Here is a 115343-nt window from a genome sequence, read left to right on the forward strand (position 1 = left end):
GCTACTGTAAGAGTAACCGACATAACAGCAACCGGGCGCGATAAACAGCACATGCAGCACCGGTCGGTCGGCTTTCTCATATCCCAATAAAATCTTGTTCTCACGCAACGCCGCACGTAGAGGCACGGTAAATTTGCGGCAGAATTTCATCAGTTCCTTACTTTCATTGGTGTCCGGCACTTCAACACGCAATTCACCCGCGCGCTCGATAGCCCCCGTCAGCATCCCGACAATCGGCGTAATGCGATCTTCCGGCGGCAGATCGCGCAGCAGTTCGCCGCTGATGAACATCTGCCGGGCAAAAATCAACTCATGAAACGGCAGCTCTTTTATTAGTCGCTCCGCATCTTCATGCTGATAGCATTCAAAGATCACATAGCCGCTGTTCTCTTTTACTCTGGCAAAACCATAGGCGTTATGGTGCGTGGCTTTTTCCGTTATTTCCGCCGCACACTCTTTCTCAAATCCCGGGCGACAGTACAGAATCACTTTATTCATGGCGTTCAGCCTTTCTCTTCAGACGCAGTGCGCCAACCAACATTAATAACCACCCAACCAGAAAACAGAATCCACCAATCGGCGTGACATAAACCCAAAGCCTCAGAGGCGACAGGGCCAAACAGTACAGGCTACCGCAGAACAACACCGTCCCCAGGGCCAGAAAAACACTGCTCCAGTAGAACCACAGACTGCTGCGCTGATACATGACGATAGACAACGCCAGAATAGCCAGCGTATGAAACGCCTGATACTCCAGCCCGGTATGCAGCCAGGCGAGTTCGTTCTGGCCCAGCGTTTTGCTTAACACATGGCTGCCGAATGCCCCCAGCGCGACAAAAACAAAACCGCTGACGGCGGCAAACACCAGCATGAATCGACCATTCATCGTTTTATCCAATAGCGTCGTGTGTAAATCCGAGACGATGCGCTTCGCCTCAGCGCGTACCGTTATCATAACGAAAACGAAACTTTTCCTGCTCATTGGCCGCCCGAGCCAGGATCCAGTGTCGGAAAGCGGCTATTTTACCCAGTTCTGCCTGACTGTCATGACATACCAGATAAAAAGCATTTTTGCTGACCAAAACGTCATTAAACGGACACACCAGCCGACCGGCCTCGATTTCCGTCTGCGCCATAACATTATTTGCCAGCGCCACGCCCTGCCCGTGAATTGCCGCCTGAAGCACCATCGCGCTATGGCTGAAAATCGGCCCCTGCTGCACATTGATCTGCACGCCAAGCTGACGCGTGTAGGTCAGCCAGTCACGGCGCGAGGCGTCATGCAGCAACGTGTGCGCCGCTAGATCGTCCGGCGTTTTCAACGGATGGTTGCCGGTCAACAATACCGGCGAACAGACCGGCAACAGATATTCGGCGTACAACTTTTCCACCCGCAGCCCGGGCCAATTGCCACGGCCGTAAAAAATAGCCACATCCACATCGTCCGACAGGCGATCTTCATCCCGATCGACGGCCTGAATGCGCACATCGATACCGGGATATTCAGAGTTAAAGCTCGACAAACGGGGAACCAGCCAGTGAATGGCAAAGCTGGGCAGCAGACTGACCGTCAGCGCGCCCTTGGCGCTGCGCGACTGCAATTTACGGGTCGCTTCATTAAGTGAAGAGAAAATTTCTTTAATATCAAGATAATAACTTTGACCTTCTTCCGTCAGCAGCAAGGAGCGGTTACGGCGGCGAAACAGTTTAAGCCCCAGGAAATCCTCCAGTGACTTAATTTGATGACTCACCGCCGCCTGCGTAACGAACAACTCTTCCGCCGCTTTGGTGAAGCTCAGGTGACGGGCTGCCGCATCAAATACACGCAAAGAATTGAGCGGAGGTAGACGTTTTGACATAAATAAAATTCTTTTATTTACCGATAAATAACGCCTTCGACGCGCGGATTTATCTATTAGTTTTTATAATCCGAGCCATTATAATTTGTCCGTTGAGGATGTACCAGCAAATACCTATATTAGCGCGACTTCCTGAGCCGGAACGAAAAGTGCGGAGGGGTGACCTGAGGTGCTTTTGGCTTGTGGTTGTGATGTTGTGTTTGCTGTTTATTGTCTGCCTTTTCAGACGCGGTAGCGAGTCTACCTTATTTCACTTCCTGTACATTTACCCTGTCTGTCCATAGTGATTTTATATATAGCACCGCAAATCGCGGTGCTTTTTTTTATCTGCAATATCAAGCCGCCGACCATAACTACTTCGCTTCCACCATTTCCTTCACGTCAGCGCGGTTAATCTGCTGATTCTGCCCGTATGCGTCGGTATAACTGATCATACCGGTATCCGTATCAACTTTCGGTTTGCCATCGGCTACAATCGTGCGCCCGTCGTTGGTATGCAGGACGTAATTGCTCGAACAGGCCGCCAGAGAAAATGCCATAACAATCGCCGCCAAAATAGAAATTTTATTCTTCATAATCAACTCCAATTGAATTTAAATGTTCTTTAATTAGCCTTATACACAAGTAAACTCTAAAACTTAACACTTTAAAGCGTAGCAAGGTTTGTTGGTTTTTCCACAAAGTAACGTTAAGTATAGTCCTAAACTTGTTTCACCCGGGAAAATGGGACAGGATCTGACTCCCCAAAAGAGGATGACCATGACACCGTTTAACGCCACAACGTTTCGCCAGCAGTTTCCCGCGCTCAGGGATGGCGCCGTGTATCTGGACAGCGCGGCAACGGCCCTGAAGCCACAGACCGTGATCGACGCCGTGCAGCAGTTTTACAGCATGGGAAACGGTACGGTTCACCGCAGCCAACATCGGGCGGCTCAGGCGCTGACGCACCATTTCGAACAGACACGGGAACAGGTGGCGACGCTGCTTAATGCGGAAGATCCCCGCACCATCGTCTGGACTAAAGGCACGACGGAAGCGATCAATCTGGTCGCTCAAAGCTATGCCCGTCCGCGTCTGCAACCCGGCGACGAAATCGTCGTCAGCGAAGCGGAACACCACGCCAATTTAATCCCCTGGCTGATGGCGGCGGAACAGACTGGCGCGCGGGTGGTGAAACTGCCGGTCGGCGCGGATGGGTTGCCGGATATCGGGCGGCTTGCCGATTTACTGACGCCACGATCCCGATTGCTGGCGCTGGGCCACATGTCCAACGTCACCGGCGGTCTGCCCGATTTGGCGACAGCCATTCAGCTTGCTCATCAGTACGGCGCCGTGGTGATGGTCGATGGCGCGCAGGGAATGGCGCACTGTCCGCCCGATGTTCAGGCGTTGGATATCGATTTTTACGCTTTTTCCGCACACAAGCTGTATGCCCCCACCGGGCTCGGCGTGTTGTACGGCAAACCGGCGTTGCTGGAAAGGATGCTTCCGTGGCAGGGCGGCGGCAAAATGATGAGCCAGGTTTCCTTTGACGGCTTTACCCCGCAGGCGATCCCTTACCGGTTTGAAGCCGGTACGCCGCACATCGCCGGGGTACTTGGCCTTTCCGCGGCGCTGGATTGGCTGTCCCCGCAGGATTGGCATGGCGCGGAGCAGTATAGCCGGGATCTGGCCCGCCAGGCAGAATCTCAATTGGCGCAATTCCCGGGATTTCGCAGTTTCCGCCGTTCTGATTCCAGCCTGCTTTCTTTCACGTTTTCCGGCGTGCACCATAACGATCTGGTCACGCTGCTGGCCGAAAGCGGCATTGCCTTACGTGCCGGACACCATTGCGCACAGCCGCTGATGGCGGCGCTGGGAGTCAACGGCACGCTGCGCGCCTCGTTTGCGCCGTATAATAATGAGCAGGACGTTGCCTCGCTGGTCACGGCCATCGGTAATTCACTTGAATTACTGACCGATTAATCGATATGAAAAACCATGACTGATATTGCCGATACTCCCCACCCTTTCGGATCTCAGATTAACGCTGACGATCTGCAAATCCGTTTTGATGCCTGTCGTTCATGGGAAGAGCGCTACCGGCAGCTGATTTTATTAGCCAAACAGCTCCCTTCGCTGCCGGAAGCGCTGAAAGACGACGCCATTTCGCTGTCTGGCTGTGAAAACCGCGTCTGGCTGGGCTATCAGCGGCGGGAAGACGGCACATTGCATTTTTATGGCGACAGCGACGGCCGCATCGTGCGTGGCCTGCTGGCGGTGTTACTCACCGCCGCGGAAGGAAAAACCGCGGGCGAACTGCTTCAGGACGATCCGCTGGCGCTTTTCGATCGGCTGGGGCTACGCGCCCAACTCAGCGCCTCTCGCTCCAGCGGCTTAGCGGCGCTGGCCGCCAGAATTCGGGAGATAGCGGAACACGTTTGCGCGCAATAACCGAAACGGCCTGCCGCACCGCGTGAGGTTAACCCTGTGACTGGCGCGTCGCTTTCGCCATCATCTTCTTCAACACATGGGAAACGGCGACAAAACCAAAGGTCGCCGTCACCATGGTTGCCGCGCCGAAACCAGAAGCGCAGTCCATGCGCATTGCGCCTTCGGCGGTGCGGCGCGAGGCGCAGACGGAGCCGTCCGGCTGCGGATACACCAGCGGTTCGCTGGAAAATACGCAGTCAATGCCCAGTTTCCCTTTGCTGTTTTTCACCACGTTAAAATCATGTTTCAGCCGTTCACGCAGTTTGGCCGCCAGCGGATCCTGAATGGTTCTGGCCAGATCGGCCACGTCAATACGCGTCGGGTCAATTTGCCCGCCCGCCCCGCCGGTGGTGACCACCGGGATTTTATAGCGGCGGCAGTACGACAGCAGGGCCGCTTTCGGACGAACGCTATCAATGGCGTCAATCACATAGCTGAAATTGCGGTCAAGTAACTCCGCCACATTCTCTGCGCTGATGAAATCGTCCACGCAGGTGACCTTGCATTCCGGGTTAATGGCCAGAATACGTTCCGCCATCACCTCGGTTTTCGCCTGCCCGGTATGCTGGCGCAACGCATGGATCTGCCGGTTGGTATTGCTGACGCACACGTCATCCATATCAATCAGCGTGATGGCGCCAATACCGGTGCGGGCCAGCGCTTCCGCCGCCCAACTGCCCACGCCGCCGATGCCAATCACACAGATATGAGCCTGAGAAAACAGCGCCAGCGCCTGCTGACCATATAACCGCGCGGTGCCGCCGAAGCGCTGTAAATAGGCTTCGGAAAATTGCGTACTCATTAACAACCGACCTTTGACTCAGGGAAAATAAAAACGCCTCAGGATAGCGCTAAACCCGTACCACATCCACCAGACAGCTCATGGCGTTCGGCCCCTGAGTGAGTGAAGAGGTGCCGATATCCAGCGTCAGGACGTTCGCGTTGCCCGATTGTTCGACCGGGTGCCACTCTTTGCGCCCAAACCCCGGTTCAAACCAGGCGCCGGTGGACATAATCACCACGCCCGGCGTCACGCCGTCGGTGATCCGCACGCCGGCCAAAATACGGCCGCGATCGTTTCTGACTTCCACCTGTGAGCGGTCGGTAATCTCACGCGCCGCCGCATCCTGCGGATGCATATAGAGCGTTTCTTTACCTGCCGTTTTATTGGCCTCAACCTGCGGCGTCGCCGCCAGTTGGCTGTGCAGCCGATCGGAAGGCTGAATGGAAATAAAGTGCAGCGGCCATGTTTTGCTGGCGGGCGCACCCAGCCATTCAACCGGCGGCCGCCATTCAGGATGCGGCGCAAAGTCGGGGTAGTCGTAGCCGGCAATGGTCGAACTGAATAGCTCTATTTTGCCGCTTGGCGTTTGCAGCGCATGTTGCTGCGGGTCGCGGCGGAAATCTTCAAAGAATACGAACGGCTTTTCATCCATCGGGATCTCGACATGCCCATGGCGCCAGAATTCATCGAATGACGGCCACAATTGCCCGGCGTCGTTCTGTCTGGCTCGGCAATCCGCATACAGGGTTTCCAGCCATTGCCGCTCATTACGGTTTTGGGTGAACGTCTCCTGATAGCCCAGCCGTTCGGCCAGTTCGCTGAAAATATCGAAGTCATGACGCGCCTGGTGCTGCGGGGCAATCGCCTGATGCATGGCAAAAATAAAACGGTCGCGGGAAGAGCCGCCAATATCATTACGCTCCAGCGTCGTGGTCACCGGCAGCACGATATCCGCCATCTGCGCCGCCGGCGTCCAGACGATATCCTGAACGATGACCGTATCCGGCCGGCGCCAGCCTTCAACCAGCCGGTTCAACTGCTGGTGGTGGTGGAAAGGATTGCCCCCGGCCCAGTGAATCAAATGGATATCAGGATAGGTGTGAGTTTCCCCCTGAAAGGTGTACGGCTGCCCCGGATTCAGCAACATATCGGCGATACGCGCGACAGGGATCGCCCGTCCGGCATTCGCACAGGAGGGAGAAGCCGGGGCGGGCGTCGAAATACGTTCGTTGCCCACGCTGTTCATCGAACCATGTCCGAACGAAAAACCGCCGCCCGGTAAACCGACCTGCCCCAGCATGGATGAGAGCGCGATCATCATCCAATAAGGCTGCTCGCCGCGGTGCGCGCGCTGGACGGAATAGGAACAGGTGATAAAGCTGCGCACCCCGATCAACTGCCGCGCCAGGCGCTGGATACGTTGCGCCGGAATACCGGTGATGGCGCTGGCCCATTCCGGAGTTTTGGCAACCCCGTCGCCGCGCCCGTGCAGGTAATCCGTCAGTTGATCGTAGCCCACGCAGTAGCGTTGCAGAAAATCCTTATCGTCGGCGTTCAGCCGCTGGATTTCATAGCCCAGCGCCAGCATCAGCGCCACGTCGGTATTCGGGCGGATAGGGATCCACTCGGCGTTGACAAACTCAGGGCAGTCGTCACGCATCGGGCTGATGTTAATCACCGGAATGCCTTTTTCCACCAGCTTTTCCAGCGCGGGCTTAAGCGTATGATGCCCGGCGCCGCCGGAGGCGACCTGGGCGTTTTTCAGCGCCAAACCGCCGAAAGCGAGGAAAATATCGCAGTGTTCGGCAACGCTGCGCCACTCGGTCACTTTTCCGGTCAGGGGATGAAACGTGCCGATCACATAAGGCAGGAAAAACTGCGCCGCTCCCCAGCTGTAGTTGCCCAGTTGGTCGACCGCCCCGCCGCCGGAGAAATAGAAACGACGCACCTGCGAGCGCGCATGATGAAAACGCCCGGCGGAAGACCAGCCGTAAGAGCCGGCAAACAGCCCGTCGGCGCCATACCGATCGCGCACGCGGCGGTTCTCCGCGGCCACCAGATCCAGCGCCACATCCCAGTCAACCTCAACAAACGCTTCCTTACCCCGCAGCGTGCGATCGCTGTTCTCGCGTTTTTGCAGCCACGAACGGCGTACTGCGGGACGGCGGATGCGGCGTTCCGAATAGACCAACGGCACAATGGAGTCGAGCATGGCGGAGGGAGCCGGATCGTCCGCAAACGGCTCACAGCGGATCAATTTTCCGCCCTCAACAACCGCGGTAAACGCGCCCCAGTGTGCAAGGTGTGGATAACGCTTAATCGACATGACGACCTCGTGGTAAGTAGTTAGCGGACTATATAATAGCGTGGTTCCGCACCTTACCCAATCGCCGAAATCGCCAATGATTTATGCGTAATTCGAAATTGCTTATGCGTATTTCAACCTGTGGAACACGAATTAATTCAGTGGATTATTAACCAACAACGAGCCTGAACCAGGGGTCTTCATTGCCGGATTGCCCTGAGAAGCACTGAACAAAGTATTATCAGTTTGGGTGTTTTTCAGTACCCATACCCGCCCATAGTGGTTATAGAACCCCGCCGCATGACCCGCCTCATGCCCGATGCCCTGATAAATATCGAAGTGCTGGCCTTTAATCGCGCCGCCGACATCCAGCGCAATCATCACGCGCATTTCATACTTACCGGTGAATTTCCCTTCATTATCCAGCAAAGGCACCTCCGCCAGCAGTGCCGTACCCGGCGGGATCAGCGAACGATCCGACGCCACGGACGCTTTAGCCACCAGCGGCACCGCGCTGGCGCCTTTGACTGGCGCGGACATCATCGGTTTAAAGAATACAAAAGACGGATTCTGTTCCAGCAACTCCCGCACTTCATATTCGCTGCGCTGTTCCGCCCACTTGCGGATAGCCTGCATAGACATCTCTTCACGCGCCACCTCGCCACGGTCGATCAGCACCTTACCGATACTGCGATAGGCATGACCGTTTTTACCGGCATAACCAAAGAAAGTCAGCGGGCGACCGTCGCCAAAATCGATGTAGGCGCTGCCCTGCACCTCCATCATAAAGTTATCCACCAGTGAATTCGACCAGGCCAGAATCAGGCTGTCATCCAACGCCCCGGAATAGATAGCGGCGCGATCCGGCAAGCGGCGGTTTTTCTTGCCCCGTGACGGCATGGCGTAGAGCGGATGGCGAAACTCTCCCTGACGGGTATAGCGGGCTTGCAGCACCGGCGTGTAATAACCGGTGAATTGGACGTTGCCGAAGTTATCCACGCCTTCCATCTGCCAGGCGCTCAAGCCGAATTTGCTTAGCTCGCGGGTATCGGCGCCGGATATCATCCAGTTTTCTATCGCCTGAAAGGTATTGGTGTTGCGGGAGTATAGCCCCGGAGATGCCGCCCTGATTTCAGAGACCTGGGTGACAAAGTCGCGCGCATTGACCGGTTTCCCCTTGGCGCTCGGCTCATTCACCAGTTCCAGAGGCTGATTGAGGTGTCCGTCTTTATACTGCTGGCCCCGATCGGTCGGCCTGGACTGACACCCAGCCAAAATGGCGATCACCACGCCGGTCAGCACATATTTTCCCCAACATCCTTTCATCTTCGTTGCGCTCTCTTTTGACATCGACGGATTCACCGTCGAACGATAACAAACACCTATATAGAAAGAAACGACCCCGGATAAAAAATAGCACAGCCATGCCATTCAGGACGGCGAACGTCGTTTATCCACATGAAACCCCATGACATTGTGTATAAAAAACAATCTATTGGGTGGTAAATTCAGCACCCGTGCGGGTTATCCCGTATTTTTTACAGAAATAGGTTGCATAGAAGTTCATGGGGAGTATAGTGCGCATCCACGGACGCGGGGTGGAGCAGCCTGGTAGCTCGTCGGGCTCATAACCCGAAGGTCGTCGGTTCAAATCCGGCCCCCGCAACCAATTTGATGTGTGTAAACCATCAAAAGAAGTACGATATCAAGACGGACGCGGGGTGGAGCAGCCCGGTAGCTCGTCGGGCTCATAACCCGAAGGTCGTCGGTTCAAATCCGGCCCCCGCAACCAATTGATAATCAATAGCTGAACACCCTTAACGGGTGTTTTTTGCTTTCTGAGATACCCCATTCCGATCAACATTCATTTGCTACAGCCAACGCTGCCTTAGTTAGCGCCCCGAATGCGCGGCAAAATAGGCCTTGATACCGGTAAGAATAGATTCGGCTATCTGTTGCTGGAACTGACTGGTGCGTAATTTGCGTTCTTCTTCCAGATTACTGATAAATGCCGTTTCCACCAGAACAGAGGGGATATCAGGGGCTTTCAGCACCGCAAACCCGGCCTGATCGACGCTATTTTTATGCAGACGATTCACCTTGCCCAGCCGGGTCAATATTTCCTTGCCGAACTTCAGACTGTCGTTAATGGTAACGGTCTGCACCAGGTCAAACATGGTATGGTCGAGATAGCGATCGCCGCTCATGCTCACCCCGCCGATTAAATCCGATTCGTTCTGCGTCTGCGCCAGAAAGCTTGCCGCGGTGCTGGTCGCGCCTTTTTTGGACAGCGCGAATACCGACGATCCCCTTGCCGCGCGATTGGTAAACGCATCCGCATGAATAGAGATAAACAGGTCGGCCCGCTGCTTGCGCGCTTTCGCCACCCGCACGCGCAACGGGATAAATACATCTTCATTGCGGGTCATATACGCTTTCATATTGGGTTCACGATCGATCAAGGCGCGCAGGCGGCGGGCTATCTGCAACACAATATCTTTCTCGCGCGTTTTGTTTTTACCAATCGCGCCGGGATCTTCACCGCCGTGGCCGGGATCAAGCATAATGACCAGCGGACGATCGCGCCCGGCTTTCCCGGCTTGCGGCGCCTCCGCCGGCAGCGTGCGCTCCAGATCGCCCTTATTGTAATCCTCCAACAGCGCCAGCAACGGGTCGTCTTCGTTGTCATAACGTCCTGGCAGCGGATAGAGATCCATCACCAGACGGTGTTTGAATTCCGCGACCGGGCTCAGCGTAAACAGCTTGGCATCCGTTCCCTGCTTTAATTCCAACACCAAACGCACCGTATTTTTATCAAACTGGCCGATTCTGGCATTTTTAATCAGCGGATCGTTTTGCTGAAACTGACTGGAAATATTCTTCAGGACGTTATTAAGGTGGATATTTTCAATGTCCACCACGATGCGATCCGGATTGCTAAGGGTGAACTGCTTGTACTTAAGCGAATGATTTGATTCCAGCGTGACGCGGGTATAAGAAGAAGAAGGCCAGACGCGCACGGCAATCACCTGCGCGACCGCGGCCATCCCGACACCGCTCACACTTAACAGCCAGGTTGCCGCAGCGCTTTGTAACAGGCGCCGCCGAGTCAGATTGTGATTCGAATGAGACATGCAACTCCGGTCTGATTACTGTGTTATTGCCAGGCACTGAGCGTAGGGATAAGAAAATTTTCAAAAACTTTAACCAATCTCCTCTCCCGTGTCATGCAAAAATCATTTTTATGCTTTACCGACGGTATCTTTCAGGCACAAAAGGGATAAATTCTTAATTTACCCTTCCGGTCTTTCAGCGATGACTTACCCCTTGCGTTTTTCCCCATAAAGAATAAAAATACAAAAATTACGAATAAAAATTCAAACAGGAGTCCCAGTGAAGGAGCGTAGTACAGAACTGGTGGAAGGCTTCCGCCACTCGGTTCCCTATATCAATGCCCATCGCGGCAAAACCTTTGTCATCATGCTGGGCGGCGAAGCCATTGAGCATGAAAACTTCGCCAGCATCATTAACGATATCGGGCTGCTGCACAGCCTGGGGATTAAGCTGGTGGTGGTTTATGGCGCCCGCCCGCAGATTGACAGCAACCTGACCACCCATCACTACGAGCCGCATTACCACAAAAATATCCGCATCACGGACAGAACCACGCTGGAGCTGGTTAAACAAGCCGCCGGGATGTTGCAGTTGGATATCACCGCCCGGTTGTCGATGAGTTTGAATAATACGCCGCTACAGGGCGCGCACATCAACGTCGTCAGCGGCAACTTTATTATCGCCCAGCCGCTTGGCGTGGATGACGGCGTGGACTACTGCCACAGCGGACGCATTCGTCGTATCGACGAAGAAGCCTTGCACCGCCAGTTGAATAGCGGCGCGATTGTCCTGCTGGGGCCGGTCGCGGTTTCCGTCACCGGGGAAAGCTTCAACCTGACCTCGGAAGAAGTCGCCACCCAGTTGGCGATCAAGCTGAAAGCCGAGAAAATGATCGGTTTCTGCTCTTCACAGGGCGTGATCAACGAAGAAGGCAACATCATTTCCGAGCTGTTTCCGGACGACGCCCAACGGCGCATCGAAACGCTGGAAGAACAGGGCGATTACCAATCCGGTACGGTCAGATTCCTGCGCGGAGCAGTGAAAGCCTGCCGCAGCGGCGTACGCCGCAGCCATTTGATCAGCTATCAGGATGATGGCGCGCTGCTTCAGGAACTGTTCTCCCGCGACGGGATTGGCACGCAAATCGTAATGGAAAGCGCCGAACAGGTACGCAGGGCGACGATTAACGACATCGGCGGCATTCTGGAGCTGATCCGCCCGCTGGAACAGCAGGGCATTCTGGTCAGGCGTTCCCGTGAACAGTTGGAAATGGAAATCGATAAGTTTACCGTGGTGGTGCGGGATAATCTGACCATTGCCTGCGCGGCGCTTTATCCTTTCCCGGAAGAGAACATCGGTGAGATGGCCTGCGTCGCGGTGCATCCGGACTATCGTAGCTCCTCGCGCGGCGACATGCTGCTACAGCGAATCGCGGCCCAGGCTCGCCAGCAAGGACTGAAAAAACTGTTCGTCCTGACCACCCACAGTATTCACTGGTTCCAGGAGCGCGGATTTTTACTCGCTGAAGTGGAAATGCTGCCGAAGAGAAAGCAGGAGCTGTACAACTATCATCGCCGTTCAAAAATCCTGGTTCTGGATCTGGCCTGAGCCCTGGCGATGCGAGAACGGTCGGAATACGTAGCGGCCTGGCTATTACGATAGGGTAAGTCTACTTTCGACAATATAAAAAAATGCTGTTCCGGGAAGGGGTTAAATATTCCGGAACAGCAAAAAGTGTAGCCAAATTACCCAATATCTGCGTTATTCCCCCCTGGGAGGCTCAATCCGGATACGCTCCAATGGCCCGACGATAAATACATAAGAAATAAGCCCAATTACGCCCATCGATCCCACATACAAAATGGCATAATCAAACGATTGAGTGGCGGACAAAATAAAGCCAATCACTAACGGCGTAACGATGCTGGCCAGATTGCCGCACATGTTAAAAACCCCGCCGGCTATTCCCAGAATTTCTTTAGGTGAGGTGTCGCTTAATACACACCACCCCAGATTGCCGAAACCTTTGGCAAAGAAAGCCAGGCTCATTGCCGCAATAACCACCACCTCCGACCCGGTGTAATTAGCGGCGACGATAGAGCAAGAGAGCAACATGCCGCAGATAATCGGGAGTTTGCGTGATATTGTCAGACTATAGCCGCGCCGAAGCAGATAATCTGAAAAAACACCGCCCATGAGTCCGCCAATAAATCCGGCGATAGCGGGCACAGAGGCAACCAGACCGACTTTCAGTATCGACATCCCTTTCGCCTGATATAAATAAGTCGGAAACCAGGTAAGAAAAAACCAGGTTATTGAAGTAACACAAAACTGGCCGATATAAACGCCAATCATCATGCGATTAACGCAAACCACTTTAATTTGTGAGAAACTGATTTTGTTTTTCTTAGCACTGCTGCCTAAATGAGGTTCTCCGCCGCCAGAACGAATATAGTCAATTTCCTCCTGATTAATGCGTTTATGCCTGAAGGGTTCCTGAACGTAGATAAACCAAAAGCCGCCCAATACAACCCCGATAGCGCCAATATAATAAAATACATAGTGCCAGCTCAGGTTATGTAAAATAACCGTCATCAATGGCGTAACGATACCTAAAGAAATATATTGTGCAGCTTGATAAACAGAGGTAACGAATCCCCTTTCGTTATTGGGAAACCATTGTACGCTAAGGCGACTATTGGCCGGGAACGCCGGAGCCTCGATAGCCCCCATCATTAACCGCAGTATAATCAAAACGATAAGCGGGGATGCAAAAAGATAAATGGTTCCCTGAAACATCGTGACAATGGACCAGGCGATTAACGCACAACCATACACTAAGCGCGATCCAAATTTATCCAGTAATAATCCCCCTGGAATTTGCATAATAACGTAGGAAATGCCAAAAGCGGAAAAAGCCAGCCCCATGACTTCCGGATCAAAACCTAACTCTTTACTCATAAATGGAGCAACAACTGAAAGCGTCGCCCGGTCTGCATAATTAAAAACAGTTGCCAGAAAAAGAAATAATAGAATTACATACCGGACATTCGTCCGCTTTTTTAATGTATTCATGACAGACAACTCCTGTTAATAAGGGTTGCATTTAATTGGATTTGTAGGGATACAGATAAAAACCGTGACTGATGGCATAAAGATCAGTCACGGCGTTCATCAGGGACGTTTACCAAACTCGCACGCCAGCGTGGTCCATTTTCGAGCTTGTTCACTGAGGGTAAATCCAAGCCCAAGGCGTTCAGAAACCCACATACGGCCATCACGCAGCTCAAGCTGTTCGTTAAAGAGCGGGTTTAGCCATTCGAAATGTTCAAGCCAGGGTTCGATAGGATAGGCGGCAGCCAAATGCAAATGGACTTCCATCGCAAAATGGGGGGCCAGTTTACGACCATGCTTCGCAGCCAGATCCATGATTTTCAAAAAAGGCGAAATCCCGCCAACACGCGGGGCATCGGGCTGTACAAAATCGCTGGCGTTGCCGAGGATCAGCTGTTCATGCTCCCGAAAACTGGTCAACATCTCACCGGTTGCAATAGGTGTATCAAGGGCTGAAGTCAGTGCGGCGTGCCCTTCCACATCGTAGGCATCAAGAGGTTCTTCAATCCAGACAAGATTGAATGCTTCCATCTTGCGCCCCATGCGAATTGCCGTTTCACGATCCCATTGTTGATTGGCATCCACCATCAGCGGGAATTCATCCCCCAAGGCCTCACGCACCGCAGTGAGGCGGCGAATGTCTTCTTCAGTGTTGGGCTGCCCCACCTTCAGTTTTATTCCGCCAATGCCGCTTTCACGTGAAATAACCACATTTTTTAAAACCTGCTCCAGCGGCGTATGCAGGAACCCGCCGGAGGTGTTATAGCACTGCACGGAATCACGATGCGATCCCAGCAGTTTCGCCAGCGGCAAACCGGCGCGTTTGGATTTCATATCCCACAGCGCAATATCGATTGGGGAAATAGCCTGCACAGCCATGCCGCTACGTCCAACAGAGGCCCCGGCCCACAGCAGTTTGGTATAGATTTTGTCAATATCGCTGGGATCTTCGCCAATCAGGTTATCAGCGATTTCTTTGGCATGGGCATAGATACCTTGCCCTCCGGCACGTTTTGAGTAACTGAACCCCACCCCTTCAAAACCATCCCGACTGCGAATTTCAGCAAAAATAATCGCGACTTCGGTGAGCGGCTTTTGTCGGCCAGTAAGCACTTTTGCATCGCTGACGGGCGTTGCCAGAGGTAAAAAGGCCAACGAGATTTTCACCCATACGATCCGATCCCCTGAATCAGCAGCGGTTCTGGCATTGGTGACGTTGGCGTAGCTTACGGCATCTGAGTTAGCACTGATGGTCATCTTTCATCTCCAATAAAATGATTGCGCAATCATTAATAAACCCGATATAAAGACATGACCATGAAAAGTGCTTAATCTTGCAAAATAGATCACAAAATAATCGATAAAAACAAAAAATCGCCCATGAAAAAATAAAATATGTTTGCGCAATCATTAAGGGAAATATTTTTTCAGAGAGCCTATCCTCCGAGCTTCAGCAGGAAATGACGGGACAGACGAAGAGAGTGATCCTGATACGGTAAGTCTCTGTCCAATGGATAGATGACTGGAAAATAAGCGCACCATCAACGATAATCCGACGGACATGAGGTCAGATGTCTTACAAAAGGGAGCCTTGATTGAAAAGCGGTAAAAATACCGGCAATAGCCAGCAACGCCCCCCGACGCTGGAAGACGTGGCTCGTGCGGCAGGACTGTCGCCAATGACAGTCAGCAGAGCGCTGAACAATCCCCAAATTGTCCGGCCGGAAACCATAGGCAAAGTGATGGAAGCCGTTCGAGCCACTGGCTATATACCCAATATGTTAGCGGGTGGTTTAGCGTCCAAACGCAGCAAGCTTATTGCTGTCGTCGTCCCTCAGATAAATAACAACATGTTCGTTGATACCGTGCAGGCGATTAGCGACGAGCTTGCGGTACGTGGTTATCACATGTTGTTGTGCGTCGCAGGATACACGCACGAATCTGAAACCGATATTGTGGCGACCATTCTTTCTCGTCGTCCGGACGGCATTGTCCTCACCGGAATTCACCACTCTTCGGAGTTAAAGAAAATTATCCTCAACGCCAGTATTCCGGTGGTGGAAATCTGGGATCTGACCCCGACACCGCTTGATATGCTGGTCGGTTTTTCTCATGAAAGAATAGGCAATTCCATCGCTCAGTATTTACTGATCAAAGGCTACTTGCGACTCGGCCTGCTCTGGACAGAAGACAGACGAGCCGGACAGCGTAAGAAAGGAATTCATGAGATTATGCAAGCGCAGCCAGGCTGCCATATCAGCGAAACATCAGTCCCTTTACCCGCGACCTTAGCCCTGGGACGTCGCGGATTAAGCAATCTTCTTGCCGATGGCGGCAGATTCGATGCCATCATCTGTAGTTCCGATACTCTGGCGCAAGGCGCCATTATGGAAGCCGGCGTAAGAGGATTGAGCGTGCCGGATAAACTGGCGGTGATTGGATTTGGCGACCTTGATTTTGCGTCGCACAATACGCCTTCGATCACCACAATCAGAATTGATCGCTGGAAAATAGGTAAAGACGCCGCCGCGATGCTGGCAGAAAAAATCGAGGGGAAAAACGTTACGGAACCCATCGTGGATATTGGTTTTTCACTGATTGAACGTGAATCCGCCTGATAAACGCTATCCGGATTACCCCCGCCGCGACGAAGCCCACGGATAGGCTGAGCAACGCAGCCAACGCACATGCAGCTTGAAGTATGATGGGTATATAAGCCTAATCATTCTCGCCGGATACAATCAGGTTTATTCGCTCCACCAGCCCGCTGTGTCGCTGGGTCGGCGTTTTCACCGCCCGACACAAAATCTTCGTATCGCCATATAACGAAAGGCGCTGACGGGCCCGGGTGATGGCGGTATAAACCAGCTCCCGCGTCAACACCGGCAGGTACTGATTCGGCAATACCAGTGCGGTATGCTCAAACTCCGACCCTTGCGATTTATGTACCGTCATGGCATAAGCGGTGTCATGCGGCGGCAAACGGCTGGGGGCCACCGCCTTGGTTTTTCCATTCGGTAACTGGAAATAGACCCGCAGTTCAGCATGTTCACTCAACATGGCAATACCGATATCACCATTAAATAATCCCAACACCGCATCATTACGTTCGATCATTACCGGGCGGCCGACATACCAGCGATTGAGTGGATTGCGGCTACGCTGAATCAGCCCGGTTTTATGCAACGCCTGTTCGATTCGCTGATTAAGCCCCGCGACGCCAAATGGCCCCTCGCGCAGGGCACACAGTTGACGATAACGCTGGAAAGCCAGCAGAACCGCTTCCGGACTGGCGCCGGAGGCAAGAAGTTGTAGATAATCACGGTAGCCTTCAACCCCCTGAGCCAGCATCCGTCGGTAATCTTCCGTTTCCTCCAGCGGGTGACGGGCGATATCCGTAAACGTACCGTTCAAAACAGCAAGAACACGCCGCTCGTCACCGTTATTTACCGCCAGCGCCAGTTGCCCAATACCAGAATGCCGATCAAAGCGATAGCTCCTGCGCAGCAGACAAATGCCGTCTCCCACGCTCGCCGGGCTTTCCGCTCCATTATCGTCCAACCGGCAACCGGTCAACCGCTGTAGCTGTTGCGCTCTGGCGCTGCTATACCCCGCTTCGGCAAAACGACAGATATCCCCCAGCACCGCCCCCGCCTCGACCGACGCCAGTTGATCGCGATCGCCCAGCAAGATAACTCTAGCCTGCCCAGGCAGCGCGGCAATCAGGTTAGCCATCATCGGCAGATCCACCATCGAGGCTTCATCCACCACCAGCACATCAAGATGCAGCGGGTTCCCCTGATGATGACGCAAACGCTGGCTGTCCGGCACCGCCCCCAATAAGCGGTGAAGCGTTGTTGCTTCCTGTGGAAAACAACCGCGATGAACCTGGCTCAACGAGAGGTTATTCAACGCCGCGCCCAGCGACTCCGTCAAACGCGCGGCAGCTTTGCCCGTCGGCGCAGCCAGTTGAATACGCAACGCCCCCTCCGTATTAAGCTGAATCAAAGCGGCCAGCAGTTTGGCGACCGTGGTGGTCTTCCCGGTGCCAGGGCCACCAGAGATGATAGCGATGCGCCGGGTCAAGGCCACCGCGGCGGCAACTTTCTGCCAGTCAATCTCGTTGCCGATAGCGGGGAACAGCGTATCAAGCACCGCACGGATAGCGGGTTCATCGACCGGGAAATGGTGATCTTGACGGGCAATAAACCGCGCCACCTGCCCTTCGCTCTGCCAGCTGCGCTGCAAATAGAGCTTTTCCCGCCGTAACACCAGCGGCGTCGGACGGCTGCCATCGCCGACCGCCGGGGAGCCGAGTAAATGTTGTCGCCAGCCGGCGATATCCGGCTGACCGGCGGCCGCCAACAGTAACTGCGCCAGTTCGCGATCGCGCCCATCAAACAGCAGCGCAGACTGTAACGTATCCAGCGGCAGGCAAACATTCCCGGCACCTGACTGAGCACTCAGACAGGCCGCGGCCAACAGTAAATGAGGGTGGTCATCGTCTGCCAGCATTCTGGCGAACTGAATATCCAATGGGCGCAGAAGCCGACGCTGCAATGCCGTTTCGAGTAATTCAAGCATGACTGGCATCCTGTACCGGCGTTCCGTCAAACAGTTGATCCAACCCGGTGATAAACGCTTCCGGCGGACGGAAATAAAACACCCCGTTACCGGGGTAACGGTCATCGACACCACGCAGAAACAGGTAAAATACACCGCCAAAATGGCGTTCATAATCATAGTCCGCGATGCGGTGACGCAGGTAGCGGTGCAGCGCCAGACTATAAAGCTGATACTGCAAGTCATAACGGTGCGCGGCCATTGCCTGCATCATGGCAGGCTGCGTGTAGGCGCTGGCATCGGCCCCCAGCCAGTTGGACTTATAATCCAGCAGGTAATAGCGTCCTTCCCAGCAGAACACCAAATCGATAAACCCCTTCAGCATACCCTGAACCTGCTGAAACGACAGGGGCGGACATTGCGCGGACAAAGGATCATATCGCTTCGCCAGACGATCGAACTGTACCGCCTGCATCGGCGCCTGAATCGGCAAATAAAACTGTAGTTCCGCCTGCTTATGCCGGGCATCCAACGCCGACAATGTTATACCTTCATCATTCAACGGCGTGGTCAACACGGTGTCCATCCATTGGCGCAGTGTCGGATGCCAGAGATCTTCCAGCCCCTGCGCTTGCAGTTGTTCCGCCAGCCATGTTTCATCGACCGGTTGCGTAAAATCCAGCGTTTCAAACAGACTATGTAAAAACGTACCGGGACTCGCGCCTCGCGGGAAAGTATGCGGGGTGAACAGCGTTTCCCGCTCCCCCTGACGCTCCCCCATCGCTTCAATATCCAGACGCGGCATCAGTTCCTGTACGGCGGAAGAACCATGCTGCTGCAAACCGGAATAACTGGTCACCCGCCAGCCATCACGCAGCATTCGAACGCTGCGCCGCGCCAGTAGTTCAGGCCGGTCAGACACGCCGGGTTGCCAGGCGATTTCATCGCCAGGCTGTACCGGAGTTAATGCCACACCGTCCCCCGCCATTCCTTCAAGCTCGGTCACCAGCGCCGCCGCATCCATCTCTTTGCCGCGTTGGAGCAAATATCCAAGCGCACTCAGGTGCATGTCGCTGCTTGCATCTTTCTTGCGTGTGCGCTGAAGTGGCGCGACCCCGACGCTACAGTGATAGATGGAACGGGTAAGCGCCACGTACAATAAGCGCAAATCCTCCGCCAGACGTTCTTCTTCAGCCAATGACTGGCTTTCCTCACCGTTATGGAGATCCAGAAAAGCCTGATAACTGCTTCTGTCGTGGTAAACCCCTTGTGACTGCACCCGAAAATTGCTGATAAACGGCAGCCAGACCAGCGGATATTCCAGTCCTTTTGATTTATGAATAGTCACGATCTGTACCAGATGACGATCGCTTTCCAGGCGGAGCTGCTGGTTCTCCGCCTGCGGATTGGGCTGGGTGATCTGCTGCGATAGCCAGCGCACTAATGCGTGCTCGCTGTCCAGCGCCGATGAAGCATCCTGCAATAACTCACCGATGTGCAGAATATCCGTCAACCGTCGCTCGCCATCGACGCTGGCGAGCAGATTCTCCGCCAGTTGGTGGCGGTTCATGATCGCCCGCAGCATCGGCAATACGCCGCGTTGACGCCAGAGCGCGCGATAACCAGCGAATTCATCAACCAGGGCATCCCACGCCGCTTCGCTGCGGCTTAATGCATCTACCGCCCGCGCGTCCAACCCCATCAGAGAGGTCGCCATTGCGCTACGTAGCGTTCTTTCCTGCTCCGGCGTCAGTACCGCCTGCAACAGCCACAACAGGTCACGGGCTTCCGGCGTGGTGAAAACGCTGTCACGGTTAGAAAGATAAACCGATGGGATCGCCAGCCTGCTGAGCGCATCGCGCACCAGCGCAGCTTCATGACGGCTGCGCACCAAAACGCTCATATCAGAGGCCTGAACCAGACGCCTCGCTTTACCGGTTTCCAGCCAAGCCTCATTTCGCTGGCTGGCGGCCAGCCAGTCGCGGATCTGCGCGGCGCACTGCCGGGCCATTAACTGCTGATAGTCGCCAACGCCAATGGACTCTGCGCCCGTCAGCCACAACTGAAGCGCAGGCTGCGGCTCGCCTGCCACATTAAAAACCAGATCGCGTTTCGGCGCGGCGGGTTCGACGGCAAGAAAAGGGATGTCCTTAAAAATAAAAGGATGGTCAATTCGCTGAAATAAACGGTTCACGCCCCGAACCATCTGATGCGACGAACGCCAGTTGGTGTCCAGCGTATAGTGGGCGCTTACCTCAGAACGGGCGCGCATATAGGTGAAAATATCCGCCCCGCGGAATGCATAAATCGCCTGTTTCGGATCGCCGATCAACAGCAGGCCACACTGCAGCTGGCCGAGATACAGCGTGCGGAAAATCCGGTACTGCTGGGGATCGGTATCCTGAAATTCGTCGATCATCGCGACGGGATAGCGTTCACGAATTGAACCCGCCAGCAGTTCACTTCCAGGCTGCTGCAACGCTTCATCCAGTCGGCTCAGTAAGTCATCAAACCCTAACTCCGCCCGCTGGCGTTTTTCTTCCCGCACCGATCGGCGAATCTCGCTCAACGCCCGCACCATCACTAAATCACGCAGCGAGAGAGAGGCGCTGAGCAATCTGTCGGTTGCCTCAAATACGGCATGTACCGGCGGTTCGCCTTTTTTGGTTTTCTCCGCCAGCGTCTGTTGACTGAACCTGTCCAGCTCTTTCGGCAACTGATAATCCTGCGTTTGCTGTTCGGCCCACAGCGTCACTTTCTGCAACCAGTTGGGCAGATTTTTACTGCTGTAGCTGCGTTTATCCACACCAGATGCGCCGATCAGCGCCCCCAGATCCGCTGAGGCGGCCAGCCACTGCCGCTTGAAATCATCAATAGCGGCAGTAATCTTCTGGTGCCGGCTCAGCAGCGTCTCATCCTCCTCCGGGGGATGACGAAAAACCGGACTTTCGCCCTGCAAGTATGGCATCAGGTCAGCCAGTAAACTCTCCGGCCCATTCCATTCCAGCCCCACCACTCGCGCCACCTCCACCGGCAGCGGATAACAATAGCGACGCCAGAAATCGGCACAGGCCTGACGACGCAACGGCTGTTCATCCTCTATCAGTTCCTGCTCAAACAAAACGCCGGACTCAAAGGCATTAGTGCTTAACATTCGCTGACAAAATCCATGAATGGTGTAGATGGCGGCTTCATCCATCTGGCGTTCGGCGCCAAGCAGTATGTCGGCCGCGCCGCCATGATCCTGGAGCTCATCCAGCAGCAAGGTAAGCAGCGGATCCTGACTGCCCCCACGAATACAGGCAATACGCAGCGCGTGGATCTTCTCACGGATACGCTCACGCAGTTCTTCCGTGGCTGCCTCAGTAAAGGTCACCACCAGAATTTCTTCCACCAGCAACGGACGCGGGTAAGCGGACTGCCGCCCCAACCCCAGCAGTAAACGTAAATAAAGCGCAGCCAGCGTGTAAGTTTTCCCCGTCCCTGCCGACGCCTCAATCAGCCGCTCCCCCAGAAGCGGCAACGTCAGGACGTTCAATGATTGCGGCGCGGCATGCTTCATTTTTGCGTACCCTTGCCGACCGATGCGCCGCTATTCAGGGTAGACTCGCTCTGCAACCCGCTCGTGGCGCTCATCGCCGGCGCTTGCTGTAATGGCAGCGTTTTCTGCAACGAAGAGGTGTCAGGATAGGTATGCCAACCCTGTGGCGCAGCATACTCCGCCTGACCATGATGGCTGCCGGAGATTTGCGACAATACCGCCAGCCCTTCAGGCTTCAGCGTCTGCCGGAAGAAATCAGCCAGTTGCGTCACCGTCAGCGGCTTAATTTCGGCAATCAGCTTCTCACGGGTATCAAACGCAAAATTCTCCCGATCCAGATCGTTGGTAAAGCGTCCGACTTCTTCACTGAGCGTTTGCGGACGCTGGCTGAGTTCATTAATCACGCCCTGTTTGTACTGCGCAAAATCTTCAGCCTTCATCGCCCGCAGCCGGTTTTGCGCTTTTTGGTAGAAATCCTGATAGCGCGGATACAGATAGGCAGGCTGTTTACTGTTGCTTTGCAGCAGGAAACCCATCCCCCATTGCCGCCCGACGGACATCGGGAAAGCAAACACCGCATACCCCAACTGCTCTTCCGTTCTTAGCTGACTGTAAAACCAGGGCTGAATAATCTGCCCCAGCACGGCGCTATAGGCCATGCTTTGAATTTCACTATATCCAGTCGGAATGTACACCGCCGCCAGCGCGGAGTCGGTGCTGCTGCCCGGACGCTGCAAATTGGCCCGCTGCGTTTTACGGATCTGCACCTCAGCGCTACGCCACAGGGTTTCTCCGCCACAGTTCAGGCGTTCTTTTAACGTCTGCGCCAGTTCCGTAACCTGCTCAGGCCGCAAGTTACCCACCACCAGCATTTCCGGCGTGGCCTTTTGCAACAACGCGTTTCGATAATCAACAATATCTTGCAAGCGGATATCTTTCAGCAAATTACGGCGTTCAGAACGTTCAGTATAAGGCACCTGCGACAGCGCCTGTATTGGCTGTATGGCTTGTTCAAACGCTTTCGCTTTTTCCGCCGAGTCCAACTGTTGCAAATACCAGGATTTAGCCTGCTGAAGCTGTTCTTCCGTCGAGGCGAAAGAGGAATAGCCCTCCACCAGCGCCAGTAAAAGCTGGGGCAGCCGCTGGGTATAGCCATTGGCGTTGATCACCAAACCATCATTGCTGGAGGTGGAAAAGCTGATGCCGCCCACTGACGCCTGATAGCTCAGCTCATCCAACGCCAGACCGGCCAGATAATCATTCAGCGCGAACAGAACCTGATTGCGCGCCGAGCTGCGGGCTTCTTTATTGCGCAACAGCAGCGTGATATCCGCCTTGGGTTCGTCGGCGAAATAGCGGCTGGGCATATACATCACCCGCAACCCGGGCTGTTGCAGCAACATTTTCGGATGCGTAATGCCGGTATCCGCCTCGATCAGGGAAAAGTCGTCCGGGATGTAGGGATTGATGGCGGGTAAGGCCAGTGAGATGTTCCGCCCCAGTTTTTGCCATTTGGCGAACGTCGCCTCGGAGACTTTGTCGACCTGATAAGGCGCGTCAACAAAATAGGCCACTTTGTTGTGGGGTTCATCCGGGCCGATCAGCCAGATGCGGGCATTCTGCGGCGTCATATAATCCAGCCGTTCGGCGATGGCTTGCGGATCGTAGCGATCGGCCAGATACATGGCATCCAGCGTATGCTCTACCGGCACCCGCAACATGGTGTCCACCAGCCATTCAATATAATCCATATCGCGGCTGATAGAGGGATAGCGGAAATCCAGATCCAGCACATTGGCTATCTCATCAAAATAGCGCTGCTGGATGCCTTCCCGACGCACCAGTTGCAGGTAATTGAAGATTGCCGCAATGACGTCATCGCGCTGCGCCAGCCCTTTATCCGTTAACGATGCGGAAATCGCAAAGATGCCGCCGTTGCGATCGATAACCGGGTCCGCCCCTGCGCCAATCGATTCAACCAATCCTTCTTTTTGCAACCAGTCCGATAGCGTGTTCTGGCTGCGGTTACCGATCAAATAACCGATATAGGTGTCCGTTTTGCTGCGAAACGCCTGGCTGTTGTTTTCCACCCGGAACTCAATCCGCAGCTGTTTGCGTGGCTGGGCCGGGACATAGTGGATCATGATGCCGCGCTGTTTTTCGGTGGTTACCGGTACGGTAATCGGCGCAATGCCGGCATCATGATTGGCAATACGGCCAAAGGTCTCCGCGGCCAGTTTTGCCAGCGCCGGTAAAGGCTGATTACTGTAAATCACGCCTTTCATCAGATTGGCCGAGTAATAACGCTGATAAAACTTCACCAGTTCGTCATGCAGCTTGCTGCCTGGCTTATCGCTCAAGGTGTCGAGGTTGCCGCCGGAGAATCGCGAACCGGGATGCGCCGGATTCAATGTCTCCGCCCCCACCTGCGCCATGCGATGACCATCGCGGGAGCGCGCCATGGTCAGTTCCGCATTCACCGCATTGCGTTCGCGATCGGCGTTAACCGGATCAAGCAAGGGTTCAGCGATGGCATCCGCCAGACGATCGACCGCCGGTTGCAGCGCGTCATTTTCCACTTCCAGGTAGAACGCCGTGCGGTACGACGCCGTGCTGGCATTGTGGCTGCCGCCGTGTTTTTTCAGGAACTCAGACAACGCTTCCGGCTGTGGATAGCGCTTGGAACCCATCAAAACCATATGTTCGAGATAATGAGCCAGCCCTAACTGATTATCCGGATCTTCCAGCGATCCGACCGGCAATGCCAGTGAGGCCAGGGATTTTGTCGCCTGCGGATCGGAAACCAACAGTACGGTCATTCCGTTATCCAGTTTTATCGCCTGATACTGGCGTGGATCTTTCTCACTTTTACGAATCGTTTGCGCCAGCGGCTGCCAACCGGTTTCCGCCCAACTTAACGGAAGCCAGAAAGTGAGTAAAAAAAACAATCCGGTCATCCAGATAAACTGCTTACGCATGCATTTCTCCATAGCCTTCACGTCAACCAACTTTTTATATAAATCAAACCAGATTAGAACGGATTGGCGGCAGCAACCAGGTTTGCGCCGCTTCAATAACCTCATCCATACGCCTTTCATCCAACTCACGAACAATCCGCTGTAGGTAATAATCCTCGCTCTCGCCCATCATACCCATATTGCCCTGCCAGGCCTGTAGAAGCTTGGCTCGCGCCTTACCTTGCGTTTCTTCATCCCAGAGGATCCTGTCGCCGTCACGGTCATAGCATTGGGTTAACCACGCGCTGCCCGACTTATTCAGCAGCAATAACGGCTTATTCATCCCTTGCTGATACCCCTCCAGCATCAGTTGCAGATATTCCCTTGCCTGCCCGACCGGTATGGAGGCAAAACGCCAGAGGGTTTTCTCACGCCCGAACATCCGGCTTTCTCCCTGACCGCCAGCCAGGCACCAGACCAGATGTTCCAGCCATAAGGTAATGCCGTCCGTCATTGACAATTTACCCGGCCGCCAGCGTATCAGCCCATCGTGCTGCACCTGAGCCAGCCAACCGCTGACACGCACGCCGTCAAGCCTGATATCCACCTCCAGACTGTCTGCCTTGCCCGGCGTCAGCTCTGCGCATATGCGTTCAGCCAGGCCTGACATTTCCTGTTGCTGAGCCTGCCAGTATAGTTCGCCAAAAGCGCCATACGGCAGCCCGCCCGCCGCGCGGATACGACGATATAATCGCTCAGGATCGCCCTGTGCTATCAGGGTATTAAGCAATTCGGTATTCAACTGATAGCGGCTTAGGTTATCCACGGTAAAGGGCTCTTCATCAAGCAGATCATCATTTTGCAGCATGAAATTCACCCCCAGCCGCAGTTGGAAGAAAGCCCGGATCGGATGACGATAAAAACGCTTCAGGTCATCCAGACTGATGTCGGTATAACGTTCCAGGGGCAGTTCCCGATCGAAATCAGGTTGCGATTGCCCCTGTCTGTTTGCCGCCGCCAGCCATTCCGCAGCAAAACTCAGCGGCGCAGGAGGAAGAAAATTTTGCGCATCGAACGGCATACGGCTGTGCTCATGACACAAATGGCGTGCGACGCGTTCCGCGCTGGTATCAATATCGCAATCCTTGTCTTGCGGCAGATAATAACTTTGCGCAATGTATTCCATCAGTTCACTGACCAATACGGATGGATAGCGACGGGTATTGTCCTGTATCGAGCGGCCTATATAGCTGATATACAGTTTGTGCTGCGCCGAGAGCAACGCTTCCAGAAACAGATAGCGGTCGTCATCACGCCGGCTGCGATCGCCACGCTTAAATTTCCTCCCCATCAGATCAAAACCAAGCGGCGGCAACGTCCGTGGGTATACGCCGTCGTTCATTCCCAGCAGGCATACCACTTTAAATGGGATGGAACGCATCGGCATCAGCGTACAAAAGTTGATGGCGCCGGCCAGAAAGCGCTGGCTGAGCCGCTCCTGATCGAGCCTGCGGGAAAGTTCGTCTCGCAACAGCGAAACCGGCACCAGCTGTGGATAGCGGGCCGCCGTTCCCATACTGATAATGTGCTGCCACTGTTTTTCAATCAGCGTCAAGGCGGCTTCGGTATCACTGTCCGCGTAAAAAAAAGTATCAATCAGTTGCCGACATAAAGGCAGCCATTCGGTCAGGGTTCGGGGCTGCTGCAAACGGTGGCGCCATTGGTTAAGCTTCATTAAGAGTTCAGCCAACTGACCGGCCAGCTCGGCTATCAGGCCGCTGGATTCGTCATAGGGCAACACGCCTTGCCAGTCGCCCGTAGTGCTGTCCATCGCATAGCCCAGCAACATTCTTGTCAACCCGAAACGCCAGGTATGCTGTCCTGTTGCCGGCAGCATCAGGTCGCGCACGTTGTCATCATCCAGCCCCCAGCGAATACCGGATTCCACCACCCACAGGCGCAAACGCCGCAGCCCTTCTTCCTGAATGCCAAAACGTGCCGCCAGCGCAGGCACTTCCAGCAAGGCCAGCACCTGTTCAGCGGTAAAGCGGCTGTTGGGCAAATCAAGCAGGCTAATCACCGCCGGTAACGCAGGGTGAGCATGCCGTACCCGCTGATCGGAAATGGCGAAAGGCAGATAGCGATCTTCCGCGGCATTGCCAAACACGGCCTGAATAAACGGCGTATAGCTATCGATATCCGCCATCATGACGATAATGTCGCGGGGAGTCAGCTCCGGGTGATCGGCCATCATGGCAAGGAGTTGATCGTGCAGCACTTCAACTTCCCGCTGCGGGCTATGGCAGGCATGCAAATCAATGGTTCGATCGCCAGGATCCAACTGACGTTTTCGAGTACTGGTTTCCAGAGAGGCTTTACTCAGCGCCACCACGCTGTGATCTTCCAACTCCAGGATATCACGCTGTATGGTTCGCAGCAGATTATCGGTATCCAGATCGACAAAAGCATCCACTTCCTGCACATCATCAAGCTCAGCCAGCAGATAAAGATGATCGCGGCCCAACTTCCCCCAGGAAGCGAGCAGCGGGTTATTCACCCACTGTTCGCCTTCGGTATCAAACAGCGCATCAACCTGTTGCGCATCGCGGAACAATGGACGGTAATCTGCCGACTGAGCGTTATCCCAGCAATGCAGTCGTCGGCTGCGGGTTTTCAGCCTGGCCAGAAACTTGTAATCCTGAATGTCGCTCCAGTAATCGCGACAGGGATTGGTGAACAGCAGGTGAACATCACTATGCCGGGCCAGCGCCCGCAATGCCTGCAAATACACCGGCGGCAAAGCGGAAATACCGCAGATAAATATCCGCGGCGGCAGCCCGGTCGGACAGGTTTTCGCCTGCTCCAGTTTTTTGATAAAACGCTGGTACAGATTGGCATGGTGCCACTCAGGCTGGCCCAGTTCACGGGTATAGTTCAACAGCGCACACCATGACGCCGCCTGCCACTGTTGGTTGCTCCCCAGACCGTCAACCTGTTTTCCCTGTTGCCACAGGTCTATCCACTCTGGACGGTAAATCAGATACTGATCGAAAAGGTCGGCAATACGCCCGGCAAGCTGATGCAGTTTACGCTGGTCGCCATCCTCATGTAGATAATGACGCAAGGAAGCAAAAGCGGGCTGCTCCAATTGTTCAGGCAACAGGTGCATCAATTTCCAGGTCATCGAATCTTTACTGAACGCGCTTTCTTTCGGGATATCCGGCAGAATATGACGGCACATGTCCCACAGAAAAACGCCGGGCAGCGGAAAATGGATATTGGCCGCAATACCGAAATGCTCAGCCAGCTCAATCTGTAACCACTGCGCCATCCCGGGGCTTTGCACCAGAATAACTTCCCGCTGAAAGGGATCTTGCAGAGGCTGACGTTTAATCAGCTCAACCATCAGCCGTTTTAAGATATCCAACTGATTTGAATGATAAACCGTAAACATCCTGCTCCTGTCCCGCTGATTATACTTTGTTGCCCGTTACGGATGATGTCGCGCGGCGAAGTCGCTCGCCGTCCGGCAAAACCAACGCGTAAGCTGCGCCTGATAATGCCGCGGCGTGATTGCCGTCGCCGTCACCTTGCGACATTCCGCACTCTGCGCCTGTTCCGACAGCGTGAATCGCCATCCGCCTCCCGTCGCTAATGCATCGTACTTCATTGCTTCATACGCCGCCAATTGCTGGTCGGCCAGCCGCCATGCCTGACGCTGCTGCCATTGATGATTGAACGACTGTTGCAATACCTGATGATATTGCAGCAGCCCAATCAGCGACACCGCCAACAGTAACGCCGCCACCAGCGTTTCCGGCAGGCTAAAGCCATTCTGCTGAAGCGGCCGCCCCCGGCGCGCCCTATTCCGAATCAGCACAGTGAGCCGCATCCTTATCCGGACAAAAATCCAGCCAGCCATGCGACACAGGCCGCAGCGTAGCATTCGCCGACGCCGAGGTTAACAATACGACTCTCTGATATAACACCAGCGGACGCGACTGCGCAGGGATTCTCCCCTCGCCGCGCAACAGCCACCGCCCCTCATCAGAGGCCTTTTTCAGGCAGGCCTTCAAATCCTCCGTCGCCAGTATCTGACATTGCCAGCCTGCTTCCGTTGCGCGCCAACGCAGACTCATCGCCCAATTCAAAGAGGACAGCGCCTGATTAAAGGCGCGCAGATAATGGCGCTCATCATTCCCCATCCGTACTGCCGCATCCAGTTGGCGCTGCAAACCGGACATGAGCAGTAGTCCGACGATGGATATCAGCATCACCATCGCCAGCGTTCCGCCGCCGGACTGCGAAGCCTTTTTCATTGATTGCGCCCGACGATCAGACGGGTGATTTTCCGCCGAACAACCGGCCGTTTCGTCCAGTAGCCGGCCAGTTGCAGCTCATACAGAACCACGCCCGGGCGCTCGGCCAGACGTTGCAGACGGAACTGCGTGAGCGCCACTTCCCGTGGATCAAACAGTTTTTCCCAGCGGTCGCCCTGACAATGATGAACCCCGCTTTGAATCTCCAATGCGCCGGCGCGCAGACGATAGCCAAATGATTCGGCATCCTGCTGCTCTCCCCCGTCCCAAACACCGTTACGGTTTAAATCATAGGATACATTCAAACAGCTTTGCGGCGCTTCCCCGGGATACTGCCCAATGCTGAGCGCGCGCCCCCGGCATTCGCCGGCACAAAAACCGGCTCGCCGCAGATCTTTTTCAATGCCGGAGACAACCTGACTGAACAACTGCTCCAGCCGGAAATGCTGGGCGCTGTTCTGGCTTTGCGCACGCAATATCGGATACAGCTGTGCCGCAGACAGCATAATCAGGCTGCTCAGGCTGAGCGCCAGCAGAACCTCCGCCAGCGTGAATCCCTGTTCCCTTAGCATAACGGGATAGCCAGAACCGGCTGCGCTTCGCTGCACAAACGCATACGGCCGCGTACGGATATCACCAACCGCGACCGCCCGGCCGGATTCGTCAGCGTAATGTGTCCGGCCTGGGCGGCATTGCGCAAACCGTAAAACGCAAAGGTATCGCTGGTGGATCGCAATACGGAGATATCATTATTGGCGCGCATAAACTGCTGTCCATCGCTTTCACAACAAATATGGTTTTCATCGCCGCCCGCGCCGCAACCGCTCATCTTATCGCTGCCGCCCGCCGCGCCGTTTATGCACCAGTATTCATCCTGCCGTACAAGCCGAACCGTCCGGGTTTCATTATGCCAATACGCATTGGCCTGAATCCGGTTTAAATAATCCAATAGTTGCTGCGCGTTCTGCTCCAGACGCAATGCCTGTTGATAACCGCCCCAGCTATGCAAGCCGCCGCCAGCCAGTAGCGCCACAATGGTCAGAACCATCAATAATTCAAGCAAGGTAAACCCCCGCGGTTGTCGGTTAACTGTTTTCATGCCGACAGTGTAGAAATTTTAGTGAGTCAATACAGGGGATTAACGGCGTTATACGAGAAGACGCGCAATGTTTTATTGCAACGATGAAACGGGGGAAATAAAGCGGCGAGGAGAAAGGAAAAACGCGAAAAAAGTAAAGCGATAAGGGCCGTGGAAGCGGCCCTGCAAACCCGTCGACCTCAAATAGCCACCGGCGCTTTAATCGGCGGATGCGGATCGTAACCCTCGATTTCAAAATCTTCAAAACGGTAATCAAACAGCGTATCGGGACGGCGTTTGATCACCAGCTTCGGCAAGGCCCGCGGTTCGCGGCTCAGTTGCAGATGCGTTTGTTCCATATGGTTGTTGTAGAGATGGGTATCGCCGCCCGTCCAGACAAAGTCTCCGACTTCCAGGTCGCACTGCTGCGCCACCATATGCACCAGTAAGGCATAGCTGGCGATGTTGAAAGGCAAACCGAGGAACACGTCGCACGAGCGCTGATAAAGCTGGCAGGATAATTTACCATCGGCAACGTAGAACTGGAAAAACGCGTGGCACGGCGCCAGCGCCATCTTGTCCAGCTCCCCCACGTTCCAGGCGGAAACAATAATGCGGCGAGAGTCGGGATCCTGTTTCAACTGGGTAAGCACTTTTTTCAACTGGTCGATCTGACGACCGTCGGCCGCGCCCCAGGCGCGCCATTGTTTGCCGTAGACCGGGCCGAGATCGCCGTTTTCATCCGCCCATTCGTCCCAGATACTGACATTGTTATCATGCAGATACGCCACATTGGTGTCGCCATTCAGGAACCACAGCAGCTCATGAATGATTGAGCGCAGGTGGCAGCGCTTGGTCGTGACCAGAGGAAAACCGTCCTGTAAATTGAAACGCATCTGATGGCCGAAAATCGACAGCGTACCGGTGCCCGTGCGATCGGCTTTCGGCGTCCCTTCCTCAAGCACTTTTTTCATCAGATCCAGATACTGTTTCATACTACCTCACCACGAATATTAAAGAATTACGGCTGATTATTGCTGTGCCGGCCGACGATAGGCCCAGACCATCAACACAACCCCGGCTATCACCATCGGTATCGACAGAATTTGCCCCATGCTGAAGATATTGCTGAATAACCCCAGTTGCGCATCGGGCTGGCGGAAAAACTCTGAAATGATACGGAATACGCCATAGCCGATCAGGAATAACCCAGAAACGCTGCCCATCGGACGCGGTTTACGGATAAACAGATTCAGTATGATAAACAGAACGATGCCCTCAAGCAGCATCTGATATAACTGAGAAGGATGCCGCGGCAGCATGCCGTACTGATTAAAAATCGCCTGCCACTGAGGATTACCGACCGCCAGCGCCAGATCTTCGCTGCGTGAACCCGGAAACAACATCGCCCACGGCGTATCGGTGGTAACGCGTCCCCACAGTTCGCCGTTGATAAAGTTACCCAGACGCCCGGCCCCCAGACCGAATGGGATAAGCGGCGCAATAAAGTCAGCCACCTGAAAGAAATGGCGTTTGGTTCGACGGGCAAACCACAACATCACGCAGATCACGCCGACCAGACCACCATGGAATGACATTCCGCCATCCCAGACTTTAAACAGATAGAGCGGGTTATCCAGAAACGACGGCAACGCATAGAACAGCACATAGCCCAGGCGGCCGCCGATAAATACCCCGAGGAAGCCGATATACAGCAGGTTTTCGACTTCGTCTTTGGTCCAGCCGCTGCCCGGTTTGTTGGCGCGACGCACCGCCAGCCACATGGCAAACACAAACCCAACCAAATACATCAGTCCATACCAGTGCAAGGCCACCGGGCCGATGGAAAAAATCACCGGATCAAACTGAGGAAACGCCAGATAGCTTGTCGTCATAGTTCACCACATATTTTGTTTTATTGTTCCCGGCTACGGGGCTATTAATATGCCGAGGCAGGAATCAGCCCTGACTTATGACACCATCCGATATCAGGAACCGTCGCCGATACAGCGGTAGCGGCCTAAGCCCGGGCATTTCGATCCAGACGCGATTAAGGTTGTCATCACCGCATTTCTCATCTTTTTCCTGCAAACCGCGGTGGCGAATCATAGCATAGCGCGCCGGGTAGGTTGCTTATCCGGCAGGGAAAAGTTCTGTAAAATATTTTATGCGGCAAGGGAATAGCGAGATCGGCAATCAGCGTCCGCCGCGGATCAGCCCCCCCAGCCCGCGCTCTTCAATAAAGATCGATGCCCATTGCCTTACTTCGCTGGCGCTCTGCGCCTTCAGCAAGGTTTCAACCAGCGCCTGCGCCTCGGATAAATCGATCTGCCGCAGCAGATATTTAATCCTCGCCACGCTGCGGCCATTCATACTCAGCGTGCGATATCCCAGCCCCATCAGCATTAATGCGCCCAGCGGTTCCCCCGCCATCTCGCCGCATACCGACGCTTCGATATTGTGATGCCGGCACGCACTTGCAATCACATGCAACGCCTGTAGCATCGCCGGATGCAGGCTGTCATACAGAGAAGCGACATGGGCGTTGTTACGATCCACCGCCAGTAAATACTGGGTAAGATCGTTGGTTCCAACGGAAACAAAATCGACGCGTGAAGCCAGATGCGACAGCAGAAAGATCATCGACGGCACTTCGATCATAATGCCGATACGGGGTTTGGGCTGAGGGAAGCCCAGCAGTTCCTCAACTTCAGCAGCGGCCTGGTCGATCAAACGACGCGCTTCATCAATTTCATCCACACTGCTTACCATCGGCAACAGAATATTCAGATTGCCGATATGCGCATTCGCCCGCAGCATGGCGCGCACCTGAATTAAAAATATTTCCGGCTGATCGAGGGTAATACGAATACCGCGCCAGCCAAGGCACGGATTCTCTTCACTGATGGGCAGATAGGGCAACGGCTTGTCGGCGCCGATATCCAACGTACGCAATATCACCTGACGCGAGGGATAGAGCCGTAACATGCGTTGATATTGGGCCATTTGTTCATCTTCAGACGGAAAACCGCTCTGAAGCATAAAAGGGATCTCAGTTCGATACAGACCTACGCCATCAACCTGATTAATAAAAAGTTTTTCATGTTCTGCGCTCAAGCCGGCATTCAGCATCACCTGAATACGCTCACCGCTTTTCAAGACGGCCGGGCGCTCCATATCGCCTTCCGCCAAACGGGTTAGCTCATTTTCCTCAATCAACAGACGTTGATATTCCTGCACCAATACCGGTTCAGGATCCACCAACAGTTCGCCGCGATAACCATCAATAATCAACAACCGCTGATGCAGCAGCTCAGGCTGAATATCCGCGCCGACCAGGGTGGGGATCCCCATGGCCCGAACCAGAATGGCGGCATGGGAATTTGCCGCGCCATCGTATACCACGACTCCCGCCAGCCGCTCCGGGGGCAGCTCCGCCAGCAGGGTGGCCGTGAGTTCATCGGCCACCAGAATGAACCGATGGGGCCATTGCCCGATACTTTGCGCATTATCGTCAAGATGGAACAGCAGCCGCTGTCCCAAAGCACGCAAATCGCCGGCGCGCTCGCGCAGATAGGTGTCCTGCAAATTGGCGAACTGCGCCGCAAAACGCTCAATCACCAGCTTGACCGCCCATTGCGCCGCGTGACCGGCATCCACTTCCTGAAACAGCTCACGCTTTAGACGGGCGTCATTCAGCAGGTGAGAATACAAGTCGAAAATGGCCGCGCTCTCTTTTTGCGCGCTGGCGCTAAAACGTTTACTGAAGCGCCGAAACTCCGCCGTGGCGTCCTCTAACGCCTGCGTTAACCGGGCGCGCTCGCGCTCGCTATCCAGACTGGAAGCCGGAAAAACCTGATCCAGAGAAGGTTGGCTGCAATCCTGCCAGCCGGGGGCGATGGCCACGCCGGGCGAGGCCGCCAGCGCCTTGATTCGCGTCTGACGGTATTGACTGAACAGCGTTTTAATCTGCGCCTGGGAAAGAATGGCCGCCATCTGCGTGGCCAGCGTCACCATAAACGACTCTTCGTTTTTATCAAACTGTCGGTGTTCGCGCTGCTGCACCACCAAAACCCCCAGCAGTTGACGGCGATGGATAACCGGCACGCCCAGGAAAGAGCGGAAGTGCTGTTCTTTTACGGCAGGAATATATTTGAAACTGGGATGGGTGCGGGCATCCGCCAGATTAATCGGCTCGGCGCGTTGCCCCACCAGGCCGACCACCCCCTGACCGAATGCCAGCGTGACGGTGCGCCCGCGTGGTTTCTTCAACCCGCGCGTCGCCATCAGGTAGTAACATTGGTGATCGCGATCGGCCAGATAAATCGAACAGACTTCCGTGTCCATTGCCTGGCAGGTTTCATTGACCAGAATGTCCAGCGCATCATCAAGGCGGGCCGCCGCCGCTACTTTTTCGACAATTTCTCGCAAGCGCGTGAGCATGATGTGCCTGAATTACCCTCTCTTTCGCCGGGAGCCGGACGGCGGCGCAGTCCGGGCAGCAGTATTCTCCTGAAGTTGTATCACCGGGCTGATAAATTCCTTCATCACCCGACGATAAACATCACGTTTGAAAGAAACGACCTGACGTACCGGATACCAGTAACTGACCCAACGCCAGCCATCAAACTCAGGCGTGCCACTGCTTTGCATATTGATATCCGACTCATTACACATCAACTGTAGCAGAAACCATTTTTGCTTTTGGCCGATACATACCGGTTTTGTATCCCAACGCACCAAACGTTTTGGTAATTTATAACGTAACCAGTTGCGGGTAGATGCCAGAATCCGGACATCTTTTTTCTTTAATCCCACTTCTTCGAACAGTTCACGGTACATCGCCTGCTCCGCGCTTTCACCGGGGTTAATTCCCCCCTGTGGAAACTGCCAGGAGTGCTGACCGTAACGACGGGCCCACAAGACCTGTCCCTGCCGATTACAAATTACAATACCAACATTCGGGCGGTAGCCATCATCATCGATCACCGACTACCTCGATAGACTTATAATGCAAAGATGACCTGATTGTTTCACACTCCCGGCAGACGGTAAACTACTGCTTGGCTCAGTTATCTTTATAATAAGGTATGGATAACCCACAGATCTCCTCGAAGTTATAAACATGTTAAGTCCCACACTCGCGGTTTATTCACTATTTCTGTGGACATCTTTGTGTAGAACCCATGAAAAAGTGAGCACAACCTATTTCCGCATGGGTAATGAGCATCTCAACCAGATAAAAAATAATCCTTTATTTTCATCATATTAAATCATTAATCAGCGGTAAAACCACCGTCAAAGATCCTGATTAAATTATTATCATCACAATACTGGCGAAAGATCGCTCTATACCGATTTTATCCACAGGACATCATCGCAAATCAGATAAAAAACCGGCAAAAACAGCAAAACCGGCGCGCGTCAAGGCTGTAAATCAAACCAGTAATCCGTATTTATACCGGTTATCCAAGAAATCTGTGGATAAGCTAGTGTAAGATCCTGTTCATTGTCGGTGTCTACAGGTGCACAGTTTATGAAAATAAGAGACGAGGATGGTTATCGCAGCAAAAAAAATCGCTAAGAATCATGCTATTATTGATTTCCTCAACAGATCTTCTGACTGTGCGTTAATGTTTTTCTACCGCTGTGTTTTTTTTGAGCGGAAAAAATCGGACGATATACTTTATGAATTCACCCTCCGTTCTTACTACCCCGCCGCTTAGCGAACAGGAATTGTTGCTACGGGCGCAGTCGCTTGCCGGTTATAATCTGGCTGAACTGGCGGACATCGCGCAACTGCCGCTGCCGGCGAATCTGAAGCGGGACAAAGGCTGGATTGGCACGCTGCTGGAGCGTTTTCTGGGCGCCAGCGCGGGCAGTAAACCCGAGCAGGATTTCCCCGATATCGGTATTGAACTGAAGACCATTCCCATTGATGAGCAAGGCAGGCCGCTGGAAACCACGTTTGTATGCGTGGCGCCGTTAACCGGCAATAGCGGCGTAACATGGGAAAGCAGCCACGTTCGGCACAAGCTGGCGCGGGTATTGTGGATCCCGGTGGAAGGCTCCCGGCCGATCCCTTTGGGCGAGCGGCGCATCGGCGCGCCGCTGATCTGGAGCCCCAGCCGGGAAGAGGAAGATCGGCTGCGCCGCGACTGGGAAGAGTTGATGGATCTGATCGTGCTCGGCCAGGTGGAAAGTATCACCGCACGCCACGGTGAAGTGCTACAATTACGCCCCAAAGCGGCAAATAGCCGTGCCCTGACGGAAGCGATTGGTGAATTCGGGCAACCCATCCTGACCCTGCCCCGTGGATTCTACCTGAAGAAAACATTCACGGCTCCCCTATTGGCGCGCCATTTTCTGCTGTAATCAACCACGCTTTCTCTTGCCTGTTCACTTGTCTGACAGCGTATAATACCGTTTACATTTCGTTTAAGGTGCATTGATATAATGTTTGATTGGATTGTTGATCCGAATGCCTGGTTGGCACTGGGAACGCTGACTATTCTGGAAATCGTTCTTGGTATCGACAACATCATTTTCCTGTCGTTGGTGGTCGCCAAACTCCCCAAAGCCCAACAGAATAAAGCCCGTCGGATCGGCCTTATGGGCGCCATGCTGATGCGTCTGGGGTTGCTGGCCTCGATTGCCTGGGTTATCCGCCTGACCAACCCGCTGTTTACCGTATTCGGCAATGACATTTCCACTCGCGATCTGATCCTGTTTTTCGGCGGGCTGTTCCTGATCTGGAAGTCGAGCAAGGAAATTCACGAAACGGTGGAGGGGGGATCGGAAGATCACGTCTCACAGGTGCATTCATTTTTTGGGGCGATCGTGCAAATCATGCTGCTGGATATCATCTTTAGCCTGGATTCGGTGATTACCGCCGTCGGCCTGTCCGACCATCTGTTTATTATGATGGCGGCGGTGATTATCGCGGTCGGCGTGATGATGTTTTCCGCCCGGGCCATCGGCGAATTCGTTGAGCGACACCCGTCGGTCAAAATGCTGGCGCTGTCGTTCCTGATATTGGTCGGCTTCACGTTGATTCTGGAAAGCGTCGAGATTCATGTGCCGAAAGGCTACATCTACTTCGCCATGTTCTTCTCCATGTCGGTGGAAGCGCTGAATCTGCTGCGCGGCAAAAAAGCCAAAACAACGCAAACGCATTGAGCCTGTCCGGGCGGCATCGCCGCCGCCCGGATTACATCGCGTTGCCCGCTTCATTATTCATTTTTTCCATTATTCTTACTTAATCCTTACCGACTATTTGCTAGACTCATTCGAGAATCTTCAATTTTTTTGCTGTAATGACGGGTAAGTATGATGAAAGTTCGGATCAAAATAGCGATAGCGTTGGCGTTGCTGTTCACCCTCAGCGGCTGTTCCAGCCACTATGTCATGGCGACCAAACAAGGGCAGATGCTGCTGACGCAAAGCAAGCCGGAATTGGATAAAGACACCGGAATGCTCAGTTACGTTGATGAACAAGGCAATAAGAAACAGATTAACCGTGATGATATTTCGCAGATCATTGAGCGTTGATTTTCGAATTGATTCTTTTATCCCGCGGCCCCGGCCGCCCATGTCGAATATATAAAGACGCTTCCCCACATGACCCGGCTTCGTTATAGTCAAATGCTGGCGCGTAAATACGCGCCCGGCTATTTTCAGACATAAAGGAAGCTGGCAATGCTATATCACCGTATTCCCCACAGTTCTTTAGAAGTGAGTGTGCTGGGCCTCGGCACGATGACCTTTGGCGAACAAAACAGTGAAGCTGAAGCTCATGCCCAATTGGATCTCGCCATTGCCGCAGGGGTCAACCTGATTGATACAGCAGAAATGTATCCGGTGCCCCCACGCCCGGAAACTCAGGGATTAACCGAAAGCTATATTGGCTCCTGGCTGAAATCCCGCGGTGGACGCGAAAAAATCATTCTGGCCAGCAAGGTCGCCGGGCCGGTGCGCGGTAACGATAGCGGTATCCGTCCTCAGCAGGCGCTGGATCGTAAAAATATCCGTGATGCGCTGGACGCCAGCCTGACCCGCCTGAACACCGACTATATCGACTTATATCAACTGCACTGGCCGCAGCGACAAACCAACTGCTTCGGTAAACTGGGCTATCAATATACGGATGAAAAGCCCGCGGTTACATTATTGGAAACGCTGGAAGCGCTGAATGAGCAGGTTCGGGCGGGTAAAATTCGCTATATCGGCGTTTCCAACGAAACTCCGTGGGGCGTGATGCGTTATCTGCATCTGGCGGAAAAACACGATCTGCCGCGCATCGTTTCCATTCAGAATCCCTACAATCTGCTGAACCGCAGTTTCGAAGTCGGCCTGGCGGAAATCAGCCAGCATGAAGGCATCGAGCTGTTGGCCTACTCCGCGCTGGCGTTTGGTACGCTGACCGGGAAATACCTGAATGGCGCCAGACCGGCCGGCGCGCGTAACACGCTTTACAGCCGCTTTGTGCGCTATACCGCCGAGCATACCCAACTGGCGATTGCTGAATATGTGGCGCTGGCGCAAAAGCACGCTCTGGATCCCGCACAAATGGCGCTGGCCTTCGTCCGCCAGCAACCGTTTGTCGCCACGACGCTGCTGGGCGCAACCTCAGTCGATCAGTTGCAGATCAATCTGGACAGCCAGAACCTGACGCTGGACGGTGAAATACTGGATGAACTGGACGCTATCCACCGTCGCTTTACCTATCCCGCCCCCTGAGCAGAGAGCGTTTTAATGACACCGCTGAGGCGGTGTCACAGTTTGAGCGTGATATATCACGCTGCGCTGTCGGATAGTCATGGTTAATTTAAGCGAAAAAGACCGTTACCGTTTATCTTTCCCGCTGAGATCAATTCAGCGAACGCAGTAATGCCTTGCGTTGATCTTCCAGCGCGGTTACCCGGCCGCACACGTCATTGCCGAAATTTTGAAACGCCATTTCCTGATTATTCCACTCGGTCTGAATGGCTTTCTGTAAACCGCCGAGATTGCCCATCATCGCCTGTAGCGGATTGCCGCCGTTCGACATTTGCTTCACGCCCATTTCATTCAGGCTGTCTTGCAATACGCCGCCCATGCTTTGTTCGACGATCTGCCGGCCATCCTGCTCTACCTGTTTCACCGCCTGATGGTGAAAGGTCAAACCGTCGCTGCGATGCTCAATGATACGGTTCATCTGCTGTTTGAGCTGACCATTCAACGTGGTCAGCCGGTTGCGTACGTTACTGCCGCTGCCCAGCTCCTGCACGATGACTTTATCCAACGCCGCACGCGCCTTTTCCAGATGCTGCTGCGCTCCCTGATCGATCCAGGGAAGCTGCTGGCGTAAATCCGCCTGATAAGCTTTCGACTGCCGGCGCTGATCGGCATTAAGGGTCAGCGGCGTCCCGTTACGCACGATGTCTCCATCCGGAGAAATCTGCAAATTCCCGCTGGCGCCCACCACCTGCACATGTTGCGGGCTGATGATGATATCGTCCTGTGGATTAACGTTGCACTGGTACGCGGCCTGAACCTGCCAGGACAGCAACATCAATAAACCCAGAGTCATTTTACGTAACATATTTTCTCCTGAGGGAAACAACGGAGGCAGCGGAAGTGAGGAAATCCGCCCGGCGGCAGGCGGAAAAAACTGAATAACCTCGGCGTTACCCGGCCGGCCCGGAACTTAAAGCAGATCGTCGGGTAAATCCCACCAGATATCAAACAGATCGCTGACCTTAACCTCGGTCAGTTTCTGCTCTTCCAGCCAGCGGCTGACCAACTGGCGGTGTTCGTCCGTACAGTGACCGATCTTCTGTAAACAGACCAGCCCTTGCCATTGCAGATAACCGCTGCCTTCAAACGCCAGACCGTTAGGTTCAATCACATCATCAACAAACTTGTCCATCATCCGGTCGATATCTTCAACGCCGGTTCCTTCAGGAAAACGCCAACTGACGGAAAAGCCCAGTTCCTGAAACTCATCAATGTGTAGTTTTTTACGTAAACGACGGCTACGAGCTTGTGCCATTATTTCATCCTCTCAAACATAAGATCCCAAACACCATGCCCTAAACGCTGGCCGCGAACTTCAAATTTTGTCAGCGGACGTGATTCCGGCCGCACAACATAGTCATTATTATCGGAAAGGTTGCGATATCCTGCGACGGCGTTCATCACTTCGAGCATATGCTGCGCGTAAGGTTCCCAGTCCGTCGCCATATGGAACACGCCGCCGATTTTCAGTTTGCGCAGCACCAGTTCAACAAACGGCGTCTGCACAATACGACGCTTATTATGGCGCGCCTTATGCCACGGATCGGGGAAGAAAAGCTGCACCATCGACAAGGAACCGTCAGGGATCATATTTTCCAGCACTTCCACCGCGTCATGACACATCACGCGCAGGTTGCCGACCGCGCTCTCCTGCGCGGAAGAGAGACAGGCGCCGACGCCGGGCAGGTGCACTTCAATTCCCAGGAAGTTCTGCTGCGGATGCTGCGCCGCCATGGTCACCAGCGATGCGCCCATCCCGAAACCGATCTCCAGCACCACCGGCGCATCGCGCCCGAAGAGTGAAGTAAATTCCAGCGCTTCAGTCTGATAGTCGACACCCATCACCGGCCAAAAGTTATCCAGCGCCTGTTGTTGCCCGTTGGTCAAACGTCCCTGACGGCGAACAAAACTGCGTATACGACGCAGCGGGCGTCCGTTTTCATCAAATTCCGGTGAGATGACGTTATTAATCATAAAGAGTGCTTACTGTCTGTCCGATTTCATATAAGGAAACGCGCATTATGCAAGGATGCCGTGGTTTAGCAAGAGCGCCGCCTCGGAAAGTTCCGGTTTACAGCACATTAACTCTGTGCTGGAATCGCTGTCAGACTTTCTACCTGCCGGATAGTGATCCCTTTTATGATGCAAGCGCAACAGTTCGCGCACCAGGTGCTGAACTGGTATCAGCGTTATGGCCGCAAAACCCTGCCATGGCAGCTTGAGAAAACACCCTATAAAGTATGGCTGTCCGAAGTGATGTTGCAACAAACGCAGGTCGCTACGGTAATCCCCTATTTTCAACGTTTTATGGCCCGTTTCCCGGACGTGGCCGCGCTGGCCGCGGCGCCGCTGGATGAAGTGCTGCACCTGTGGACCGGCCTGGGCTATTACGCCCGCGCCCGCAATCTGCATAAAGCGGCGCAAACGATTGTTGCCCGCCACGGCGGCGTCTTTCCCTCGACATTCGATGAAGTCGCCGACCTGCCGGGCGTGGGGCGCTCCACCGCCGGTGCGATATTGTCCCTGTCGCTGGGGCAGCGCTATCCGATTCTGGACGGCAACGTAAAACGCGTACTCGCCCGCTGCTACGCGGTTGACGGCTGGCCGGGCAAGAAAGAGGTGGAAAAAAAATTATGGGCCATCAGCGAAGATGTCACGCCGGCGGAAGGCGTCAGTCAGTTTAATCAGGCCATGATGGATCTGGGGGCGATGGTGTGTACCCGCAGCCGCCCCAAATGCGAGCTGTGCCCGCTGAATACCGGCTGCGTGGCCTATGCCAACCACAGTTGGGCGCAGTACCCCGGCAAGAAACCCAAACAGACGCTGCCGGAAAAAACCGGCTGGTTTTTGCTGCTGCAACAGGGCTCGAAAGTATGGTTACAGCAGCGCCCCGCCGTTGGCCTGTGGGGCGGGCTGTTTTGCTTTCCGCAGTTCGGCGAACGCGGCGAATTGGAACTCTGGCTGCAACAACGTGGTCTGAACGCTGACGGACTGCAACAGCTCGTCGCTTTCCGCCACACGTTCAGCCATTTCCATTTGGATATCGTGCCGCTCTGGCTGGATGTATCGCCGCGGGACGACGCCCCAAAAAGGACCTGCATGGATGAAGGCGCGGGTCTCTGGTATAACTTAGCGCAGCCGCCTTCCGTCGGACTGGCGGCCCCGGTTGAACGCCTGCTGCGCGAGTTAGCCCAACCGCAGCCGACACGATTGAATTCCTGTGCCATTGATGAGGAAAAAGCATGAGCAGAACGATTTTTTGTACATTTTTACAACGAGATGCCGAAGGACAGGACTTTCAAATCTATCCGGGCGATTTAGGCAAACGTATCTATAACGAGATATCCAAAGAAGCCTGGGCACAATGGCAGACCAAGCAAACCATGCTGATTAACGAGAAAAAACTCAGCATGATGAACGTCGAAGATCGCAAGCTGCTGGAACAGGAGATGATCAAATTCCTGTTTGAAGGTAAGGACGTCCATATCGAGGGGTTTACCCCCCCGAGTCATTGATATCTCAGGGCCTGATGGCCCTGTTGCGTCCTTAACTCCGACACGGCTTGATATATGAAGAAAATTTTAGCTCTGCTGGTTATTGCACCGTTATTGGTTTCCTGTTCAGGAAATAAAGGCAGTACCGACAATGAAGAATTCATCAAGGACACCAACGCCTTTGATATTCTGATGGGGCAATTCGCCCACAATATCGAGAATATCTGGGGCATGAACGAAGTGCTGATTGCCGGGCCGAAAGACTACGTAAAATATACCGATCAATATCAGACCCGCAGCCACATCAACTTTGATGCCGGTACTATCACTATTGAGACGATTTCGGCGACGAACTCCACCGCCAGCCTGCGTCAGGCGATCATTACCACCCTGCTGATGGGGGATGACGCCACCAACACCGATCTGTATTCCGACGCCAACGACATTCAAATCAGCCGGGAACCCATGCTCTACGGCCAGGTGCTGGACAATACCGGCCAGGCCATCCGTTGGGAAGGGCGTGCCGCCAGCTTTGCTGATTATCTGCTGCAAAACCGGCTGCAAAAACGCAACTCCGGGCTGCATGTCATCTGGTCCGTCACGATCCAGTTGGTGCCGAACCATCTGGACCAGCGGGCGCACAAATACCTGCCGCTGGTGCGTAAAGCCGCCGAACGCTACGGTATTGAGGAGTCGCTGATCCTCGCCATTATGCAGACGGAGTCCAGCTTCAACCCTTATGCGGTAAGTCGCTCCGATGCACTGGGATTGATGCAGGTAGTGCAGCACAGCGCAGGCCGCGACGTCTTCAAAATGAAAGGAAAATGGGGACAGCCGAGCCGCAGCTATCTGTTCGACCCGGAAAACAACATCGATGCCGGCACCGCTTATCTGTCGATTCTGAAGAACAGCTATCTGGCCGGCATCAATAACCCGACCTCGCGGCGCTATGCCGTCATCACCGCCTACAACGGCGGCGCGGGCAGCGTGCTGCGGGTGTTCTCCAGCGATAGAGGACGCGCGGTGGACGTGATCAACAACATGTCGCCAAGCGAAGTCTACGATACGCTGACCAGCAAACATCCGTCAGGCGAATCGCGCCGTTATCTGTACAAAGTGAATTCGGCGCAGAAGAATTATCGTCGCTAATCTAATATAGAAATAGCCTCTGGAGTCGCATCTCCAGAGGCGAACTTTGCAGTCACCGTTCACGTCATACATCGTGCCCTCCAGCCGAACGTTCGGCGTCAAGCAAGACATGGCTCTTTTGGGCGAGGCTTTACTTTATCGCTTCGGGTATCGCTGACGCCGCCATTGCACTGGATCTCGATATTTACGAGGGAGAACTGGCGCCGTACATTGTTGCGTTAGCCCACATAGTCACGCTTATGATCCTCATGTATCTTATCGTAACGAAAGATACCCGCCGGACGAGCAATGCCGACCCGGTAACGAAAGAACAGGAAAAACCGTCAGAAGTCCATCCCCCCAGGGAATGGCCAACAACCGCAATGTGTTCGGGCGCCACGTTTCCGACATCCCTCCGCTGTTGCACCGCGGTTATCACCCGGCTGAGATCATCAGGGCGCAGCCATAAGCTGGCAGCTATGCCGTCGTCCATCTCTGCGGTGGTGGTGCCAGGGTGGTTTGGCGCCGCAACGATATAGCCTTTTTGCACCAGCGCGTGCGCCAGCCAGAGTTGATTGCGCCAACTGCCGCCATATCCATGAGAAATAACCACCAGCGGATGTATCCCAGACTCCGGTTCAGCATTTTCGATCGCCGGCAAACCGAAAAAAGCGGGATTATCCCCGATAAGCGTGGCGCGCTGTGATGATAAGGTCGGGTAAAGCACCGCTACATCGAGTTTCCGATCGGCTAAATCTTTCGTTAAAACCACATGCCGCAACCCAACATTCTGCAAAGCCAGCGCCGGGAAACTCCACAAACAACTCCACATTAAAATCACAATCGCACTCTTCATCCTACATCCTCTCCTATTAAAGATAGACTGCTCTTTTAGCGTCAATCCCTAACCGATGAGACCTGAAACGCGATTCAGCTCCTTTTATTTACCACGATGATCTTTGTCTGAACCTCCCTTAACGAGGTAGGGAACAAACCGATCATCGCTATATAGACGACCGGTCTATTAATATGTATAGTGACTACATGAGCAAAACACATAAAGCGGAACTCACCCGCCAACATATCCTCGACACCGGCCGCAAGCTGGTGCTGCACAAGGGATTCAGCGGCGTGGGCCTTAAAGAAATACTCGACGTCTGCAACGTGCCCAAAGGCTCGTTCTATTACTACTTCCCTTCCAAGGAGCAGTTCGGTTGCGTATTGCTGGAGCAATACGTCAGCGATTACGAACAGCGTCTCGACGTATTGCTGGCGCCTAACACCGGCAGCGGATACCAGCGCCTGATGCGCTACTGGGCGGCATGGATCGACGATCCGCTGCTGGGCGGCTGGGCGGAACACTGTCTGGTGGTCAAGCTTGCCGCCGAAATCGCCGACCTGTCCGAAGAGATGCGCCTGATCCTGTGCAATGGCGTAACGCGACTGGTGGCCCGCATCGCCGAAGCGGTGGCCGACGGCCAGCGTGACGGTTCGCTACGATCGGTTCAGGCGCCGGCGGACACCGCCCAAACTTTATACCAGTTCTGGTTGGGTGCGGCGCTGCTGTCTAAGCTAAATAAAGACAAGGCGCCATTGCGGCACGCTTTATCGACCACTGAATTGCTGCTCGTTCCGATGGGTGGCGCGGCCGGCGCCTGATTGCATCAATAGCGCGCGGTTCCCTGAAATGCAAACCAAGGAATTCTTGATATGAAGATCTTAATCGTCCTTACCTCACACGACCGCCTCGGCGATACAGGCAAGAAAACCGGTTTCTGGCTGGAGGAATTCGCCGCCCCTTACTATGCGTTCAAGGATGCGGGCGCGCAGCTGACGCTGGTTTCGCCGCTGGGCGGTCAACCGCCGCTGGATCCCAAAAGCGACGAACCGGAAGCGCAGACCGCCGCGACCGAACGTTTCCGTAAAGATCCGCAAGCCCAGCAGGCGCTGGCCGACACCGGCAAGCTGGCCGATGTGCGCGAGTCTGATTTTGATGCGGTGTTCTATCCCGGCGGCCACGGCCCACTGTGGGATCTGGCCGAGAATGCCGACTCGATCGCGCTGATTGAAGCCTTCGATCGCGCCGGCAAGCCATTCGGACTGGTCTGTCATGCACCGGGCGCGCTGCGCCACGTGCGTGCCGCCGACGGTCAGCCATTGGTAAAAGGACGCAAGGTGACCGGCTTCTCCAATAGTGAAGAAGACGCGGTGCAATTGAGTCATGTGGTGCCGTTCCTGATTGAAGACGAATTCAAGCGTCAGGGCGGTCTGTATGAGAAAGGCGCCGACTGGCAACCCCACATCGTCACCGACGGTCATTTGATCACCGGGCAGAACCCCGCCAGTTCCGAGGCGGTGGCCGCAGCCCTTATCAAGCAGCTAGCTTGATGATTCATCCCCCTTTCAACACGTTCTGGAGTCAATGATGAATGTTTCCGATACCGCGTCAACGCTGGCCGCGACCGTAGCCGCAATGAAGCAAGCCCATGTGCAGGATGGCCCGGCCAGCGCCGAATTGCGCCGTGATCGACTGGCGCGCGCCGCCCAACTGCTCACCCGCCATCGCCAGGAACTGGTGGCGGCTATCGGCGCCGACTACGGACATCGCAGTCCCTACCAGAGCTTGCTGGCTGACGTGCTGTCTCCTATCGGCACGTTGCAGTACGCCGCAGAAAACGTGGAACAATGGATGCAAGCCGACGAACAAGCAGCGCCAGCCCCCGGCATGCAGGCACGGGTGCAATACCAGCCGCTGGGCGTGGTCGGCATCATCAGCCCGTGGAACTTCCCGCTCAATCTGGCATTCAGCCCCTTGGCGGGCGTACTGGCCGCGGGCAACCGCGCCCTGATCAAACCGTCAGAGCTGACTCCGCGTACCGCCGCGCTGCTGGCCGACCTGATCGGTCGCTATTTCGATCCGCTGGAACTAACGACCGTGCTCGGCGACGCCGATATGGGCGCGGCCTTCAGCGCGCAGCCTTTCGATCATCTGGTGTTCACCGGCAGCACCACCGTCGGCCGTCATGTGATGCGCGCGGCGGCGGAAAATCTGGTGCCGGTAACGCTGGAGCTGGGAGGCAAGTCGCCGGTGGTGATCGATACCGATGCCGATGTACAAATGGCCGCCGAGCGAGTGCTGACGATCAAAACCTTCAACGCCGGTCAGATCTGTATTTCCCCCGATTACGTGATGCTGCCTGACAGCGCCCGTGACGCCTTCGTGGAACATGCGCGCAGCTTCATCACCCGTAGCTTCCCGACGTTACAGCAGAACCCGGACTACACCGCGATCATCAACGACCGCCACTTCCAGCGTCTACAAAGCCTGCTGGACGATGCGCGCGCCAAAGGCGCCACGGTCATCGGGCTGGAACCCGAGGGCGAAACCCACGCCGACGCGGCGACCCGCAAGATGGCGCCGACGCTGGTGCTCGACGCCACCGACGAAATGCTGGTGATGCAGGAGGAAATCTTCGGGCCGATCCTGCCGCTCAAAACCTACCGTCGCATTGAAGATACACTGGATTACATCAACGCTCATCCGCGTCCGCTGGCCGCCTACTACTTCGGTCAGGCTCCGGAGCGCCAACGGCAGTTTGCCGAACGCACCACCTCCGGCGCGCTGGTGATCAATGACGTAATGACCCACGCCTTGGTCGAGAGCATACCTTTCGGCGGGGTGGGGGCCTCGGGCATCGGCGCCTACCACGGTATCCATGGCTTCCGCCGCTTCAGCCATGCCAAAGCGGTGGTCGTGCAGAGTCCTGACGGTGAATTCAATCTACGCATGCGCGCGCCCTATGCCGCCAACCAGACGCAGATTGAAGCACTATTTGGCGATTGAACCCTGTCGGCGATTGACCATGCAGCCGATCCCTGGGATCGGCTGACATTCATCGATTAATGATATCAATGACTCCAACGCGGCCAGGTCAGGTTTGCGCCTGGAGTCAGGATTAAATGCAACAAGCGCCATTGCGCAATTATCCGCCAAACCACGTCAGAATGTTTCGCTTTCCGCTCAGTCCATAAACGCATTTTTTGCTACCTGTGACGATAAAAGGTAGCATCACTGCCGTTCTTTAACGCCATGTGACCTACATTTATAAAATAACCCTATACTCGACATGGTCAGTTCAGGTTCAAAATACGCATAGCTATAAGTATTCATCTCAGCATGAATGACGGACAGGGATACAGGTAAGTAATGACGCAAAGCAATAAAACAGGCATTGGACAGGATACAAATCAAAGACGTTGGCTGGACTCGCATGAAACAGGTTATCACAAGGGATTGGGCAATCGTCACGTTCAGATGATCGCCATCGGCGGCTCAATCGGCACCGGTCTTTTTCTCGGCGCAGGCGCACGTTTACAAATGGCCGGCCCTGCGTTGGCGCTGGTCTACCTGATCTGCGGCATCTTCTCTTTTTTCATTCTGCGCGCGCTGGGCGAGTTGATCGTCCACCGCCCGACCAGCGGCAGTTTTGTCTCTTACGCCCGTGAATTTCTGGGAGAAAAAGCCTCCTACGTAGCAGGCTGGATGTACTTTCTCAACTGGGCGATGACCGGCATCGTGGATATCACGGCGGTCGCGCTTTACATGTACTATTGGGGAACATTTGCCGATGTGCCGCAGTGGATGTTTGCGCTGGGCGCGTTATCGATCGTTACCATGATGAACCTGATCGGCGTGAAATGGTTTGCCGAAATGGAGTTCTGGTTCGCCCTGATTAAAGTCGCGGCCATTTCGCTGTTTCTGGTGGTCGGTACGGTCTATCTCGGCGTCGGCGCGCCGCTGGACGGCAACCCGACGGGCTTCCATCTGATCACCGATAACGGCGGCATCTTCCCTCACGGCCTGTTGCCCGCATTGGTGCTGATCCAAGGGGTTATCTTTGCTTTTGCCGGTATTGAAATCATCGGCATTACCGCCGGCGAATGTAAAAACCCGGAAAAAGTGCTGCCGAAAGCGGTAAACAGCGTCATCTGGCGCATCGGACTGTTTTATGTCGGCTCGATTGCGCTGCTGGTCTGTTTGCTGCCTTGGAACGCCTATCAGGCAGGACAAAGCCCGTTCGTTACTTTCTTCAGCAAGCTGGGCGTTCCCTATATCGGTACGATCATGAACATTGTCGTGCTGTCGGCGGCGCTTTCCAGTCTGAACTCCGGCCTGTATTCCACCGGACGAATTCTGCGCTCTTTGGCATTGGGCGGTTCAGCGCCCAAATTTCTGTCCCGGATGAGCGCCCAATCAGTGCCTTATGCCGGGATTCTTGTCACGGTAAGCATTCATGTTATCGGTGTATTCCTGAACTACATCGTCCCGTCTCAGGTATTTGAAATTGTGTTGAACGTCGCCTCACTCGGCATTATCTCTTCATGGGGATTCATTATTATCTGTCAGATGAAGCTGCGTAAGGCTATCCGTCTGGGTAAGGCGCAGCCCGTCTCGTTTAAAATGCCGGGCGCGCCGGTAACGTCGTGGCTGACGCTGGCGTTTTTGCTCGGCGTCATGGTGCTGATGGCTTTTGATTACCCCAACGGAACCTGGACTATCGCCTCTATCCCCATACTGGGATTGATGCTGGTGGCCGGATGGTCAGGGCTACAGAAGCAAAAAGTAAACCAGCCGCACACCGCACCGGAACAGGAATCTACCGCTAACTGATACGGAAAGCGCGATCTCTCAGGCCCGCTGCCGGGCCTGAGGACAGCACAAGATTTATTGCTCGATGACATAACCGTACAGCCGCTTGCCGCCATCTTCCTCGGCCACGCTGTAGACGCCTTGCAGCTCGGGCGAGAACCCCGGCAACAGGTTGATGCCGGCTTCCAGCGCCAGAAAATAACGCTGCACCGCCCCGCCCCACACTTCCCCCGGCACCACGCACAGCACGCCCGGCGGATAAGGCAAGGCCCCTTCCGCCGCGATGCGGCCGGCGGCCTGAGCAATCGGCACCAGTTCAATGTCGCCGCGCACAAACGCGCGGTTTGCGTCCTGCGGCAACATCACCGCCGGTGGAAAAGCGTCTTTACGGAACATCGCCTTTTGCAGATCTTTCACCTTGTGGCTGGCATAAAAATCATGCATTTCCTGACAGAGCCGGCGCAACGTGTAGCCGTGATAGCGCTGTTCATATTTGTGATACAGGCTTGGCAACACCTCGCTCAACGGCGCATCCCGGGCCATCAACTGCTCGAAATAGACGATAGCCTCAACCAGACGCTGCATTTTGATACTGTCTTCCGCCGGCGTCAGCAGGAACAAAATCGAATTCAGATCGCATTTTTCAGGGATGATGCCATGTTCACGCAGATAGTTTGCCAGAATGGTCGCCGGAATACCGAAGTCGGTGTATTCGCCGCTGACCGCATCGATCCCCGGCGTTGTCAGCAGTAATTTACAGGGATCGATAAAATACTGATCCTGGGCATAGCCATCAAAGGCATGCCACTTTTCACCCGGCTCAAAATTGAAGAAACGCACGTCATGCGCCATCACGTCGGTATCATGATCCTGCCACGGTATTCCCGCCACGGTTGTGGGCACGAACGGTTGAATCAACTCACAGCGCGCCAGCAACTGTTTACGCGCCTCAATGCCGGTTTTCACGCACTCCAGCCATAAACGACGCCCGCTGACGCCCTCATGCATTTTGGCGTTCACATCCAGCGCGGCAAACAGCGGGTAGAAAGGACTGGTCGACGCGTGCAGCATAAATGCGTTGTTAAAGCGTTTATGGTTGCAAAAACGCCGCTGCCCTTTGATGTGGGTGTCTTTCTTATGAATCTGCGAGGTTTGTGAGAATCCCGCCTGCTGCTTATGCACCGATTGAGTGACAAAAATGCCCGGATCGTTCTCATTCAGCTCCAGCAGCAACGGCGAGCATTGCTCCATCATCGGAATAAACTGCTCGTAGCCCACCCAGGCAGAATCAAACAGAATGTAGTCGCACAGATGACCGATGCTATCAACCACCTGACGCGCGTTATAAATCGTGCCGTCATAAGTGCCAAGCTGGATCACCGCCAAACGGAACGGACGCGTCTCATCGGCGCGCGCCGGCGCCACTTCACGCACCAGATTGCGCAGATAAGCCTCATCGAAGCAGTGTGCGTCGATCCCGCCGATAAAACCGAAGGGATTACGCACCGTTTCCAGATAAACCGGCGTCGCTCCGGCCTGGATCAGCGCGCCATGATGGTTGGACTTATGATTATTGCGATCGAACAACACCAAATCACCCTGGGTCAGCAACGCATTGGTCACCACCTTATTGGCTGCGGAAGTGCCATTGAGCACGAAATAGGTTTTATCCGCATTGAACACCCGGGCGGCGAATTTCTGCGCGCTCTTGGCGGCCCCCTCATGAATCAGCAAATCGCCCAGCTTGACATCGGCATTGCAAATATCCGACCGGAAAATGTTTTCGCCATAAAAATCAAAAAACTGCCTGCCGGCCGGATGCTTACGGAAAAACTGCCCGCCCTGATGTCCCGGACAGGCGAAAGTGGTGTTTTCCATATCGACATACTTGAGCAACGTATCGAAAAACGGCGGCAGCATGGCATCCTGGTATGTTTGTGCCGCATTCTCCAGCACCCCGGCATGCGCACCCGCATCATCCAGCAATAGCCACTCGCTGCCGGTCGGCAACATTTCAGACAATGAATCGGCATCATTATTCCGCACCACAAAAGCCGGAATAGTAAAACCGGTATGGTGTAACAGCGACAGGATCCCGCAGCGAGCTTCCTCAATAGAGACAACTACGGCAGCCACATCGGTAAAATCAGTGTGACTCAGCGCAACAATTTCGCGTGCGGTGATTAAACGGTCGGCAACCGCCGCATTAGCCGCAATTTTTAACTGTTTCATGTAACCAAACCCAAACGGTTAAGGATGAGTGTACGTGCCCGGAAGACACAGCGCAGGGATAACGAATCCCGACCAATCACAATGCCGATCGCTGACGACAAGCGCATGATCCCTACAGTTATTACTGTAGGTTAAGAATGGATAAACTGGGGTCAGCACCATCCGATAGACATCAGTAAAATCAGAGTAAAACTCTATTTTTAATCATGCCTAACAGTGAGCGTACGGACGCCTCACCGCATGGTGGCGAGGGATAATCGAAGAAGCGAAAAGAGGCGGCTGGCAAAGGAAACATGCTGCGACGTCATCAAAGATCCGGCGCAGTAATTTCGCACCATGAGCAATGAATCCGACATATCAGCAGCCCTCTTTAACCACAGGTGAACAGGGAGTTCAGGTGAATAGTAAAGTTAAAAACCGCGCAATATTGGCATTATTTTTCATCAAATTCAAGAAACGAGCGCCCCTCATTTAGCGCCAGAACATAACATTTGCACCAAAGACGCCGCCGCCAATAAAAACCGTCGCCGCACCGATTGCCGAAAGAATAAATCAGGCCTGTCGGCTGGCGTCATTAATTGCCCGAAAATAGAGCAAGCACGCGGGTTTGTGACAGAAACCCGTTGACGACGCGCAGGCAATACGGTTTAATGCGCCCCGTTGCCCGGATAGCTCAGTCGGTAGAGCAGAGGATTGAAAATCCTCGTGTCCTTGGTTCGATTCCGAGTCCGGGCACCACCTTTCCTTTTTTATGCCTCCTTATCAATCCCTATGTGTATGTAATTCAATAAGTTGGCGTAAAAACCTTTCCCGATGCGTTTTGATTTATCCCTTCGTATCCGGAAAATTTGGGGTCAGATTGCGGGTCGTTCAGTTCGATGAACGAAGGAGACCCTCACATGGCCCTGAATGACAGCAAAATCCGCGCAGCCAAACCTCTCGCAAAATCCTACAAACTTACCGATTCGCAAGGTCTGTACCTCACGGTATCCGCCAGCGGCGCTAAGCTATGGTATTTCCGCTATCGCTTCGGCGGTAAGTAAAACCGTCTGGCCTTTGGTCCTTACCCGCAGGTGACGTTGGCGGAAGCCCGTGAGAAGCGCGACATCGTCATGTTTTTCGAGTTTATACGAATCATCAAGTAGGAGAAGAGATAACTTCCGCTTGGGGAAAACATTGTAAATAATGACGGTGGACTCAGAGCATCCCCCCACATATTCGCAAGGAGCGACCGCAAGCCATGCCGGTGTTCCATGGTGAACAATTATCCAGGCACTATAAAGTATGCACGATTTCCATTGAAAACCAATTATTAACACTGGGACATTATGATACCAAGTATCATTTCAGACCGTTGACAAACCTATCACCCTTTATCGAACGGTGATAATGGAATGGAAGAGTAAAGCGTCCGCGCCAGGGATGGCGCGGTTCGAGCTTACAGGGACGTACTTGCAGCGTCTTTACGATCCATCCATTATCGCCGCTCACCAGACTTTGTCAGCAACCTCTTATGATACTAAGTATCATTTACTTCTTGTCGTTGGACTCTGCCATACGCTGATATGCCGGGTCAGTGTCACGCGGTGACTGTTTACTCATTTCTCTGTAATGTGTTACACCTTGACGGAAATACTCACGCAAATGTTCGACCTGCTCAGCGATGACTGGCAGAGTCATCGCTGAAGTGAAGCGGAAACAGCGTTCAACATCTTGAAAGGGATGGGGCTTAAATCTCGAAAACTTTACCCCCGGCAGGCACGCCCTGCCCACTTTTATAAGATCCCGGCCTAATCTGGTCAGTCTGTAGATTGTTAAACTTGGCGTAGTTTGCCATCGCATCCTGCGTGAATCGCCTCGACTCATCGTGGGTGACATGCGAAGAGCTTTGTTTTCGGTAGTAAGTAATCGTAATAGTTTTATCCGAACTCATGTTTTGAGTCATATAAAGTGCCATATTTCTTCTCTCTTTGGTCTGATAAAATGGGCAGGGAAAATATTCCTTGCTTGAAAATAAGGTCAAACACTAATACGAAGTAATCTTGCTGCCTTGTCAGCACTCACAGTTAAAATAGATGGTAAATAAAAAATATAACTTCATTGGATAATTAAAAATCCCCGCCCCTCAGTTGGAAATGGATGGGGTTTATTTTTTAAAGATAGATATTATGCAAACTTTCGTCAAAAAATTTGTCATGCAATATATATCGACACATGATTTTCTATTTTTTATGAAATAAAATTCTTTTAAAAAGTATTAATAAAAACAATAACCAGAATTATAAAATGCAATATAATAATTGCATATGTATTATTTAGGAGTGAAACCATACAATATTCATTAATTACATAGCGCCATTTCCCCCGCCAGTAAAACGTAACTTATGAGCTTCGCTGCCCTTCAGGTCATAGCGAATCTCCTGCGTTCAGATTGCGAGAAAATTCCACTAACTAACACTCTGCTTTTTCGGGAGGATTACCCAACCCTTTGAAGTTATATCGTTGATTAACTGAGGAAAAACCCTCTTAAAAAGAGCAATACGCTTGAAAATGTTATGGTAAGACCTCAAAAAGTTGTTTATTGATATCAACTAATTAGAAAATATTTCAGTTTTCTAAAAAGGGGGCTACGGCCCTATAACCCCCCCATGTAATACCGAACCCAGAATAATAATCCGCTAATTATTTTTGAATTAATTTCCGCCTAACTAATAGTTTCTTTACAATAGAAATACTAAAAGTATCATTTTTTAATTTTTTCTATTATTTTTCTAAAAACTAAACTATGGTTTTTTTAGGTCGATGAGACCTATTTCTCTCACTGATATTATCTGAAAGTTTTCTTTCGGATAATACAGTGTTTCCATTGATAAATGTATATTTCAACGGAGAGCTATTATATGGCTTCTATTACTGATTATCCGGATTTTGACAATCCGATTACCTCCTTGCTTGAAGGCAATGATTCTTCAATCCTGACTGAAAATGCTCTTCAGCTACTAGAGGGCGATTTAATTGCCCTGTCATGGAAAAATCACACGGTCCGGACTGAAAAACTCAATGTCCGAGATTTAAACTCAATCGAAGAAGCATTCAGCAATCATAGTCTCTATGGCTCATCGACTAGCCCGGTTGTTGGCGCAAGCTGCTGTTGTTCTTGTACACCATGCTGTTGTACAGCCGTAGCTGTGGTACACGCAGCTTAATTTGAATGATTGTACTGCCATCACGACCTCCTGATGGCAGTGCAACTCCTGTTATTGAAGCCATTAACCGGGCATAGAAGGAAACTTCATGAATGATAAACTAATTCTGTTACCGATACAGATCATTGAAACGGAAGATGCGGTCATCCTTAAAAGAGGTCTGGCACAGCTATTAATTCCGGATACAAATATTTTGCTGATTATCCGGGTAATCCAAAAAGCGTTGTTACAACAGCCTTATTCTGTTGCTGAACTGAAGTCTCTGTTTGCCGCGCCGGTGCAACCGCTGGTCGAAGAACTACTGAACAAGCTTTTGGAAAAACGTTTTTTACAATTGCAAACCGATAAAGGGCCTACCGATCAACAGCTATCCGTTGATCCTGCTCAGGAAATATTTTACTGGCATTTTAATCAATATCAGCAACAGATAGCCAACACCCTCAACCAGAAATATTGGTTATTTGTCGGTATTAACAAACTCAACATGCTGTTGCTTCAGGCCATGCAACGGGAAGGATTGCAGAATTACCTGATTGTTGATGATCCGATGCTGAGAAATATTGACTTCTTTGACGATAACCACCAACTGTCGGCTGACTTCTGGCAGCAGCAGACAGACCGTATCGTCAGTGAAGACCAGCTATTTTTAGGTAAATACAATGCGCAAATCGGTTTTGTGGTTGCCGCCTCGGAATTTGGCAGCTTCTTCTTGCTTGAACGTTGGAATGAATATGCGATCAAGCAGAAACTCACGTTTTATCCCGTGTTGCTGCAAAACATGGTTGGCTATGCAGGCCCTTTGGTTATCCCGCATGAAAGCGCGTGTTTGACCTGTCTGAAATCACGACAAAACTCGCATAGCAACGGATTTGCAGAGCGCCGAACCACAGAACAATACGCCTTTGCTGGTCAGAAAGTCGCCGCTTACCACGAATCGATGCTGCATACTCTGGCAGCCGTTGCTCAATTTGATCTCGTGAAATTTATTAGCAACATTCAGTGGGAAGTCGGCACGTTGTGTGAGATTGATTTGCTCGCTGGCAGCATGACCAGACGGAAACTACTGAAAGCTCCCCGTTGCCCCATCTGTAGTGGTTTACATGACGCCCCTCAGGTCAACCTTTATCAACAAATTACCTCTGATGATGCATGGCAAGAGATTAGGCAAACGGTAGGTGATTATGAAAATTGAGTTACAAAGCCCATTATCCCGTATGGCGGACGCGATGCCGTATCTTTTAGACAACCATGTCGGCATTATCGAGCAAGTACAGGAGCATCCAGTAGAAGCTGATTCGCCGAGATTTTTCCGCTACATCTGCACGGCAGCAAATACCACTGCTTTTGGTGAGCATCGTAATTTCGCGGTTGGTGGCGGAGCTGCCACCAGCCGTGAAATGGCTCTGGCCAAAACCATTGGCGAAGCAATAGAACGTTATTGCGCGGCAATTTACGATAAGACGCAAATGCCGCTGACCAGTTATGATCAGGCGCCTTTTCCCTGCGTGCATCCAGAGCAATTTGTGCTGTATACGTCAGCACAACACAGCTACAGCGACTTCATGTTCGATCCGTTTTTACCGTCGTCGCCTGTCCGTTGGGTCCCTGCATTAAATTTAAAAACCAACCTGCAAATTCATGTACCGGCCGCAATGGTTTACGTGCCTTACTTTTTTTACAAGGATGGTGATGAGACGCCAATCGGCCAGCCAATTTCCACCGGCCTGTCCTGTCATTGCAGCTATGAAGAAGCGGCGATAGGGGCATTGTGTGAAGTCATTGAGCGGGATTGCTTTATGATCACATGGCAAGCAAGACTGAGCCGCGATCAAATCAGGCAAGATAACCTTTCTGCGGTCAATCGCGATTTAATACAACGGTTTACTGCCGTCGGTTATCAGGTGTACCTGATGGATATCAGCAATGAAAGCCAAATTCCGGCGGTCATGGCTGTTGCACGTCACAATACAGACTATGTACCGCTGGTCGTGGCGGCATCTGTCGCGCTAAATGGTGAAGAAGCGATCCGTAAGGCATTGGAGGAATTGGCGCACACGGAGCGATATGCTTTCCAGATGAAAGGCGAAGTACCGCGACTTGAAGATGATCCCGAATACGACAACATTCAGGGGCAAGCAGATCACGTCAATTTCTGGCTCGATCCGGCCAATGCCCGACATGCCGACTTTCTGCATGCATCAAACCATTTCCGTGATTATCGCGATATGCCTGATTTTACCGGCCAGACTCAGGCCATCAGCTTACGGAATCTGGTCAATAAGTTGGATCAGACGGGTTATCAGGCGCTGATCTGTGACATTACGTCATCAGACGTCCGTGAACTTGGCTTTTGGGTTCTCAGAGCCATAGTGCCTGGCTATCACCCGTTGTTTATGGGGTACCACCACAGACCTCTGGGCGGTAAACGCTTATGGCAAGTGCCGCAATTGCTTGGTTTCCCTGGCTTAGCCCCTGGCGCTACCGACAACCCATTTCCTCATCCATTCCCGTGATCGCTGCGACAAAAGGCCATTTATGCTGAATTCTTTATGGAAAAAAACCGAACTGGAATCTGACTCCGTCGACATGGCTTGGGAGCAATTCCATGAAAGTTCCAAAACTAGTCGTTATGATTTGGCGCTGCCAACTGAACAGATTGTTGCCGAAATGGATAATCTGTATACCAGTCTGCCATATAAAAACTTCAAACCCATTCCGTTACCTGAAACGTTGTCCCCCATCAACGCTGATTTCGCCACCGTTATCCAGGCCAGACAAACTCCTGTCGGGGTAACAAGCGCGCCGCTAACATTGACACAACTACGCACTGTTCTGCATTTCGCCTATGGCGAGACCAGAGATAACAAAGACAATCCAGGTATTCATCGTCCCTTCCGAACAGCCCCCTCAGGCGGCGCGTTGTACCCGCTGGAGTTGTATTTTTACCACTCTGGACAGGTCGAAGGCTTGGCTGCCGGAATTTATCACTACTCGCCGGCACTGAATGCCCTGCATTTTATCAAACCCGGCAATTTTCATTCAGAGTTGGCACAAGCTTTAGTCGAGTTTCAGAGCCATCTGGCAGAACAGTTATCCGTGGTCATCTTTATCACCGCCATGTTTCAACGTTCCATTTTTAAATACCGTAATAAAGGCTACCGTTTCTGCCTGCTGGAAGCCGGGCACGTCGCGCAAAATATTAATCTGGCCGCCACCGCATTACAACTTGGCGTAATCAATATTGGTGGTTTTTATGACCGTAAAATAGATGACCTGTTGGGGCTAGACGGTCTGAACCATTCCATTCTTTACATGAACGGCCTGTGTGCGGGAGGGAACGATGCCCCAGATGCCCGCTGAGCTGCCGGTGATAGTCCGTCAAATAGCGCCGCCTTTACTTGAGGTCTGGTACTGGCACCGACTTTGTGATTTACAGATTCAAATCGGCTGGCAGGATGCCAGCGCTGATTGCCTGTTCGCAGACCTGAGCTTAGGAAGCTGGCGTGGGCACTGGTTGGCGCATCAGTTGGCGGCTCAACTTGGTATATCGGCGCCAACCAAAGTACAGCCCGAGTTACACGGCAGCACGTCTTTACAGGGGCAGTATGCCGACACTATTGGACAACTTATTGATAATGAAAATGAAGGGGATAAAAATTTCATTACCGCGTATCAATTTGCCCGCCGCTTGATAGCGGCATTCACGCAGCAACAACGAAAGTTTATCCTCGTTGTCGCCCCTATCGCTCATCAGCTTTGGGGCAGTGAGAATCTACAATTGCTCAGGTTATTGGCAAGTGCCGCGCCGGCTTATGGTTTCCGGCTGGGCTTGTTATTACGCACAGATGCAAACTTACCGGAATTAGCAGGCTTTCAATTCAAAGCCAATAACCAACCGGCGCAGCAATCCAACCCGGAGCGCATGACTGCGTTACAATGTGCGGAATTTTCTATTCCGGGCTTATTATCAGCAGACTGGCTGCGACCCGATTTCGAACTGCCGCCAGAGATCTTACCGCTTGCTGACGGTCAACTGCTGTTATCACCTAATTTACGACCGTCACAGTCCGTCATTCCTGTCGACCTATCACTTCTGCCCGATGAGCTAAAGGTTGTGTTTGCATTACAGCAACAGCCGCAGGATATTGAATTTTTACAACAACAAGCCGGGATACGCTTTGCGGAAGGCGGCTACGATCTGGCTTATTTAATCCTCGCACAGATCGAAAAATCGCCGTTATCTGTTTTGCAGCAGGCGCTAATAGAAGCACAAAAACAGAAGATTGCTATCGCTTTAATGGATTTTCCCCGGGCCGCAGCCGGCGCTTTACCTGATGTAAGCCTACCCGATGAAGTACGGGCCTCACTCTATCAGAGCAAAGCCTGGGGGCTGGTCATGACCGGTCAGCCGGTTCAAGCCGAGCAGTATTTTGCCAAAGCCCGCCAGTTGTTGGATCCGCAGCGCGACCCTCGTTTGTATCTTTATTTACTGAATATTTCGGCGCTAAACCAGTTGCGACTAGGGGATGCTCAAGCAGCGTTGACGATCGAAAAAAACATTGAGCAGCAATTGTCTCTGTTACACACTCCAGATTGGCACCTGATTTATATTAATTGCCTGAACCTGGCCCGCATTTATAAAAAACTGCGGAACTTCCCCAAGGCAGAGCACTATTATCGCCAGGGCTTTTTGGTGAATCACCAACTGCGTAATGAAAGCGATTTGCTCTATATGAATCTTTGTCTGGCTCAACTAGAAGCGTTACAAGAACGGCATCAGCAAGCCTTGCATTATTGGCTCCGGGCAGCGTTGCATTGGCTGTCAAACCCTATGCCGGAAGCATTGGCTCCCAGAGTCGCGCAAGCAATTTTGAACCGGCCGTTGTCAAACAAAGAGTCCAGCCCAGAGCAAATTTCCGCCAACCTGTTGCAAAGCCTACAGCAATGTTGCCAACAACTGGGTTTACCCGTGCGCAGCGCTGACCGCTGTATTGCCTTTGGTCGCATTAACTACGCAGGCCAGGCGCAACAATGTATTGGATTACCGGGGGTCAGCCTATTAATCAGCAGGGAATATTCGGTGCAAGCGCCCTTTGATGGGGTTGCCTACCGGCAACTTAATCAATGGGTGCTGGGACTATTACAGATACTACTACCGCAGCTTGAACTTGGCGGAATCCGCAGTTTGCTAACCGATCAACAATATGGCGTTGAATTACCCGCTACAGCCAGAGAAACTTTATGGTCATGCCTAACATGGCAGGTGCCGGAACTGATTTTTGCCGGTCAGCGGTATGATGTTCCCTTGAAAGACAACAGCACCACAGCAAAAACGCCGAATCCATCCCAGCTCAGTCATACGGCACTGCTCAATAGTTTTCGCGTGATGCACAGCAGAGCCATCAGTTATGTACAAAACGGCCCGCAGGGCTGGTTGGTCGTGTTTAAACGCTACCGCTCTGCTTTAAAACTGTCTTCCCGACAGCAAGCTTTATTACAATATGTACAGGAGGGGCGTGATCTGGAACAACTGTGTCAATTCCTGCAAATAGCTCCTGAAGAATGTCTGAGCTGGTTGCATCAATTGACCGCACAGCGGCTGATACAGGTGCACTGATGAACACGATATTACCTTTTACACTTGAAGCTCAGCAGGGACATTTGCAGTGCTGGGCAGCGATTGCCATCTCACTTGGGCGCTTTTATCAACGACCGCTTGTCCCAACGCAGCAGGAATTTGCCCACCAAGTTTTGGGCGCCAATTGTGATCAGGTATGTCCCCCCTTACAGGCGATGCGGCATATGCAATTGGAATACCAGGAACGAGAAGGCATGCTGACACTAAGGCAGCTCAAAGCCCAGCTACAGGCGGGTCATCCGTTATTAGCGGCGATGAGATATTTCATTGGCTGGCATCTGGTAGTCATTTATGGTGTTGATGAAGAGGAACAAGTATGGTTGGCCGATCCATTATACGGTTTGCATTGTTTGCCTTACGAGCAACTACAGCAAAGTTACCTGCAACATTATCAGTGGAGTCACAGCTACCTGTTTGTTCGCCATCTTGAACCGCTGACAAGTTCAACCGGGTTGAACTAAGCGGGCTGAATTTACACGCTGCCTTAGCGCGAGAAGTGGATAATAAACCGGGAACCCACATCGCCCTCTTCAACGGCAATACTCCAGTTGTGCGCTTTGATGATCTCCTCACAGATGGCCAGCCCAAGTCCCGCGCCCTCGCTGGTCATATCCGCAGGGCGCCAGAACCGTTCAAACAGAAACGGGCGATACTCAGGTTTTATTCCCGGCCCGCCATCGGCGATCTGTATAAAATCGTGCTGTACCAGAATCATTACTGCCCGATGGACGGGCGTGACATTAATGGCATTTTCCAGGAGATTTTTTATCAAAATAAATAACGCGCTTTTATCCGCTTTAATCCACGGAAGCGCTTTAGACACTTCCAGATTCACCTTCACCTTTTTGCTCTTTGCTTTACGGCTGAGGTAGGTAATAACGTCCAGCATTACCGCAACCCGATCCACATCCTCAAATTTATAGTTATGCCGTTCACTGACCTCGGAAAGGTGCAAAAGCTGTCTGACCTGCCGCGCCATAAAATCGATATCCTGAAATAGCACCTCTTTATTTTTTATTTCATCCTGAAGTTCAATTTGACCCCGGAGAAGCGTTAGCGGCGTTTGCAGCTCATGCGCCGCCGCGGCGAGAAAATTTTGTTGTACATAGAAACCTTGTTCTAAACGTTCCAACACGCCATTAAATGCCACGATAAGCGGCTTAATTTCCAGGGGAACATTTTCCCCTGCCAGGCGCAGACTTAAATTACCCGGCGTGATGGAAGCGGAAATGTCGGAGGCCTGTTTTAGCGGGCGAAGAATATGTCGAATGGTCAAGGGAAAGATCAGGGCGAAAATGCAGGTGACGATAAAAATACTCCAGCCAACCACTTCCAGCACCGGATCGAGCTTAATATCCAGAATCGCGCGGCCAAAGTCGAAGCTTCCAACGCTTTGTACCGTAAACCGTTGCCCCTGATGGTGAAAATTGAGTGTCGCCAAAACATAACGTTTATAATTAATGCTGATTTCACGCTGGCCTTCTGATTCCGCAACTTTCCCGGCCGGCCCCCATCTGGTCAGGCGGCCATCTTGTTTTTCTTCGGTTGAAGAGAGAATAAGGTTGCCGTCACTGTCATAAATGCGATACATCAGCGCGGTGGACGCCTCTTTGTACAGCGTTGCGCGTGGCTCATCTAACGTCACCGACACAGGTTGGCCCTGCGCGTCGTAATGGATTCCGGCGATTACTCGCCGCGCCGTTTCCAGATTTTCATCCTCTATCCACATCTGTCGGGGCGAATAGTTGAAAATACCCAGCACCATCGTTGCAATCAGTGCAAGACTTGCCGTCAGCGACACGATGCTTACCAACCATAACCTTGCCGTCAGGCTGCTCATCCAGTTTTTCATCATGCGCTTGCGTCCTCTTTTTTCGCCCTGATGCAGAAAGGCTTATTGCTTGCTTTGCAGTGCGAAACCGATACCGCGGATATTGACGATATGCGTCCGGTCATTCAGTGATTTCATTTTCTTTCGCAGCCGGTGCACCGTGACCTCAAGCGCATTGGGGGTCACCGGCTCACTTAATCCCCACGCCGCATGTTCCAACGCGGCGTGCGCAACCACCTTTCCTCTGGCATTGACCAACGCCAATATAATTTGCAACTCCGCCGGCGCCAGCACCACCGAACGGTCGCCGGATTGCAATCTATGTTCACGCGGATCGACACTCACCCCGGCAAAGTTTGGCGTTAACGGGATCAGGTCAGCCGGGCGTCGTAGTTGGCTTCTGACGCGGGCAACCAGTTCCGCCATAGCGAAGGGTTTCGTCACGTAATCATCGGCCCCGTTTTCCAGGCCGGCGATGCGATCGTGTAAGGCATCCCTCGCGGTCAAAATCAGGCAGGGCGTCTTCACTCCCGAGGCGCGTAGCTTATTGAGAAAAATCAGCCCGTCGCCATCGGGTAGCCCGCGATCAATAATGATCACGGCATAGTCAGCCATCTTCAGGCCACCGGTCGCTTCAGAGATAGTGGAAAAGATATCTGTCTCAATGCCGACCTGTGCAAGAGCCTGTCGGATCATGCCGGCCAAACGCGGGTGGTCTTCAAGCAGGGCGATGCGTGACATAAATGGCCCGTCAGTTAAAATTGATACAAATAGTAAAGGCTTGCGGCAGGAACCACCGAATGATCCACTAACGGACTGTCGGTAACGCCACGACCCAGTCGCGTAAGGCTAATATCAATCCCAAGTTTTTGATGCTCAGCCAGACGATAGTCAAATCGACTGCCCAGCGAAAAGTTATAGGTTGATTCGCCATCATAGGCCGCGCGCCCTGCTCTGGTTTCTGACTCCCGGACGCCGTAATAGTAATCCACATTTTTATGGCTCAGCCATTCCGCGCTGACATAGGGCGTAAGCGACCAACGGGTATAGTTAAAATCTTTACCAAAATGAATTTTTGACTTTTTCCCCTTGCTCCCCGCGGTCAGGAACTCACCGGAGAGCGTGCCGAAACCGGTATTCCAGGCGACGGTCGGGCCATACCAGAAAGCCCCCTTACGTTTTTCCATCCCGCTAAGCGCGGAGGAATCCGAGCCTTTATAGCCATCTCCCAGCGCGTACTCGCCGCGTAAGGTCACGCTGACATCGCTCCAGCGGCCAACTTTCAGATCCAGTTTGTTCGCAAAAAAATGCACCCACTTATCGTCAAAGTACAGAAGAGGCAACGGTGAAAATGATGAGCCGACGCCCTCATAGGGTGATTCTTTATACCCGACACCGACGCCCAGCCCCCATTGTGTGACATTGGGTTCATCGCTTAACAGGGTAAAACCCGAAGCGGTGTTCTCAACCGCACGATATTTTTCATCGGCGGCCCATAAGCCTGCTGACGGTAAAAAGAGTACCGCAGTAAATAATGGTAATGGCCAGGTAAAGGTTGACGTTTTGCTCACAATTGTTCCCCAATGGCAGCGACAGATAGGGGAATCGTAGAACCGCCGGACTTACGGTTTACTTACGCTCCGTTGCTAGCTAACGGAAAATACAGCGCGAAGGAACGACACGTCTTCCGTCATCGCCTACGCTCTACAACCGTCGTGCCGCCAAACATCAATTGCTGCGCCATCGGTCGGCCCATAAAGCGTTCAGGAAAGATCGGCTCCAGAGCGCTGGCTTTTTCGAGGCGGTCACGCTGCTCTTCGCTGAAGACGACGGCCAAGGCGCCGAAATTGTCCTCGGCCTGCGCGATCGTTCGCGCCCCCACGATCGGCGAGACCACGGCCGAATTGAGCAGCGTCCAGGCAAGCGCCACCTGCGAGCGCGAGGCGCCCAGTTCCCCGGCGATATGGCCCACTACGTCGGCGATATCCAGCGCGCGTTCGTTCAGATGCCCGGTGGATGCGATGACGCCCTTGCGCGTCGGCGAGACATCGGCCGCATTCTCGTCGGAAAGATCGGCACGGCTGTATTTGCCGGTGAGGATCCCGCCGCCGAGGGGAGACCAGGGCAGCACGGCAAGGCCCAGCGCCTGCGCCATCGGAATCAGCTCGTGTTCGACGGAGCGCTCGATCAGGCTGTACTCGATTTGCAGCGCGACGAACGGCGACCAGCCACGCAGGTCGGCCATCGCCTGCATCTGCGCGACGCGCCAGGCCGGCGTATTGCAGATCGCGAGGTACAGGATCTTTCCATCCCGCACCAGATCATCAAGCGCCCGCATCACCTCTTCGGGAGTGGTGGTGAAGTCCCAGGCATGGACGTGGAGGAGGTCGATCCGATCCGTATCGAGTTGGCGCAGGCTGGCCTCGACCGAGCGTATAAGGTTGAAGCGGTGATTGCCGCCCGAATTCGGATTGCCCAGCTCACGCGCCATGGTGAACTTGGTGGAGAGGACGATGCGCTCCCGCTTGTTTTTGATGAGGCCGCCCAGGATTTTCTCAGAGCTGCCGTTGGTGTAGTTGACGGCGGTATCGATGAAATTGCCGCCGCGATCGACATAAGCATCGAAGATGCGCCTCGCCTCGGCAGCATCGGCGCCCCAGCCCCAGTCGGAGCCGAAGGTCATGGTGCCCAGCGCCAGGGGCGATACACGAAGGCCGGATCGTCCGAGCAAACGGTACTGATCGAGAGAAGTTGACGTTGTCATGCGTTGCAGTCCTTTCGGTTTACGTGATGTGTGGCTAGGTTGCCCCATCGTCGTCTGGTTGATGTAAAACCAGGTAGCCTTTTTGTCCGGCTTGCTTGCACGATCGTCCGAAATGCTGATAGGTTGAGTTTTGTGTTCTGCAATTACGGCGGCGACATGAAACCAATGAATACGCTCGACACGCTCATCGACCTCATCAGCCGCCATGCGCCAGCCGATGGCACTTATGTGAGCGCCATTCCCGGAGTATCACTGCTGCGCGCGTCTTCCCCAACCATGCCAATGCCGGTGATCTATGCGCCAACGCTCTGTCTGGTCGCTCAAGGCACCAAGCAAGCGGCCCTCGGCGCGACGACATATCGCTACGACCCCGCGCATTTCCTGGTCGCCTCCGTTGAGCTGCCGGTGATGGGGTCGGTGATCAAAGCGAGTGCGAGCCACCCCTATCTGTGTCTACGGCTCGACCTGGATTCTGCCGAACTATCGGATCTTGCGATCCGTTATCCGGCGGCGCCGTCCGGGGATGAGAGCGCCATCCCCGCCGGGTTGACGCTGAACAAAACCACCCCGCAATTGCTCGATGCAGCGATACGCCTGGTTGGTTTGCTGGATACCCCGCATGACATCGAGGCCCTCGCCCCGCTCACCCTTCGTGAAATTCTTTACCGCCTCTTGACCGGGAACGGCAGCGGCGTGATCCGTCATATGGCCCGGGGAGATAGCCGGCTTAACCAGATCGCCCGAGCCATCGTCTGGATCAGGGCACACTTCCGCGGCCCTTGCCGCATCGAACACGCCGCGGAGGTCGCAGGGATGAGCCGCTCGACCTTTCACCTTCATTTCAAAGCAGTCACGACCATGAGCCCTCTTGAGTTCCGCACGCAACTGCGGATGCAGGAAGCTCGGCGACTGATGGTGAGCGATGCCGCGGACGCCGCCAGCGCCGGCTTCCTGGTCGGCTATGAAAGCCCTTCGCAATTCAGCCGCGACTATGCGCGGATATTCGGCATGCCGCCGGCCAGGCATGCCAGCCAGACGAGACGGCAAATTATCGCAGACACGCCGGATACGCACAGGCCGGTGTGACATACCGCAACAGCGGCTGCGTGCGCACCGTGACCGATCGTGCCTTTGCCGATCTCGGCCGCATTGATGTAATCGTCTCCAATGCCGGTTATGGCATCCTCGGCCCGGCGGAAGCCGTGTCTGATGAACAAGTCCGCCAGATTATGATACTAACCTCGTCGGCTCCATCATCCTCATCCGCGCCGCGATCGCGCACTTGCGCAGTCAAGGGGGAGGACGCGTGTTGCAAATCTCCTCGGAAGGGGGGCAGATCGCCTATCCAGGGTTCAGTCTCTATCATGCCACCAAATGGGGTATCGAAGGCTTCGTCGAGGCGATAGCCAGGGAGCTTGAACCCTTCGGCATCACCTTCACCCTCGTGGAACCGGGGCCGACCGCCACCAATTTCAAGAACGGCATAGTGCGGCCCGTCATGCCGACGGTCTACGACGGCACGCCTGCCGACGACGTGCGGCGCAGCATTGATTTGGGCGCGTTCGCGGTCACCGGCGATGCGGGAAAGGTGGTAGATCGGATGATCGAAACGATCGATGCGGGGACGACACCGCTGCGTCTGACGCTCGGAGCATCCGCTTTCGATGGTATCCATGCGGCGCTCCGGCAGCGGCTTGCGGCTCTTGACGCGCAGAAGGACATCGCGTATTCGGTGGAGTTGGATCGATAACGGGCAAAGGAGACAACGCTCCTTCACCTTATTTCACTGGAAGCGCGTGAGATCGTAACGACCTTTCCGCGCTTCATACTGACCGCTGACCTCCGGCGAGTTTCGTGCACGGGTATCGTTGCCGTAGCCCTAAGTGGAAACCTGAATGAGTGATTGAAGATAATCAGCCTATCACACTGAATGCCTATTGCAGTATCCAGTGTGAATGGAGGCCATGATTATCGCGGATTAACTTAATTCTCGATTAATATACTTCACTCCCTCTACACGTTGCTCTACCACATAGCCTTTTAAGCGTTCTAAAAATGATGATAGAACGCTATCTTTTCTGTTATCCCTGCTGACGAAGTAATACCCTTTTCCGGAGTAAACCGCGCACTTGAAAGGCATAACCAAGGTATTATTTTCAAGTTCCTTTTTCACCAGGTTAATATCAACAATGGCCATCCCCAATCCCTGGACAGCGGCGGCGATGGCTGAGTCCATAGACTCAAACTCATATCGATTGATGATTTTAACCTTATCCTGTAAATCGTATTCTTTACGCCATAATAACCAGTCAATCTCTTTCGATTTAGTATAAATAAGATCAATAGCAAGCGGTATATCGTTGCCAAGAGAGTGTAATAAATCAGGTGATATGACCGGCGTTATACATTCAGAAATTAATAAGGTACTATTCCAATCATTAGGGAACAAACCATCCCCATAGAGAATCATGCCATCATATCCCTGCATATCAAGAATTGACGAATAATAATCATCTCGTTTATTTTCAATAGTCACTAAAGGTAACATACTTTTTTTGCCAAGCAGCCTTAACACCGGAATAATCCAGCGCAATGCAAAAGCAGCAGGTGAATGAATACGTAATACCTTTTCATTATAGTGAAAATTCTCACAGGCCCTACACAGAATTACAAATGCATATTGGAGTTCTTTCGCCAACTGTTCTCCATCTGAGGTTAAGAATATCCTTGGTCCATTACGTTCAAACAATTTCTTACCAAAAAAATCCTCTACGGTATGTATATGTTTACTGATTGCGCTTTGTGTAATTGATAACTCACAAGCGGCATGAGTAAACGACTGATGACGCGCAGCAGACTCGAAAGCCTTTAATGCGTAGAGAGGTGGGGTTTTCATCCAATCCATTAAATTTACCTCACAAGACTCCAACTGTAAAAATCCTTTAACTACAATTCCATTTAAAGGGATAAAGCCACCCCAAAACAACCACTATAGGATTTATCTTAAAAAACAAAAACATGCATTATTATAAATAAGCACGCTAAGTATTAACCAGTATGAGAATTAGTAATCATCATAATGATAATTTTCCTTTTTCATAGGGAAAATAAACCCTGTATAAAACAAATCAAAATACGGAATTATTGTTAACTAAGAAACTTAAAAACTAATTTTATTTCCGATATTTTAAATCAGGTGGATTATATCCCTTCTTAACCGGTAAAAGGAATTAGGTTATGACTGTTTTTTCGGATTTCAAAAAATATTCGCTAACGCATTCAAACGCAACAGCTATTATCTTCAATAACCGTAATATATCTTATTCTGATGTACTTATTCTCAGCGAAAAGATTGCGGCTGGTTTGCGACGGGCTGGTTTATTCCCAGGAGACCGCATTTCCGTACATATTAGCAATCGCCCTGAACTTATCTCGGTTTACTATGCGTGCCTGAGTATCGGCGCTATTTTAGTTCCACTCAGCCTTCGGCTATCCGGTAGTGAGGCAAAGCAGTTAATTACCCATAGCGCCTCACGCTTCTATATCGGTGACACGGAACAATATCACGCATGGCGGCAAGCTGTCGATTCCTGTGAGACGCTGGAAAAACGCTGGATCTTAGATCTGCCCAGCACTGAGGAAACCGCGCGCACGCGTTCCTGGGATACGTTAACCCGCCACGCCGCCTTTTCCCCAACCGATAGAGCGCCGCAAGAAATTGCCTCTATCTTTTACACTTCCGGGACAACGGACCAGCCCAGAGGGATTGTCTATACACAACAAACCCTGATTAATTCACTAAATCAGGTCGACGCGACCATGAATCCCAAGGTCAACCAGCATAGCGGAAACCGTTTACCGATCGCCTCCATGGTGGATTTCATCAGCCCCTGGAGCATACTCACCTCTCTCACCGCACTGCGCCGCGGTCTCCCGGTGTTCATGGCCGCCGCCCACGATACCCAGGCTATTTTACACCAACTGCAAAATGACAAACTTGCCTGGGTCATCGGCACGCCAGCTAATTTTCAAGCAATCATGGATGCGACTGTCCAGCAAAACATCGCGCTTGATCTTAGCAACACGGTGTGCGTGGTCGGGGGAGATGCATGTCCGCACGACCTTAGCCAGAATTTTCTCGCCTATTTTGGCGCCCGCATGCAAAGCTCCTACGGCCAGACGGAATTAGGCGGTCCGGTGATCTATCATCCCGATCTTTGTTCTCTTGACGAGCCTGCCATTGGCTGGCCACTCCCCGGCGTTGAAATCAAAATCGACGATGGTCCTGGGCATAGGGGCCAATTGCTGCTGCGTTCTCCGGCCAGAACGCTAGGGATTTGGAACGGCAGCGAAGTTGATCCTTTTCCGCCGGAACAATGGATAGCCACGGGCGACACTGTCCGGCAAGAAGCCGACGGCAACCTGCTTTTCTGCGGTCGCCAAAAAGATCAAATAAAGATTGAAGGATATCCGGTATCACCGTTAGAGGTTGAAAAGGCGCTTGTCCAACATATCGATATCATGGCGGCAATTGTCTTTGGCATTCCTGACGCGGTGGCGGGCGAACGCATTATAGCCATGATTCAACCCGTTCCCGGACGCCGTCCCGACCCACAAGCCTTACGTTCACACTTGTCCGATCATATCGCCAATTATAAACACCCTGCCGAATTCATTTTCGTTGAAAAACTCCCGGTGATGACCACGGGAAAAATCAGTCGACGACGGATCGCGGCGGAATTTCTCTCAGCCACGCATTAGACAAACGATACCCGAAACACGCTTTGCCGTTCATGCCGGTCGGATTAGCGCTGAACTCTTCAGTGCACCGCCCGTGTCCGACATCCCTATGGAATACCCATCAATACTATTGGAGATCGTACCTTGAAAAACATAGAAAACACCATTGTCAGCATCTTAATCGACGATTTATTTATCAGTACTCCGCGTTCGGAAATCGACCTCGATGAAAATATGCGCGACGGACTGGGACTGGACTCCCTCGGTTTTAGCGAGCTTCGCGCTCAATGCGAATACGCCTTTAACGTCAAGATTGAAGACGAGTATTTCACGCCGAAATACTTCGATTCGATCCGCACGCTCTCTCGCCTGATCGCCGACCTTCGCGCCCCTTCCGACAACGGAGATAATGATTGATGAACACTGAAACTTACACCACAGAGGAACGTCAGCCGCGGGTTATGGGATTCACCGAACTCAAAGGGTGGTTACGACATCGCCATCCGATGGTTTTCCTTGACCGCGTGCTTGACTACGAACCCGCCGACTATATTAAAACCCTGATGGCGGTGTCGGGTCAGACGGACGCCATCGCCGGACACTTCCCTGAACGCGCCATTTTCCCCGCCAGCCACATGATGCAAGCCATCGCCCAGTCAGCCATCATTCTGTTTCAACTCTCGACCGCGCCGTTAACCGATGACGAAGTCACGCTGATCGGTTCGCTCAAATCCAGATTTACCCGGGTTGTCGTGCCGGGCGACCAAATCATCTTTGAACTGCATTGCGAAAGTCTGCGCGGCAACTTCCTGACGTTTTCCTGCCGGGCGGCGGTGTCCGGCCACACCGTGGGAATGGTCAAAGGTTCGCTGGTGCGACAGAAAGTATCAGACCTGGGAGTTCAATTATGGTGAATGCTCATTCATCGGTCTGGGTTACCGGAATGGCCTGGTCTACGGCGCTGGGCGATGAGGTAACGACGGTGTGGGAGTCGCTGCTCGCGGGTCACTCCGGCATCACCGACGTCGATGCGCCCTTCCCGCTGCGTAGTCATCTCGCCGCGCCATTGGCGGCGTTGCCCCTGGAGTGGCCGGCACCGCAACGTCAGCACGCGTTGACGAAAAGCACCGTGCTGAAGGCGCTGAAAGACGCCGGCATCGCACCGGACGATCCAGACATACTTCCAATAGTGGGCACCAGCTACGGCCATCATTTAGATTCGCCCGACACGCGCTCGCTGTCCGAATGGTCGACCAAGGCGCTACAGGATGCCGGCTGCGTGGCGAAGCCGATAACGGTGAGCACCGCGTGCTCGGCGGGCGCCGACGCCATTTTGGCCGGGCTGAACTTCATCCGCTCGGGAGCCGCGGAGCTCTGCCTATGCGGCGGGGCCGATATTCTCACCGTGGGGAAACGACTCAGCCACTCGCGGCTTGGCACCCTGTCGACCGATGGCCTGCGCGCTTTCGATGTCAGCCACAACGGGACCGTTCTCGGCGAAGGCGCCGCCTTTCTGGTTCTGGAGTCGGCGGAACGGGCGCGGCGCCGGGGGGCGCGGCCTTATGGCATCGTAGCGGGAGCGGGGTCGGCAAATGACGCCGCCAGCGCCGTCGCTCCCGACATATCCGGTAAAAACGTGATTCTGACGGTGCAAAGGGCGTTGGACAGCGCGGGGCTGACGCCAGCGAACATCGGGATAATCAACGCGCACGGCACCGGCACGCAGGTTAACGATAGCGTGGAAGCCAAAGCCTATTCGCAGATCTTTTCCGCTGTGCCGCAACCGCCGATCTTATTCGCCACCAAAGGCGCTTTCGGACACACACTCGGCGCGACCGGAGCGATCGAAGCCATCGTCGTATTACAGGCGCTGAATACGCAACAGATCCCGCCGATTCACGGCCTGCGGCAACCGCTTGCCGATCTCCACCTGCCGATCGCCACGCAACAAACCGCGATACGCCACGCCGCCGCCGGACTCAGCGTCACGTTGGGATTCGGCGGTTTCAACACCTGCCTGGTTTTCCAAAGCGCCGGGAGCGAAGCACGATGAAAGAACTCAATATATTGATGCCCCAGGGCCTAATCACCTTGGGCCAAGGCGTGTCCGTCGCCCCCGACCTGGCTACCTTCAAGCCCGTGCAGAAAGTGTCGCTGTATGCCGATCCGCTCTCATGGCTCATTCTGGAAGCCGTGGAGCAGGCAATCGGCGAACATCTCGACGCCATTCTGTCGGCAAGCCCGTCCGTGGGACATATCGCCATCAGCGATCACTGTACCCTTCACACCATGCGCGCCATCGCCAAAACCATTCCTTCCGGCCATATCTCGCCGCTGCGTTTTTCCGGCGCCTGCCCGGGCATGATCTGTAGCCTGCCTTCTCAGTTTCTGAAATTCAGCGGCCCAAGCATCGTATTCTCGATGCCGCCGGAAAGCGCGCTCCCTTATGCGGCCGTGCTGGCCCGGGCATGGCTGCATGAACATTTAGCGACCCACGTCATTATCACCGTTCACGCCATGGACGCCTCGGGCCACCGCATCATCAGCACGGTCGTGACCGACAACAGCAGGGAGATGCCGCAATGAAAACGCCCGTGAAAATCACCCCGGACTCGGCGCAACGCTTTATCAACCAGTTGGTTCAGGTCGACCTGCCGCAGGATGCCGCGCCGCAAATTGTCGTTGCTGAAATACTGGAAAATATTCGCGCGCAGGGAATCGAACCCGGTGAGCCGGTTATGGTCGCCATGCCGAACAGCGTGCAATTCGTGGCGGTGGTCTTCGCCCTGCTGGCCCACGGCGCGGTTCCCGTGCTGCTGCCGTCGTCGGCGCCGCCGTCCCGAATTCAGCGAATCGGCCAGGTGATTGGCGCCAATGTCCTTATCGCGCTGCACATTGCCTCCGGTCTGGCGCAAACTCAGCCGACGCGACCGCTGACTCAGGCGGCCAAACTGGCTGTGCTGGGTCAGGTTAAGGCGCGACGCTATCGTCCGGGAGAGATCATTCTTCTCACATCGGGAACCTCCGGCATCTTTAGCGGCTGTTTATTCACCATTGACGCGCTTTTTCTCAATGCCTCCTACCATGCGCAAGCCGTTGAGCAAACCCCGGCCGATCGGGTGCTTATCAACCTGCCGATGTATTACTCCTACGCCTTCGTAGCGCAGTTGCTTTCCACCTTCGCGCTGGGAAACAGAGCCATCATCGCCGGGCCGCCTTTCACGCCGCGCAATTATGAGCAAACGATAGAAACGTACCAGATAACGCAGTCATCCCTGACGCCCATGATGATCGACGCCTGGTTGCAAAGCGGTTCCGAACGGCTTCCGGCGCCGTTGCGCCGTCTAACCATCGGCGGAGACGCGATCAATCCCGGCGCGGTGGAAAATATGCTGGCGCGCAATCCGGGGATCGAACTTTATCTTACCTACGGTCTGACGCAGGCTGGCCCGCGCGTGGCGACACTCGCCGCACATCGCGAGCCGCCCGATAAATACGCGTCCGTCGGTTTGCCCTTCCCGGAGGTCAAGACTTACCTGCGCAAAGAACACCCGGACGATGCCGCCGGCGAACTCATCGTCGAAACCGGCAGCGGGATGATCCGCCGGATTAACGGGCGCGACGATGAAGCGGATACGGCGCTCAATGGCGTCCGGCGTGTCATCTGCACCGGCGATCGCTTCATCATTGATGACGACGGCTATCTCTTTTTCCAACATCGCAATCCGACCTATGTCATGAGCCGTGGTGAAAAGGTCTGCCTGAAATCCGTCTGTGAGATAGCCGAAACCATCGCCGGAATTTCCCGAGCGGAAGCCTGGGTGCACCAAAACAACGGCGATAGCGGTGAAGTGGCCTTCACGCTCGACGTCTATTGTCATGACGGCTCGCTCACCGAAGGTGATATTCGGCGGCAGTTGGGGAAAGTCCTGCTGCGTAGCGAACTGCCGAAAAATCTGGAAATTCACCCGGCTTCGGACATCGGCTGGCGGAAAACCGCCTCCGCCGCAAACGCCGTCACCAAATAACAGGAGTTCACCTTATGGACGCATTTAATTTGCCTTTGATTATCTCGGGCGAATCCGAGCTGGCGCTGGCCGCTACGGCCGAGCAGTTGCGCGCCGAAATCGAATCCATGCCGGATGAGGCGTTACAGGAAGTTTGCCTGCGCCATCTCGCCGCGCCCCACGCCGCGCAGCGCGGCGCGGTATTCGCCGCAGACAAAGCCGGGTTCATGAAAGGGCTTGCCGCGCTGGCGCAAGGCCGCATCGCGCGCAACGTGCTGACCGGCAGCGCCGACGCTGGGCAGCGCCCGGTGCTGATTTTCCCCGGCCAGGGGCCGCTTTGGCCGGGCATGACCACCGAACTGCTCACCGCGCTTCCCGACTATCGCCAGCGGGTTAACGATTATGGCAACGCGCTGCAATCGCACCTTGACTGGAACCCCGCCGACGCGCTCGCCGCTGGCGAAGAATTCACGCGCCTGGCGCGGATTCAGCCGATACAGTTCACCATGGCTTCCGCGCTGGCGGATGCATGGCGCGCTTTCGGCATCCGTGAAGCGGCGGTGGTGGGCCACTCGGTGGGCGAAGCCGCCGCCGCTCACGCCGCCGGCTATTTAAGCAGCGAGGATGCCGCCAAACTGGTCACGCTATGGGGCAATGCGCTCACCCGCATTGAAGGACAAGGCGCGATGATATCGGTCGCCGCCTCTGTCGATACCCTCACGCCGCTGCTGAAAAAATGGAACGGCAAGCTGGCTATCGCGGCGATCAACAGCCCGAAAAGCGTGACCATCAGCGGGAGCACGGCTGACACCAATGCGCTGCTGACCACGCTGACGGAAGAGGGATTCTGGGCGTGGAAAGTACCGGGGGGCGACGTCGCCGGCCATTGTCCGCAGGTGGACATCCTGCGGGAGGATGTTATTGACCAGGCGCCGCGCCGCGTTCTGTCCTCCGCGCATGCCGCCTATTACTCCTCGGTGACCGGAACCCGACTCAACGCCGACGATTTCACGCCCGAGTATTGGTTCCGCATCCTGCGCGACACCGTTCTGTTCGAGAACAGCCTGCGCGCCCTGATTAACGACGGTCATCGCCTGTTTATCGAGGTCAGTCCGCATCCCGTGCTGACGGCGATCGTAGACGAACACCTGCGTGCCGCCGGCGTGCGCGGGGCGGCGATACCCACCCTCGACCGCAGAAAAAGCGACCGGGAAAGTTTCATTTATGCGCTGACCCACGCATTCATCAACGGTGCGCCGATTGAGTGGCATACCGTATTCCGCTATTTCTTCCCACATCTGGCGGCGCAGTTTAACCACGCCGTGTCGCTCGCGACGCCTGCTGACAAGACGCCGCCCGCCAGGGAAAACGCCGTTTCCGGCGATGACGGCGCGCCGCCGCAAGGCGCCGACGTCGATCGCGCGGCATTGGCCGAGCGCAGCCCAGCCGAACAGCGTGAAATCCTGCTGGATTTGGTGGCTCGTGAAACCAAGGCGCTGTTGGGACATGCGTTCTCCTCGGATACCCAGGCTTTCCGGGATATCGGATTCACCTCGCTTACCGTGGTGGAATTCGCGCGCGGGCTTTCGGTGGCCACCGGAATCGATTTACCGTCCACGCTGGTCTACGACCATCCCTCGCCGCGGGCGCTCAGCGAATACCTGCGCCACGAGCTTGGACTGGTCTCGCCAGACAGCGAACAGAACGCCTTTGAAAGCGTCTCCCGCGACGACGACGACCCTATTGCCATCATCGGTATGGCTTGCCGCTATCCCGGCGGCGTCACCACGCCCGAAGCGCTATGGAATCTGGTGTTGGAAGGCCGGGACGCCATCGGCGACTACCCGTCGGATCGCGGCTGGGATACCAAAAACCTGTACGATCCTGAACCGGGCCGCCTCGGCAAAATCTCCACCCGCGCCAGCGGCTTTCTGTATGAGGCTCCCCTGTTCGACGCCGGATTCTTCGGCATTTCACCGCGCGAGGCCTTAACGCTGGAACCGCAGCAGCGGCTGTTACTGGAAATATCCTGGGAAGCCGTCGAGCGGGCGGGGATCGATCCCGCAACGCTGCACGGCTCCCTCACCGGGATCTATGCCGGGGTGATGTCGACGGAGTACGGCACCCAAATTCAATACGCGCCGGAAGAGGTTTCCGGTTACGGCTACATGGGAACCGCCACCTGCGTCGCCTCGGGCAGGGTCGCCTATAGCCTCGGTCTGCAAGGACCGGCCGTCACCATTGATACGGCATGCTCTTCTTCTCTGGTCGCCATCCATACGGCATGTGAAGCATTACGCAGTAACGACTGCAAACTGGCGCTTGCCGGGGGCGTCACCGTCATGCCGACGCCGGGCGTACTGATCGACTTTTCTCAACAGCGCGTGCTGGCGCCGGATGGCCGATGCAAAGCGTTCTCGGCCTCAGCCGACGGCGTGGGGTTGTCCGAAGGCGCCGGCATGCTGTTGCTGGAACGGCTTTCGCAGGCCCAGGCCAACGGCCACCCGATTCTGGGCGTTATTCGCGGCAGCGCGGTCAACCAGGACGGCGCCTCCAACGGGCTGACCGCCCCCAACGGCACGGCGCAGCAGCAGGTGATCCGCCATGCGCTGGTCAACGCGGGTTTAGCGCCTCAGGATATTGACGTGGTTGAAGCCCACGGCACCGGCACCCGCCTCGGCGATCCGATAGAAGCCAACGCGCTGATGGCTACCTATGGCCGGGAACGCCCCGTGGAACGCCCCTTGATGCTCGGGTCGATCAAATCCAACATCGGCCATACCCAGGCCGCCGCGGGGGTGGCGGGGGTGATCAAAATGGTGATGGCTTTCCAGCATGGCGTGTTGCCGCGCAGTTTGCATATCACCGCCCCCTCGACCGAAGTGGACTGGTCGAACGGCGCTATTCGCTTACTCACGGAACAGCAACCGTGGCCGCAGGTTGACGAGCGCCCCTGTCGCGCCGCCATTTCTTCGTTCGGGGTTTCAGGCACCAACGGTCACCTGATTGTGGAACAGCCGCCGGCGTCGCCGATTGCCGCCAGCCTTCCCGACGGCACGCCGCAGGAAATGCTCTGGCCGATTGCGGCGAAAACGGACGCCGCGCTGCGTAAGCAAGCCACGCGGCTGCGCGAACATGTCCTCAGTCAGCCGACGATTGATCCCGTCAGCATCGGCTATTCACTGGGCGCGTCCCGTAGCCGGTTTGCCTGCCGCGCCGCGGTGTGGGGACAGTCACGGGACGCGCTATTACAAGGATTGCAGGCGCTTGCCGACGGTCATGATCACCCGATGCTGATCGCAAACACCCTGACGGCGGGCGACTCAGGCAAGCTGGTCTTCGTCTTCCCGGGACAAGGCTCACAATGGCCCGAAATGGGAATGGCGCTGTATGACGCGTTTTCCGTTTACCGCCAGGCCATCGATCGGGTTGACGAAGCGCTTCGTCCCTATGTGAATTGGTCGCTGATCGACGTGCTGCGCGGCGCCCAGGACGCGCCGCCGTTGGAACGGGTCGACATCGTGCAACCGGCGCTATTCGCGGTGATGACCGCGCTCGCCCGCCTGTGGCAATCTTTTGGCTTTACGCCGAATGCCGTAGTGGGTCATTCGCAAGGGGAAATCGCCGCCGCCTATATCGCCGGAGCGCTCACCCTACAGGATGCGGTAAAAATCGTCGCCTTGCGCTCACAACTGATGCTCAGCCAGGCCGGCAGCGGCGCGATGGCGATGATCGGCCTGTCCGAGGAACAGGCCAAAACGTTCGTCGAACAGGGCGACGACGACATTACGCTGGCCGTTTTCAACAGCCCGACCGCAACCGTTGTCTCTGGCGATACCCAGGCGATCGACGCTTTGCTGCGCCGCTGCAAAAAAGAGCGGATACGCGCGAAGCGGGTTGCCGTTGACGTCGCGGGGCATTCTCCCCGTCTCGACGCGCTGCGCCCGGTTCTGATGCAGCTATTCTCCGGCCTGACGCCACAGGCGACGCGCCTCGCCTTTTACAGTACCGTGGACGGCTACCCCCATGCTACGCCGCTCGGCGGCACGATGCTGGACGCCGAATATTGGTGCGATAACCTGTGCCATCCGGTGCGCTTCGCCGATACCGCGCTGGCGTTAAGCAAGGCGGGAACCATGACCTTTCTGGAGTGCAGCCCACACTCGGTGCTGCTGCCGGCGCTGGAGGAAACCGTCGGCGACGCCGCAACCGCCATCGGCTCCATGCAGCGCAATAAGCCCTCCGTCCAATGCCTGACCGAGGCCATGGCGCGGCTTTACGTCCACGGTCACGACATCAACTGGCGCGCCCTGCACCCCACGGCCAATCTGGTTGACGTTCCCACCTATCCTTTCGAGCACCGTCACTACTGGTTGAACTCGCAGGTCTCCAACGATGTCGCCACAACCGGGCAACGTTCGGCGGAACACGCCCTGCTGAGCGCGATCATTGACCTGCCGGACGATGAAGGGGTGCTGCTGACGGGGCGCATCAGCTTGACCAGCCATGCCTGGCTCGCCGATCACGCCGCCTCCGGCGTGGCGCTGCTTCCCGGTACGGCTTATCTGGATATGATCCAATACGCCGCCTTGACGACGGGCTACAACCACATCGCCGAGTTGGTCATCCAGGCGCCGCTGGTACTTCCCGAGCAGGGAGAGCTTGATTTACAACTCCGCGTCGGCCGTCCTGACGACCGTGGGCTACGCGCGGTAACGCTCCATGCGCGGCGACACGCCGACGACGACCAGGAATCCCCGATATGGACATTGCACGCCAATGCGCAATTACTGCGCGACGCGGCGTTGCCCGAATCCCCCTTCTCCAACCAGGACTGGCCGCCGGTTGACGCCGAGCAAGTGGATCTTGCCGACCTTTATCAACACCTCGCCGCCGCCGGTTATGAATACGGCCCGGCCTTTAAGGGGCTTGCCGCCGCCTGGCGCAGCGGCGATTATTGGTATGCCGAGGCAAACCTGCCCGACGACCTGTCGCTGAACGGGCACCGTCTTCACCCCGCGCTGCTCGATACCGTGCTCCATACTATCGCGCTGCCTGCCGGCGACGGCCAGGATGCGGGAGAATTGCGCTTGCCGTTTGCATTCAGCGGCGTGACCATTGCCGACGCCCAACCGCGACAACTGCGCGCGCGGCTGCATTTGGCGAAACCCGATACGGTCAGCGTGGTCGCCATCGACGAAACGGGCGAGCTTGTCCTCTCCATTGAGGCGCTCAATCTGCGTGAAACGACGCGGGACAAACTGCGCGACCTATTACGCATCCAACCCGAACACGATCTGCTGCGTACCACCTGGAGCCCGTTGCCCACCGCGTCCAGAGCGAAAGATGCCCCGCCGCTCGCCGCCTGGGCGTTGCTCGGCGCCGACACGACCGACGATGCCGCATTCAGCGCCCTTTCCCGTTACCCGACGCTGCCCGAGCTGCAAACGGCGATGACGTCGGCCACGCCGCCCGATGTCATCGTCTGGCCGTTGCCGACCGAACCGGCCGCCGACGCGCCCAGCGCCACGCGCGCGCTGTGCGAAAAGGTGATTCATCTGCTCCAGACCTGGCTGGCTGACGAGAAAATGGCGCATACGACGCTGTTCGTCATCGCCCGCCACGCCACCGTCACCGCCTCGAATGAACGTGTTGATTTCGCCCACGGCGCGGCGTGGGGGCTACTGCACTCCGCTCAGAGCGAAAACCCCGGCCGGATTGTCCTGCTCGATACGGCGCGCCCGCTTGCCGATACGGCGCTGCTGAGCGCGGCGTTGGCCAGCGACCGCCCGCAGTTGGCGGTGCGTCAAGACAAACTGCTTATCCCTCATCTGACCCGGCTGGTGAAAAACGAAATGCTGACGCCGCCTGCCGATACGCCGTTCTGGCGCATGGATATTCCAAACGCGGGCAATCTCGATAACCTTACGCTCAAGCCCGCGCCCGAAGCGGCCGCACCGCTGAGCCGCGGCCAAATACGACTGAGCGTCCGCGCGGCGGGCGTCAACTTCTACGATATCGTCTGCGCGTTGGGTCTGATCCCCCCGCAGCATGAGTTCGGCACGGAAGCCGCAGGGGTGATTGCGGAAGTCGGCCCCGGCGTGAAGCGTTTCAAAGCCGGAGACCGGGTGATGGTCATGACAGAAGGCGCCTTTGGCCCGACCGTCATTGCCGATCAACGCACCACGGTTCCGATCCCGGAAGACTGGTCGTTCGCTCAGGCCGCGGGCGTTCCCGTCGCATTCCTCACCGCCTTCCACGCCCTGACGCAGCTTGCGTCTCTGCGCCGCGGCGAAAAAGTTTTGATTCATGCGGCGGCCGGCGGGGTCGGCCAGGCGGCTATTCAACTGGCGCGTCATCTGGGCGCGGAAATCTTCGCCACGGCGCACCCTGACAAGTGGCCGATTCTGCGTCAGCTCGGCATTGCCGACGACCATATCGCCAGCTCGCGCACGCTGGGCTTTGCCGAACAATTCCGCGCCGTGCTCGGCGATCGGGGAATCGATGTGGCGCTCAACTCATTGACCGGCGAATTCATTGACGCCACGATGGCGTTGATGGCGGCGGACGGCCGGTTTGTCGAACTCGGCAAAACCGATATCCGCGACGCCGGCCAGGTCGCCGCCAGCCACGCCGGCCTGGCGTATCATTATCTTGATCGCCCCGACAAAGATCCGGCGCAGACGGCGAAAATGCTCGGCGAGTTGCTTGAACTGATGCGCGCCGGTTCGCTGACGCCGTTGCCCGTTACGGCCTTCGATATCCGGGAGGCGGTTCAGGCTTTCCGCCTGATGCAGCAGGGACGTCACACCGGTAAAGTGGTGCTGACCTTTACGCACGCGCTAAACCCCGAAGGAACGGTGCTGATCACCGGCGGAACCGGGACGCTCGGCGGCCTGCTCGCGCGCCATCTGGTGACCGAGCACCAGGTGCGCCGCCTGATTCTGGCCAGCCGCCGCGGCCCGAATGCCGAAGGTGCGCATCAGTTGAAAGCCGCGCTGGAAAGCGCGGGCGCCACGGTCGAACTCGCCGCCTGCGACACCGCCGACGCGCAGGCGCTGCAAACGTTGCTCGACGCCATCCCGTCCGCTCATCCACTCACCGGGGTGTTCCACACCGCCGGGGTACTGGCCGACGCCACCATCGCCAACCTGACCGCCGATGACATCAACACGGTCTTCACGCCGAAAGTCGATGCGGTCTGGCACCTGCATGAAAAGACCCGGCATCAGGATCTCGCGGCCTTCGTACTCTACTCCTCCAGCGCCGGCACACTCGGCAGCCCCGGCCAGGGGAACTACTCGGCCGCGAACCGGACGCTTGATGCGCTGGCCCATAACCGTCGTAGCCAGGGCTTGCCCGCCACCTCCCTCGCCTGGGGCTGGTGGCAGCCGGTCACCGGGCTTTCCAGCCAGCTAAGCAACACGGATAACGCGCGTATCGCCCGCACCGGTCTGGCTCCCATCACGCCGGAACACGGGCATGCGATGATCGACGCGGCGCTGACGCTGCCCTATGCGGCGCTCACCGCCGCCCCGCTCAATCCGCAAATGCTGCGTAAGAACAGCCGGTCGGGAAGCCTGCATCCGTTGCTGGAGCGTCTGGCCGGGCCGGCAAGCGCGCGTAGGACATCCGCCGACAATCAAAAAGCGCCGGATCTTCGCCAATCGCTGGCCGCGCTGGAACCCGCCGCGCGACTGAAACAGTTGCAAACCGCGATTGCCGTCAACATCGCCGCCATCCTCGGTCTGGATGACGCTTCACGCCTTGCGCCCGAGCAGTCTTTCAAAGAAAGCGGCATCGACTCGCTGATGGCGCTGGAACTGCGCAATCGCCTGGCGACGGCTTCCGGTCTGCGCCTGCCGGCCACCTTGACCTACGACTACCCCACGCCGGCGGCGCTCGCCGAATACCTCGACGAACAGCTTTTTGCCGGACTGGATACGGCGTCTGACCCGTCGGCGACGGAAGAAAAAGAGGAAACGCGTATTCGCGACATCCTCGCCGCGATCCCGCTTTCGCGTCTGCGCGACACCGGACTGCTCGATATGCTGCTTCAGGCGGGAGACGACGCCGCAAATCCGGCCAAAAATGCGGAAAACAATCGAGTAAAAAGCATCCAATCCGCCAGCACCGACGAGCTGGTATCCCTCGCGTTATCCACCAAGGAAGAAAATTATGACTAGCATGTCAGGACACCCTTCGGCTAAGCAGCCAAACCGTGCTCAAATGCCCGCGGAATCCTCCCCGACGTCAGGCGGAAATGATGCCTCTGCACGCCTGACTGAAGCGCTGCGCAGCAGCTTACTGCTGAACGAACAGTTAAAACGCAGTAACCAAAAGCTGAGCCAGGCCGCGCACGAACCCATCGCCATCGTGTCGATGGGCTGCCGCTTGCCCGGCGATATCCGTTCTCCCGAGCAGCTTTGGCGGTTGCTGGACGACGGCGCGGAAGCTATCGGCCCCTTTCCCGCGGATCGCGGATGGCGGATCGACACCCTTTTTGAGCAGGATCCGACGCTTAAATCGATCGCCGATTCGTGGAAAGGCGGCTTCCTGGAGGACGTCGCCGGATTCGACGCCGGTTTTTTCAAAATTTCCGATCGGGAGGCGCTGGCGATGGATCCGCAGCAGCGCCTGCTGTTGGAAGTCGCCTGGGAAACGCTGGAACGCGCCGATATTGTTCCCGCCTCGCTAAAAAACAGCCAGACCGGGGTATTTATCGGCACCACCCATAATGGCTATCTCGCCGATATTGAACGGCGCAATCCCGCCGCCGACGGCTATCGTCTGCAAGGCGGCCTGAGCAGCATCGCTTCCGGTCGAATTGCCTATGCGCTCGGGCTGAACGGCCCGGCGCTTACGGTGGATACGGCGTGCTCATCCTCGCTGAGCGCCCTGCATCTGGCCGTCCGCTCGCTGCGCGCCGGCGAATGCTCGCTGGCGATCACCGGCGGCGCGACGGTGATCGCCTCGCCAGAGGTTTTCGCGGAATTTACCCGTCAGGGCGGCTTATCCGCCGACGGGCGCTGCAAAGCCTTCGCCGACAGCGCGGACGGCACCGGGTTTTCCGAAGGCGTGGGGCTGTTGCTGCTGGAGAAACTCTCCGACGCGGTTCAGGCCGGACATCCGGTTCTGGCGGTTATTCGCGGCAGCGCGATTAACCAGGATGGCGCCAGCAACGGACTCACCGCGCCAAACGGACCGGCGCAGGAACAGGTCATCCGCCAGGCGTTGAAAAATGCGCAACTGACATTTTCCGACATTGACGTAGTGGAAGCCCACGGCACCGGGACGACGCTCGGCGACCCCATCGAAGCTAATGCGCTGCTCAACACCTACGGCAAGCATCGGCCTGAAGATCGGCCGCTGTGGCTGGGTTCGCTTAAATCCAATATCGGTCATGTTCAATTGGCCGCCGGCGTTGCCAGCATCATCAAAATGGTGATGGCGTTTCAGTATCGCGTATTGCCGAAAACCCTTCATGCCGACGTTCCCTCCAGCAAGGTAGACTGGTCGCAGGGCGCGATCAGATTGCTTACCGCCCCGCGTCCCTGGCCGGATACCGGGTATCCCATGCGGGCGGCGGTGTCGTCGTTCGGCTTTTCCGGCACCAACGCCCATCTCATCCTTGAAGAGGCGCCGTCGCTTAACGCGTCGCCGGTGAGCGACGCCCCCGGTCTGACCTTCGCGGCGCCGGAGCTGGCGCTGCCGCTTTCCGCGGCTTCGCCAGGCGGATTGCGCGCCCAGGCGGCAGCGACGGCCGAACGGATCAGAGAGGCCGGGGAGGATGAGTTCGCCGCCATCGCCTTCTCTTTCGCCACCACCCGGACGCACTTCGACTACCGGGCCGTCGTCACCGCGGCAAACCGCGAGGGGATAATCAGCGCGCTGGAAGCGCTGGCCAACGATAGCTACGCCCCCGGCGTCGTCCAGGGCGTCCGTTCGCCGTCGGGGAATACCGCTTTTCTGTTTACCGGCCAGGGCGCGCAATGGCCGACGATGGGACAGGAGCTTTATCGGCTCTCCGGCGTGTTCGCTCAGGCGCTGGATGAGGTGTGTGAGCACCTGGACCCGCTGTTGCCGCAGCCTCTTAAAACCATCATGTTCGCCGAAAAAGGCTCCGCCGAAGCCGACCTGCTGGATCGCACCGATTTCACTCAGGCGGCGCTGTTCGCCTTTGAAGTCGCCCTGTATCGAACCGTGACCCACCTCGGCCCGACGCCCGACATGGTGGTCGGACACTCCATCGGCGAAATCGCCGCCGCCCATATCGCGGGCGTTTTCTCTCTGGCCGACGCCGCCAAATTCGTCGCCGTGCGGGGAGGACTGATGCAATCGATTAGCGCTAAAGGCGCCATGGTGGCGATTGAAGCCGGCGAACAGGAGATTCTGCCTTCACTGGCGGGTTATGAGACAGCCGTTACCATCGCGGTGGTGAATACCCCGTCGTCAGTGGTGATCTCCGGGGATACCGACACCGTTCTGCAAATCGCCGAACAGTGGCAGAGCCGCGGCTATCGCACTCACCGTCTGCGAACCAGCCACGCCTTCCACTCGCCGCATATCGATGTCATCGTTGAGACGTTGCGGAGTACGCTCGCGACGCTCGCCTTTAATCCTCCCGCCATGCCGATTATATCTACCGTCACCGGCGAGCTGCTCTCCAACGAGCAGGCCTGTTCTCCTGACTATTGGGCCACTCAGGCGCGGCGGGCGGTTCGTTTCGATGCCGCGGCCAACTGGCTGCTGGCGCATAATACCGTCACCGCGCTGGAAATTGGCCCCGATGGCGTGCTGACCGCGATGGGCCGAACCAACGACGCGGCGCGTCAGTTGGACGGCGAATCCGACACCGTGTGGATCGCCCCTGTGCGCAAGGAGCGAGAGGAAGGGCGCCCGTTGTTCGCCGCGCTGGCGAAACTCTACGCCCAGGGACTGCCGCTGGACTGGACGAAGCTGCTTGCCCGCACCCGGAGCGTACCGCTGCCCACCTATCCTTTCCAGCACCGTCGCTATTGGCTGGAAGCGCCGTCGCCACGATCGGCCTCCGGCGGCGGACTACGCGCGCTGACGCACCCGCTGCTCCAAGCCGGGATCGAAATGGCCGACCGGCAAGGCTGGATATTTACCGGACAGTTGGACGCCGCTAAGCAACCGTGGGTGAGCGAGCACAAAGTGGACGGCGTCACCGCGGTGGCCGGCGCCATGACGATTGAACTCATTCAACACGCCGGAGCGCAGATCGGCTACGCCTGCATCGATACGCTGGTGCTGCACTCGCTGTTTATGCTGCCCGACGATGTGGTGGTCGACATCCAACTACGCGTTGGCGAAGCCGACGAAAACGGCATCCGCCCCGCGGACTTCTACTTCCGCTACCCGCAATCTTATGCTGACTCCGCGGAAGAGGAAAATACCTGGCAACGGCACGCCATCTGTAAACTGGCGCCGACCGATCGCAACCTTCCGGTATGGCCGGATCTGAACATGGAGACCTGGCCGCCCGCCGGGGCGCAGCCGCTCGATCTTAGCGATCTGTACCACCAGCACCGCCTCAGCGCCCTCGGCCCGGCCTTTCAGCGGCTCAAGTCCGCGTGGCGCGGCAATGGCGGCATCTATATTGAGACCGAATGTCTGCCGGAAAACGTCACAGACAACCATAAATTCGATATCCACCCTTTATTGCTGGACGCCGGAATGCAGTCCGCCTTTATCGATGCGACGCAAGAAACCGACGGACAGATACAAGTGGTTTTTTCGTTCAACGGCCTGAAATTCTATTCTTTGGGCGCCCGTCGGTTGCGCGGACACATGATCACCAAGCCCAGGAGCGCATCCACGCCGGATCACAGCGAACACCATTTGCGCCTGGTCGACGAGATCGGCACGCCCGTCGCGGAAATCGATGGCCTGGTACTCAAAGCGTTTAATCCGCAAACCCACACGGCTCCCCGTCGCCAGCAGCCCTATCATCTGGCGTGGCGCGACGTCCCCGCCGACACGGCGGCGGTAAACAACCTGTGCTGGATTATCCCTCAGACCGCTTCCCGCCAACGCCTGATTACTCAATTGAGCGAGGAGGAACAAACCCGCGTATTCAATGATAGCGAAACGGCGCTGGCTTCTTTCTCTGCCGCGTCGGACTATGCGGCCGCCCTCTTCATCTGTCCCCTCGCCGATGACGATGATATCCATCAGCCGCTGCGCCAGTTGCTCGACCTGGTGCAGAACTGGCTGGCCGCCCCGCAGACCGCGCATTGTCCCCTGGCGGTGGTCACGCAACATGCGGTCGCGACCCATGACGGCGAAGATGTGCCGAACCTCACGCAGTCTCCCTTGTGGGGACTGCTGCGTACCGCCCAATGCGAACACCCCGGCCGTTTCTTGCTGCTTGACGTCGATGACCTGGATGCCTCATGGCCGCAGTTAAGTACGGCGGTCGGCGTAGCGCTGGCGCGCGAACCTCAACTGGCGCTGCGCCGCGGCGGCCTGCTTGCGCCACGGCTGGTGAAAACCTCCGCCGCGCGTACGGCTGCCCATCAGGAGGAAAGTTCAGCCCTGATGCCCCCACGTCCTCTCGCCCCCGAGGGCACCGTTCTGATCACCGGCGGCACCGGCGCGCTTGGCAAAACCGTGGCGAAACACCTGGCCGAGAAGCACGGTATTCGCCACATTCTTCTTGCCAGCCGGACCGGACCGGACGCGCCCGGCGCTGACGACGTGATAAAAGATCTGGTCGGACTCGGCGTTGCGGTAACGATCACCGCCTGCGATATCGCCGATCCACAGGCGGTGCAAGCGCTGCTCGGCGCGATTCCACTGACGCATCCCCTTACCGCGATTATCCACGCCGCCGGCACCGTCGATACCGCGGAAATCCGCGCCATGACGCCTGAGCAGATAGACAGCGTGTTGCGTTCCAAAGCCGATTCGGCGTGGAATCTGCATCGCCTCACGCAACATCAGGATCTGGCCGCTTTTGTGCTGTACTCGTCGGCGGTAAGCCTGCTGCCGCAGAAAGGGCAAGGTAATTACGCCGCCGCCAACGCGTTTTTGGACGCATTGGCCCATCACCGCCGCCATAAGGGGCTTCCGGCCACCGCCATGGCCTGGGGGATGTGGGCGGAACGCTCAGAAATGGGTAAACAACTTGGCGCCGAAGGCATACAAGACATTATTGATTCGGGACAAATTCCACTCTCCATCCCGCAAGGGCTGGCTTTCCTGGATGGCGTTATCGGCACCGACGCCGATCCCCATCCCCCGCATCTGCTCCCGACGCGTTTGAATCTGGAGGCGTTGCGCGCTCAAGGTTTGACAGTCTTACTCACCGAACTGTTGCCCGCCGCTTCGACGCCCCAGAGCGCCGCCGGCACGGCCCGGCATATTGCCGCCATGCCGGAGGCGGAACGCGGCGCCTATCTGACCAAGCTGATCCTTCAGCATGCGGGCGAAGTGCTAAGCCATCCCGACCCTAAATCCATCAGGGTCGATGTGGAGTTCATCACGCTGGGATTCGACTCATTGACCTCGGTGGAAATGAGCAGCCGGTTAGCGTCTGTCGTCGGGATACGGGTGCCCGCCACGGCGATTTTCGACCATCCGACGCCACAGGCGCTGACGCTGTACTTACTCGGCCAACTGAACGAGACGAATGAGGCGCCCCGTCAGCCGCCGCAGCCCGCCTCGCGCAGCGACGGGTACTACGGCCTGTTGCAGCAAGCCGTCCAGCAAGGGATGACGCATGAAGGTCTGAGCGTCATCGCCGGCGCGGCGCGGCTGCGCCCCCATTTCGCGCATTCCGAACACCGCCGGTACGCGCCAGAGGTCACCTGGCTGCGCCGGGAACCGCAAAAGCCGCTGCTGATTTGCCTTAACTCATTCATTCCGGCGGCTGCGAATCTCACTTACCAGCGATTGTGCTCCGCGCTAAACGGTCAATACAGCATGGTGACCGTACCGCTGCCCGGCTTCCAACACGATCCTCTGCCCGATAACGACTATGCGGCGGCCGAAGCGCTGGCTACCGCGGTGGAAAACTGCGCCGCGGGGCAAGCCTTTACGCTGGTCGGCTTTTCCACCGGCGGGCTGGTCGCGCACGCGGCCGCCCATCGGCTGGAAGCGCGCGGCATCCAGCCGCAAGCCGTGGTGTTGATCGATAGTTTCCCTCCCGCCGCGATGAGCGACGCGGCATTGGAGGACGTGCTGCGGGTGTGGATGGCGTCAAAAGGCGAATTCTGGTCAGACGAGGATGACGGCATCATGGCGCTGGCCTGGTATCTCGACCTGTTCGGCATGCGGTGGTCGCCCTCGCGATTGAGCGCGCCGGTGTTGATGCTCCAGGCGGCGGACTACCCCGCTTCCGCGCAACCCGAACGTTGGGCAAGCGAATGGCCGAACCTGGTCAAAAACCTCGCCACGCCGGGAAGCCACTTCCAACTGCTTACCGAGTATGTCGAGCACACGGCGCGCAATTTAGCCGTTCTGCTGCACGAGGCGGGGGACGGCGATGACCACAATGACAATGTCTCTACCAGGAAAAACCGTACGCGAGGAAAGACGCAAAAAGCGTAGCTGGCGTCTCGTTGCCGTGGCGCGTCACGGCAACGAGACATGATAACGATGGGATTTTCACAGGAGCTAATCATGATTGAAAAGCATTACTTATCCCTATTCAACGCGTCGGCGCTGTTCAAAAGTTTGGGTTTTTCCATCGTCGAAATCAACGACGACGCCCTCATTATGGAAATTGCCGATGACAACCCCTGTCATCAAGGCGGATTTGGCGTACTCGCCTCAACGGGCATCAACGGCGCGGTGGTCAGCGCCGCCCTGGAATCTGCGATAGGTTTATGCGGATTCCAGGCGCTTGGCGGCCAGCCTGCCGGAGTTATCGAATTGTCGGTAAAACTGCTGAGAGTGATACGCAAAAAACCCTGCCGGGTTGAAGCCCGCATCGACAATAAAAATCATCATCTGGCCTTTGTATCCGCAACGCTGTATAGCGCGCGCGGCGGTATTTGCGCCACAGCGACGGGCATCGTCGTTAAAAGCAAAAGCAGTGAAAGCCAGTCCGACGATCTCGATGAGCCGCTCAACGGCCGGTGATCCCGATATTCAGTCTTACGTCAGCGCAAGCGTCCCGTCACGCCTCGTTCCGCTGTTTTTATAGCGAAACCGGGGCGGTGTGGAAAAGCGCGCAAATTTAGGAAATGAATTTTTTCAGACAAGGAGTACGAAAATGACTACGGATTTTGCTATTCCAAAAACCATGAAAGCCTATCTTATTCGGCCTGAACGCTATGGCGATCCTATTACCGCCATTCAACCCGAGATCGTCAATATTCCCGAACTTTCCCCCCAGCAGGTGCTGATTAAAGTCATGGCCTCCGGGCTGAATTATAACAATGTCTGGGCCGCCTCCGGGAAACCGGTGGACGTCATTTCCGCCCGCCGTAAAAAAAATAAACATGCCGAACCTTTTCATATCGGCGGTTCCGAAGCCTCCGGCATTGTCTACGCCGTAGGCGGCGAAGTCAGTAACGTCAAGGTCGGCGACGCCGTTGTCATTTCCTGTTCGGTCTACGACGCGACGTCCCTTGAGTCCCGCGTCGCTGCGGACCCGATGTTTACCCGTAGTCAGGAAATCTACGGCTATGAAAGGAATTACGGTTCGTTTGCCGAATATACCGTGGTGGAAAACTACCAGTGTTATCCCAAACCCGATTTCCTGACATGGGAAGAGAGCGCAACGCTGATGCTGAACGGCCCCACCGCCTATAAGCAACTGACGCACTGGGCGCCGAATATCGTAAAACCCGGCGATCCCGTGCTGATTTGGGGGGCGGCCGGCGGGCTGGGATCCTTATCGGTGCAAATAGTGAAAGCTCTCGGCGGGCTTCCCGTCGCGGTGGTGTCCAGCGAAGAGAAAGGAGAATACGTACGCGGACTCGGCGCCGTGGGATATATCGTCAGGCGGAAATACTCACATTTCGGACGGCTTCCCGATGTCACCACCGATGAACACGCCTCATGGTCAAGAACCTTCGCCAATTTCAGGCGCGACTTTTTTAAAGCGCTGGGTAAAAAGGAACTCCCCAAGCTGGTGATCGAGCATTCCGGCCAGGACACCTTCCCGACCTCGCTGCAAATCTGCGATCATTCGGGCATGGTTGTCACCGTCGGCGGGACATCCGGCTATAACTGCGATTTTGATGTCCGTCACCTCTGGATGCACCAGAAAAGAATCCAAGGCTCCCACTATGCCAATATTCGGGAATGCTGGGAATTTCTCCACCTGGTTAACCAGAAAAGAATCGTTCCGACGATGAATAGGGTGTTTAAGTTTGATGAAATACCGTATGCCCATCAGCAGCTCTTAGAAGGGAAAATATATGGCAATGCCGCGGTGTTGATCAATGCAACGTCGCCCCGACTCGGTTCGGTTACCGAGCAGGCGGATACAACAACGGGCAACCCCGACTTTAAAACACCATTGCTCGCGTAATCCCGTGACGACCGTGAATTTGTTGCAATAAAACGTCAGCGACAGCCCCCGGCATGAGCGTTAGCCTCGCCATGCTTATAAAACCTGACCGTCAGAAAGCGCTCCCGCCGGAGTGCTTTCTGATTTTCTATTAACCACTAATGGGAATGAGGAAGAATCTCCCCAACCGGCAGTCAGTACTTCAGGCGCTGCGAGGCCATTTTGCAGGCCATTGATGACGCAGACAGTGAAGCCAGTGGAACCGCTGAAATACCTGCTGGTACGCTGCGGCTCAATGCCCCGGTGACATTTGGACGCTATGCCCTGGTAGGTTTCCTCTGCCAATTTCTTCAGCGCTATCCGCAAATCAGTATTGAACTCATACTGTCAGACGAAGTTATCAACCCGGCCTCAGAAGGTTTTGATGCGGTGATCCGCATAGGCGAGCTGGATAAAGACCTCCGACTGGCAGCAAAGCCGTTATCCGCGTATCGGTTTATTGCCTGCGCTGCGCCTGAATACCTGGCAAAGCACGGCTGGCCGCGGCACCCCTCCGACCTGAAACATCACCAGTGCCTTGGTTTTTCCCCCTGGCAGGCAGGGTTAACCCATCGCTGGCCGTTTATCAGCGCAGGTGGACTCAGTGAGGTGATGGTGAGTTCCCGGCTGGCGATTAACGATTGGGGCGCCATGCTGGAAGCGACGTTAAAGGGGGCTGGAGTGCTGATTGGCTATGAAAAAGCGCTTGAGCAACCGCTTAAGCAAGGACAGCTTGTGACCATCCTCGCTGACTATCGATTTCCCGAGCGAGCAATGCATCTGCTGTATGATCCCTCGCGTGCAAAAGAAACCCGCTATAAAGTTTTCATCGATGCGTTATGTCAATATTTCAACGAATGAACAATTTCATGCACTGCCAGATCGCTATCCGCCGGCGCCGGGAATAGCTGATGTTTTCAACGGAACCACTCGTTAAGTTAACCTGCCGTGTTATCCCCCATAAATAATTTAGCTGAAAAGTGCCAGCGCGATACGATTCATATGTAATACTTATTGATAACAGGCAAAGAATAAACTTTTCCTTGTGACTCTCTCTATTTTACAGAGGGATCGCATGTCGTACTAAAATCCCATGACGACGTTATCGTGATTGCCGTAATTATTGTATTTACATTACCAGCAAGCCGTTTTATCACACTACTCTATTTATTATACCCTTTAATAATTTCAAATAAAATAAATCCCATAATCAAAACTCATCATGAGTAGAAGTAACCTTTTTAATTACTATTTTCCGTTTTTATAAAAAAAATAATGCTGTATATATTCATAAACAACACAGTCCATAATAATTCATGAACCATCTGCTTTTCCGAAAAATTCATTGGGTATTAGACAAATAAACGGACCAAGTTATATGAAGAATACAATCGCTATTGTCGGCGCAGGATCTTTAGGCAGCGCATTAGTCAAAAGACTACTTGATTGTGGCTATCCGGTGTCGGTATTTAACCGAACCAGAGATAAAGCCGATCGCTTGATCGATTATGGAGCGACACCGGTTTATAAAATACAGGATATTTTTAACGACCGTTGTCTTATTGCTATCGCCTGTCTAAAAGATGCGGACAGTATCATCGCAACATTTAAGCCGCTGCTCAATAGCCACGGCAATCCTGTTCAGAAAAAACTGCTGATTAATACAAGTACGCTGGGACCGGAAGAATCCCGTCGCGTTGAAGCGTTTATGCGGAAAATTCCGTTGGAATACGCAGAGCTGCCGGTTTCCGGAGGGCCTGAAGGCGCGCTTCAAGGCAAGCTGGTTGCTTATATGGGGCCGGTAGCGGATATCTTTCGCCCGATAATCCTGGAGATTGTAGCGGCCCTGTGTAATCGCTATTCGTTGATGAGCAGTAATCACCATGCTCAGGCAATGAAGGTGGTTAATAATTATTGTGAAGCGATGAATATGGCTGTCGCCGCCGAAGCCATTTCTCTGGCGGAAGAAATAGGATTAAGCAAAGAGGAGATTTGTGAAACCTTGCCGCTGGGCCGAGGCCGATCCGTTTATATGGATGTACTATTAGATAAATATCAACGTGCTGACCGCTCTATTTCTTTTCCACTGGATCTTCGCGTTAAAGATCTCTTACTGGCCGCGCCTATTTTCGAACAGAGCGGCATCCAGAGTTTTTTCTATCCACAACTATCTGAAGCTTATAAAAAAGCATTAGCAGATAACCCGTCCCGTGTTGATCAGAGCGCCTATTTTGAGTTTTTTAAGGCCTACAACCATAAGTAATTATTTATTGATATAAGAGGAACCGTTTATGAAAAATCACCGTCATCTTACAAGCACCACGCCGGATAAACGCCGTCATACTTTGAAGCAGGTGCTGGAAAATAAACAAAGTATCCGGGTGATGGAAACGCATAGTCCGCTGGCCGCGTTGCTGGTAGAGCAGGCTTCTTATAACAAGGATGGAAAAGTAATTGAATTTGACGCCTTTTGGTCAAGCTCATTAACCGATTCAACCGTACGGGGTAAACCCGATATTGAATTGTTGTCGCTGAGTAGCCGTTTAAATAGCATTGCAGATATTTTTGATGTTACGACCAAACCCTTAATCCTCGACGGTGATACAGGCGGACAAATAGCGCATCTGCCTTATCATATCAATGCAGCGGAAAAAATAGGGGTATCTTCCATTATTATTGAAGATAAAACGGGTTTGAAGAAAAACTCCCTTTTTGGCACGGACGTAAAACAAACGCAGGATGACCCCGCCCGCTTCGCCGAGAAAATAGCCGCCGCCAAGTCAGCACAACTTACTGATGATTTTATGGTCATCGCCAGAGTTGAAAGTTTAATTCTGGATGCGGGAATGACGGATGCGATTGACCGGGCCCTCACCTACGTCGCTGCCGGCGCAGATGGCATCATGATCCATAGCCGTAAAAAAGACCCGCAAGAAATCATCGAGTTCTCACGAATATTTAAGAAGTCCGCGCCAAACGTCCCATTGGTCTGCGTTCCCACCAGCTTCAACGATATTACCTTCGATCAGCTTACTGATTATGGTTTCAATATTGTCATTTATGCCAATCATTTGCTGAGAGCATCCTATCCGGCAATGAGAAATATTCTTGAGGATATCTTAAAGAATGGCCGCACGCTGGAGATTGAGGATAAGTGCTTGCCGATAAAAGAGATCCTGGAGTTGATTCCCGGAACAAAATAACGCGCTCGACACCGTATTTAACGGTGTCTCTTTCTAAATACTCAAGAGAGATACTATGATTTCTGCAAACGATCTTATCGCGTTATTGCGTGAACACGAGGTGGATTTTTATACCGGCGTGCCGGACTCGCTGTTAAAAGAATTCTGTCGGGCGCTCTCCGCGGCAGACGATGGCATCAATCATGTCACGGCCTGCAATGAAGGGGCCGCCATGGGGATAGCCATCGGTCACCATCTGGCCACCGGCCACATTCCGGCGATTTATTTGCAAAACTCGGGGCTGGGCAATTTGGTCAATCCCTATTGCTCACTGGCCGATGTTCACGTGTACGCGATCCCTGCCCTGCTGATTATCGGCTGGCGCGGAGAGCTCACCGACAGCGGAGAGCAGTTGCATGATGAGCCTCAGCACGTCAAGCAAGGCCAGGTCACGCTGAGCTTGCTGGAAACGCTGGATATTCCTTATTACGTCGTTGACGGCAATCAGGCGGATTTACCCGCCGAAGTGGCCTCACTGCTTGAACGGGCTAAACAGGAGCGGCGTGCGGTCGCGCTGGTATGCAGAAAGAACACGTTTTCGCCGACGCTCGCCGATGTGCATATTCCCAACCCGGCGGCGGAAAAAGGGGTAATGACCCGTGAAGAGATCGTTGCCTGCTGTCTTGAAATTCTGCCGCCTTCTCTGCCCATCGTCAGCACAACCGGTATGCTTTCGCGCGAATTGTACGAACTCCGCGAACGGAACCAGATCAGTCATGAAAAAGACTTTCTTACCGTAGGCGGCATGGGCCACGCCTCTCAGATTGCGCTGGGTATTGCGTTGGCCAATCCGCAACGGCAGGTGGTGTGCATGGATGGCGATGGCGCGGTACTTATGCATCTGGGGGGATTGACCAATACCTCACAGGTAAATAACATCCTGCACATCGTCATCAATAACGGCGCTCATGCCTCGGTCGGCGGTCAGGTCACTCTGGCCGCCAACCTGCGCCTGTCGGATATCGCCCACGCCATCGGTTACAGCTATACGCAAACCGTCACCACGGCGCTGGAGCTGGCGCTAAGCCTTACCCACGCGCTGTCACGACCGCAAAACGCCTTTATTGAAGTGCTATGCCGCACCGGACACCGCGCCGATCTCGGGCGCCCTAAACGAACGCCCATCGAAAACAAAACCGACTTTATGAATTTCCTGCAAACGTAATCGTGCACCCGTCGCCATTTATGTCGGGCTGACAAGTGCCAGCCCCCGAGTGGCGCTGATGCTGACATTGTCATCTGTAGCCGGATAACGGCACGCAGAGACGCTGAAAGTTATCCACTTTGACAGGACAGGCTAATGATTAATACCGCTATTCGCCAGCACTGGATGTCAGTGCTGGCCCATAGTCCGACGTCAGAATTGACCGAACTGTGGCAGTCTCTCAACCTGACGCCCGAGTATCACCTGATTCGATCCCCCGAGGTCGGGTTGCTTCAGGTTCAGGGACGTATGGGAGGAGAAGGACGACGTTTCTTTATGGGAGACGTGACCGTCACCCGTGCGGTAGTGCAGCTTTCAGGCGATGATAACGGCGGCTACGGCTACAGTTATGTTATCGGTCGCAATAAAGCGCACGCCGAACTGAGCGCGCTCATTGATGCGCTATTACAAATACCCTCGCAGTACGATTTACTTCAGGTACGCTTGATTACCCCGCTGCACACCCGGCTAACCGCAAAGCGTCAGCAGCGGAAACGAGAGATTGCCACCAGTCAGGTCGACTTCTTTACTCTGGTAAGGGGGGAAGACTAATGAAGCTACTCAATGGATTTGCCGATCCCGTTGACGATGCGCAACGCGCGTTTCGGCTGATACTGAAAGCGATGAGCGAGCCCGGCTTGCCGGTTACGTTGAATGACGGCCCGGACTGGCAACCGCTATCCCCGGCGACCAGCGCCGTCTTGCTCACCCTGGCGGACAATGAGACGCCGCTCTATCTTTCCGCTCCGTTCCGCGACGATCGGATTATCCACAATCTGCGTTTTCATACCGGGGCGCCGCTAACCGACCAGGCTTCTCAGGCGGCGTTTGCGGTGCTGGATAATGCGTTTCCCGCCACGCTGCTGGATGCGTTTGCCGGCGGCAGCGATGAATCCCCGCATTACAGCACCACACTGATCCTTGAAGCGCCTTCGCTCACCGGTGCGCCCCCCTTGACCTTAAGCGGCCCTGGCATTCAGCAGCGGCGTACCTTTAGCGTACCGCTCCCGGAACACGTCAGACACTATCTCTGCCGCCGTCCGGTCGCCTTTCCGCAGGGACTGGATTTCATTTTCACCTGCGGCCGGCAATTACTGGCCGTTCCGCGCACAACCCATGTGGAGGAGAGCTAATGTACGTTGCAGTGAAAGGCGGCGAAAAAGCGATTACCGCCGCGCATCGCCTACAGGAACGACTACGCAGAGGCAGCGATGCCGAACTGGGTTGTCGGCAAATAGAGCAACAGTTGGAGCTTGGCGTACAGCGGGTGATGAACGAAGGGGGAATTTACGATACGCAACTCGCCTCGCTCGCCATCAAACAGGCCAGCGGCGATCTGGTGGAAGCGATCTTCCTGCTTCGCGCCTATCGAACCACGCTGCCGCGCTTTATGGTCAGCGAACCGCTCGATATGGCGGGCATCCGGCTGGAGCGGCGAATTTCCGCCATTTATAAGGATCTGCCCGGCGGCCAGATTCTGGGGCCGACCTACGATTACACCCACCGCCTGCTCGACTTCGGGCTGTTAAATGAGCATGACGCTCCGCCGCTGGCTCAGTCAGACGAACCGGCCGCAACGCCGACGGTAACCTCGTGTCCGCGCATCTTTGAAATGATGACCCGGGAAGGCTTGATTAGCGCCGAAAATGATGACGGCAGCGAACCTGATGATATTACCCGCCATCCTATCAGTTATCCCTGTAGCCGATCGGCCCGTCTGCAACAGTTGGTCAGAACCGATGAAGGATTTTTGCTGGCGCTGGGCTATTCCATTCAGCGCGGCTACGGCCGTAATCACCCTTTTGTCGGCGAAATTCGCACCGGCTACGTCAGCCTGAGCTGCACCCCGGAAGAGCTGGGTTTTTCGATTGAGATCGGCGAAATATTGCTGACCGAATGTGAAATGGTCAACAACATCAAAACCACCGACACAGGCTGCCCTTGTTTTACCCGCGGTTATGGCCTGGTATTCGGCCGGGCGGAACGCAAAGCGATGTCGATGGCGTTGGTGGATCGCGCGCTGAGAGCCGCCGAGTACGGCGAAACGGTTGCCGGACCGGCACAGGACGAAGAGTTCGTGCTGTCACATGCCGACAGCGTGGACGCCTCCGGCTTCATCTCACATCTGAAACTCCCTCATTATGTCGATTTTCAGTCTGAATTGGATCTGCTTAGGCAGTTACGCCGTGACTTTGAGGAGGGGCGTCATGAGTGATGATATTTTAACCGGCTACAACATGGGGTATCTGGACGAACAGAGTAAACGGATGATCCGCCGGGCGATCCTCAAAGCGGTGGCGATCCCCGGCTTTCAGGTTCCTTTCGGCGGACGCGAAATGCCGATGCCCTATGGCTGGGGAACCGGCGGCATCCAGGTGACCGCCAGTCTGATCGGGCGCGACGATACCCTGAAAGTGATCGACCAGGGCTCGGACGACACCACCAACGCCGTATCCATCCGCCACTTCTTTCAGCGGGTGGCGCAGGTCGCCACCACTACGCGGGTCGGCGAGGCGACATTGATTCAAACCCGGCACCGCATCCCCGAAAACCCGCTGCGCGCCGATCAGATCATCGTATACCAGGTGCCGATCCCTGAGCCTCTACGCTTTATCGAACCGCGGGAGACCGAAACCCGCAAGATGCATGCGCTGGAAGAGTATGGCGTGATGCACGTTAAGCTGTACGAGGATATTGCGCACCACGGACATATCGCGACGACTTACGCTTACCCGGTATTGGTCAACCATCGTTACGTGATGGATCCCTCGCCGATCCCCAAATTCGACAACCCCAAAATGGATATGATGCCGGCGTTGCAGCTATTCGGCGCCGGACGTGAAAAACGCATCTACGCGTTGCCCCCCTTTACTTCGGTAAAAAGCCTGGATTTTGAAGATTATCCTTTTTCCGTTCAGCAGTGGGACGAACCCTGTGCGTTATGCGGCGCCAGGAACAGCTTTCTGGATGAGGTGGTGCTCGACGATCGCGGAAATCGCATGTTTGTCTGCTCCGACACCGATTTTTGCCAGCAGCAGCGAGAGGAACAAGGATTATGAAACCGTCACAAATGCAGCAGCAGTCGTTATTGAGCGTTCGTAGTCTGACCCATCTGTATGCGCCCGGCAAAGGCTTCACCGACGTTGATTTTCAGCTTTATCCCGGCGAGGTGCTGGGGATTGTCGGTGAGTCCGGCTCAGGAAAAAGCACCTTGCTTAATGCGCTGTCAGGACGCCTGAAGCCGCAGCAAGGCCAGGTTCTTTACCTCGATAAAGACAATACCGAGTTGGACGTATACGGCATCAGTGAAAACCGGCGTCGACAGATTCTGCGTCGCGACTGGGGCGTCGTCCATCAACACGCGCTTGATGGCCTGCGTTCCCGGGTTTCCGCCGGCGGCAATATCGGCGAGCGGTTGATGGCCATCGGCCACCGTCATTACGGTTATATCCGCCGGCAGGCGGAAGAGTGGCTCGAAAGCGTCGAAATTCCGGCGGATCGGCTGGATGATTTTCCGACCACCTTTTCCGGCGGTATGCAGCAGCGTCTGCAAATCGCCTGCAATCTGGTTACCTCCCCGCGCCTGATCTTTATGGATGAACCCACCAGCGGACTGGATGTCTCGGTACAGGCACGCCTGTTGGATCTGTTGCGCAATCTGGTGATGGAAATGGGGCTGGCCGTCATTATCGTCACGCATGACCTGGGCGTCGCCCGGCTACTGACCCACCGGCTGATGGTTATGCAGCAGGGTCGGATCGTAGAGAGCGGGTTAACCGACCGGGTACTTGACGATCCCCTCCATCCTTATACCCAACTGCTGACGTCGTCTGTGCTGATGTAGTCATGGGGAAAACGTTCATTACCTGTTGACGAGCAACACGGGAGCAACACTATGTGTGATTCAACATCTGAAATACAGGTTGCGGTAGAAAATCTATCCAAAACTTTTGTATTGCACAACCAGCGCGGAGTCCGGCTACCGGTACTATCGGCTATCAATTTGCAGGTTAAAAAAGGGCAGTGCATCGCGTTGCACGGTCATTCAGGCTGCGGCAAATCCACCTTGCTGCGCTCACTTTATGCCAATTATCAGGCTGATGAAGGGCATATCTGGATCAATCATCGGCAGCATCCGGTGGATATCGTCACGGCCGGCGCCCGCACCATTTTTGCCGTCCGTCGCGAAACGCTGGGCTGGGTAAGCCAGTTTTTACGCGTGATCCCGCGCATCAGTACGCTGGACGTCGTGATGCAGCCGCTACTGGAACAAGGGGTGGAGAAAGCGGAATGCGCGGCAAGGGCCGAGCAATTGCTGTCCCGGTTACGTATTCCATCGCGTCTGTGGTCATTGGCGCCTTCGACCTTTTCCGGCGGCGAACAGCAACGCATCAACATCGCGCGGGGTTTTATTACCGATTATCCCATCCTGTTGCTGGATGAACCCACCGCATCCCTTGATGATAAAAATCGCCGCACCGTGGCGGCGCTAATCGAGGAAGCCAAACTGCGGGGAACGGCGATTATCGGCATCTTTCATGACAAAGAAATCCGCGAACAGGTGGCGGACAGCCTTTTCATCATGCCGGACCCTGCATCGGGACAGGGAGAAAAACCATGATTATCAATAATGTCAAAATAGTGACGGAAAACGAGCTGATGTTGGGTTCGGTCGAAATAACCAACGAAATCATTCATCACTGTTCAGACTCCGTCAGCCAGCTACCGCAGGCGCTGGATGGCGAAGGCGGCTGGCTGCTGCCAGGGTTGGTTGAACTGCACACCGATAATCTGGAAAAGTACTTTACCCCGCGCCCCGGCGTAAGCTGGCCGGCAAACTCGGCCATGAAAAATCACGATGCGGGAATTATCAGCAGCGGTATCACCACCGTACTGGATGCGGTGGCGATTGGCGATGTGCGGGCGGGCGGCGATCGCATGGAGAACGTGCAAAAGATGATCGACGCTATCCACTATAGCCGGCAGAACGGCCTGAATAGAGCCGAGCATTATCTTCATTTGCGCTGTGAGTTGCCCCATGAAACGACGTTGCCGCTTTTCGAGCGGTTGAAAAACACCCCGGAATTGTTGCTGGTTTCATTAATGGATCATTCGCCTGGCCAGCGGCAGTTCGTCTCACCGGAAAAATACCGCACGTACTATCAGGGGAAATATCATCTGAGCGACAGCCAGATGGATGCGTTTACCCAACAACAGATCGCTTTCGCCAAACGCTGGTCGCAGCCTAATCGCGAGGCCATTGCCTCGCAATGCCGGTTGCAGGGACTGGTTCTGTCCAGCCACGACGATGCGACCGCCGCACATACTGATGAGTCATATAAGCTGGGGGTCACTATCGCCGAGTTTCCCACCACCCGGGAAGCGGCGCAGACGGCGTATCAGCAAGGAATGCAGGTCATGATGGGCGCTCCCAATGTGATCCGTGGCGGATCGCACTCCGGAAACGTCTCGGCGCATCTGCTGGCGCAGGCGGGTCTGCTCACCATCCTCTCGTCCGATTATTTCCCCGGCAGTCTGCTGGAGGCGGTCTTTAAGCTTGCCCACGATGAAACATTGCCCTACACCCTGCCGCAGGCGGTCGCATTGGCGTCATTAACGCCGGCCAGGGCGCTGGGTCTGAATGACCGTGGCTCCATTGCCGAAGGAAAACGTGCGGATATGACGCTGGTCAGGGAATTCAAGGGGGAACCCTACATTCAGGCGGTCTGGTGTGGCGGGCGGAGGGTATTTTGATGGCCAGATTGATTTATCTTATCGGCGCCTCCGGCTGCGGCAAAGACAGTCTGCTGGGCGCACTGCGCGCGTCGGACACCAAACATATTCTAGTGGCCCATCGCTATATCACCCGCCCGGCGTCATCGGGCAGTGAAAACCATATCGCGCTCAGTGAGCGGGAGTTCCGGTTCCGTCATCGCCATGGGTTATTTTGTTTATCCTGGCAAGCGCATCAGTTGCATTACGGCCTAGGTATTGAAGTCGACGTTTGGCTGGAGAAAGGCATTGATGTGATTGTTAACGGATCGCGCGCCGATTTGCCGCAGGCGGACAAACGTTATGGCGATCGCCTGTTACCGATTTGCCTGACCGTTCCGCAAAAAATTTTGGAGCAGCGTCTGAGAAAACGCGGGCGGGAGAACGAACGGCAGATTGCAGAGCGTCTGCGTCGCACGGTGAACTATCAGGCAACCGTGCCAACGAGCTGCGCATATTTGTCCAATACCGGTCCGCTGGAGCAGACCGTCCAGGCTTTTTGGCAATGGTTGAATAAAACTGAAGACCCCGCCCCGGCAGGGAGACGGTTCGATGACTAACTCCCCCCGGTTCTCGCTAACCTTTACCGGCACCGGCGGCGTTCACGCCGCCCCCCTCTTTGGCTGCCAGTGCCCGGCCTGTCTGCGGGCGCGTACGATGCCAAAACATCTGCGGCGCCCCTGTAGCGCGCTGATAGATTGCGAAGGAGAACTGACATTGCTGGATGCCGGGCTGGACGATTTATCACAACGTTTTCATCCCGGTCAGCTACAACGCATTTTGCTCACGCACTATCATATGGACCATGTCCATGGACTGTTTCCCTTACGCTGGGGAAAGGGAACGCCTATTCCGGTTTACTCTCCCCCCGACCCTGTTGGCTGTGACGACCTATTCAAACACCCGGGTATTCTGGATTTTCAATTTCTCAAGCACCCGTTCCAAGCTTATCCTATGGGGAATATGCGTGTTACCCCCGTTCCGCTCAACCATTCTCGTATAACCTGGGGCTACGTTATAAGCTGGCGGCACAGCAAGATTGCTTATCTTACCGACACCAGGGGATTACCGGCGAATACCTATCATTTTCTGTCTCAGCAGAAGATAACCTGCCTGATTATTGATTGTACTTATCCGCCAGGCGAGCAAAGAAACCACAATGATATTAATCAGGCAACCGAGTTATATTACGCCCTACGCCCCGGCAGAATGCTGCTGACGCACATCGATCATACTCTGGATGAGTGGTTAATAACCCATAGGCTTCCGACAGGAATGGCGGTGGCGCAAGACAACCAAACCCTTTGCCTTGACTAACCGCCGCCATCAGGAGGTACGAGAATAGCGGCATATACTTAATGAGCAAACTTTATTGAATATCTCTATTAAGAATAAGGTTCTAAAAATGTTTTCTTTTTATAACACAAAAATTATTACTCAATATAATTCACTGAATCTACTCTTTCCTCGATGATTTCGTTTTTCAGAAAATCATTCAGCAAGATAATATTTTTATTATAAATATGATTTTTCGGCCATACGAAATAATATCCATTTCCAGTACGGACTGCGTTTTTGAATGGCAGAACGAGCGTTTTATTTTCAAGTTCCCTCATCACCATGTTTATATCAACAATGGCTACGCCCAATCCATGAACGGCAGCGCTTATGGCAAAATCCATCGAGTCAAACTCGTTCTTATGAGCAACTTTTAGTCCAATATCCCCACGCATCCCTTCACACCATAACGACCAGTGATCTGCTTTTGATTTGGAGTATAAAAGATTAATCCGGAGACCGTTAATATCGCCGCATCGCGGCAACACGCCAGGGGCGCAAACAGGAATCAGCCATTCATCAAGCAGCCGGGTAACCTCCCATTCTTTAGGAAAATCACCGTTCCCATACTGGATAGCTCCATCATATTTACCTCCATTAAAATCAATGCATTCCAAATTAAGGCCGTTACTATCCAATCCAACCATTGGATAATCTTTCTTAGTATATAGTTTTCTGATTATCGCAATAAGCCAGCGTAACGAAAAAGTTGTCGGCGCTCGAATTTGTAACATATCCCTCTCGCCAGAAAACTGCTCGCATGCGATACATAGAGAGGTAAACGAAAGTTGAATTTCTTTAGCAAAACATTCCCCGTCAGGCGTTAACAACACCCTGGGACCCTTTCGTTCAAATAACCTACGGCCAAAAAAAACTTCAAGTGTATGAATATGTTTGCTGATTGCGCTTTGTGTAATAGATAACTCATTCGCTGCCTGAGTAAATGATTGGTGGCGAGCTGCTGACTCAAAAGCTTTTAATGCATATAGCGGAGGCATTTTTAACCAATCCATATCCATATACTCCTATAAAGGAATAATCCTTGTTATTATTTAGTTACCACGATCGAGCCTACTTTTTACCGTAGGTAGGGAAATATCGCAATAAGATTCCTCTGTTAAAATACGATTAACAATATAATTAAATAATTTTAAATATAATAATAATAAAATAATGAATCACGGTTATTATTTAATAACAACATCTCCTGCTTTATAAAAAAGCATTTAAAGTTAAATCCCAACATGATGATTTTTTTACATAAATCTTACATAATTCATGATCGTCTCCCGGGTTAACGGCAGAGATGAGTCATGGCGTTATTTCTCGTTATCCCTTGCTAAGCTATCTGCTCCGGGAGAAGAGAATGACGAGAAATTTAGATGGCTAGGCCGTTTGGATGGCAACTTTTCCCGGAGAAAATTTGAACGCTGCTTACTGCGGCCCCAAAGGAGCGAGGCCCAGAAAAGGGCCAGGTCCCTCAGCCGACACACATGCAATGTGAAGTATGACGAGTGCAACTATTTTCCCTGGTGAAGGACATTGTTCACTTAATCCTGTGAATCTGACATTATATATATCTTTATCTTTTATGTTCGCAGTACGATTCTACGATACCGCAATACGCGCGCGTTAGAACGGGTAAAGATCACCCTTGTTTGATAAAAAAATTTATGTTATTAGCCAACTTTCAAATCAGCAAACATACTTCAATATGTTAATAATAAGGAGACGAAGAATAAAATGAATTTGAATATCACCGATAACCCGGATAAAAACGAAGAAGAGTTTGTTATTCAAAGCCTGTGGAAACACAATCAGCAATATGACGACGTGGATATTCATCCATTATTTTTAAACGTCAAGGACGATACCGGCGCCATCGTTGCCGGGCTGGTCGCCAGAACCTGGTGGGGAGGCCTTGAAGTTCAATACCTGTGGGTCGATGAGAAACACAGAAAAAGCGGACTGGGCCGCCAGTTGATGCAAAAAGCCGAGGAAGAAGCGCTCAGACGGGGTTGTCATTTGGCCTATGTCGACACGTTCAGTTTTCAGGCGCGAGGCTTTTATGAAAAACTGGGATATCGCGAATACGGGAATCTTCCGGGATATGCGCACAAGCACACACGGCATTATTTAGCAAAATTGATCCGCTGAGTCAGCATCAGTCTCAAGGGAGGGCAGGATGCCATCATCACATAAAAGCACCAATGACTATATCCGCAACCTTATTACCATGATGGAGTATCTGAATGAGCCATGGGGTATTAAAGATTTAGAGTCGCGCCATGTCTACATGAATAAAGCCGCCTATCTTTATACCAATACTCCCTTGGATTTTGATATTGAGGGGAAGCTTGATGATGAATTTCCCGCCAGTTGGGCGGAGTTATCCGATGACTTAAAAGAGCACGATCGCCGGACTGAAAATAGCGCGCAACGCGTTACCGTCATAGAAACCCATTTTTGGTATGGCAAAAAAACGCTCACGCCTTTCATTAGCGAAAAAATTCCGATATTTAATGCAGATAAAATCTGTATCGGAACCATGTGGAACGCCAGGCAACTTAATACGCTGTCTCCGTTGGTTTATATCAATCATAAAAAACCGACCATATTAAAGACCGAATTAACCGACACTATTTTCACCAAGTCTGAGCTTGATATTATTTTTCTGATATTACAGCGATTCACGCATAAAGAAATCGCCAGAAAAATGAACGTCTCATATAAAACCATAGAAAATAGAGTGTATAACATGTATCAAAAGGCGAACGTACACTCATTGAATCAATTTGAAGAATTTTGCTACCAACTGGGGCTGGATAATTATGTTCCAAACGCACTTATAGAAAAAGGCATTCAATTTATTTAAATATAAGGAAACATTTTCAGATGGAAAGAATAGATGATTACCCGGTAAGTCGGGTGCCGATGAGCGTGCGGCTTCCCTTCTTCAATGTGGCATTGGTTCACATAGGCATGCTAACCGCGCTGGATCAATTTATGCTAGGCGCGGTGCTGGGCAACTCAATGACATTGACCAATGCCTATATCTCGATTTTTATCGGCAGCGCGATCTTTGGGATTGTGACGTTGGGGCTCGGTTATGCGGGAATGAAAGAGGGGTTATCCGGTAGTCTGCTGGCCCGATGGTGCGGCTTCGGGCGCGTGGGTTCGGTATTGATCGGCGTGGTGATCGCCATCAGTCTGTTAGGCTGGTTCGGGGTGCAAAACGCCGTATTCGCCAAAGCCCTTAACTTCGCCCTGGGCGATAAATTAGGCTTTGGTTGGTCGGCCGCAATATCCGGCGCGGCGCTGACGATTCTGGTGGCCTTTGGTTTCAAAGCGTTAAAATTTACGGCGAAAATAGCCGTTCCGATGTTTATATTCATTGTCGGCTATATATCGGTCATGACCCTTACGGGGCATAATATCGCCGAACTGCTCGCTTCCGCTCCTACCGGGGAAGCCATTTCAATCAGCGCCGGGGCCACCATGGTGGTCGGCGGTTGTATTGTGGCAAGTTTAATTACCCCCGATATGACCCGCTACTCCAAAAAAGGCAACCATGTTTTCTGGATCACCATTTTGTCGATCATTGTGGGTGAATTCATCGTAAACGGTTTGGCAATATTAATCGCACGGGCGCTGAATACGGCTGATGTGGTGACGATTATGTCGCAAACCGCCGGGGGCATCGGGCTGATCGCGGTTATTTTTTCCACGTTAAGAATAAACGATATCAATCTTTATTCATCATCGCTGGGCATTGCCAACGCCATCGAAGGCATGACCGGCAGAAAACTCAGCTATATGTCGATCACGTTAGTGATTGGGTTTATCGGCACCTTTCTTTCCGTGATTGGTATTTTAGATAGGTTTGTCGATTTTCTCACTTTGCTTGGCGTTCTTTTCCCGCCGATTATCGGCATCATGCTGGTCGATTATTATATTTTACGTACCCATCGATCCTTGCTGACGGCCAGCCGGCAAGCGGGAAAACTGCCGGAAATAGCGGAAACCCCGCTGATCGGTTGGGCCGCCATCGTCGCGAGCATTGCCGGCGCCATCGTAGGATTCGCAATAGAGTGGGGCGTTCCATCGCTTAATTCATTGGTCGTAGCCAGTATTTTGTATTGGCTGATTAAAATAACGTATAGGCCATAATGTCCCAGTGGTGACGTAATTGGCGTGCTAACCGTATATCAGCGATTAATATACCGGACAGATAAAACAAGAGCGCCGCGGCGCTCCTGTTTCAAAACCGATGTGACCTCGCCCGTATTCGCGATACGGGGATGCTTTGACGCACTAATCATTGTCTGTTCAGGTCAATGGTTAACCAAGACATAAAGCAATACACTCGGGTCTATCCTCAAATAAAAAAAGGAAGTCCTGATGTCGGTAAAACAACATAGCATCGCCGTCATACCCGGTGATGGAATAGGTAAAGAAGTGATGCCCGAAGGTGTCCGCGTGATCCAACGGGCGGCGGAAAAATTTGGCATCGCGATACAGTGGGACTGGTTTGATTTCTCCAGTGCCGACTATTATCTCAGGCATGGGAAAATGCTGCCGGATGACTGGTTTTCTATCCTGAAAAATTATGACGCGATCTATTTCGGCGCGGTAGGCTGGCCTGAAATCCTCCCCGATCACATTTCCCTATGGGGATCGTTGCTGCAATTCCGCCGGGAATTCGATCAGTATGTCAACCTGCGTCCCTGTCGGTTAATGCCCGGCATTAAAGCGCCGCTTGCCGGTCGTGAAGCCGGCGACATTGATTTCTATGTGGTGCGGGAAAACACCGAGGGCGAATACTCCAGCGTAGGCGGCACCCTGTTTGCCGGCACCGATCGTGAAATCGTCATTCAGGAAACGGTGATGACGCGCGTGGGCGTCGATCGTATCCTGAAGTTTGCCTATGAACTGGCGATGAAACGCCCGAAAAAACATCTGACCTCCGCCACGAAATCGAACGGTATCGCCATAACCATGCCTTACTGGGACAGTCGGGTGGCTGAAATGGCGAAACAGTATCCGGATATTAAGGTTGATAAATTCCACATCGATATTCTGACCGCCAATTTTGTCCTGCATCCGGATTGGTTTGACGTCGTCGTCGCCAGCAATTTATTTGGCGATATCCTGTCGGATCTGGGGCCGGCCTGTACCGGTACGATAGGCATCGCCCCTTCCGCCAATATCAACCCGGAACGCCATTTCCCCAGCCTGTTTGAGCCGGTTCATGGTTCGGCCCCGGATATTGCCGGCAAAGGATTGGCCAACCCCATCGGTCAGATATGGTGCGGCGCGATGATGCTGGAACATTTAGGCTATCCAGACGCAGGCGCGGCGGTATTGCGGGCGATTGAAGACGTTTTGTCTCAAGGCCCGCAGGCCGCTCCCCTCACCCGCGATCTCGGCGGCAGCGGCAATACCGCAACATTGGGTAAAGCGATTGCGGAACGGCTGTGACAGAAAAAACCGGCTTGCTGTTCCGGCGATTTACTGGCGTTAACCCATAAAAAGGCGCGTATCAACGCCCCAGCCGGTGTTAACACGATATTGTTGATAGGCTAAAATAGTGATCTACACCACATTTTTTAGCAACACCGGTTAATAGCAAGCTGATTTATAGACGGACTTTCTATAAAAACCCCAATCCGCTGGTGATGATTTTTTCACGGCAGTAGGATCGATGCGATTTTATCGTCAAGCGAAGGAGGTTAACGTGTACAAAGCGTATGACAGATATAGAAATCCGATCGATTCCGGCTGCCGTGTTATGCAAGCCGGTTCCCGCCTGGTTGGAACCATTGCGGCGATCCATGCGGAAAATCTGAAACGAGAAGAAGTGCGCCGTTCAAAATGCGTCGAGCTACAGGGCGTAAGCGGCTATTTTGCCCCAGAAGAACTGATGCGTCTTGGGCGCACCTGACGTTTATACTCGTCATGCTTCACGTTGCATGTACGCTGGCGGGTCGAATTATTTTAGTCTTTACGACCCCGCTCCGGTTATTCGGGCGCCGTTCCGTCGCCCGATATTGTGTCTCAATAAGCATCCCTCAGCCCAGCTGAGCTAAAATCAGGCATGCTCGAACCAATCGCTGTTCTGCTCGGCAATGGGCGTAATCGAGTAAATCAATTCCTGCAAATGTTCACGAATCGCCCTTTCCGCCGCATCGGGATCGCGGGCTTTCAACCCGTTGAAAATAAGATAATGTTGCTGAATCAGGCTCATCGGCGGGGAAACCTGACTTAAACTGAGAAAGCGCACCCGGTCCATTGTCGCTTTAATCGACTCAATGGTTTCCCACGCCAGCGGGCAATTTGCAATCTGCGTCAGAAATTGATGAAAGCTATCATCCAGGCTGAGAAACTCGCGCATCTGTTGGTTCTGCGCCGCCAGTTCCTGGCGGCGCAAGTTATGTTCCAGCATCAACAGTTGTTCATCGGTGACCGACTCCGCGGCGCGGCGCACGATCGCGCACTCCAGCGCCTGACGGATGAAACGGGCATCGGCCACCCGCTGTTCGGAAATTTTCATCACAAAGGTGCCGCGCTGCGGCAGGATCTGTACCAGCCCGACATCAGCCAGCTTGATGAACGCCTCTCTGACCGGCTGACGCGATACGGCAAAACGCGTTGATATTTCTTTCTCGGACAGCAGCTTCCCCGGCGAAATATTGCATTCCACAATATCTTTACGCAGCACGCGATAAATCTGTTGGTTTACAGGTTCACTGTTATTGATCGTATCCATACCGCTGCTTTCTACCCAAAATATTTATTGATTGATGATACATGCATACTCAGGGCCATATCTATCTTATTTTCCCGGTATAAATCTGGCGAGATACGCCCATGTTTATGCCGGCGATACGACACAGTCTGCATACTGGAATACTATACTGCCGCCATCGGCAGTATAGTGAGGCGATTATCAGAATCGGCTAATACGTTAGCGAACCGTACATTATTTCCCCCCTAGTTTATGGCATCAGCAGATTAGGCAGGAACAGTACCGTCTGCGGAAAAATAAACAGAATACCGACGAAGATCAGGAAAGAAATTAAATAGGGAACAGAGGCGCGCATAAAGTGCAGCGTGTCGCATTTCAAAATGCCGCAAACCGTATACATACAGATCCCGACCGGCGGCGTATTTGCCCCGAGCAATGTCAAGGTGATGAACATAATGCCGAAGTGAATGGGGTCATAACCAATCTCTGTCACAATCGGCAGCAATATCGGCGTCAATAATAAGATAAGCGGGCTGGCATCCAATACCATGCCGATAATCAGCACCAGGGCAAAAATCAACAGCATGATACCCGTCGGGCTCTCGGTAAAATCAGTAATCAACTCGGTCATTGCCTGAGGCAGTTGATCCAATACGCTGATATGTCCGAGAATAAAGGCGGCCATCACCAGCAGCATAACAATACCGAGATCGCCTAACGTTTCCGTCAGCGTATCAAGAATGCCCTGCCAAGTGAGCTCCTTATAGATCAGTCCGCCGACAATCAGCGCATACAGCACGATGAAAGCGCCGGCTTCCGAGGTCGTAAACAGCCCTAAACGAATCACGACAATCAGAATAACGGGAAACATCAATGCCCAAAATCCCCGCCGGAAGCTAACCCAAACTTCTTTGAATGTCGGTTTTGATAACGTTTCCGGCTGGATCTTCATCCTGCGGGCCATGATGTAATTGGTGATCATCAGGGTGATGGTCAGCAGAAAACCGGGGATAATGCCGGCCAGGAATAGCTTGCCAATCGACACATTTCCGACAAAACCAAACAAGATCAGTAGGATGCTGGGCGGTAACGTGGCGGTTATCAATGACGCGAAAGCGATAACCACCGCCGTGTAGGCGCGTGGATAACCCCGGGCAATCATCGAGAAGCCCAGCATACGTGACTGCATGGAGGCGTCAGCCACCGCCGAACCCGCCACGCCCCCCATTAACATAGCCAGTAATACGTTAATTTGCGCCAGTCCGCCGATCATCCACCCGGTTAACAAACGGGCAAAATCCAATAATCTTTCGGTAATGCCGGTACGCGTCAGTAAATTCCCTACCAGAATAAACAACGGAACGGCAATCATCGGGAATGACTGTGTCGGCGCCGCAAATTTTTGAAAGGCGATCCCCAGAGGTAAAAAGTCGGAAGTAAAAAAATAGGCCAGGCTTGATAGGGCAATGACGAATCCAACCGGCATTCCCATCAGCATAAACAGTACAAACAACAAGCCAGTTAACCACATCATGATAAGTTCCCTTCTACAGAAGACGCTCTGGTGGAATTTACTTTCTCAATCAGTTGTTCAATGCAGGTAAACATAATCAACAAGCACCCCGTCGGAACCGCGGCGCTCAGGAAGATATGGCTAATTTCCGAAACCGGCAATACGTGAGCCCGCGTATCCCAGGTAAAGAGATATCCCGCATAGGCGCCGAAACCAAGAAAGGAAATAATCAGAATTTTATTAAGATAATCAATCACGTTTTGTATTTTTTCGGGCAAACGTTTGGATAAAAAATCGATTCCCATATTGCGGTGATTAGCCTGGGCATAATGAATAGAGAACATGCTGACCCATGCAAATAGCACCATCGATATTTCGATAGACCAGATTAATGGGTGCCCCACACAACGCCCAATCGCCGCAACCAAAATAAGTATCACCATGATGATAAACATGATTTTTGCGATGGCTATTTCTATTTTGATAATTTTTTTCATCTGCGATCTCTCAAACAACGTCCCGCCGCCAGGACGGGACTGTGGAAATGCTCATGACGATTACTGAATATCAAGAGCCTGTTGCAGACTGACCCGGGCTTGTTCCAGGCCGAGCTTATTGGGTACGTTGGCGCAGGATTGAGTAAAAGGCGCTAAATCGATGGTCGCGATCGTCGCCCCGCCTTTTGCCATTCTATCCAGCACCGCATTGCTCTCCTCGATGATCTTCTGAGACGCATAGGCTCCGGCATTGTAAGATTCTTCATGAAGTATCTGCTGAAACTCGGCGGGAAGCTGATCGAACCATTTACTGCCGACCACAATAGAGGTCATTAAATGGTAGTGGTTGGTCTTGGTGATATATTTGGCCACTTCATGGAGCTTGGAGCCATACAACGCAGTCGGGTGCGCTTCCGCGGCATCCACTACGCCGGTCTGCACCGCGGAATAGACTTCAGACCAGGCCATCGGCGTCGGCGCGCCGCCCATGCAATTGATCATTTCAATCACAATAGGCGCATCCGGCACCCTTACCCTGACGCCCCTCAAATCCGCTGGCGTAGAGAACGGTTTTTTGGTGATCATCATGCGGGAGCCCTGATACCAGTTGAACGAGAGGCTGACCAGACCTGACTTGCTCTGCAACTGGGATTCCCATCCCTTGAAAAGCGGCGTTGAGACCAGCTTTGAAGCCTCTTCATAGTTCGATAACAAGAAAGGAGCGTTAAGTATCGCCAACTCAGGTACAAATTGCGCCAACCTGCCGCCATCGGTCAGCACGCCGACGTTACTTCCGACCTGAGCCTGTTGAATCAATTCCCCATCGGCCCCCAACTGACCACTGGGAAACAGCCTTACTCTCACCTGTTTATCAGTACGTTGCTCAACATTTTTCTTAAACTCCTTAAACCCGGCATAAATAGGGTCGTCAGGCGCCAGGGCGGTGCTCAAATTAAATTCATAGGTTTTTGCCGCCAGCGAAGAAACCGCAAAGAGCGAAAGCAACGTCCCGAATACCATTTTTTTAAACATTCGTTGCGGAGATATATGAATGATTTCACTTTTTAATCTTAATGTATCGTTTGACATTTTTTATTCTCCAAAGGAAAAGTAGGGGTTTTAAACCGGCACCTTTGCATAACCTCCGCCCTGATATCCCCGGGAAAACCCGGGGAACGGGGATATTGATGCCATAAGCCGGATCATATTTTGTGACAACGATCACCTATACCGGCACGAATGAGTTAGGGTTACTCTTTCATATAACACTGCTACAGCGCTCCCCATTAAAATAAACCAACGCAACGATTAGCTTTATTTTCTCGTGGAAAGACAATTCCTTTTTTAAATACCTATTTCATATCAATGCATTAATAACCCGACTATACCGACAGGTTATTAACTCAACGTTTATTTATTCTCTCTAACGCCAAACCAACGGATTTCTTTGCGCCATGCGCCTGCAACAACGCATACGCCTCCGCAACCTGTTGCACGAAAAGCAAATTATCCGGCAGGTCATTGCCAAATACGTCGCGCAGGCTTAATAACGCCTTGATGCGTGCCTCGCCGTCCGCGCTTTGTGAAACCAGTTGCGCCAGTTTTTCCCGCTGCGGATCGCTGATGTCGATGGGTTGTCCGGCATCGTCCACGCCGCCGACGTAACGCATCCAGCCCGCCACCCCCAACGCCAGCAGGTTGAACGGCTCACCTTTCGCCAGATGGACGCGAATAGAATCCAGCATACGCTGCGGCAGCTTCAATGTTCCGTCCATCGCAATTTGCCAGGTACGGTGTTTCAGCCCGATATTCCGATAGCGCTCAAGCAGTGATTCGGCATAAGCGTCCAGATCGACATGCTCGACATGCAGCGTCGTCGCCTGCTCATCCAGCATCAGTTGACGCGCCGCCCGTACATAGTCCCGGTCCTGCATACATTCATCAATGTATTGATAACCCGCCAGATAGCCGAGGTAAGCCAGAAAAGAGTGGCTGCCATTCAGCATTCTCAGCTTCATTTCTTCATAAGGCAGCACATCCGTCACCAGTTCAGCCCCGACCTTCTCCCATGCGGGGCGCCCGGCGACAAAATTATCTTCAATGACCCACTGTCTGAACGGTTCGCAGGCAATGCCCACCGGATCCTGAATCCCGCCGATAACCTGGGTGATTTTCGCCAACGAATCCGGCGTGATGGCGGGAACGATCCGATCGACCATGGTGGAAGGGAAACTGACGTGGTTTTCTATCCACGCCGCCAGGTCGGCATCCTGCGCTTTAGCCAGGGCAAGAACCACATTGCGGGTGACGACGCCATTATTCGGCATATTGTCGCAGGACATCACGGAAAACGGCATCAGCGATTTTTCCCGACGTAGCCACAGGGCTTCGATAATCACCCCGGGCGCCGAATGGGGCCGCCGTGGGTGAGCCAGATCGTGCTGAATCAACGGATGATCCATATCAATGGATGCGGTTGACGGTAAGTAGCAATACCCTTTCTCCGTCACCGTCAGTGAGACGATGGCAATGTCCGGTTGCGTCATCACGTCGAACACCTTCTCAATACCATCGACTTCGCCGTGGAGAGCCTGACGAACCACCCCCACAACGCGGCCGTGCCAGCGGCTGCCGCTCATTTCACAGACGGAATAGAGTAAGTCCTGCTGTTTCAGATCGGCAATTTGCTGCTCGCCGCCGATCAGGTTGACTTCGCAATATCCCCAATCGCTGGCGTGCTCGGCGGCCAACTGGTCGGCATACACCGCCTGGTGAGCCCGGTGGAATGCGCCAAAACCGAGATGCACGATGCGGGTTTTCAATACATTGCGGTCATATTCAGGGACAATCGTTCCCTGCGACACCTTATGCAGATTGCTTTGTGAAAGATTCATCGAAAGACTCTCATTTCAAATTCAGTAAGCCACGCGGAAAGGTTTTATAAACTACCTCGCCAATTCCAGGATCTCTGCCCATACGCCGTCGTCCACCGGGATGCCATGTTGCAAATTTTCACGGCGGTTTTGAGCCGAGTGTTCCCCCGGGTAATAAACCGCTTTCTGCCCTTCGGCCGGTTCCGCCGTTTTGACATAATCAGCCACGCTGTCGGCCATACGGTTGCTGAACTCGCTGCCGCCAAGCTGAGCCGGATCAAAAACCATAAAAATCTGACTGGCGCCGGTACAGCTGCCCTTGCCTACCGTATCGATCTCATTGGTTGGACGACCGGCGGAAAGCAGCGCGGCCATGGCATCCAGCAGAACCGCCATGCCGGAACCTTTCCAATATCCGGTAGGAAGAATACGCATTGATTGTTCAATCGGGCCGGGGTCATCCGTCAGCCGTCCCTGGGTATCGTAACCGCCGGGGAAAGGCAGGCGTTCGCCTTTCAGGCGCGTGACCTGCAATTTGCCGTACGAATATTGCGACATCGCCATATCCAGCACCAACGGCCCTTTGTCGCGCGGCACCGCCATCACAAAAGGGTTATTACCCAGGCGGGTATTTTTCGCGCCCCATGACGGCATACAGGATTCCGTATTGGTCCAGCAAATCGCCGCCAGCCCTTTCTCCACCGTTTTCCACCCATAGGTGCCGCCCCGCATCCAGTGCGTGGTATTACGCAATGCCACGATGCCGATGCCATTTTCACGCGCTATTGCCGCGGCCTTTTCAACGGCGAACAGCGCGTTGGTGATGCCAATACCTTGATTGCCATCGTAAATTTCAATAACGCCCAATGATTTAACCAGCGTTGGTTCGGCATGGATATCCACCCAGCCCTTCTTCACATAATCAACAAAGCGCGGGACGCGATTCAAACCGTGTGAATAAATGCCGTCGCAGCTGGATTCAGTGTGAATCTGCGCGCAAATTTCCGCTTTCCGTTCACTTAATCCGGCATTTAAAAATGCTTTTTTCACCGTCTCTTTCATGACATCAAAATTGATTCTTTGCATTTTCGTTATCTCATCTTTTAATTAGCCGCCGAGCAAATAAACCGGCAACCACAGTGCAATATTGGGATAGGCGATAATCAGCCCGACAACGATCAACTGGAGAATAACAAAGGGAATAACACCGGTATAAATCTGCGTCATTTTTATTGATTTATCCGTAATCGCGCCGCGCATATATAACAGCGTATAACCGAAAGGCGGCGTCAGAAATGACGTTTGTAATACCAACCCGACAATTACCCCAAACCAGACCAATACATCGCCCCGCCCGACAAATTCAAAATCGAATGTCATCAGGGCAATAATAGGGCCGAAAATAGGCAGGAAAATTAACGAAATTTCGATCCAATCGAAAAAGAAACCCACCAGAAAAGTCACCACGACCAGCACCATTAACAGGGTATATGGCGTTAAATCCGCGGCTTCAATGGCATCAATCAATAAATGCTCACCACCGATAGAGCGAAAAACGTAGGAGAACACCGTCGCGCCAAACACAATAAAGAAGATCATCGCCGAGACGAATGCGGTGCTCTGTACCACGTCATACAGCATGGCAAAGGTGAAGCGGCGTTTGACCAGCGTCAGAATAAACGCGCCCAGCGCGCCAACCGCCGCGGCTTCCGTCGGCGTCGCCCAACCGGCGAAGATCGATCCCAACACCATAAAAATCAAAAATACCGGGGCCAGAATCCCGCGAACAATAATAAGCAGGGTTTGCTTGATCGTGTATTCCGGCACATCCACGGCTTTAGGCGCCAGTTTCGGAAAAAAGAAGCCGAGAGTGATAACCAGCACGATATAGAGCGCCAGATTAAGCAACGCCGGCCCGATCGTCGCCATAAACAGACGGCCGATGGAGACCTGTAGCACATCGCCCATAAAAACCAGCATAACGGAAGGCGGGATGATAATGCCGATCGTCCCTGCCGCGGCGATCGTGCCGCACGACAGCGCGTTCGAATACC

At 54.1% G+C, this 115343-nt stretch carries 91 protein-coding genes, 3 tRNA genes and 1 pseudogene (2 of these 95 cut by a window edge); 55 read left to right on the forward strand and 40 right to left on the reverse strand.

The window, feature by feature from the left end:
* The 4 genes from rlmM to JG725_RS08555 all read right to left on the reverse strand — a co-directional run.
* On the reverse strand, window positions 1–498 hold the 5' end (the start) of the coding sequence (gene rlmM, locus JG725_RS08540) for a 23S rRNA (cytidine(2498)-2'-O)-methyltransferase RlmM (protein WP_199377586.1). Its footprint begins 603 nt before the window's first position; only the first 498 of its 1101 coding nucleotides appear in the window; the start codon lies at window positions 496–498; the stop codon falls past the left edge of the window.
* On the reverse strand, window positions 491–886 hold the full coding sequence (locus JG725_RS08545; RefSeq protein WP_199377588.1) for a DUF423 domain-containing protein: 396 nt from the start codon (window positions 884–886) through the stop codon (window positions 491–493). Before JG725_RS08545 ends, rlmM begins: the two co-directional genes overlap by 8 nt.
* Before the next feature lie 49 nt (window positions 887–935).
* Window positions 936–1859, reverse strand: coding sequence for a transcriptional regulator GcvA (locus JG725_RS08550; RefSeq protein WP_172289608.1), 924 nt, complete (start codon window positions 1857–1859; stop codon window positions 936–938).
* A gap of 353 nt (window positions 1860–2212) precedes the next feature.
* Window positions 2213–2434 carry a YgdI/YgdR family lipoprotein gene (locus tag JG725_RS08555; RefSeq protein WP_172289607.1) on the reverse strand — a complete coding sequence of 74 codons (222 nt, stop codon included), beginning with the start codon at window positions 2432–2434 and terminating at the stop codon, window positions 2213–2215.
* A 184-nt stretch (window positions 2435–2618) separates the two neighbouring features.
* Here JG725_RS08555 and csdA point away from each other — a divergent pair, with 184 nt between their 5' ends.
* Both csdA and csdE read left to right on the forward strand, forming a co-directional pair.
* On the forward strand, window positions 2619–3824 hold the full coding sequence (gene csdA / locus JG725_RS08560) for a cysteine desulfurase CsdA (protein ID WP_199377590.1): 1206 nt from the start codon (window positions 2619–2621) through the stop codon (window positions 3822–3824).
* A 15-nt stretch (window positions 3825–3839) separates the two neighbouring features.
* On the forward strand, window positions 3840–4292 hold the full coding sequence (csdE, locus tag JG725_RS08565) for a cysteine desulfurase sulfur acceptor subunit CsdE (RefSeq protein ID WP_199377593.1): 453 nt from the start codon (window positions 3840–3842) through the stop codon (window positions 4290–4292).
* Between the two features lie 28 nt (window positions 4293–4320).
* On the opposite strand, the gene tcdA is transcribed toward csdE, so the two are convergent.
* The 3 genes from tcdA to mltA all read right to left on the reverse strand — a co-directional run bounded on the left by tcdA (window position 4321) and on the right by mltA (window position 8746).
* Entirely contained in the window at window positions 4321–5133 is an 813-nt protein-coding gene (gene tcdA, locus JG725_RS08570) for a tRNA cyclic N6-threonylcarbamoyladenosine(37) synthase TcdA (protein ID WP_199377595.1), read from the reverse strand.
* Between the two features lie 49 nt (window positions 5134–5182).
* Window positions 5183–7441: a molybdopterin guanine dinucleotide-containing S/N-oxide reductase gene (locus tag JG725_RS08575; protein ID WP_199377597.1), complete on the reverse strand. Its 2259-nt coding sequence runs from the start codon at window positions 7439–7441 to the stop codon at window positions 5183–5185.
* Window positions 7442–7573: 132 nt separating this feature from the next.
* Window positions 7574–8746 carry a murein transglycosylase A gene (gene mltA / locus JG725_RS08580; protein WP_199377735.1) on the reverse strand — a complete coding sequence of 391 codons (1173 nt, stop codon included), beginning with the start codon at window positions 8744–8746 and terminating at the stop codon, window positions 7574–7576.
* Window positions 8747–9012: 266 nt separating this feature from the next.
* Here mltA and JG725_RS08585 point away from each other — a divergent pair.
* A tRNA-Met gene (locus JG725_RS08585) sits at window positions 9013–9089 on the forward strand.
* Window positions 9090–9135: 46 nt separating this feature from the next.
* Window positions 9136–9212: transfer RNA gene (locus JG725_RS08590), tRNA-Met, on the forward strand.
* A 100-nt stretch (window positions 9213–9312) separates the two neighbouring features.
* On the opposite strand, the gene amiC is transcribed toward JG725_RS08590, so the two are convergent.
* Window positions 9313–10554, reverse strand: a complete 1242-nt coding sequence (gene amiC / locus JG725_RS08595; protein ID WP_172289602.1) for an N-acetylmuramoyl-L-alanine amidase AmiC — start codon at window positions 10552–10554, stop codon at window positions 9313–9315.
* 259 nt (window positions 10555–10813) lie between these two features.
* Here amiC and argA point away from each other — a divergent pair, with 259 nt between their 5' ends.
* Window positions 10814–12142, forward strand: coding sequence for an amino-acid N-acetyltransferase (gene argA, locus JG725_RS08600; RefSeq protein WP_172289601.1), 1329 nt, complete (start codon window positions 10814–10816; stop codon window positions 12140–12142).
* A 153-nt stretch (window positions 12143–12295) separates the two neighbouring features.
* Here argA and JG725_RS08605 read toward each other — a convergent pair whose 3' ends face one another.
* Together JG725_RS08605 and JG725_RS08610 are read right to left on the reverse strand one after the other, a co-directional pair.
* A complete protein-coding gene (locus JG725_RS08605; protein ID WP_199377599.1) occupies window positions 12296–13609 on the reverse strand; it encodes an MFS transporter in 1314 nt (437 codons plus the stop codon).
* A gap of 99 nt (window positions 13610–13708) precedes the next feature.
* On the reverse strand, window positions 13709–14905 hold the full coding sequence (locus JG725_RS08610) for an L-talarate/galactarate dehydratase (RefSeq protein WP_172289599.1): 1197 nt from the start codon (window positions 14903–14905) through the stop codon (window positions 13709–13711).
* A 338-nt stretch (window positions 14906–15243) separates the two neighbouring features.
* Between JG725_RS08610 and JG725_RS08615 the strand changes: the two genes are divergently transcribed.
* Window positions 15244–16266, forward strand: a complete 1023-nt coding sequence (locus JG725_RS08615; RefSeq protein WP_199377601.1) for a LacI family DNA-binding transcriptional regulator — start codon at window positions 15244–15246, stop codon at window positions 16264–16266.
* 100 nt (window positions 16267–16366) lie between these two features.
* Here JG725_RS08615 and recD read toward each other — a convergent pair whose 3' ends face one another.
* From recD to rppH, 12 genes are all read right to left on the reverse strand, one after another.
* Entirely contained in the window at window positions 16367–18232 is a 1866-nt protein-coding gene (gene recD, locus JG725_RS08620) for an exodeoxyribonuclease V subunit alpha (RefSeq protein ID WP_199377603.1), read from the reverse strand.
* On the reverse strand, window positions 18225–21773 hold the full coding sequence (gene recB, locus JG725_RS08625) for an exodeoxyribonuclease V subunit beta (RefSeq protein ID WP_199377604.1): 3549 nt from the start codon (window positions 21771–21773) through the stop codon (window positions 18225–18227). Before recB ends, recD begins: the two co-directional genes overlap by 8 nt.
* The gene (gene ptrA / locus JG725_RS08630; RefSeq protein ID WP_199377606.1) at window positions 21770–24730 is read right to left on the reverse strand and encodes a pitrilysin; all 2961 of its coding nucleotides are present in this window, start codon (window positions 24728–24730) and stop codon (window positions 21770–21772) included. The genes recB and ptrA overlap by 4 nt, the downstream gene beginning before the upstream one ends.
* A 43-nt stretch (window positions 24731–24773) precedes the next feature.
* Entirely contained in the window at window positions 24774–28163 is a 3390-nt protein-coding gene (gene recC / locus JG725_RS08635) for an exodeoxyribonuclease V subunit gamma (RefSeq protein WP_199377608.1), read from the reverse strand.
* 36 nt (window positions 28164–28199) lie between these two features.
* Window positions 28200–28586, reverse strand: a complete 387-nt coding sequence (locus JG725_RS08640) for a prepilin-type N-terminal cleavage/methylation domain-containing protein (RefSeq protein WP_233356383.1) — start codon at window positions 28584–28586, stop codon at window positions 28200–28202.
* The gene (locus JG725_RS08645) at window positions 28573–29028 is read right to left on the reverse strand and encodes a YgdB family protein (RefSeq protein WP_172289592.1); all 456 of its coding nucleotides are present in this window, start codon (window positions 29026–29028) and stop codon (window positions 28573–28575) included. The genes JG725_RS08640 and JG725_RS08645 overlap by 14 nt, the downstream gene beginning before the upstream one ends.
* A complete protein-coding gene (locus JG725_RS08650) occupies window positions 29025–29600 on the reverse strand; it encodes a prepilin peptidase-dependent protein (protein ID WP_172289591.1) in 576 nt (191 codons plus the stop codon). The genes JG725_RS08645 and JG725_RS08650 overlap by 4 nt, the downstream gene beginning before the upstream one ends.
* Window positions 29594–30127, reverse strand: coding sequence for a prepilin peptidase-dependent protein (locus tag JG725_RS08655; RefSeq protein ID WP_199377610.1), 534 nt, complete (start codon window positions 30125–30127; stop codon window positions 29594–29596). Before JG725_RS08655 ends, JG725_RS08650 begins: the two co-directional genes overlap by 7 nt.
* A 179-nt stretch (window positions 30128–30306) precedes the next feature.
* Window positions 30307–31101 (reverse strand): thymidylate synthase, encoded by a 795-nt coding sequence (gene thyA, locus JG725_RS08660; protein ID WP_199377612.1) that lies wholly within the window; start codon window positions 31099–31101, stop codon window positions 30307–30309.
* A 36-nt stretch (window positions 31102–31137) separates the two neighbouring features.
* On the reverse strand, window positions 31138–32001 hold the full coding sequence (gene lgt / locus JG725_RS08665; protein ID WP_172289588.1) for a prolipoprotein diacylglyceryl transferase: 864 nt from the start codon (window positions 31999–32001) through the stop codon (window positions 31138–31140).
* A 301-nt stretch (window positions 32002–32302) separates the two neighbouring features.
* Window positions 32303–34549 (reverse strand): phosphoenolpyruvate--protein phosphotransferase, encoded by a 2247-nt coding sequence (ptsP, locus tag JG725_RS08670; protein ID WP_199377614.1) that lies wholly within the window; start codon window positions 34547–34549, stop codon window positions 32303–32305.
* A gap of 12 nt (window positions 34550–34561) precedes the next feature.
* Window positions 34562–35095: an RNA pyrophosphohydrolase gene (gene rppH / locus JG725_RS08675; RefSeq protein WP_172289586.1), complete on the reverse strand. Its 534-nt coding sequence runs from the start codon at window positions 35093–35095 to the stop codon at window positions 34562–34564.
* A 699-nt stretch (window positions 35096–35794) separates the two neighbouring features.
* Here rppH and mutH point away from each other — a divergent pair.
* The 4 genes from mutH to JG725_RS08695 all read left to right on the forward strand — a co-directional run bounded on the left by mutH (window position 35795) and on the right by JG725_RS08695 (window position 38845).
* Complete coding sequence (mutH, locus tag JG725_RS08680) at window positions 35795–36481, forward strand: DNA mismatch repair endonuclease MutH (protein ID WP_172289585.1); 687 nt, start codon at window positions 35795–35797, stop codon at window positions 36479–36481.
* Window positions 36482–36562: 81 nt separating this feature from the next.
* Entirely contained in the window at window positions 36563–37285 is a 723-nt protein-coding gene (locus JG725_RS08685; RefSeq protein WP_172289584.1) for a TerC family protein, read from the forward strand.
* Between the two features lie 153 nt (window positions 37286–37438).
* Window positions 37439–37657, forward strand: a complete 219-nt coding sequence (locus tag JG725_RS08690) for a YgdI/YgdR family lipoprotein (RefSeq protein ID WP_172290015.1) — start codon at window positions 37439–37441, stop codon at window positions 37655–37657.
* Between the two features lie 147 nt (window positions 37658–37804).
* On the forward strand, window positions 37805–38845 hold the full coding sequence (locus JG725_RS08695) for an NADP(H)-dependent aldo-keto reductase (RefSeq protein ID WP_172289583.1): 1041 nt from the start codon (window positions 37805–37807) through the stop codon (window positions 38843–38845).
* Between the two features lie 130 nt (window positions 38846–38975).
* Here JG725_RS08695 and JG725_RS08700 read toward each other — a convergent pair whose 3' ends face one another.
* The 3 genes from JG725_RS08700 to trmB form a co-directional block, all read right to left on the reverse strand.
* Window positions 38976–39689 carry a DUF2884 domain-containing protein gene (locus tag JG725_RS08700; RefSeq protein WP_172289582.1) on the reverse strand — a complete coding sequence of 238 codons (714 nt, stop codon included), beginning with the start codon at window positions 39687–39689 and terminating at the stop codon, window positions 38976–38978.
* Window positions 39690–39794: 105 nt separating this feature from the next.
* Window positions 39795–40139, reverse strand: coding sequence for a YggL family protein (locus tag JG725_RS08705; protein ID WP_172289581.1), 345 nt, complete (start codon window positions 40137–40139; stop codon window positions 39795–39797).
* Window positions 40139–40858 carry a tRNA (guanosine(46)-N7)-methyltransferase TrmB gene (trmB, locus tag JG725_RS08710; protein WP_172289580.1) on the reverse strand — a complete coding sequence of 240 codons (720 nt, stop codon included), beginning with the start codon at window positions 40856–40858 and terminating at the stop codon, window positions 40139–40141. The genes JG725_RS08705 and trmB overlap by 1 nt, the downstream gene beginning before the upstream one ends.
* A gap of 165 nt (window positions 40859–41023) precedes the next feature.
* On the opposite strand from trmB, the gene mutY reads away from it, so the two are divergent.
* Genes mutY through mltC form a run of 3 tightly spaced genes read left to right on the forward strand, consistent with a single transcriptional unit; the run spans window position 41024 to window position 43527 of the window.
* Window positions 41024–42130, forward strand: a complete 1107-nt coding sequence (mutY, locus tag JG725_RS08715) for an A/G-specific adenine glycosylase (RefSeq protein ID WP_199377616.1) — start codon at window positions 41024–41026, stop codon at window positions 42128–42130.
* Window positions 42127–42399 carry an oxidative damage protection protein gene (locus tag JG725_RS08720; RefSeq protein ID WP_172289578.1) on the forward strand — a complete coding sequence of 91 codons (273 nt, stop codon included), beginning with the start codon at window positions 42127–42129 and terminating at the stop codon, window positions 42397–42399. The genes mutY and JG725_RS08720 overlap by 4 nt, the downstream gene beginning before the upstream one ends.
* Before the next feature lie 54 nt (window positions 42400–42453).
* Complete coding sequence (mltC, locus tag JG725_RS08725) at window positions 42454–43527, forward strand: membrane-bound lytic murein transglycosylase MltC (protein ID WP_172289577.1); 1074 nt, start codon at window positions 42454–42456, stop codon at window positions 43525–43527.
* 184 nt (window positions 43528–43711) lie between these two features.
* On the opposite strand, the gene JG725_RS08730 is transcribed toward mltC, so the two are convergent.
* Entirely contained in the window at window positions 43712–44362 is a 651-nt protein-coding gene (locus tag JG725_RS08730) for an alpha/beta fold hydrolase (RefSeq protein WP_199377618.1), read from the reverse strand.
* A gap of 188 nt (window positions 44363–44550) precedes the next feature.
* Here JG725_RS08730 and JG725_RS08735 point away from each other — a divergent pair, with 188 nt between their 5' ends.
* From JG725_RS08735 to ansP, 4 genes are all read left to right on the forward strand, one after another.
* Window positions 44551–45165, forward strand: coding sequence for a TetR/AcrR family transcriptional regulator (locus tag JG725_RS08735; protein ID WP_199377620.1), 615 nt, complete (start codon window positions 44551–44553; stop codon window positions 45163–45165).
* 51 nt (window positions 45166–45216) lie between these two features.
* A complete protein-coding gene (locus JG725_RS08740; protein ID WP_172289574.1) occupies window positions 45217–45894 on the forward strand; it encodes a type 1 glutamine amidotransferase domain-containing protein in 678 nt (225 codons plus the stop codon).
* 37 nt (window positions 45895–45931) lie between these two features.
* Complete coding sequence (locus tag JG725_RS08745; protein ID WP_199377737.1) at window positions 45932–47350, forward strand: coniferyl aldehyde dehydrogenase; 1419 nt, start codon at window positions 45932–45934, stop codon at window positions 47348–47350.
* Window positions 47351–47713: 363 nt separating this feature from the next.
* Window positions 47714–49177 carry an L-asparagine permease gene (ansP, locus tag JG725_RS08750; RefSeq protein WP_199377622.1) on the forward strand — a complete coding sequence of 488 codons (1464 nt, stop codon included), beginning with the start codon at window positions 47714–47716 and terminating at the stop codon, window positions 49175–49177.
* 54 nt (window positions 49178–49231) lie between these two features.
* On the opposite strand, the gene JG725_RS08755 is transcribed toward ansP, so the two are convergent.
* Window positions 49232–51388: an ornithine decarboxylase gene (locus tag JG725_RS08755; protein ID WP_172289571.1), complete on the reverse strand. Its 2157-nt coding sequence runs from the start codon at window positions 51386–51388 to the stop codon at window positions 49232–49234.
* Window positions 51389–52050: 662 nt separating this feature from the next.
* On the opposite strand from JG725_RS08755, the gene JG725_RS08760 reads away from it, so the two are divergent.
* From JG725_RS08760 to JG725_RS08795, 8 genes and pseudogenes are all read left to right on the forward strand, one after another.
* Window positions 52051–52126, forward strand: a tRNA-Phe gene (locus JG725_RS08760).
* Between the two features lie 161 nt (window positions 52127–52287).
* Window positions 52288–52494, forward strand: a pseudogene (locus JG725_RS08765) (Arm DNA-binding domain-containing protein); the annotation flags it as partial.
* A gap of 1794 nt (window positions 52495–54288) precedes the next feature.
* Window positions 54289–54594, forward strand: a complete 306-nt coding sequence (locus tag JG725_RS08770) for a hypothetical protein (protein ID WP_172289570.1) — start codon at window positions 54289–54291, stop codon at window positions 54592–54594.
* 88 nt (window positions 54595–54682) lie between these two features.
* Entirely contained in the window at window positions 54683–55786 is a 1104-nt protein-coding gene (locus tag JG725_RS08775) for a TOMM precursor leader peptide-binding protein (protein WP_199377624.1), read from the forward strand.
* Window positions 55776–57107: a YcaO-like family protein gene (locus JG725_RS08780; RefSeq protein ID WP_199377626.1), complete on the forward strand. Its 1332-nt coding sequence runs from the start codon at window positions 55776–55778 to the stop codon at window positions 57105–57107. The genes JG725_RS08775 and JG725_RS08780 overlap by 11 nt, the downstream gene beginning before the upstream one ends.
* Window positions 57108–57129: 22 nt before the next feature.
* Window positions 57130–57954 carry a SagB/ThcOx family dehydrogenase gene (locus JG725_RS08785; protein ID WP_199377627.1) on the forward strand — a complete coding sequence of 275 codons (825 nt, stop codon included), beginning with the start codon at window positions 57130–57132 and terminating at the stop codon, window positions 57952–57954.
* Window positions 57935–60211 carry a hypothetical protein gene (locus JG725_RS08790; protein ID WP_199377630.1) on the forward strand — a complete coding sequence of 759 codons (2277 nt, stop codon included), beginning with the start codon at window positions 57935–57937 and terminating at the stop codon, window positions 60209–60211. Before JG725_RS08785 ends, JG725_RS08790 begins: the two co-directional genes overlap by 20 nt.
* Window positions 60211–60693, forward strand: coding sequence for a papain-like cysteine protease family protein (locus JG725_RS08795; RefSeq protein WP_172289565.1), 483 nt, complete (start codon window positions 60211–60213; stop codon window positions 60691–60693). The genes JG725_RS08790 and JG725_RS08795 overlap by 1 nt, the downstream gene beginning before the upstream one ends.
* A gap of 23 nt (window positions 60694–60716) precedes the next feature.
* Here JG725_RS08795 and JG725_RS08800 read toward each other — a convergent pair whose 3' ends face one another.
* The 4 genes from JG725_RS08800 to JG725_RS08815 all read right to left on the reverse strand — a co-directional run bounded on the left by JG725_RS08800 (window position 60717) and on the right by JG725_RS08815 (window position 64827).
* Window positions 60717–62087, reverse strand: coding sequence for a HAMP domain-containing sensor histidine kinase (locus JG725_RS08800; protein WP_199377632.1), 1371 nt, complete (start codon window positions 62085–62087; stop codon window positions 60717–60719).
* 39 nt (window positions 62088–62126) lie between these two features.
* The gene (locus tag JG725_RS08805) at window positions 62127–62804 is read right to left on the reverse strand and encodes a response regulator transcription factor (protein ID WP_172289563.1); all 678 of its coding nucleotides are present in this window, start codon (window positions 62802–62804) and stop codon (window positions 62127–62129) included.
* Window positions 62805–62818: 14 nt separating this feature from the next.
* Complete coding sequence (locus JG725_RS08810; protein WP_199377634.1) at window positions 62819–63634, reverse strand: MipA/OmpV family protein; 816 nt, start codon at window positions 63632–63634, stop codon at window positions 62819–62821.
* Between the two features lie 119 nt (window positions 63635–63753).
* A complete protein-coding gene (locus tag JG725_RS08815; protein WP_172290014.1) occupies window positions 63754–64827 on the reverse strand; it encodes an aldo/keto reductase in 1074 nt (357 codons plus the stop codon).
* A 165-nt stretch (window positions 64828–64992) separates the two neighbouring features.
* On the opposite strand from JG725_RS08815, the gene JG725_RS08820 reads away from it, so the two are divergent.
* Window positions 64993–65913, forward strand: coding sequence for an AraC family transcriptional regulator (locus JG725_RS08820; protein WP_199377637.1), 921 nt, complete (start codon window positions 64993–64995; stop codon window positions 65911–65913).
* A gap of 196 nt (window positions 65914–66109) precedes the next feature.
* Complete coding sequence (locus tag JG725_RS08825; protein WP_233356367.1) at window positions 66110–66577, forward strand: SDR family NAD(P)-dependent oxidoreductase; 468 nt, start codon at window positions 66110–66112, stop codon at window positions 66575–66577.
* A 228-nt stretch (window positions 66578–66805) separates the two neighbouring features.
* On the opposite strand, the gene JG725_RS08830 is transcribed toward JG725_RS08825, so the two are convergent.
* Entirely contained in the window at window positions 66806–67732 is a 927-nt protein-coding gene (locus JG725_RS08830) for a LysR family transcriptional regulator (RefSeq protein ID WP_199377639.1), read from the reverse strand.
* A 332-nt stretch (window positions 67733–68064) separates the two neighbouring features.
* On the opposite strand from JG725_RS08830, the gene JG725_RS08835 reads away from it, so the two are divergent.
* The 23 genes from JG725_RS08835 (at window position 68065) to phnP (ending at window position 101637) form a co-directional block, all read left to right on the forward strand.
* Window positions 68065–69588: a class I adenylate-forming enzyme family protein gene (locus JG725_RS08835; protein ID WP_199377641.1), complete on the forward strand. Its 1524-nt coding sequence runs from the start codon at window positions 68065–68067 to the stop codon at window positions 69586–69588.
* 123 nt (window positions 69589–69711) lie between these two features.
* Window positions 69712–69984 carry an acyl carrier protein gene (locus tag JG725_RS08840; RefSeq protein WP_172289558.1) on the forward strand — a complete coding sequence of 91 codons (273 nt, stop codon included), beginning with the start codon at window positions 69712–69714 and terminating at the stop codon, window positions 69982–69984.
* On the forward strand, window positions 69984–70481 hold the full coding sequence (locus JG725_RS08845; RefSeq protein WP_199377643.1) for a 3-hydroxyacyl-ACP dehydratase FabZ family protein: 498 nt from the start codon (window positions 69984–69986) through the stop codon (window positions 70479–70481). Before JG725_RS08840 ends, JG725_RS08845 begins: the two co-directional genes overlap by 1 nt.
* Window positions 70475–71620 (forward strand): beta-ketoacyl-[acyl-carrier-protein] synthase family protein, encoded by a 1146-nt coding sequence (locus JG725_RS08850; RefSeq protein WP_199377645.1) that lies wholly within the window; start codon window positions 70475–70477, stop codon window positions 71618–71620. The genes JG725_RS08845 and JG725_RS08850 overlap by 7 nt, the downstream gene beginning before the upstream one ends.
* Window positions 71617–72153 (forward strand): coronafacic acid synthetase, encoded by a 537-nt coding sequence (locus JG725_RS08855; RefSeq protein ID WP_199377647.1) that lies wholly within the window; start codon window positions 71617–71619, stop codon window positions 72151–72153. Before JG725_RS08850 ends, JG725_RS08855 begins: the two co-directional genes overlap by 4 nt.
* Window positions 72150–73595: a class I adenylate-forming enzyme family protein gene (locus tag JG725_RS08860; RefSeq protein ID WP_199377649.1), complete on the forward strand. Its 1446-nt coding sequence runs from the start codon at window positions 72150–72152 to the stop codon at window positions 73593–73595. Before JG725_RS08855 ends, JG725_RS08860 begins: the two co-directional genes overlap by 4 nt.
* Before the next feature lie 14 nt (window positions 73596–73609).
* Window positions 73610–81760: a type I polyketide synthase gene (locus tag JG725_RS08865; protein WP_199377650.1), complete on the forward strand. Its 8151-nt coding sequence runs from the start codon at window positions 73610–73612 to the stop codon at window positions 81758–81760.
* Window positions 81753–88151, forward strand: a complete 6399-nt coding sequence (locus tag JG725_RS08870) for a type I polyketide synthase (protein ID WP_233356368.1) — start codon at window positions 81753–81755, stop codon at window positions 88149–88151. The genes JG725_RS08865 and JG725_RS08870 overlap by 8 nt, the downstream gene beginning before the upstream one ends.
* Before the next feature lie 72 nt (window positions 88152–88223).
* A complete protein-coding gene (locus tag JG725_RS08875; protein WP_199377652.1) occupies window positions 88224–88685 on the forward strand; it encodes a PaaI family thioesterase in 462 nt (153 codons plus the stop codon).
* 133 nt (window positions 88686–88818) lie between these two features.
* Window positions 88819–90084: a crotonyl-CoA carboxylase/reductase gene (gene ccrA / locus JG725_RS08880; protein WP_199377654.1), complete on the forward strand. Its 1266-nt coding sequence runs from the start codon at window positions 88819–88821 to the stop codon at window positions 90082–90084.
* 201 nt (window positions 90085–90285) lie between these two features.
* Window positions 90286–90963: a LysR substrate-binding domain-containing protein gene (locus tag JG725_RS08885; RefSeq protein WP_233356369.1), complete on the forward strand. Its 678-nt coding sequence runs from the start codon at window positions 90286–90288 to the stop codon at window positions 90961–90963.
* Between the two features lie 517 nt (window positions 90964–91480).
* Window positions 91481–92365, forward strand: coding sequence for an NAD(P)-dependent oxidoreductase (locus JG725_RS08890; RefSeq protein ID WP_172289549.1), 885 nt, complete (start codon window positions 91481–91483; stop codon window positions 92363–92365).
* Window positions 92366–92393: 28 nt separating this feature from the next.
* Window positions 92394–93305, forward strand: coding sequence for a phosphoenolpyruvate mutase (gene aepX, locus JG725_RS08895; protein WP_172289548.1), 912 nt, complete (start codon window positions 92394–92396; stop codon window positions 93303–93305).
* A gap of 55 nt (window positions 93306–93360) precedes the next feature.
* A complete protein-coding gene (gene aepY / locus JG725_RS08900; RefSeq protein ID WP_172289547.1) occupies window positions 93361–94509 on the forward strand; it encodes a phosphonopyruvate decarboxylase in 1149 nt (382 codons plus the stop codon).
* Between the two features lie 135 nt (window positions 94510–94644).
* A complete protein-coding gene (phnG, locus tag JG725_RS08905; RefSeq protein ID WP_199377656.1) occupies window positions 94645–95100 on the forward strand; it encodes a phosphonate C-P lyase system protein PhnG in 456 nt (151 codons plus the stop codon).
* Window positions 95100–95681: a phosphonate C-P lyase system protein PhnH gene (gene phnH / locus JG725_RS08910; RefSeq protein WP_199377658.1), complete on the forward strand. Its 582-nt coding sequence runs from the start codon at window positions 95100–95102 to the stop codon at window positions 95679–95681. Before phnG ends, phnH begins: the two co-directional genes overlap by 1 nt.
* Window positions 95681–96763, forward strand: coding sequence for a carbon-phosphorus lyase complex subunit PhnI (locus tag JG725_RS08915; protein ID WP_172289544.1), 1083 nt, complete (start codon window positions 95681–95683; stop codon window positions 96761–96763). The genes phnH and JG725_RS08915 overlap by 1 nt, the downstream gene beginning before the upstream one ends.
* On the forward strand, window positions 96756–97607 hold the full coding sequence (locus JG725_RS08920; RefSeq protein WP_172289543.1) for an alpha-D-ribose 1-methylphosphonate 5-phosphate C-P-lyase PhnJ: 852 nt from the start codon (window positions 96756–96758) through the stop codon (window positions 97605–97607). The genes JG725_RS08915 and JG725_RS08920 overlap by 8 nt, the downstream gene beginning before the upstream one ends.
* On the forward strand, window positions 97604–98392 hold the full coding sequence (phnK, locus tag JG725_RS08925; protein WP_172289542.1) for a phosphonate C-P lyase system protein PhnK: 789 nt from the start codon (window positions 97604–97606) through the stop codon (window positions 98390–98392). Before JG725_RS08920 ends, phnK begins: the two co-directional genes overlap by 4 nt.
* A gap of 51 nt (window positions 98393–98443) precedes the next feature.
* Complete coding sequence (gene phnL, locus JG725_RS08930; protein WP_172289541.1) at window positions 98444–99169, forward strand: phosphonate C-P lyase system protein PhnL; 726 nt, start codon at window positions 98444–98446, stop codon at window positions 99167–99169.
* Window positions 99166–100302 (forward strand): alpha-D-ribose 1-methylphosphonate 5-triphosphate diphosphatase, encoded by a 1137-nt coding sequence (gene phnM, locus JG725_RS08935; RefSeq protein ID WP_199377660.1) that lies wholly within the window; start codon window positions 99166–99168, stop codon window positions 100300–100302. The genes phnL and phnM overlap by 4 nt, the downstream gene beginning before the upstream one ends.
* Window positions 100302–100880, forward strand: a complete 579-nt coding sequence (phnN, locus tag JG725_RS08940; RefSeq protein ID WP_199377662.1) for a ribose 1,5-bisphosphokinase — start codon at window positions 100302–100304, stop codon at window positions 100878–100880. Before phnM ends, phnN begins: the two co-directional genes overlap by 1 nt.
* Window positions 100873–101637, forward strand: a complete 765-nt coding sequence (gene phnP, locus JG725_RS08945) for a phosphonate metabolism protein PhnP (RefSeq protein WP_199377664.1) — start codon at window positions 100873–100875, stop codon at window positions 101635–101637. Before phnN ends, phnP begins: the two co-directional genes overlap by 8 nt.
* Window positions 101638–101753: 116 nt before the next feature.
* Here phnP and JG725_RS08950 read toward each other — a convergent pair whose 3' ends face one another.
* The gene (locus tag JG725_RS08950; RefSeq protein WP_172289537.1) at window positions 101754–102671 is read right to left on the reverse strand and encodes a LysR family transcriptional regulator; all 918 of its coding nucleotides are present in this window, start codon (window positions 102669–102671) and stop codon (window positions 101754–101756) included.
* A 730-nt stretch (window positions 102672–103401) separates the two neighbouring features.
* Here JG725_RS08950 and JG725_RS08955 point away from each other — a divergent pair.
* The 5 genes from JG725_RS08955 (at window position 103402) to ydfZ (ending at window position 107602) form a co-directional block, all read left to right on the forward strand.
* Window positions 103402–103815 (forward strand): GNAT family N-acetyltransferase, encoded by a 414-nt coding sequence (locus tag JG725_RS08955; RefSeq protein ID WP_172289536.1) that lies wholly within the window; start codon window positions 103402–103404, stop codon window positions 103813–103815.
* A gap of 28 nt (window positions 103816–103843) precedes the next feature.
* Window positions 103844–104533 carry a helix-turn-helix transcriptional regulator gene (locus tag JG725_RS08960; protein WP_172289535.1) on the forward strand — a complete coding sequence of 230 codons (690 nt, stop codon included), beginning with the start codon at window positions 103844–103846 and terminating at the stop codon, window positions 104531–104533.
* A gap of 20 nt (window positions 104534–104553) precedes the next feature.
* Window positions 104554–105828 (forward strand): cytosine permease, encoded by a 1275-nt coding sequence (locus JG725_RS08965; RefSeq protein ID WP_172289534.1) that lies wholly within the window; start codon window positions 104554–104556, stop codon window positions 105826–105828.
* 231 nt (window positions 105829–106059) lie between these two features.
* Entirely contained in the window at window positions 106060–107139 is a 1080-nt protein-coding gene (locus JG725_RS08970) for a tartrate dehydrogenase (protein WP_199377666.1), read from the forward strand.
* 256 nt (window positions 107140–107395) lie between these two features.
* Window positions 107396–107602, forward strand: coding sequence for a putative selenium delivery protein YdfZ (gene ydfZ / locus JG725_RS08975; RefSeq protein ID WP_370541617.1), 207 nt, complete (start codon window positions 107396–107398; stop codon window positions 107600–107602).
* 147 nt (window positions 107603–107749) lie between these two features.
* On the opposite strand, the gene JG725_RS08980 is transcribed toward ydfZ, so the two are convergent.
* From JG725_RS08980 to JG725_RS09010, 7 genes are all read right to left on the reverse strand, one after another.
* Window positions 107750–108427 (reverse strand): GntR family transcriptional regulator, encoded by a 678-nt coding sequence (locus JG725_RS08980; RefSeq protein WP_172289531.1) that lies wholly within the window; start codon window positions 108425–108427, stop codon window positions 107750–107752.
* Between the two features lie 229 nt (window positions 108428–108656).
* Window positions 108657–109940: a TRAP transporter large permease gene (locus JG725_RS08985; RefSeq protein ID WP_199377668.1), complete on the reverse strand. Its 1284-nt coding sequence runs from the start codon at window positions 109938–109940 to the stop codon at window positions 108657–108659.
* The gene (locus JG725_RS08990; protein ID WP_199377670.1) at window positions 109937–110416 is read right to left on the reverse strand and encodes a TRAP transporter small permease; all 480 of its coding nucleotides are present in this window, start codon (window positions 110414–110416) and stop codon (window positions 109937–109939) included. Before JG725_RS08990 ends, JG725_RS08985 begins: the two co-directional genes overlap by 4 nt.
* A 60-nt stretch (window positions 110417–110476) precedes the next feature.
* Window positions 110477–111436, reverse strand: coding sequence for a C4-dicarboxylate TRAP transporter substrate-binding protein (locus JG725_RS08995; RefSeq protein WP_233356370.1), 960 nt, complete (start codon window positions 111434–111436; stop codon window positions 110477–110479).
* Between the two features lie 383 nt (window positions 111437–111819).
* On the reverse strand, window positions 111820–113310 hold the full coding sequence (locus JG725_RS09000) for a mannitol dehydrogenase family protein (protein WP_199377672.1): 1491 nt from the start codon (window positions 113308–113310) through the stop codon (window positions 111820–111822).
* A 51-nt stretch (window positions 113311–113361) separates the two neighbouring features.
* The gene (gene yiaK / locus JG725_RS09005; protein WP_199377674.1) at window positions 113362–114375 is read right to left on the reverse strand and encodes a 3-dehydro-L-gulonate 2-dehydrogenase; all 1014 of its coding nucleotides are present in this window, start codon (window positions 114373–114375) and stop codon (window positions 113362–113364) included.
* 21 nt (window positions 114376–114396) lie between these two features.
* Window positions 114397–115343, reverse strand: partial view of a TRAP transporter large permease subunit gene (locus tag JG725_RS09010; protein ID WP_199377676.1) — the 3' portion only. It continues 538 nt past the right edge of the window; only the last 947 of its 1485 coding nucleotides appear in the window; its start codon lies off the right edge, out of view — the gene reads right to left on this strand; the stop codon is at window positions 114397–114399.

The organism is Brenneria sp. L3-3C-1, assembly GCF_016456245.1.
Classification (GTDB): Bacteria; Pseudomonadota; Gammaproteobacteria; order Enterobacterales; family Enterobacteriaceae; genus Brenneria.

Bases quoted from the DNA above. Each gene is read 5' to 3' on its own strand.
- JG725_RS08545 (WP_199377588.1), bottom strand. From the start codon at position 886: ATGAATGGTCGATTCATGCTGGTGTTTGCCGCCGTCAGCGGTTTTGTT.
- JG725_RS08550 (WP_172289608.1), bottom strand. From the start codon at position 1,859: ATGTCAAAACGTCTACCTCCGCTCAATTCTTTGCGTGTATTTGATGCG.
- JG725_RS08555 (WP_172289607.1), bottom strand. From the start codon at position 2,434: ATGAAGAATAAAATTTCTATTTTGGCGGCGATTGTTATGGCATTTTCT.
- csdA (WP_199377590.1), top strand. From the start codon at position 2,619: ATGACACCGTTTAACGCCACAACGTTTCGCCAGCAGTTTCCCGCGCTC.
- csdE (WP_199377593.1), top strand. From the start codon at position 3,840: ATGACTGATATTGCCGATACTCCCCACCCTTTCGGATCTCAGATTAAC.
- tcdA (WP_199377595.1), bottom strand. From the start codon at position 5,133: ATGAGTACGCAATTTTCCGAAGCCTATTTACAGCGCTTCGGCGGCACC.
- JG725_RS08575 (WP_199377597.1), bottom strand. From the start codon at position 7,441: ATGTCGATTAAGCGTTATCCACACCTTGCACACTGGGGCGCGTTTACC.
- mltA (WP_199377735.1), bottom strand. From the start codon at position 8,746: ATGAAAGGATGTTGGGGAAAATATGTGCTGACCGGCGTGGTGATCGCC.
- amiC (WP_172289602.1), bottom strand. From the start codon at position 10,554: ATGTCTCATTCGAATCACAATCTGACTCGGCGGCGCCTGTTACAAAGC.
- JG725_RS08605 (WP_199377599.1), bottom strand. From the start codon at position 13,609: ATGAATACATTAAAAAAGCGGACGAATGTCCGGTATGTAATTCTATTA.
- JG725_RS08610 (WP_172289599.1), bottom strand. From the start codon at position 14,905: ATGACCATCAGTGCTAACTCAGATGCCGTAAGCTACGCCAACGTCACC.
- recD (WP_199377603.1), bottom strand. From the start codon at position 18,232: ATGCTTGAATTACTCGAAACGGCATTGCAGCGTCGGCTTCTGCGCCCA.
- recB (WP_199377604.1), bottom strand. From the start codon at position 21,773: ATGAAGCATGCCGCGCCGCAATCATTGAACGTCCTGACGTTGCCGCTT.
- ptrA (WP_199377606.1), bottom strand. From the start codon at position 24,730: ATGCGTAAGCAGTTTATCTGGATGACCGGATTGTTTTTTTTACTCACT.
- recC (WP_199377608.1), bottom strand. From the start codon at position 28,163: ATGTTTACGGTTTATCATTCAAATCAGTTGGATATCTTAAAACGGCTG.
- JG725_RS08645 (WP_172289592.1), bottom strand. From the start codon at position 29,028: ATGAAAAAGGCTTCGCAGTCCGGCGGCGGAACGCTGGCGATGGTGATG.
- JG725_RS08650 (WP_172289591.1), bottom strand. From the start codon at position 29,600: ATGCTAAGGGAACAGGGATTCACGCTGGCGGAGGTTCTGCTGGCGCTC.
- JG725_RS08655 (WP_199377610.1), bottom strand. From the start codon at position 30,127: ATGAAAACAGTTAACCGACAACCGCGGGGGTTTACCTTGCTTGAATTA.
- thyA (WP_199377612.1), bottom strand. From the start codon at position 31,101: ATGAAACAGTATCTGGATCTGATGAAAAAAGTGCTTGAGGAAGGGACG.
- lgt (WP_172289588.1), bottom strand. From the start codon at position 32,001: ATGACGACAAGCTATCTGGCGTTTCCTCAGTTTGATCCGGTGATTTTT.
- ptsP (WP_199377614.1), bottom strand. From the start codon at position 34,549: ATGCTCACGCGCTTGCGAGAAATTGTCGAAAAAGTAGCGGCGGCGGCC.
- mutH (WP_172289585.1), top strand. From the start codon at position 35,795: ATGAATTCACCCTCCGTTCTTACTACCCCGCCGCTTAGCGAACAGGAA.
- JG725_RS08685 (WP_172289584.1), top strand. From the start codon at position 36,563: ATGTTTGATTGGATTGTTGATCCGAATGCCTGGTTGGCACTGGGAACG.
- JG725_RS08690 (WP_172290015.1), top strand. From the start codon at position 37,439: ATGAAAGTTCGGATCAAAATAGCGATAGCGTTGGCGTTGCTGTTCACC.
- JG725_RS08695 (WP_172289583.1), top strand. From the start codon at position 37,805: ATGCTATATCACCGTATTCCCCACAGTTCTTTAGAAGTGAGTGTGCTG.
- JG725_RS08700 (WP_172289582.1), bottom strand. From the start codon at position 39,689: ATGTTACGTAAAATGACTCTGGGTTTATTGATGTTGCTGTCCTGGCAG.
- JG725_RS08705 (WP_172289581.1), bottom strand. From the start codon at position 40,139: ATGGCACAAGCTCGTAGCCGTCGTTTACGTAAAAAACTACACATTGAT.
- trmB (WP_172289580.1), bottom strand. From the start codon at position 40,858: ATGATTAATAACGTCATCTCACCGGAATTTGATGAAAACGGACGCCCG.
- mutY (WP_199377616.1), top strand. From the start codon at position 41,024: ATGATGCAAGCGCAACAGTTCGCGCACCAGGTGCTGAACTGGTATCAG.
- JG725_RS08720 (WP_172289578.1), top strand. From the start codon at position 42,127: ATGAGCAGAACGATTTTTTGTACATTTTTACAACGAGATGCCGAAGGA.
- mltC (WP_172289577.1), top strand. From the start codon at position 42,454: ATGAAGAAAATTTTAGCTCTGCTGGTTATTGCACCGTTATTGGTTTCC.
- JG725_RS08730 (WP_199377618.1), bottom strand. From the start codon at position 44,362: ATGAAGAGTGCGATTGTGATTTTAATGTGGAGTTGTTTGTGGAGTTTC.
- JG725_RS08735 (WP_199377620.1), top strand. From the start codon at position 44,551: ATGAGCAAAACACATAAAGCGGAACTCACCCGCCAACATATCCTCGAC.
- JG725_RS08740 (WP_172289574.1), top strand. From the start codon at position 45,217: ATGAAGATCTTAATCGTCCTTACCTCACACGACCGCCTCGGCGATACA.
- JG725_RS08745 (WP_199377737.1), top strand. From the start codon at position 45,932: ATGAATGTTTCCGATACCGCGTCAACGCTGGCCGCGACCGTAGCCGCA.
- ansP (WP_199377622.1), top strand. From the start codon at position 47,714: ATGACGCAAAGCAATAAAACAGGCATTGGACAGGATACAAATCAAAGA.
- JG725_RS08755 (WP_172289571.1), bottom strand. From the start codon at position 51,388: ATGAAACAGTTAAAAATTGCGGCTAATGCGGCGGTTGCCGACCGTTTA.
- JG725_RS08770 (WP_172289570.1), top strand. From the start codon at position 54,289: ATGGCTTCTATTACTGATTATCCGGATTTTGACAATCCGATTACCTCC.
- JG725_RS08775 (WP_199377624.1), top strand. From the start codon at position 54,683: ATGAATGATAAACTAATTCTGTTACCGATACAGATCATTGAAACGGAA.
- JG725_RS08780 (WP_199377626.1), top strand. From the start codon at position 55,776: ATGAAAATTGAGTTACAAAGCCCATTATCCCGTATGGCGGACGCGATG.
- JG725_RS08785 (WP_199377627.1), top strand. From the start codon at position 57,130: ATGCTGAATTCTTTATGGAAAAAAACCGAACTGGAATCTGACTCCGTC.
- JG725_RS08790 (WP_199377630.1), top strand. From the start codon at position 57,935: ATGCCCCAGATGCCCGCTGAGCTGCCGGTGATAGTCCGTCAAATAGCG.
- JG725_RS08795 (WP_172289565.1), top strand. From the start codon at position 60,211: ATGAACACGATATTACCTTTTACACTTGAAGCTCAGCAGGGACATTTG.
- JG725_RS08800 (WP_199377632.1), bottom strand. From the start codon at position 62,087: ATGATGAAAAACTGGATGAGCAGCCTGACGGCAAGGTTATGGTTGGTA.
- JG725_RS08805 (WP_172289563.1), bottom strand. From the start codon at position 62,804: ATGTCACGCATCGCCCTGCTTGAAGACCACCCGCGTTTGGCCGGCATG.
- JG725_RS08815 (WP_172290014.1), bottom strand. From the start codon at position 64,827: ATGACAACGTCAACTTCTCTCGATCAGTACCGTTTGCTCGGACGATCC.
- JG725_RS08820 (WP_199377637.1), top strand. From the start codon at position 64,993: ATGAATACGCTCGACACGCTCATCGACCTCATCAGCCGCCATGCGCCA.
- JG725_RS08830 (WP_199377639.1), bottom strand. From the start codon at position 67,732: ATGGATTGGATGAAAACCCCACCTCTCTACGCATTAAAGGCTTTCGAG.
- JG725_RS08835 (WP_199377641.1), top strand. From the start codon at position 68,065: ATGACTGTTTTTTCGGATTTCAAAAAATATTCGCTAACGCATTCAAAC.
- JG725_RS08845 (WP_199377643.1), top strand. From the start codon at position 69,984: ATGAACACTGAAACTTACACCACAGAGGAACGTCAGCCGCGGGTTATG.
- JG725_RS08850 (WP_199377645.1), top strand. From the start codon at position 70,475: ATGGTGAATGCTCATTCATCGGTCTGGGTTACCGGAATGGCCTGGTCT.
- JG725_RS08855 (WP_199377647.1), top strand. From the start codon at position 71,617: ATGAAAGAACTCAATATATTGATGCCCCAGGGCCTAATCACCTTGGGC.
- JG725_RS08860 (WP_199377649.1), top strand. From the start codon at position 72,150: ATGAAAACGCCCGTGAAAATCACCCCGGACTCGGCGCAACGCTTTATC.
- JG725_RS08865 (WP_199377650.1), top strand. From the start codon at position 73,610: ATGGACGCATTTAATTTGCCTTTGATTATCTCGGGCGAATCCGAGCTG.
- JG725_RS08870 (WP_233356368.1), top strand. From the start codon at position 81,753: ATGACTAGCATGTCAGGACACCCTTCGGCTAAGCAGCCAAACCGTGCT.
- JG725_RS08875 (WP_199377652.1), top strand. From the start codon at position 88,224: ATGATTGAAAAGCATTACTTATCCCTATTCAACGCGTCGGCGCTGTTC.
- ccrA (WP_199377654.1), top strand. From the start codon at position 88,819: ATGACTACGGATTTTGCTATTCCAAAAACCATGAAAGCCTATCTTATT.
- JG725_RS08890 (WP_172289549.1), top strand. From the start codon at position 91,481: ATGAAGAATACAATCGCTATTGTCGGCGCAGGATCTTTAGGCAGCGCA.
- aepX (WP_172289548.1), top strand. From the start codon at position 92,394: ATGAAAAATCACCGTCATCTTACAAGCACCACGCCGGATAAACGCCGT.
- aepY (WP_172289547.1), top strand. From the start codon at position 93,361: ATGATTTCTGCAAACGATCTTATCGCGTTATTGCGTGAACACGAGGTG.
- phnG (WP_199377656.1), top strand. From the start codon at position 94,645: ATGATTAATACCGCTATTCGCCAGCACTGGATGTCAGTGCTGGCCCAT.
- phnH (WP_199377658.1), top strand. From the start codon at position 95,100: ATGAAGCTACTCAATGGATTTGCCGATCCCGTTGACGATGCGCAACGC.
- JG725_RS08915 (WP_172289544.1), top strand. From the start codon at position 95,681: ATGTACGTTGCAGTGAAAGGCGGCGAAAAAGCGATTACCGCCGCGCAT.
- JG725_RS08920 (WP_172289543.1), top strand. From the start codon at position 96,756: ATGAGTGATGATATTTTAACCGGCTACAACATGGGGTATCTGGACGAA.
- phnK (WP_172289542.1), top strand. From the start codon at position 97,604: ATGAAACCGTCACAAATGCAGCAGCAGTCGTTATTGAGCGTTCGTAGT.
- phnL (WP_172289541.1), top strand. From the start codon at position 98,444: ATGTGTGATTCAACATCTGAAATACAGGTTGCGGTAGAAAATCTATCC.
- phnM (WP_199377660.1), top strand. From the start codon at position 99,166: ATGATTATCAATAATGTCAAAATAGTGACGGAAAACGAGCTGATGTTG.
- phnN (WP_199377662.1), top strand. From the start codon at position 100,302: ATGGCCAGATTGATTTATCTTATCGGCGCCTCCGGCTGCGGCAAAGAC.
- phnP (WP_199377664.1), top strand. From the start codon at position 100,873: ATGACTAACTCCCCCCGGTTCTCGCTAACCTTTACCGGCACCGGCGGC.
- JG725_RS08950 (WP_172289537.1), bottom strand. From the start codon at position 102,671: ATGGATTGGTTAAAAATGCCTCCGCTATATGCATTAAAAGCTTTTGAG.
- JG725_RS08955 (WP_172289536.1), top strand. From the start codon at position 103,402: ATGAATTTGAATATCACCGATAACCCGGATAAAAACGAAGAAGAGTTT.
- JG725_RS08960 (WP_172289535.1), top strand. From the start codon at position 103,844: ATGCCATCATCACATAAAAGCACCAATGACTATATCCGCAACCTTATT.
- JG725_RS08965 (WP_172289534.1), top strand. From the start codon at position 104,554: ATGGAAAGAATAGATGATTACCCGGTAAGTCGGGTGCCGATGAGCGTG.
- JG725_RS08970 (WP_199377666.1), top strand. From the start codon at position 106,060: ATGTCGGTAAAACAACATAGCATCGCCGTCATACCCGGTGATGGAATA.
- JG725_RS08980 (WP_172289531.1), bottom strand. From the start codon at position 108,427: ATGGATACGATCAATAACAGTGAACCTGTAAACCAACAGATTTATCGC.
- JG725_RS08985 (WP_199377668.1), bottom strand. From the start codon at position 109,940: ATGATGTGGTTAACTGGCTTGTTGTTTGTACTGTTTATGCTGATGGGA.
- JG725_RS08990 (WP_199377670.1), bottom strand. From the start codon at position 110,416: ATGAAAAAAATTATCAAAATAGAAATAGCCATCGCAAAAATCATGTTT.
- JG725_RS08995 (WP_233356370.1), bottom strand. From the start codon at position 111,436: ATGGTATTCGGGACGTTGCTTTCGCTCTTTGCGGTTTCTTCGCTGGCG.
- JG725_RS09000 (WP_199377672.1), bottom strand. From the start codon at position 113,310: ATGAATCTTTCACAAAGCAATCTGCATAAGGTGTCGCAGGGAACGATT.
- yiaK (WP_199377674.1), bottom strand. From the start codon at position 114,375: ATGCAAAGAATCAATTTTGATGTCATGAAAGAGACGGTGAAAAAAGCA.